This is a genomic window from Bifidobacterium coryneforme, from assembly GCF_000737865.1.
Taxonomy (GTDB): Bacteria; Actinomycetota; Actinomycetes; order Actinomycetales; family Bifidobacteriaceae; genus Bombiscardovia; species Bombiscardovia coryneformis.
In genome coordinates this window covers 1554518-1669860 of the sequence record NZ_CP007287.1, presented here as the reverse complement: position 1 = coordinate 1669860, position 115343 = coordinate 1554518, and the positions used below count along the sequence as shown (strand labels likewise).

Below are 115343 nucleotides of genomic sequence, written 5' to 3'. Positions count from 1 at the left end.
ACCGGGACGGGAACAGGCTGTCGATCGGTGAATACGGTTCCGTTCCACCCTCTTGCCTGGCTGCCCCAGGTGTATACGGTCCCGTCCGTTCCCAACGCCATGGAGTTCAAAGCGCCGGCGTCTACCTGGACTGCGGTTAGGCCCTTGTATTGGTTCGTAGGGTCATTGGGGTCGCGCACCCTCGCAGGCGTGGTGGTTTGATCGCCGCAATTGGTGTTTCCTAGCTGCCCATGGCTGTTAAGCCCCCAGGCGTACACGTATCCGTCACTGCCTAGGGCCAAGGAGTGATAACCCCCAGCGCTGACTTGTACGTACGTGAAATCCGCCGGGGCTCCATCAGGTTTTTTCACCAAGACTGGAGCTCTGCGGAGGGAGGTTGTTCCGTCGCCAAGCTGCCCATGCTGGTTTGAACCCCAGGCATATGCATTCCCGTCGCTGCCTATGGCCAGAGAATACCCCCTGTGGGGTTCCTCGTTGAGGTTCGTCGCACTGCTGGTCTGGTTGAACTTGATGCCCCTATTGAGGGGTGGGGTGATGCGCACGCTCTGTCCGCCATACTGGCTGCCCCTGTCGGGGTCGATTTGCCAGGTGTCCTGACCGTCGAGTGTCCAGTGGGCGGTCAGAGTGAGGTTCGAAGTGACGGGTTTGCTGAAGTCATAGGCAATCCTGCCATTGAACCATCCGTCGAACAGGTAACCGCTGCGTACAGGATTCGTTGTGGGCCTTTGCACACGCCCATACGGACTGGGGACGTATTGGGCACCGGGTCGGGGGCTGCCTCCGTCCGCGTCGAACGTGACTGTATATGTTGGGCTTGGTGCAGCGGCTCTGGCGAGAGGCTCTTCCACCGTGTAGGTGAAACTCTTGGAGAAGGGCTGGTTGTCTTGCTTGCCGCTGATGGTGACCGTGGCTTGCCCTGCTGGCCTCGCGGGTGCGTCTGCCTGCCAGGCATCGCCGCTGCGGGTCAGGGTCATGGGCTTGTCATCGAATCTGGCCGCGTCCAAGGTCGGCTCTTTGGTGACGACGACTTTGACAGGCCTGTCCTGTTGCTTGGTGCTCCACGCAAGCAACTCTCCCTGCAGATTCAGGGCGACAGTCTTGCTGCCGACTGTGAGTGCCTGTATGTAGGACTGCTTCCCGCCATCCACTTGTGTAGGTGTGCTGTTCGGCTTCCAAGCCCAAATTAGGCCTTTGGTGTCCGTAATCAGCACCTGGTTGCCGCTGCTGCTGACCCGGTTTGGGCGTTTGTCATCTGGTAGACGAATCGGGGAGGGCGCAGTTTTGTCTCCTGCCAAATAGCCGGCTTGGCCAGTCGTGTCCATGAGGACGAAGCCTGTGCCGACGCTTTCGACCTGGATGATGGGAGTATCTGCGGGCTGACTGATGCGCGTGGCGTGCACATCAGCATCGGTCATGTTCCAAGTCCAGGCTTGCCCGTTCGCGTCCACGGCCAAGGCCCGGTCGGCGGCCGTGGTGACAAGCGTCGCATTTGCCTGCTCGGGCAGGGTGACCACGGCTTGTTCGGACAGGCGCTGGCCTGCCTTCTCGGTTTTGGTCTCATCAGCTTGGAGCGTGTGGATGCGACCTTGCTGATCAACGGCCAGGAGCCATCCATGACTGATGTCCGTGCTGATGCTTGTATACAGGGTTTCCCGGGTGACGTCAGGAATCGTGGGCGAGGGCTGCTTGACGGTCCAGGTGTAAAGGTGATGATCCGATCCCAGTGCCGCCTGCCAGTGGTCACCGGTGCCTGCTTGCAGGTAGTGGAACGCGTTCCGAGACTCAGACGGGGCCGGAATGGACGCTGGAGTGGCTGCGCCGTTCCAAGTGTAAAGACCACCGTTGCTGGTCTGCCCGATTAGCTGGTCTCCGGAGGATTCCAGGTGGGAGAAGCGCGGTTCCTTACTGGAAGGAGGGTTGATGGTCAGGCGGGCCCCTGAGGCAGGTCCATGATCGGGACTCAGCTGCCAATCCGTGTCCTGGACCCACTGGGCCGTCAGAGTCATGTCCTCGCGGACTGGGATCCGGAAGTCGAAGACCTGGTCCTTGTATGTCCATCCGTTGAATCGATGGCCTTCGCGCTGCGGGTTGCTCTCCGGTGGGCTGGCAAGGGTGCCATCCTGCACGGTCGTTTGCGTGGGCGGGGTTCCGTCCGACAGGTCGAACCGCACCACGTGCGAGGTCTGTTTGTTTGGCTTTTCCGCCGGCTCGGTTGAGGAAGGCTCCGATTCGTTTGTTTCAGCGATCGTGGGAGATGGTGTGCTCGTGGATGAGTCGGTCGGAGTTGCCGGAGTGGTGCCTAGCGCGTTGCCTGGCGTTATGGCAGGCGAGGGAGTGGGCGTCAGGAGGGAAGTATCCGATGCGTCGTTGTCGTTGGCATCGGAGGACTCGTCAACGACGGAAGAGACCTGCTGCCCCTCAGTCTCTTCGGGGGTATCGGTCGCACTGGCGACAGCCATGCCCAGGCTCGACATGAGACCCAGCACGGTGACTATGAGTGTCAGCGTACGGCGCAGACTGTAGTTCAAACGCATACTTGCATACCCCTTCATTGACAACAGGTACTGACCGTTACCCTTGATCCGCGGACCGTAAGCCGGTGTCACGCATTCCATCAACCCGTCGGACGGACCATCTAGTCTTCCCCAAGGTGGTCCGACACCAACAATGTCAATACCGACAATGTCCAATCAGGTTCCCAATACCTGTAACTAACCGTAGCAGTCTGTTCTATAGGATAAATTATTATCTCCTATATTGAGATCGGTGTGAGACATGTCTCACGGCCGCCATTTTCATCCATGATTTAAGCCCTTTCCCTTGCTAAACCGGGGAAGAGCTTTGCCGTGTTTGTTTGTCTCTGCTGCGAGTTCTCTTGTCACTGAGCAACAGTTTGTTGCACATAACAAGCGCCAGCGAAATCGATGCGGGGATACACAAGTCGTGCAGTGAAGCCTGTACGGTTAGCGGCGTTATCGGATGACCTCATGTGGTCTTAAAAGTGAGAGTGCTTGCGCAAAGGATGCCGAGAACAGTCTCGCTCCAGACTCGAAACTTGGGGGAACGATCTGTAAGTTTGAAGTGCTGACGGTCGCTCTTCTCGGTAGCCTGCTATTTGAGTAGTGAGAGAGCGCCAGTCTCGGAAAGGCGCCCATGTATACGACTTCGGTGCGCCACTTTTCTATGTGCAAAGTGGCGCCTGGTAAATAAGTGGAGCTGCGGGGAATTGAACCCCGGTCCGATGACCGTACCCTCAGTCTTCTACGTGCGTAGTCTGCTGGCCGTTATGGCTATCTGTCTGCCCCCACCTGTGTCGCAGACGACTGGTGGCGGGCATAGCCGCAGGAAAAGTCCCCGGATCGTCCTGCGGTGCAGCGGTCCGGGCAAGTCTTCTTAATGACGCTCAGCATCCCCCCGAAGGCGAAGGAGAGTGAACGGAGCAGCTGCTCACTGGTTTATCCTGGCGCGAAGCTCAGGCAGCGAGAGCGAACTCAGTGCGGTTAGATTTAGCACTTGTTGTTTGCGGGAGGACATTAACGAGCGGACCCCCGCGTTCTCGGCACGCTTCCCTGCGACGAACAGGTCACCGTCGAAACCGATCAGCCCCAATCTTCAGTTATCAAACCTTGCCGGCACTCTTCGCGACCGGCCTCGTCAGTATACAACAGATACGAACTGTTGGTATTCCCGCTTCCCTTAGGTGTGAGCGCCGGAATGGACGGTCTGCCTGCTCACTATCCCGTCCGGCAGGGCGGGGCGCAGTCGCCGCACCGAGGAGGGGGCCGACTGCCGGACGGACTGGGCTTACTGGCCGGCTGGAGTCTGGGACTGAACCGAGGCGTTCACCTGGTCGATGGCGGCCTGGAGTGAGGCGGCAGCTTCCAGGTATGCATCTGGCTTGTTGCCCTTGGCCTGTCCGGCCTGCTCGATGGCGGTCTGCAAACCATCGCGTACGGCGCCATCCGTTACTTTTCCGTCGGTGTCGACCAGAAGACTCAACGCCTCGCCCTTACGCCTGTCCAAGGTGTCCTTGGCATTCTGGAGGCTCTTTGCGTCTCGTGAAGCGACCACGGCCTTGGCGGCCTCCGTGTACTGGCTGGAGAGCTCGTTCAGCCTGGTATCGTATCGACGGGCCGTGTCGGTTGCGTCGCGGAGTTCTGCTGTGGACATGCCGGCGTCGCATTGGACACTCTGCAGCCTGGTGCCGCTGGCTCTTTTGATGGTGTTGCCAAGTTTGCGGATGTTGCTTACCGTCTTCGGATTCTGCACCTGAGGAGCCCGGATGGCGGCCGCCTCCTGATACTGGTCCACTGTGGCCTGTGCGGTCCTGGAGCTGTCGTACATGGACTTGACCGATGCTACACAGCTCGCCACTGCGGAATCGTGCCTACGCGGCTCGTACAGGCTCCACCCGACGATGCCGACCACTGCCAACACAACCACGACAGCGACAGCCGTTATAGGCACCATCCACTTGGGACGGCGGCTGGTCTTCCGGCTGTCAGTGGTGGGTTCCTTGTCCATGGTTCCTCTTTCTCGGCTTCGGGCCACTTGGTTCTCCCTCCAGGTTCGCACAGGTCGACGGGAAGTGAAGACCGACGGAGCCTTGGGTGCTTCCTGCCTATCGCCCTAGGGCATCGGTACCTCGTGCTGTCCGGGCGGTGCTCCTGTCTTCTGCCGTCTCATTGCGCGTCAACCTCTTAGAAGTCAGTGAACACCGGATACGAGCCTACCTCAAAATGATTGGGGATGCGGACCTGTTGCTGTCGTCCAGGACAGCAGCGAACCCTGATAGAGCCTCTGCTTACTTTTCAATTCGTCGTGATCCCTCAACCGGGACTTCTGGATAGGTCGAGTCGCTCAATTGCCTTGTGTTTTTGACAGTTCCATATTCCTTTTGATTTTTTTTTTCGTTGCGCCCCGTTTTTCGTTCAAAACATGTGAACCTTTACGTTATGGAAAGTGAGGAATCTATGAATCTCAAGAAAACGGTGTACGAACAGCGAACCAATCAGAACAGCCCCAGTTCCCGACCCCAACAAGGGGAAGTCAGGAAGATAAGAGATATGACGAAACTGAGGGGGGGGGGGCTAATCGTCCACGTAGGATATAGAGGGCCTGGCACAGTCGGGCATGCGCCTCCCTGCACAGAGGGTCCTTCGTCATGAGTGGGGTGTGCTTGTCAGGTGTCCAAGGAAGAGACTTGTTGAAGCTCCAGGTTGTATCTGGGGAGACCGACGCAGATTACCGGGGCCTCAACTATGACCTGGTGGGAAGGTGAAGGGACATGACGACGGAGATTCATGGCCGCAGGGAGATTGTGGAGGAGAGCATCCACTCCATAGAGATGGAGAGCGGATCCATCACGCCCTGGATGCGTGAGCAGGTCCGAGAGTGGGTCGAGGGGCGGACCGACATTCCCACTCTGGTCAAGCGGACCAGATCTCATTACGGACTGGAGTCCTGAGATGGGCGCGCCGCAAGATCCCTATCTCGTAGAAGGCGCCGACGTGCTCAGAAACAAGGTCGGGGCGACTACTTGGTCGGATCTGGAGTGCAGGGAAAACGATCTGGTGTTCCTGAGAATGAACGAGCTCATGGAGAACCCGCCGAAAATCGACGGCACTTTTAGGCAGGTCCAGGAGATGCACAAGGCCCTGTTCCAGGATGTATATGAGTGGGCGGGGGAGTTGAGGACGGTGGACATGAGTAAAGGTGGCGGGCCATTGTTCCAACCCGTCGTCACCTTCCGCACGGCCATCCGGTACTACGAGGAGGTTTTCAGGGAGGACCATCGGCTTAGGGGAATGGACAGGGACAGGTTCGTTGCCAGGCTGGCCGTCAACTTCGACAACCTGAACGTGATCCATCCGTTCCGTGAGGGCAACGGCAGGACCCAGCGGGCCTATTGGAGCATCGTTGCGCATGAAGCGGGGTGGGAGATTCCCTGGATCCGCATATCCAAAGAGGAGAACATCCAAGCGTCGAAGAACGCCGTCCTCGGCGACCAAAGCGGTCTGCGTCGCATGTTCGACAGGGTCGTAAGACCGCGTGACTAGAAAGAGCTGAATGCGTCATGTCGGTCGGTTCCTGACGGTGAATTGCAGCATAGCCAAGAAGGGAACCTCGGCAGGCATAGACAGAAATCGAACTGTCCGTCCAGCAGCTACTGGGTCTCGACTAGCCGAGTATCCAAGGCCCTCGAATGCCTCCTCCGGGGAGGTTAAGGGAGTAATCCAGGTACCATTCCAAGAGTGGGCGGGAGCAAGGCCCGTCTCCGGACCATGCGCCACCACATCAAACTTGTACACCAACTCATGGTCGTCCGTGAAAAGCCAGCGGGAGAGGAACCTTCCAAGAACCCGGCCCTGCTGGCACATCTTGATCAATCACCCAATGCCACAGCCGCCATCCGGCCTACAGCCGTGCATTGAGTTATCAGGCTCATTGATGAAGTCATTCCATTTCTGGCTACTTCCTTGTGATGTTGAAGGTGCGGGCTGCTGGACTGGCGCGGGGGCTGACCAGCCTCCGCCACCGCCCTGCCCGTAGGAGGGCCGGTAGGAAGGCGTGTATCCGCCGCCGTAGGATGGGGTCGCCTGCTGTGCCGCCTGTTCTGCGGCCTGCTGGTCCGCCTGGGCCTTGGCCTGCATGGAGGCGTTCACTTGGTCGATGGCCGCCTGGAGCGGACCGGCCGCATCCCGGTAGTCCTTGGCCTTGCCCTTGGCCAGGTCGGCCAGGATGATGGCCTTCTGTAAAGTCTCGCGGGTGGTGTTGTCCGCCACTTTGCCGTCGCTGTCGCTCAGCAGCCTGGAGGCCTCTTCCCTCTTTACGCCCAGGGCGGTGCGTGCATCGTCCAGGTCCTTCGCGTCCCTGGAGGTCAGAACTGCCTTCGCGGCCTTGTCCAGCTTGTCGTACTTGCTGTCCAGGTCTTCAGCCTTCTGCTTGGCAGCCTTCAGATCTTTCGTGGACATGGAGGCATCACACCTGACAGTCTCGGGTTTGATGCCGCCGGCGTTCTTGACGGCCCTGGCCATGGCGACCACCGTCTTGGCATCCTTGACCTGATCGGAACTGACCGCCCAGGCCTTCCTCCAGAGGGCGGCCCTGGATGCGGAAGACTCCTCAAGGGAGGCTGCGTCCATGGAACACCGCTCTTTGACCGAGTGGTGCGACATCCCCGTATAGACGAGACAAACAACAACCACTGCAACCACAAGGGAAACCAGCACAAGGAGGGGAATAATCACAGTCCCCTGCCGGGTGTGCCCCTCGGCTGCATCGTCCTTGTCCGGCGCGCGGCCCTGATCGGGTTCCTCCGCATCGGCCACGGTCTTCGTGATCCGTTCTTCCTCTTCCTTGTTCATATCCCCTCTTCCTGCGAACGTGTACGATTCCCTACGACATCAGAGGAAAGCGCGAGGCTCCGTGTTACAAGTGGATCCTTGTACATGTTCATCCTTACCTCAATGGGATTCGGTTGTGCCGGTGATTAATCTTGGCTGATAAGTCACCGGATTTCACCGGTCCCGAACGTGTGCTCCCCCGGGCAACCGGGGGTTTTCTATTTCCTGCGGGCATCCGGTCCGCGCAGCATGAAGCGGCCTCTCCGGGGAGATGTCCGTCGACTTATGCATCATCCCGTCTCCCCTTCCCTGACTGCACCGACTGCGTCACTGCTCATGAACCGTGCACCTGCCGGGTCTCCCACTTCGCGCCGCGAGGGAGATCAAACACGATAAGCATAATGCGACCATCATTGATCAATGAGCAAGAAGAACGTGTTACCTGACAATGCTGGACGGCCTGGGCCTGGAGGACCCCAGCCCCGGTAAACTTCCCGTGGACAGAAGACGATTTACCGGGCTTTGAAGAGCCGTTCATGTAAACTGGGTCATCATGATGAAGGCTAGCCAATGGACCGCCATCGACAAGGGGACAATCGACCTCGTCAGACACTTTCTCCGTGAAAACAAGCCGAAAATCAACGCCCGCGACCTGGCCACGTTGCTGGACTGCTCGGAGTCGAGGCTATACAGGATATTCCACTACAGCAGCACCCCGCTGACCGTGGGTGAATTCACCTCGGTATGCACGATGTTCGGCAAGAACCCGGCCGACGAGTATTCACGGATCCTGAGCCTGGCGGAACAGGACAAACCGGCACTGCAACGAACGGATCTACTCGTTCGACGCATAGAGGATGCACTGACGGACTTCCATAGAACAGGCCAATAGACCCGACAACAACCCATCAGCCAAAGACCGGAAAAGGGGAATTCCCGATTTTATCGAATCCAAGACGAGGGAAAGCCAAACAGGAACTAACCGCCCGTAACGGGACTTCCAGAGGCCGCTGAAAGGGGTCCCCGATTCATGGGTATGATGGGCCTGAACAAGAAGAAACCTCCGCCTGCTGTAACAGAACGGAGGTCAGAAAATGAATTGAACAAGAGAGAGTGTACCCCATATGACGGATTACTACAAACCGGACTCTCCGGACGGGTTGCAATGGCAGCAGCTCGGCAGGCAGAACCGCTCATACCTGATGCAGGACTTCTGCCGCATAGGACTCCCCATCCGCAACCCCGGGCCTGACACCGCCAAGTGGGTCAGGACCAACGGCAACCTGACGTACGTCATCCACCCCCACACCATCCAGAACGAAGATGGCGGGGTCACCCACATCTGGCCCTATGGGAAGAAGGCCAGACTGCTCCTGGTATGGATAAGCACCCAGGTGGTGCGCCAGAAGGACCACAACACCGACCGCGTCATCATGCTCCCCTCCACGCTGAGGGAGCTGATGAACGACCTGGGAATGCACAGGAAACCCACGGCGGCCGACTACGACGACTTCAGCCACCAGATCAGTGCCCTCTCCGACTTCAGCATGACCATAACCAGGACGGGGACCCCGCCGGAGACAGGCTGGGTGACTGGCAAGGACGTGACCCTGGTCGAAAAATCAGATGTAGGGTGGTCCCGGTACACCCCGAAGGACGCGGCCTCCGAGGGGTCGTACATCAAGCTCACGAAGGAGACCTGGGACAGGATGTCCAGGAGCACGTCGCTGTCAACCGAGATAGTGGAACTGCTCACCATGACCGGGAAGGGCGTTGATTTCGACATCTACGCCTGGCTGTCCCAGCGCATATGCGCGCTCAACCATTCGAGCTACCACCGGACCCCGGTCATCCCCTGGACGACGTTGCAGAAGCAGATGGGTTCCAACTACGCCGAAACCAGGAACTTCGTGACCCACTTCAAGAAGGGGCTGCAACATGTGGCCGCCCTGTGGGATGCGACCCTGATTGAGGCCGGCAAAGAGGGACGGCTGAGATACAGCTTCGAAAGGGGCGGACTCTGCCTGTACAGGTCCCCTGAATTGCTCGTTGATGCCGATTATGACACCTATACAGACCACTTGGCACTGCCTCTGCCCGAACTGGTCCGGGAGAACCTCGTTGAAGCGGGGCAGGCATTTGGCATCGGCCTCATTCAGGGCCTTCTGGGCATGGGCTACGCCGTCCGGGAAGCATGGTCACCTCCATCCGGCCAAGCGCATTGTGGACACTGTTCAGATCCGCAGCGGGGCCGAACGTGCGATTATCCGCCTCCTGATGGACTCAGCTGACTTGGGTGTCCATCACCCCTCCGCCCTGGCCGTCCGAATTGCCCGCACCGCCACCGGCGAAAGCGGCGGGGACACCCGCCAACATCGAGGCCCCGCCACCGCGGCGGCAAGGCCCTTGCGCAGCATCGTCCCGGAGTCCAGCCGCCCGAGTCGACCGGCCCAGGCCCTGATCTTCCCTGACTTTTGCACATTCTCAATTCCCTTCCGATATTATGAAGGGGACGGCCTTATGGTCGTCCACAATAAAAGCCAGCGGGATAGGAGACCTGCAAGAAACCGGTCCCGCTGGCACATCTTTAATCAATCACCCAATGGCGCACACACCAGCTGAATTGCATCCATTGCCGAGTGGCACTTGAGTTTGCAGCCACTGCTCCCAATTGAAGTCATCGCTGGAGTTTCCTCCTCGAGGTACTGAGGGTGCAGGAGCGGCCGGCGCGGGGGCTGACCAGCCTCCGCCTCCACCTCGCCCGTAGGAGGGTCTCGCCTGCTGGACGGCCTGGGCCTGCTGCGCCGCCGCCTGTGCGGCTTCTTCTGCGGCCTGCTGGTCCGCCTGGGTCTTGGCCTGCATGGAGGCGTTCACCTGGTCGATGGCCGACTGGAGCGGACCGACCGCATCCCGCCAGGCCTTCGCCTTGTCGCCCTTGGTCTGCTCGGCCTGGCCGATGGCCTGTTGCAGGGTCTCGCGGGTGGTGTTGTCCGTCACCTTCCCGTCGCTGTCGCCCAGCAGCCTGGAGGCCTCTTCCCTCTTCGCGGCCAGGGCGGTGCGTGCGTCGTCCAGGTCCTTCGCGTCCCGGGAGGCCAGAACCGCCTTCGCGGCCCGGTCCAGCTTGTCGTACCTGTCGTTCAGGTCCTTCGCCTTGTCGGCGGCGGCCTCAAGGTCCTGAGTTTTCATGGACGCATCGCACCTGACCGGCTGCGGCTTGATGCCGCCGGCGTTTTTGACGGCCCTGGCCATGGCAATCACCGTCTTGACATCCTTGACCTGATCGGAGCTGATACCTGCAGCCTCCTGGTAGCGTGCCGTCCTGGCGGCGGCACCGCCGGCCGGCTTCTCCAGACGCGCCACGGCCCCGGAGCACCGCTCAACAGCTTGGGTGTGTTGACGATTGGAAACCACCCGCCAGCAGATCAGGCCAGCTGCAATAAGGACAACCACGGCGGCGGCGGTGACGACTGGGATCATCCACCTGGGCCGGGTCCTGGTCGCTCCGTCGGTGTCCTCTGCGGATTCGGACGCTGGAGGGGTCTGGGAGTCCTCCAGGCCGGATGGAGGACTGATTTCCTGGTCGCCGGAGGTTGGTTCCTTATCCATGCTTCCTCTTTCTTGGCCTGGGCTGCTCAGTCCTATCCCGGGTTCGTACATGTCGGAGAGAAACGGGTACTATGGAAAAACGTGCGGACTTAGGTACCTAGCCGTGCCGCAAGAGCAGATTTGTGCCCCCCCTCGGATTCGAACCGAGAACCCACGACTTAAAAGGACGCTGCTCTAACCATTGAGCCAGAGGGGCAACACAACAAAAATACACGGCTGGGACGATATTTTCCAATCTCGCGGTTTCTTCCGAGGTATGGTGTCAGGTGAGATGACGGAAAGAAGAGCAACCAAGGCTTCGTTTCGCGGCGTGTAGAATGTTGGCTAATCAAGGAGCGGGTATGGCTATTCGATTGGTTCGTCTCGATGCGGCTTCGACGGGGTATGCCGACGAGGCATGGGAGTACATGCAGGCATGCAAGGCCGTAGCCGGTGATGAACTGGCTGGTCTGGGGTGTCTGGAGGACTGCACGTCGCTTGAGCAGGTCAGGCGGCACTGGTTGCCCCAGGTCGTCAATGAGGCCGAGGGGGAGAACCTGCCTCCGGGATACGTGCCGGCCTTGCAATTCCTGGCCTTGGAGCCTGATGGGACTCTGGTCGGGATGATTCAGTTGCGCCTCGATTTGAATGATTATCTGCTGGAGCTGGGAGGAAATATCGGCTATTCGGTCCGCCCGGACAGGCGGCGTCGTGGGTACGCCAATCAAATGTTGGCAGACTGCCTGGGTGTGGCCCGGCAGGAAGGGCTGGACAGGGTTCTGGTCACCTGCGACGAACATAATGAGGGCAGCCGACAGACCATCCTGTCGAATGGCGGCAGGCTGGAAGACACCCGATATACAGCAAACGGGCTTGGAATTCAGCGGTACTGGATTGACTTATAAGGTACGGGTCCGTCCGCTCATATAGGTGATCTGCACAGAGGCGGACCCGCGAGCCGCGAGCAGCTCCGATAACCGTCGAGGGTCAGTGAATCAGTCCAGGCCGAGGTCGTATGCGGCGTCCATGTCTTCACGGGAATATGTGCGGAAGGCCGTAAGGGTCTGGGTTCCGGTCACGCCGGGTACCTTGGCGATGCCACCGGGGATGACGGCGGTCAGATCGTCGAACTTGCCAGTGGAGACCACGGCCACCAGGTCGACCTCTCCAGCCACGGAATAGACATCCTTGACCCCGTCGATTTCGACAATGGCACGTGCCACTTCGTTGATTCTGTCGGACTGGACCGTAATCAGTACGATGGCGTTTGTCATGGCGGCTCCTTGCCTAGGTGTGCTGATGCCCAGTATATGGTCTGCCGGTCGGCCGCCGCGGGCATGGTCCACAGCGTGGAGCATCACGGGTCAGCTTGTGAAATAGGTTGGCATATTCAACCATTGCCACCACATCGGCATCTCCGTCTGAGAGAATGAGACCATGGTCTGGGTGATTGTGCTCATATGGGTGCTGGTAGTGGTGGCATTCATCGTCTACGTCCTGCGTCTGGCGCGCGGGGAATCAGCGAATCGCGCCTTCTCCCAGTCTTTGAATGAGCGTGTGTTCAGGGGTGCCGGGCGGCGGCGTGAGGACAGGTTGCCCCGCATCGGTGGAGGCAGGCTCTCCTTTATTCCCAACCCGGACGGAAGTGCGGAGGATTCCCAGGAGGGCGGACCCAACTCCATCAAGTGCCCGGTATATGTCAACTCCGCCTCGGTGGTGGAGATGAGAGCGCTTTTGTCCTCGGACTTTACGGACGAGATCGAGCTCTGGCAGACCAATGAAGGGAACTTGGTCACGCCTCTGAAGCCGCATACGGACGAAGGGTTCGAAGGATTCATCGTCGAAGAATCCGCACAGGCCGGTGAGCCGGTGGCGGTAACATCGGATGTCATACCGGCGGTCAGCCCCACTGCCTGACAGGGCGCCTCAGGGAATCACCCTCTCCCTTGACGGCATAAGATACGGGAGCGGTCTCCTTCACCCGTCGTCGAGAGAATTTGCGGATGTGGTTACCGGTATCCGGTCCGTTGCCCGGCTTCTCCGCTGAACGTGTGACGGGCTATGCGTCTTGCCTTCCCCGTGTCCGTTCGCGACCCTAATCTTGTCGGTATGACTACGTCCTACCTGTTTATAGCCATAGCACTTGTCGTCGTTCTGGCCCTGGTCGTGGCAGGGGTATGTCTCCTGTCCAAGTCCCGGCACAAGAACGGGGACGGCTCGCAGCCCGCAGGGTCCGATTCGAATCCGGCGAAGCAGCAAGAGGTCCCGGGCAGGACCGAAAAGGGTTCCGACGGGGGCACGCGGGCATCAGGAGATGCCGCAAGGGGCCAGGACGGGGAACCCTCGAAGAGCGGGGTGTCTCTGGAACCGGAGTCTTCTGCCTCGCGTATGACCAGGCTCAAGGCCAAGCTGGCGAAGAGCCCCAACCCCTTCGGGAAGGCACTTTTTGCCATCCTCACCAAGGACCATCTGAGTGAATCCGACTGGGAGGAGGTTGAAGACACCCTGCTCATGGCGGATGTTGGGGCTGAGGCCAGTGAGCAGCTGGTCGATCAGCTGCGCTCGGATGCCCGGGTCAGTGGTGAGAGGGATCCCAAAGCGGTTCGTGCCGGTCTCAGGAAGCGGTTGATCGACCTGGTGGATCCCGGCATGGACCGAACCCTGGAGGCCGATAAGCCCGAAACCGGCAAACCCTCGGTCATCATCATGGTCGGGGTCAATGGAACCGGCAAGACCACGACGGCCGGCAAACTGGCACGCCTCTTCGTTGCCGATGGCAAGACCGTGGTCATGGGGGCCGCCGACACCTTCCGCGCCGCAGCCGCCGACCAGCTGGAAACATGGGGCAGCAAGGTGGGTGTTCCGGTCGTCCGCAGCGACAAGGAGGGTGCCGACCCGGCCTCGGTTGCCTTCGAGGCTTCATCCAAGGCCAAGGAGATGGGTGCCGACGTCCTGATTGTGGACACCGCCGGCAGGCTTCAAAACAAGGCCAACCTGATGGATGAGCTGGGCAAGATCCGCCGCGTGATCGAGAAGAACCTCCCCGTGGAGGAGGTCCTCCTGGTCCTGGATGCGACCACCGGGCAGAACGGGATGATCCAGGCCAGGGTCTTTGCGGAGGCCATCGGTGTAACGGGCATCGTCCTGACCAAGCTCGACGGTTCGGCCAAGGGTGGTATCGTAATCTCCGTTCAGCGGGAGCTGGGCGTGCCGGTCAAGCTGGTTGGTCTGGGCGAGGGGCCCGATGATCTTTCCCCCTTCAATCCCGAGTCCTTCGTGGATGGGATTCTGGGCGAGGAGTGAAGCCCTGCCGGTCGGCTCTGAGCCGGGTTGAACGAAGGTTGGACAGGAATACCGGGGATTACGTTCCGGTTACGGTTTCCCGGTCCAGGTTACTGATGGGAAACGAACGGTTGACCTGGATGAAACCCTTTGGCTGTTCTATGACCTTGAAGATGAACGACGATTGGCGTCGTCCGGGTCCGCCCGCCGCGACGCGGGACTTGACGGCTCCGGGCGTGGAAAGAGAGGTGTGAGCATGGATTCTGGAAATGCTGCATGGATGTTGATGGCCGCGGCCATGGTCTTCTTGATGACCCCCGCAGTGGCCTTCTTCTATGGAGGTATGGTCCGGGCCAAGGCCGTGCTGAACATGCTGATGATGTCAACGGTGGCCATTGCCGTCACGGGCATCATCTGGACCCTCTGGGGCTGGTCGATTGCATACGCGGGCAAGGATGTGGGTGGAATCTTCGGTGACCCGGTCACCGGCTTCCTCCTCAAGGACACGGTCACGGCCAAGGATGGGATTTTCACCTCGGTCGATCTGAAAGACGCCCCCTACCCCCACACCATCGATATCGCCTTCCAGGTCGCCTTCGCCATGATCTGCGTGGCCCTGATTTCCGGCGCCCTGGCAGAGCGCATCAAGGTCAGCACCTGGATGATTTTCGTGGCCCTCTGGATCACCTTGGACTATGCCCCCATGGCCCACATGGTCTGGAACAACGGCCTCCTCTCGGCTGACGGTGCCATCTCCAACGCCATCGGTGCCCCGGCGCACGACTTCGCCGGCGGTACGGTCATTCACATCAATGCGGCAGTGGCGGCCCTGGTCATCGTCATGATCATCGGGCGGAGGATTGGCTTCAAGAAGGAGCCCATGCGTCCCCACAACGTGCCCATGGTCATGCTGGGGGCCTTCCTGCTTTGGTTCGGCTGGTTCGGATTCAACGCCGGATCCGCTTTCGCGGCCAACGGCACCGCCGGGTACTCCTGGGTCTCCACCACCATCGCCGCCTCTGCGGCCACCCTGGGATGGCTCTTCACCGAGAAGATCCGTTCCGGGCACTACACCGCCATGGGCGCGGCCTCGGGCATGATTGCCGGCCTGGTTGCCATCACTCCGGCAGCCGATGTGGTTTCCCCCCTCTGGGCCATCGTCATGGGCCTGGTGGCCGGTGTGGTCTGCTGCTTCGCCTGCGGTCTCAAGTTCCGGTTCAACTATGACGACTCCCTCGATGTGGTCGGTATCCACGGAGTGGGTGGTGTGCTCGGCACCCTCATGGTCGGACTCTTCGGCGCGGGGACCGGTCTCCTGGCCGGTGGCGACTACAAGCAGCTGCTGGTACAGTTCCTGGTGGCGCTGATTGCCGTGATTTACGCCGCAGTCGTGACCGGGGTCATCGCCTTCGCCCTTGAGAAGACCGTCGGCTGGCGCGTCAGCGACAAAGAAGAGGTTGTCGGTGTCGACCAGAGCGACCAGGGTGAGAGCGCTTACGAATTCGCCCTGTCCGCCAATTAATCATCAAAGGAGTGTAGAGACATGAAGCTGATAACGGCAATTCTCCAGCCTCAGAAGTTGGAAGAGGTCAAAGAGGCACTCTCCCAGGCGGGTGTTCATGGCATGACCGTCTCCTCTGCAAACGGCTACGGTCGTCAGGGTGGGCACAAGGAGGTCTACCGCGGTGCCACCTACACGGTTGACCTGATTCCCAAGATTCGTGTGGAAGTGCTGTCCGATGACGCCAAGGCGCAGTCCCTGGTCGATGTCATCGTCCAGACCGCAGGCACCGACACGATTGGTGACGGGAAGGTCTGGGTCCAGTCCCTGGATTCAGTCACCCGTGTCAGGACGGGTGAAACAGGTGCCGCCGCCATCTGAGGGTGGCTCTGGCTGATGGATGACCGCCGACCAGGTCCCGGTAGGGGCTCGGTCGGCGGTTTTCGTATTTTGGCTGTCCCTGCAATCGGAGCGTTGAGCGGGGCGTGCAAGGGCGCACTGCGTCCGGGCGGAGTCCGGTTGTTGCGGCAGGGAGGGGATACGCCGGACGAGATGGGGTCAGTCGGCCACCAAGGCCTGGTCCATCCATGTGTCCGTCCGTGCACGCAGGCCGTTGAAGATGGCACGGATGCCGATGAAGAGGATGTTGATCGCCCCCCACAGCATGGCGATCCGCCAGGTGTCCTCCCAGCCCCGCGCCAGGTTGGTCAGTCCCAGCAGGCAAGCCACATAGACCAGGGCCGTCAGTGAGCAGGTGGCGGCCAGATACCGGTAGTCCTCGGCTCCGATCAGGATTCCGTCCAGGGCCCACATCCAGCCTGCTATGGGCATGAAGGCCCCCTGAACGATCATGCCGACGGTTATCAGGGAGCGGATGGCGGGGGTGGGACTGAAGAGCGGGGTGGCGAAGAGTCCCAGGGCAATCATGACCAGGCCCACCAGAACGCCCATGATCATGCCGGCCTTTGCCGAGAGGTCCGTCATCTTCCGAGCCCGTGCCTTGTGATGGGCCCCCAGTTCGGTTGCCACCAGGGACTGCCCTGCGATGCCAACGGCATCCAGCATGTTCAGGCCGAAGTTCCACGCCGAGTTGACCCCCTGATAGGCTGCCAGGACCCGTTCGCCCAGGTGGGCGGCCGCGACCACGGTCATGACCAGGCAGACCCGCAGGGCCAGGGTGCGCAGGAAGAGGGGGAAGCCGTCGCCCATGCTGCTGGCTATCCCGCTCATCCGGGGCCGCAGGCTGGCCCCCTCTCGCCTGGCCCAGATCAGGGCCGGGATGGTAAGGAAGAGACCCATGTACCACTCGGCGATCAGGGTGGCCAGGCCGGACCCGAGGATGCCCATGTGCAGTCCGAAAACGAAGAGCACCTCCAGGATTGTGTTCAGTATCGCCCCTGATATGGCGGCGACCAGGGTGATGTTGACCTTTTGCAGGCCGCGGAAGATGCCGTTGGCTGCATAGACCAGGAGCATGGCGGGCAGGCCGAATATCAGCGCATTCAGATACTGCTGGGCGGCGTCCAGGACCTGCCCCGAGGCTCCCATGACTGAGCAGAGCGGGCGGCTGAAGATCATCAGGATGGCACAGACCACCACCCCGATGATGAAGGCCAGCCACATGCCGTCGATTCCGATTTCCATCCCCTCCCTGCGGCGGCCCGCGCCCATCAGACGAGCAACCTGGGAGGTGGTCCCGTAGGCCAGGAAGACGCAGAGGCCCACGGTGGTCAGGACCACGGTCGATCCGATGGAAAGCCCCGCAAGTGCCGAGTCGCTGACGTGACCGACGATGCCCGTATCGATCATGACGAAGAGGGGTTCGGCGATCAACTGCCCGAAAGTGGGGATGGCCAGAGAGGCTATCGCGGCATAGGTGGAACGGGCTTGGCGTTTCCGGTCGGGCTTGTTCCGCGCCTGGTCCTGATCTGATGAAGTCACGGATGCCATGCTACAACCGGGCTTCGGTCCTCTTCCCGTTGGGGCCTCATCGTGGCTGACGCAAGAGGCACTACCACTGATGAAGAGCAGGCGCAACTGCCAGCCGTCGGAGAGAACTCTATCCCCAGGTTTTCCACACAGTTATACCCATGAGGTGGATAAGTCAGACACATATCCTCTATGACACGCCTAAAATGTGGATAACTTTTATTTTATGCACAATGGGGTGTGGCCCAGCTCACTTCACACGGTCATCCCTCTCGACATGCCTATGGATGTGGAGTAATGGTGCCGAAGATTCCTGGTGTATTTGCGGTCCGAACCGGTCCCAGGGGTTTTCCTGCCTTTGTGCCTGGCCCGTAAAAGCCTTGGGCTAAAACCTGCCGAACCTTCGCAAGCGGTAGGTGCCGTCCGTAGAATCGAACCTATGGTTTCTGAAAACTCCACCGACTACACTCACCCCGAGCAGCGTCCGCCGCGAGAGGATGGCGGTTCGCGTGACGTGATCTTCGATCGGGTCCCCCCGCATGACGACGATGCCGAGATGGCCGTCCTTGGCGGGATGCTGATGAGCAAGGACGCCATCGGAGAGGTCAGTCAGATGATTGACGTGGCCGACTTCTACCAGCCCAAGCATCAGACCATTTATGAGGCCATCATCACCCTCTTCTCGGCCTCGCAGCCCGTGGATGCTGTTCTGGTGGCCAACGAACTCCTCAAATCCGGTGACCTGGACAAGATAGGCGGCACCGACTACCTCCACTCCCTGGTGGCCTCGGTCCCCACGGCGGCGAACGCTACCTACTACGCCGAAATCGTCCACCAGAGGGCCATCCTTCGCAATGTCATCGCCGCCGGTACCAAGATTGCCCAGCTGGGGTACTCGGCTGAAGGGTCCCAGGCTGAAGACATCGTCAACATGGCGCAGGCCGAAGTCTACGAGATGAGTTCGGGCAAGGTCCGTCAGGATTACGAGGCCATCGGGCCGGTCGTCCACGACACCCTGGAGCAGCTGGACAAGCTGCAGAACGGATATGCAGAGCGTGGTGTGCCCACCGGATTCAAGAGCATCGACGATGTGACCCAGGGCCTTCAGCCCGGGCAGATGGTCGTCGTGGCAGGCCGCCCGGCCATGGGTAAGTCCACCCTGGGTATCGACTTCGCCCGTGCCGCCGCCCTTCACAACAACCTGACCACCGTTGTCTTTTCCTTGGAGATGAGCAAGACCGAGTTGGCCCAGCGCATCATCTCGGCCGAAACCGATATTCCCCTGGTCGCCCTGCGCAGGGCCGACGACATCACCCCTGAGCGTTGGAACACCCTCAACACCTTCTGGAGCAAGTTGCAGGAGGCCCCGCTCTTCCTGGATGATTCCCCCAACATGAGCCTGATGGAAATCAGGGCCAAGTGCCGCAGGCTCAAGCAGACCAATGACCTGAAGCTGGTCGTCATCGACTACCTCCAGCTGATGACCTCGGGCAAGCGGGTGGAGTCCCGCCAGCAGGAGGTTTCCGACTTCTCGCGCGCCCTGAAGCTTCTGGCCAAGGAGCTGGAGGTTCCGGTGGTGGCCCTGAGCCAGCTCAACCGAGGCCCCGAGATGCGTAACGATAAGAAGCCCATGCTGTCCGACCTGCGTGAGTCCGGCTCCATCGAGCAGGATGCCGATGCGGTCTTCCTGGTTCACAGGCCAGACTTCTACGACAAGGAGGACCGCCCGGGCGAGGCCGATATCATCCTGGCCAAGCACCGTAACGGCCCGACCGACACCTTCCAGCTGGCCTTCCTGGGCGAAAAGTCCAAGTTCAAGGACATGCCCCAGGATTACCAGCAGGGAGGGGTCTGATCATGGCCCGGCAGGTCGCGACGGGCGAGGGGAAACAGATGGGCAGGACCCCCTCCCGGCACTGGTACTCCTTCCTGGCGCTGCCCGCAGGCAAGGCGGTCCGCGTCCTTTCCCGCCTTACCCGTCACGGAGGCTCCGCCCTTCCGGGCAGGGTGGTCGAACGGATCGACCCCACCTTCCTGGCCCGGACCCTTTCCCGTCTGCCCCGGGGCGTGGTCCTGGTCTCGGGAACCAATGGGAAGACCACCACCACCCGCATGGTCGCCTCCATGCTTGAATCTCTCGGTCTGAAGGTCTTCACCAACCCGACCGGCTCCAACTTCACTCGGGGTGTGGTCTCATCCCTGGTCTCCACCCTCGGCCCGGGTGGGAAGTTGGATGCGGACATAGCCGTTCTGGAACTGGACGAGGCCTACGCGGTCCACTTCGTCAGGCAGGTCAAGCCCCGTCATACCCTCCTCCTCAACGTCATGCGCGACCAGTTGGACAGGTTCGGTGAAATCGATACCACTGCAGGTCTCCTGGCCCAGGTGGCCGAAGCCACCACCGGCACCGTGGTCCTGAATCGGGAGGATCCGCGCATCTCCGCCCTGGCGGCGCAGACCCCTGCCCGGACCCGGGTGGCCTATTTCGGTCTGACCGATGACCTGCTGACCTATTTCCCGACTGATGACGACATGCATGCCCAGACCGAGACCAGGGCATCCGGGGAGGATGCGGATGTGCCTTCCCCGAGGCCCGGTCACTCCCTTCCTGCGGATGTGGTCCTGGAAAAGGTCATGGACCATAGGGCCGTCTTCCGGGTGGATGGCAGGCGGCTGGAGACGGATGTGCGCCTGGAGGGTGTATACAACCTCTACAATGCCGCGGCGGCCCTTGCCCTTGTCCGTTCCGTACTGGCGGATAATGAGCCGGATGATGCCCGGTTGATGGCGGCCCTGGCCCAGGTGACCCCGGCCTTTGGACGTGGTGAGGTCATTACCTATAAGGGGGCGCCGGTGGAATTGGTCCTGGTCAAGAACCCCATGGGGTTCCGACTGGCACTTTCCTCCTTCGACCCTGATGGACGGGATACGATGATTGCCATCCGCGACGACTATGCCGACGGGCGCGATATGAGCTGGCTCTGGGATGTGGATTTCGCCTCACTCAGGAAGTCCGGTGTTGCCATGGTCTCCGGGACCCGGGCCTATGACATGGCCCTCCGCCTGGCCTATGAGCAGGTACCTGTTGATGCGGTCGATACCGATCTGGAGAAGGCCCTGGCCGCCTTCCTGGATGCTCATTCCGGCCGGCCCAAGCGAATCTACTGCACCTACACCTCCATGCTGCGTCTGCGGGCCGAGCTTGGCCATGTGACCGAGGTCAGCGATGCCGGAGTGGGGGTATGAGCATGGAAGACACCGAGATGGCCCAGATGGGCGCGGATGAGTCCCGGTCGAGCGAATCTGCCGGAAACGGAAAGGGGACTTCGAACATGGACCATCCACCCCTGCATGTCCTCTCCCTGTACCATCGCGACATGAACATCTACGGGGATTCCGGGAACATCCTCAGCGTGACCCGGCGGGCTGAGCTCTACGGGTTCCGGCCTATGATCCGGTACTACAATCCCGGTGACCCATGGCCTGACCAGGTCGATGTGATTCTCGGCGGCGGTGGGCAGGACCACGGCCAGGAGCGAATCATCCAGGACCTCCAGAAGAGAGGTTCCCTCCTCGCCGACCTGGCCGATCGGGGCACTCCCATGCTGATGATTTGCGGGCTCTATCAGCTTTTCGGCCATTACTTCGAGACCTCGGACCATGAGCGCCTGGAGGGAATCGGCATCCTGGACGTGCACACCGTGGCCAGGTCGGACCGGATGATTGGCAATCTGGTTGAGCACAGTCCCGATTTCGGCCAGGTGGTCGGGTATGAGAACCACTCGGGTCTGACCTACCTGGGGGAGGGAGCCCAACCTCTGGGGACCGTAGACCAGGAGGGGCGCGGCAACAACGGCGAGGACCACACCGAGGGTGCCCGCCGAAACAAGGTGATTGGCACCTATATGCATGGTTCCCTCCTTCCCAAGAACCCGGCCATCACGGACTATCTGATAGGGGCGGCCGCCGATGGACGGTATGGCGAAGGCTCTCTGGACCAGATGAAGCAGGCCATGACCGAGGACGCCAGTCAGGAACTGGCCCGTCTGGATTCCCTGGCCGAGCAGGCCGGCAGGATAGCCGTATCAAGACCCAGGTGAGGCCGGTGTGGCGGTAGCCGTCTGAATCGGATTCTTTCATCGCACATATGCATTTGCGCGATGCTAGCGTGGGTGGTGATACATCCGTTGGCAGGAGGCGATGATGGGGTCGAAGAGACATTCAGTCGGCAAGGCCGCTCTGGGTCTGGGACTCGGGACCTTGGGGGCGTGGTGCTGGGCTTTGGCACCCGGTCTGCCGGTGGTGACCGGTCGGAGGAAACCCGTCGGTCTTTCCCGGAAGCCCTATGCCCATCGGGGATTGCATGATGCCGGATCGGGTATGGAGTCCGCCGAGCTCAGTCCCGGGCAGGAGGCCTATCGGAATCGGGTCCATGCATGTCTGGCGGCGGAGGTGCAGGCCGCTGACGACAAGGTGGTGGCACCCGAGAACTCCCTGGCGGCCTTCGAAGCCGCGTGCAAGGCCGGCTACGGTATCGAGTTGGATGTGCATCTGAGTCGCGACGGTCAGGTGGTGGTCATCCATGATGGGGACCTGCGACGGGTGGCGGGCGACAATCGTGCCGTGGCGGATCTGACCTATGCGGAATTGCAACGGATTCCCCTCCGCTCCGGAGCGACGGTCCAAGGCGGGAAATCAGCTGAGACGAGCGCCGGAAGCCCTGAGGTCCAATACGTGCCGCTCCTGTCCGATGTGCTTGCCCTGGTGGACGGCCGGGTGCCTCTGGTCGTCGAAATCAAGATGGATCGGGGGCTGGACCGGGAACTCATGCGCAAGACCGACGCCCTCCTGTCTGGTTATCAGGGGGACTATGTCATTGAATCCTTCAACGTCCTTGCCCTTGCCTGGTATCGGAAGCACCGGCCGGAGGTGACCCGGGGGCAGCTGGCGGTTCCCTATCGCGGTAGGGTGGATTCTCCTGATTCGGCCCTGCGGTGGATGGCCGGTTCCCTCCTCTTCAATTGGCTGGGGCGCCCGGACTTCGTGGCTTATGAATGGCATGGCGGGCATTCCCTGCCCATGCGCATCTACCGGTTCCTCGGCGGAACACCAGTCGCCTGGACCGTTCGCTCCGAGCGGGCTCAGGAGGAGTCCCGCCCGGACTTCGATGGAATCATCTTCGAGTCTTATCTGCCCGGGAACTGAACCGGCCATAAAGTCCGGAGACCACGGCGGCCAGGGCCAAACCCAATCGCAAAAAGGTGCCACCACCCTATGCGGGGATGGTGGCACCTTCAGTGCAATCAGGACGGAATCTATCGCGATGGTTGAGATTCTGCCCTATCGACGCTTGGTTCAGTCGATGACGCCGTAGAGACGGTCGCCGGCATCGCCCAGGCCGGGGACGATATAGGCGTGCTCGTTGAGTTTCTGATCGACTGCGCAGACCACGACCTTCAGATTGATGCTGGGGTCAACGTCCTGCTTCAGGCGCTCCAGGCCCTCCGGAGCGGCCAGGATGTTGATGGCGGTCACATCCTTGGCGCCGCGTTCTGCCAGATAGTGGGTGGCGGCGACCAGGGTGCCGCCGGTGGCCAGCATCGGGTCCAGGAGGAAGCACTGGCGACCGGAGAGGTCCTCGGGCAGGCGGTTTGCGTAGGTGACGATGTCCAGGGTGCTCTCGTCGCGCTTCATGCCCAGGAACCCGACCTCGGCGGTCGGCAGAAGGCGGGTCATGCCGTCGAGCATGCCCAGGCCGGCGCGCAGCACGGGAACGACCATGGGTCGGGGAGAGCAGAGCTTCTTGCCCACCATGGGTGCCACGGGGGTTTCGATCTGGCGGTCTTCGATGTCGAGATTGCGGGTGGCCTCATAGGCCTCCAGCATGACCAGCTCGCTGACCAGTTCACGGAAGGTGTTCGAGGGGGTGTTCTTGTCCCGCAGTACGGTCAGCTTGTGCTCAATCAGCGGGTGTTCCAGTACATGAAGTTCCATACCTTCTAGCGTAGCTCAGTCACTGGTCCGGTCCAAGAAAAGACGGGGTATTCCATGGCGGGCGTAAGCGAGTCCCCGGTGCCGAGGCCGACTGCGATACGGCTGCGGTGCCTTGCGGGTTGGTCAAGGTAAAGGAAAACGCCGAACCATGAAAGCGCCTGTCGGCGCAAACGCCGCTCGCAGCGGCAAAAAACGGAGCCCGGGGCTTAAGCATGGTCCGACGCATGCACCATTGTACGGCAAGAGTCCCAGCAGTCCAGATAGGAAACGCGCTTACTTTCCGGGATTCAAACTCGGGAGCAAGCGTCGAACAACCCTGCTCCAGGAGCCCTGCCGGGGAAATCCGGTCTGGGAATCGACATGTCTGCCGGAGACGTGGGCTGCCTGAGCCAGTCGTAGGGTGGAGCGGGTACCAGGGTTGACCGATAGAGCTGCGGAATCAACCTTTGCTCTTTACTCCAGGCGGCCCCGGCGCCAGAGGGCCGCCCCGTGCAGGAAGTCCCGGGCGGTGCCATTCAGGGATGAGGCTGTGCGGAGAGCGGCCTCATCCTGTTCGGATTTGGTTTCCGCAGTGCCTGTGGACCTGCGGACCGAGGCCTTGATTCCTCTGGCTATGACATCGCAGAATGCCCCCGCACGCTCCAGAGCCACGGCGAAGTCACCGGTGAAGGCGCCGGAGAGGATGGAATCGGCGGTCCTGGCTATGTCGTCGGCCTCCGGGGCCGGGTCCACGCCGGCTATGGCCGAGTCGGCCGTATCGGTCGGTTCGCCAAGGCGCCAGAGCCGGGATATCCCGTCGGCGTCACGCCGCATCCAGGAGCGGAGCATATAGAGCCGCCAGAGGATGCCGGGCAGGGAGTCCGGATCGGTGTCGCTCCAGAGCTCCGCGATCAGGTCCACCCCCTCGCGGTCGACCAGGGTCAGTACCCGCTCCACCACCTCCGGATCCTCGGTATGGTGCACCTTGTCCAGGAGGGACGCGGCCGAGACATGGCTCATCTCGCTCACCTGCTGGGGGTCCATGCCTCCGGTGAGCTGGGCTGCCAGGGAAGGGTCCAGCTGCCCAGGTCGTGAGGGCCTGGACGACCCGGTACCGGAGGCCACGAAGCCGGTACGTGAGGGGCGGATGGAGGAGGACCCGACCTGTGAGTTGCTGTCAGTAGACAATTGGAGTCACCTTCTGTACATCGATGATGGATGGATGCGCGGGGTCACCTGTCAGGCTGAGCACGATGGCGCTGCCGGTGGGCATGAAGGGGGACCCTTCAGGTAGGCGTTTCGCCATGCCCTTGCTATTGCACAACCCGCGCAGGTGCTCGAAAATTCCACCCAGAACGGGCCGGTGCATGCAGACCATCGCGGTCCTGTCGCCCAGGCTCAGAAGGTCCGCCATCTGGTCATCCATCCACTTGACGGCCTGGGTCGGATTCCTCTTGAACGCTGATTCGGTCAGACACCCCGCCGTTGTCAGGTGCATGTTCGCTTCGTCTGTATAGGGTCGGAGGGTCTGTACGCAACGTACCCAGGGGGAACTGAGCGCCAGGTCCGGTGCGAAGGTCACCAATTCCCGGGCCAGGGCGTAGGAGGCTGCGGCGCCTTTCGGCGTTATCGGACGGTCGGCATCCCTGCCGGTCCATTCCTTGCGCGGCACCGCCTTGCCGTGCCGGACGATGATGAACTGCCGGGCATTGAGCGCCCCCTCATCCACCCTGTCGATGAAGGCGGCCAGGACGGCTCGATCACTGTGATGGGTCAGGAGGCCCCTGGCGGTTTGTACGCTGACCCAGCGAATCTGATCGACTTCCTTGACACGGGGTTTATGTATGGGACCCATGAGTGTGCGCTGCCTCTCGGCCCGGTCCTCCCCGGCAGGGGTCGCCATCCAGTACCGGATGTGCTTGAGGCGGCCTCCCCTGGAACTGCTGCGCCTGCCTTCGCTTTCCAGGGGGTATTCCACATCAGCCAGGTAGGGGCCCAGGCGCGCGATCTGACCGGTCTCCTCACCCACCTCGCGCAGGGCGGCATGCATGTGGGTCTCCCGGTTTTCCAGCTTGCCCTTGGGCCAGCTCCAGTCGTCGTATTTGGGCCGGTGGACCAGGCAGAGCTCCAGGTCATCCAGGGCGGCCCGGGGGCTGGTGCCTGCTGGGGGTCTGCCATCATCGCTGAACTTCATCCAACCTCGGAAGTCCTGCCGACTTCTGTAGAGGATGGCCCCGGCGGCTTCGACGGACTGGCTCATGGCATGGCCTCCTTACGGGCCGGTCCATCCGGTCCACTTGGTGCCGGCAGCCTCCATGAAAACCTCTGGAGGCTGCCGGCCAGGCCTCCGTCCTTCAACGGCGCCGGGACCTCAGCGCGCGGGTGTGCTTGTCGATCAGATACTCCTGGCAGTCCACCAGGGGGTCGCCCTTCTCGTTGTGGGAGTGGCGCACATAGGTGCCATCCGCCTGCATGTGCCAGGAGCTGGTCGTGTCGGCCATCTGCAGGTCCACGTACTCAATCAGCTCCTGGACCTGGTCCGGCGCAGTGATACGGACCAGGGCCTCCACGCGCCGATCCAGGTTGCGGTGCATCAGGTCTGCCGAGCCTATCCAGACCTCTGGGCCCGACAAGGGCCCCTCGCCAATCTGTGGGCCCTGTGAGTTGGCAAAGGCGAAGATGCGGCTGTGCTCCAGGAAACGCCCCAGTATGGAGTGAACCCGGATGTTCTCGCTCAGCCCCGGCACTCCGGGCTTCAAGGCGCAGATACCGCGCTCGACGATGTCGATCTTGACCCCGGCCTGGCTGGCCCTGTAGAGGGCGTCGATGGTCTTTTCGTCAACCAGGGCGTTGACCTTGATCTTGATCCAGGCCTCTTTGCCGTCCAGGGCGGCCTCCTCTTCGCGGGCGATGCGCTGCAGGAGCCCCGACCTGACGGTACGGGGGGCCACCAGGAGGCGGTGGAAGGAGGACTTGGGGGCATACCCGGAGAGCTGGTTGAAGAGCCGGGCAAGGTCCTGACCCACCACGGGGTCGCAGGTCAGCAGACCCAGATCGGTGTACTGGCGGGCGGTCTTCGGGTTGTAGTTGCCTGTGCCCACGTGGCAGTAACGCCGCAGGCCGTCTTCCTCCTGGCGGACCACCAGGGAGAGCTTGCAGTGGGTCTTGAGTCCGACGATGCCGTAGACCACGTGGACGCCGGCACGTTCCAGCTGCCGAGCCCAGGCGATGTTGGCCTCCTCGTCGAACCTTGCCTTGATTTCAACCAGGGCCAGGACCTGTTTGCCTGCGTGGGCCGCATCCACCAGGGCGTTGATGATGGGGGAGTTGCCCGAGGTGCGGTAAAGGGTCTGCTTGATGGCCAGAACCTTGGGGTCGGCCGCCGCCTGCTCCAGGAAGGCCTGTACCGAGGTGGAGAAGGAATCGTACGGGTGGTGCAGGAGGACGTCGTGCTCGCGGATGGCGGCGAAGATGTCCTGGGCCTGGCTGGATTCCACCTCGGCGATCTGCCGGTTGGTCGTCGGGATGAAGGGCTGGAACTTCAGGTCGGTCCGGTCGATGGACTGGAGCTCGAAGAGGACGGTCCAATCGAGGGGTGCCGGCAGACGGTATACCTCGTCCGGGTTGACCCGAAGCTTGGTGGCCAGGAGCTGGGAGAGGAAGGGGGAAGTGGTGTCCGAGATCTCCAGGCGTATAGGGGGGCCGAAACGGCGCTGGAGCAGTTCCTTCTCCATTGCGTTCAGGAGGTTCTCGGCATCGTCCTCCTCCACGTCGATGTCCTCGTTACGGGTGACGCGGAAGGAACGGGCCTCCTTGATGATCATGCCGGGGAACAGCGACTCCAGGTGGGCGATGATCAGGTTCTCCATGGTGATGAAGCCATAGCGCTCGTCGCGGCCCTCCTCGTCGGTCAGATCGTCGACGGGGACCAGGCGGGAGAGGTTATCGGGAATCTTGACCCGGGCGAAGTGGGTCTTGCCCGAGGTCGGGTTCTCGACCAGGACGGCCAGGTTCAGGGAGTTGCCCGAAATGTAGGGGAAGGGGTGGGCCGGGTCCACCGCCAGAGGCGTCAGGACCGGGAAGACCTGGTTGCGGAAGAAGCTTGAAAGACGCTCCTGCTCCTGGCTGCTGAGCTGCTTCCAGCTGAGCAGGATGATGTGCTCCTTGGCCAGGTCTGGCAGGATGTGGTCGATGACGTAGTGGGCTTGCTCTTCCTGGAGTTTGTGGGCCTGCTCCGATATGGCGCGCAGCTGCTGGCGGGGGCTGAGGCCACTGGCTGCAGTGACGGCGATACCCGTGTCCACGCGACGCTTGAGTCCGGCCACGCGGACCATGAAGAACTCATCCAGGTTCGAGGCGAAGATTGCGGCGAAATTCGCGCGCTCCAGAAGGGGAACCGTCTCATCCTGAGCCAGCTCAAGCACGCGCTTGTTGAACTTGAGCCAGCTGATTTCCCGGTCGAAATAGCGGTCCTCAGGCAGGGGTGCTTCCGGCTGGCCGTGCCTGACCGCGGGGCGGCGGGACTGCTTGTCGGTCTCGGCTATGTGCTCCGCAATCTGGCTCTTGAGTAGGGCCTTGGAGGGTGCGTCGAATTTCTGAACCATACTATAGAACTCTATTCCGTAGTGTGGTCCGGGGCAATCCGCTGAATGACGATAGGTCGCGGCACATGGAAAAGGGCGGCCCCCGAAAGGGCCGCCCTGCAAGGTCTGCTCCAGTGGAATCTCTGCACAACATCGTCGTTGCAACGGTTAAGTCTGCAATGCCCGTTCAACGCATTGGTCCATGTGGCCATACACTTTGTGGGCTTCCACTCTGTTGAGTTTTCCTTGTACTTGTTATTATGCCAGGTTCTTCAGGGGGTGCAAGCCTTGCCGGAGACCCTCTGAAGGATGGGAGGTTCTGTTCGGTACGGTGCAAATGAACAGCCCCACAAGGAGGGCGATGGTCGTTTCGAATCGGCCTGTGTTCACATATGTGCTGAATTAGGGTCAGAGCTACATGTTTTGTTGCAATTTCAGGCGTGTCGTCGTTCTGTAGCGTGGGCGAGCACAATCGGGCATTGCCGTTTGCGCGGGTTGCATCCAGGCCTCTTGTTTTCGGCTCCTCCGTTCTTTCCTGTCTGTCGGTACACATTTGACCACATGGCTCTCGTCTCCTGGTTCAGGCTCGGACACGCATGTGTACTTGCGTTTGTTGGTAGCTGGATATCGGAAATCAGGCCCGGTATGGAGCGGGTGAGGCAGGTGGTGGCGTCATGGGAATCTCAAACAGGGCGGATAAGACTGGCGCCGCCAATCGTAAGCCGTCTGATAAGGGTCTGGCTGACCGTTCCGGCGGACAGGGTGAGAGGTTGCGCGGCCTGGTCTTCCTCTGTGCTTCGGGCGGGGTGGGGTTGACCACCCTGGTTGCCCTGGTGGCAAAGAGCCTGGCCAGGCGTTCCCACGTCTGCGCCTTGGCTGATTTGGATTTGACCGGCGGGGGAATGGATGTCCTTCTGGGAATCGAAGGTGTGCCAGGCTTACGACTTGAACAGATCCGTGCTCCACTGGGAAGGATGGATTCCCGGGCTTTGATGGAGGAACTTCCCGTCTGGGACGGCATCCCGGTCCTGAGCAGTGATCCCTGGAATGGTCCTGCACCGGGCTGGTGGGATATTGATGCGGCCTTGAAAGCCATGTCGGGTTTTGCCGAGCTGCTTCTTGTCGATGCCGGACGGGGAGCCGGTTTGCGGACTCTACGTTCGATAGCGGGTTTGCCCCGGGTGCTCTTGGTTGACATGACCGTCCTGGGGCTGGCCAGAGCTCGATCTCTTCTTGCTGGTTCCAGGCCGTCGGGAGGAATGAACAGGAATGCCGCCGATGCACGTGAGGGTTTCGACGCTCACTGGGCTGGTCAGATGGATGCAGGCAGGGGGAGGCGATCGCCGAGTTCGACTGGAAGGGATGCGGCTGGGGGAGTCCCTGCCGGGGCAGAACCTGGTGGTGCCAATCCGATTGATGCGGACCCCTTGGCGGTGATAGGGGTCCGGCCGCATATTGGGCGGTCATCCGACCTGGTTGGACAGGATGAGGCGGCTGATTTCCTTGGAATCCCGCTCATCTGTGTTCTGAAACCTGAAGCCTCACTGGCTGGTTCGGTCCAATCAGGTCTGGGTTTACGGAAGATACCGCGGTCGTATCAGAAGGCTCTCAAACCTCTTATCGATGTGATTGAGGATTCGCTCCCATTCCGTTCGGGCGGTATCGGTGGTTGAGGGATGGGAGTCGAGGTTGACCTTTGGGTACCTGAACGATTTGGTGCAGGATTCGGCCGTCACGGATATCGCCGTCACCGGAGAAGGAAGGGTCTGGGCTGACAGGGGGAGGGGCATGGAGGAAGAGATGCTGGAGCCTGGGTTTGCATCGCCCGGGGCCGTCCGCGATTTTGCGGTCCAGCTCTGCTCCCAGCTGGGCAAGCGGTTGGACGATGCCCGCCCTATTGCGGATGCCTCAAATGAGGCGGGTATCCGCATCCATGCCGTGTTGGCCCCGCTGGTCCCCTCCGGGGCCTCCCTGTCCATACGACTTCCCTCACGTCGCCACCCTGGCTTGGAGGAGCTGGTCGCTTCGGGGCTCTGCCCCTATAGCTGGCTCTTCATTCTCAAAGCCCTGGTAGTGAACCGTGCCACCCTCCTGGTCACCGGGGGAACGGGGGTGGGCAAGACCACTCTTCTGCGGTCTCTCTTGGCGCTCTGCCCACCCTGCGAGCGACTGGTCACCGTTGAGGAGGTGCGTGAGCTGGGAACCATCGCAGGGCATGGCAACCAGGTCGCTCTGGCTGCGCGGGAGTCCAATGTGGAGGGGGCAGGTGCCGTTGGACTGGTCGACCTGGTCAAGGCCACCCTGAGAATGCGGCCGGACCGAATCATCCTGGGGGAGTGCAGGGGCGAGGAGGTATCCGACCTCCTGAGAGCCTTCAACTCCGGACATACGGGAGGGATGGTCACCCTCCACGCCGACAGCGTGGAGCGGGTTCCCTCGCGGCTGGCCTCTCTGGGCCTTCTGGCTGGTCTGAGACCCACCGCAATGGCTGCCCTGGCCGAAGGGGCGTTCGATGTGGTGATTCATCTGGAGCGCGACGGGGGCCAGCGCCATATTGCACAGATAGGAAGGTTGACCATGGGGAGGGAGGGGGCGTTGGTGGGTCTGCCGATCTGTACATGGTCGGGAAAAGACCAGCCCCGATACGGTCCAGCCTGGGGTCCATTTGCCAAACAGTGGGGAATCAGGACCAGCGCCGGGGATCGAGGCGGGGGATGAACGCCGACCTGCTTTCCGTCCAATTCGGTGTCCTGATTCTGATTGCAGGGATGCTTGTTCTGTCGAGTCGATGTGATGCCAGGTGCCGTCTGGAATCACTGACCAGGAAGAAGGCCCTGAATGCCGAGGTTGAAGGGTCGGCGGTCCTGATTGCCTCCCTGGCTGCCCTGGTCCGTAACGGCAGTGGTCTGGTGGAGGCGTACGAGGAGTTGTCCGACCGACGGTTTGCCACCAAGGAAGTCACCTATGACCGTGTTCACACCATGCTTCGGGAGTGGTGTTTACCCGATGAACAAGATGAGGGCATGGAAGCCATTGCCGTTGCCCTGATGGCTTCGTATCGATTGAGTGCCGATTCGGGATGTCGGGCTTCGGACTGCCTGCGGGTGGTGGCCGACATGCAGAAACGTCAGGCTGCGATGAAGGACGCCCGTGACGGGGCCTTTGCCATGCCCAGGGCCACGGTGAAACTCCTCTCTGGTCTGCCGATTCTTACCGTTTTCCTAGGTGAGCTGATGGGTGCGCATCCGCTGTTCTTCCTTTTCCGGCCAGGCGCAGGATTGGGTTGTCTGGTTGTGGGGACCTGCTTTTACTGTGCCGGACTTATCTGGATGCGGGGGCTGCTCAACGGACTGGAGAAGGGGGAATCACTGTGACGAAGGCGTTGGGAATTGCCGTGCTGGTTGCTCTTGCGCGGGCGTTGTTCCGTGACCCGGTCGCGCTGCGCTCGCGGTTGGGATGTGGCGGGAGGGTCAATCCTCCGCTCACGCTGGTTCTGGAGATGGTGGCGGTAAGCCTGCGTCAGGGTGCCTCGATTCCCTTTGCTCTGGAGGGTGTGGGGCGCACCCTTGGCGGTGCCTATGCGGAGACCATGATTCGGGTGGCCCGGTTGCTGGTCGAGGGCAATGACTGGTATTTTTCCTGGGCGCAGGCCATGAGGCATCCCCGGATCGGAGAGGCGATGACGGTTCTTTCGGGTTGTTTGGAATCCTCATGGTTACATGGAACTTCGCCCCTGAACCGGATGGACACCACCATTGAACAGGTGGAACGGAAGACCCGCAGTCGACTGGATCAGGAGACAGCCAGGCTATCCATCCGGATACTGATGCCCACCGGGCTTTGCATCCTGCCGGCCTTTGTCCTCATAGGTGTCATTCCCTGTATTGCTGCCTTTGCGGGCGGGATGTTCTGAATCGAGCGTCTCGGCTGGGATATCTTCCACCTTGCTCCCCATTGTGCGGTGCTTCGCGCGCTTTCCTCGACGGTCCGTCTTTGGGGTCTCGGCCATTCCGGTTTCTTGGATGCCTCGAAGATAGGTCACGCGTGAGCGGCAATCCACGAAGAATTTCATCGGTGCTCATTTGACCACATGTGCATTGTCGGAGATCTTGCACGGCGCAACCGAGGCAGAGTGGGAGACGTCAGACGGGGAGGTTCCTTGGAATTAGCGGAACCCGATTGATTGGGGCTTACGAAAATGAAAGGTGGCTGTAATGACAAGTATGCAATCGGTGGTTAATGGTCAGGATTCCTGTAGTGAAGGAATCGAATCCACCCAGCTTGAGGAGTGCGCTGATGCCGAAGTGACTACCATGCCCAACGGGGGTCATGGATTCGCTGGACTGAAAGCGGTACGGGCGAGATTGTCCCAGAAGGTGTATGACTTGGTTCGCCGTCTGCATCTTATGGTTCTCGTGCTGATTCGACGAGGTGCCGTCAGGTTGAAGGTGCTGACCTCGCGGCCAGAGTCCGGAGCTGCGACGGCCGAGTATGCCGTGGTTCTGATAGCAGCGACGGCCTTTGCCGGTCTGCTCCTGGTCATACTCAAGTCCGATACCGTGCGTTCCCTCCTGTCGGCACTGGTCAAACAGGCCCTGAGCGTCTGATGGTGGGCCAGGATATGGCAAGACCGGGTGGGCGCAGCCAGCCGGAGAAAGACGGATCTGATTCGGGGACGGTAACGGCGGAGTTCGCCATAGTGCTTCCGGCTGTCATGGCTTTGGCCATACTGCTCCTGGCCCTGACCCAGACCGTTCGCACCGGCATGATCTGTCAGGAAGCCGCTAATGCCGCGGCCCGTGAAGTGGTGGTTCACCAGGGTGGGGGCGACCCGGCCGCAATTACGGCCCGGATGGCCGGGGGCTCTTCTGTTTTGTCGCGCGAACGTTCCGGTCACCAGGTCCGGGTCACCCTCTCCTGCCCCCTTGTCTCCACTCCGCTTGGGGTTCTGCCTCCCCGTATCCAGGGCAGGGCCGTAGCGATTCTCGAGGAGTGAGGCTGTGGCTGTTGAAGGGAACCGTTTCCACCGGCCGGCCCCAGCTGACGTCCGGAGGGATTCGCGCCGGGTGGAATCAGAGGCTGCTGAACCAGGGCAGATGGTGTTCGACGGGCGCGAACGGTCGGACTGTTCGTCGCTTCCCGGCAGTAGAGCAGGACGGTGTCGCTGGTGCAAGGCAGGAGCTGGCTCCGTGAGGCCGTGGTGGGATGGTGCAGACAAGGGGTCCGGGTCGGTCTTGGGTATCGTTCTTGTTTCCTTGGCAGCGATGGGGCTGGTGCTTGTCGCTATGGTGGGGAACCTGCTCATCTGCCGGGGCAGGGCGCAAACGGCAGCCGATGCAGCAGCCCTGTCCGCCGCGACGGCCTTGTACGAAGGCAGGGACTCACCCTGTGTCCGGGCCGCGTCCGTGGCTGCCGCCAATAAGGGGACCCTGACAACCTGTACGGTTGAAGAGGAGGATGTCCTGGTCGATGTCGGGGTTGATACCTCGGTTCTCATCGTTCCCAGGGTGGTCCAATCGTCTCGCGCCGGGCCGGTCGACTGCGGCTGAGGCGAACGGCGGCTAAAAGCGAACGTGTCTAAAGAAATGGATAGCCTTGAATCATGGCATTAGCACTCTATAGGCGGTATCGTCCTGACACATTTGACGGCATTATCGGTCAGGGCCAGGTCACGGTACCCCTGTCTCGGGCACTGGATGAGCACAAGCTCACCCATGCCTACCTCTTCTCGGGTCCCAGGGGATGCGGGAAGACCAGTAGTGCGCGAATCTTCGCCCGGTGCATCAACTGCGCCGAGGGTCCCACCAGCCACCCTTGTGGGGAGTGTGACAGCTGCAAGGACCTGGCCACAGGCGGCCCGGGGTCAATCGATGTGGTGGAGATTGATGCGGCCAGCCACAACGGGGTCGATGATGCAAGGGAACTCAGGGAGCGTGCGGGCTTCGCGCCTGTGCGTGACCGGTACAAGATATTCATCCTCGATGAGGCCCATATGGTCACCCAGCAGGGATTCAACGCCCTGCTCAAGATTGTCGAAGAGCCGCCAGAGCATGTCATGTTCATCTTTGCGACCACCGAACCGGAAAAGGTCATCGGCACGATCCGGTCCAGGACCCATCATTACCCCTTCCGTCTGGTTCCCCAAGAGGTCATGGGTCCGTATCTGGAGGAAATCTGCTCCAAGGAGGACATCAAGGCCGAGCCTGGTGTGCTGAAGCTGACCATGCGGGCAGGCGGCGGTTCCGTGCGCGATACCCTCTCCGTTCTGGACCAGCTTATGGTGGGGGCCGTGGATGGTGCCATCACCTATGACTCGGCCGTGGCCCTCCTGGGCTTCACCCCCGAATCCCTGATTGGTGAGGCGGTGGATGCCCTGATCAATCATGACGGGACCGGCCTGTATGGAGTAATCCAGAAAGTGGTGGTTGGCGGATTCGAACCGCAGCGGTTTGTCGAGGATCTCCTGGCCCGTGTCCGCGACCTCCTGGTGTTGAAGTTGGCCGGCGACAAGGCCGAGAGTGTGCTGAGCGAGGACTCCGATGCCGATCAGGTCGCAGACCTGCACCGCCAGGCGGATGCCCTGGGATTGACCACCTTGACTTCGATGGCCGACTGTATCAATAAGACCCTGGCCAGCATGAACGGGACCACCTCGCCCCGAATGCGGCTGGAATTGCTTGCGGCGCGTCTCCTTGCCATAGGGTGTGAACCCATGGAGGCCCCTCAGCAGGCCCGGTCTGCCGACTCTGCGGCCACCAGGCCGGCCGTGCCTGCTCGGTCAGGTTTTATCGGATCCGGCAACCGTACCGGTCAACAAGAACGCAATAACCCTGAAGCAATGCCGGACAAGACCGCATCGCAGACACATTCCAGCGATGGGCCGGTACAGTCCCCAACCCAGCAGGCCCCAAGCACCAGGCAATCCCAGACTGCCGACCAGACCGGCCCGGCTCGTTCGGAATCTGGAGCGCAGTCGGATACTGCTCCACAATCCTCTCCTGCTCCGCAGGGCTCGTCCTCTGTTGCAGATGGACAGGAACCGATTCCAAGCGGAGCCGAGCTGGACAAGCGTTGGGATGCCCTGGTTGCCGCCTTGCCGGATGAGGTCCGCGATTATGTGACCAGGAGCAAGGTGCCTACCGTGTCCATGAAGACCGGTTCCTCAGGTAGGCAAATGCTGGCCATGACTTTCGACAGACCACTGAGCCAGCATGCCTTCGCCATGGCTGTAACCTCCCAGAGTGTGGATGGTGAGACCAAGGTTCCCAAGATCGTCATGGTCCGGGCTCGGCAGGAGTTCGGCGACAAGACCATGATTGCCCCCTCCGGGACGGCCGCCAATGGTGAGCAGGTGGAGTCGGTCGCCAAGATGACGCCACAACGCCGTGCCGAGGTGAAGAAGGAAGTCGCCTTGGCGCGCGCCAACCTGTCGACCATGAATCTGGATTCGGCCGTCATGCCTCACGCCGCCTCCGACATGAACCACACGGGACGCGACACGGCAGGCACCAAGAGTGAAACCGGTGGGAAGAAGTCCCCGGCCGGTGACCAGGCGGAATCCGGCGACGGATCGGATGACGCCCACCACCCAGGAAGACCTACCGGCCCGGAAACGTCAGTAAGCCAGGTTGTTCCGGAGGGGCGGGCCGTTCCGGCCAAGCAGTCGGCTTCCGGCCCCCTGCCGGCAGCAGGATTCGGCTCAACAGACTCCTATATGCAGGATGATGAGGATGACCCTTGGGCCCATCCGACACCTGTGCGAGCGACCGGGGAATCCGGCGACCGAAAGCAGGATGAACAGCCCGAGGAACATGAGACCAAGAAAGTCGCCGTTCCTGATCTGAGTGATGATATTGATCCCTGGGCGGTTCCCGAGCAGGCAGCCCCTGCTGCTGAGTCGGGTTCGGCTCCGATTGATTCCAGCGGGAGCACCGTGCCTGCCGCTGGGGATGCGGCCGCTGGCCTATCGTCCGGCAGTGCTGAGCGGATGACCGGGGATGAGGACGGGCAACCAGCAGGTAACCCTCAGAGCGGCCTTCGGCAGCAGCCGCAGACCGTTCCTGTCGGCTTCCAGAGCGAGCGATCCGACGTGGCCATGCCGTCGAATCAGACGGTCGCTGGGCAGGATTCCGGCCCGCAGTATGGCGGTCCCGGATCACCGGATGAGTCCGGATCGGATCTGGGTGGAACTCCCGCGCCTGTAGACGTCAGCCCTGATGAAGACGTCTACTCAATGCAGGATGCCCGGTTGGGGGCCGATATGACCCTGAACCAGGATGACCTGGCCAAGATGTTCGATGTATCCAAGGTCGAGGACTTCTCCGCCGACGATCCAGCCAATCCGCTGAATGTGCAACGCAGGCGACAGGAACGACAGGCGGGTGAATGATGGCGGGAACCTATGACGGAGCCATTCAGGATCTGATTGACTCATTTGCCAAACTCCCCGGGATAGGGCCTAAAGGGGCGCAACGGATAGCCTTCCACCTTCTGGGTGTGGACAGGCAGAGTGCCCAGGACCTGGCCGATGCCATCATTACGGTCAAGGAGAAGGTCCGCTTCTGCGAGATCTGTGGGAATGTCTGTGAAACCAGTCCCTGCCCAATCTGCCAGGATCCTCGCCGCGACCGGTCCGTCATCTGCCTGGTCGAGGAGCCCAAGGATGTGATGAGCATCGAGCGGACCGGCGAGTACCGCGGTCTGTACCACGTTCTGGGCGGGGCCATTGACCCCATGTCCAACGTGGGGCCCGGCGACCTGCGAATCCCTGAGCTGCTGCAGAGGCTCAAGTCGGGCGAGGTCAAAGAGATCATCCTGGCACTGGACCCCAATATCGAAGGCGAAGCCACAACCACCTACCTGGCCCGGCTCCTGGATCCGCTGGAAATCACAGTGACCAGGCTGGCCAGTGGTCTGCCTGTAGGCAGCGATCTGGAGTATGCGGACGAAATAACCTTGGGTCGGGCCATCTCCGGTCGTCGCGCGGTCTGAAACGAGGCCGATGACCGGGCCATCCCTGCAACCTTAAGTTCACGGATGTGGTGATGAAGAGGCGATGCGGAATCGGTCGCCGAAAGCCGGAGCAATCGGCGCCGACAGGTAGTCGTTCCCTTCATTCCCGACTGAGGCTGGTGGTTTTGGGTCCACATGCTGGTGACCTGGGGGTTCAGGACCATGGACGTTCATATAATGGCCTCTCGTAACGTAAGTTCAAGTGGCTCAACCTTCGCGGATGGAATAGCAGTGGCTCTTATCGTTCAGAAATTCGGCGGATCCTCGGTAGCGGATTCGGATTCCATCAAGCGTGTGGCCAAGCGCATCATCGAGACCAAGCATGCAGGCAACGATATGGCTGTCGTGGTTTCGGCCATGGGAGACACCACCGACGATCTGATTGACCAGGCCCTGGACGTGGACTCCAATCCTCCCGCCCGGGAGATGGACATGCTGATGACAGCCGGTGAGCGTATTTCCATGAGTCTCCTGGCCATGACCATCCATGCCCAGGGTGAGAGCGCCCACTCCTTCACCGGCTCCCAGGCCGGTTTCATGACCGATGCCCGGTATGGTGCCGCCCACATCCGCAATGTCAAGCCCTATCGCGTGATGGATGCGCTGAAGCATGGCGAGGTCGGTATCGTGGCGGGGTTCCAGGGGGTCAATGCCGACGGCGACGCCACGACGCTCGGTCGCGGGGGGTCGGATACTTCGGCGGTGGCCCTTGCGGTGGCCCTTCACGCGGATGTCTGCGAGATTTACACTGATGTGGATGGGGTCTTCACGGCGGATCCCAGGATCGTTCCCACCGCCCGCCGTATTTCCAGGATTTCATACGAAGAGATGATGGAGATGGCTGCGGGTGGATCCAAGGTTCTGGCCCTGCGTTGCGTGGAATACGCCCAGAGGTTCCGCATGCCCATCCATGTGCGCAGCTCTTTCTCGCACCGGCCGGGGACGCTGATCATGTCCCAGGATATGGATGTGGCGGATATCCCCAACCTGGCACCGAATCAGTGTCAGGTGGCCCAGGCGCAGCTGGACAACCAGCCGGACCGTGAAGGATGACGGAAGGATGAATATGGCAGGCGGCAAATCAATGGGTGACCTCTTCCCGGACCTGAACGGTCCCGAGGCACCTATCATCTCGGGCGTGGCCCATGACCGCAGCGAGACCCAGGTCACTCTGCGGTCGGTCCCCGACAAGACGGGTGTGGCCGCCAAGCTCTTCACCATCCTGGCCGAGGGTGGTATCAACATCGATATGATCGTTCAGGCGGGTGCCTCCACCGGCACCGTTGATATTTCCTTCACCCTGCCCAGTGCCCAGGCCGACCAGGTCCACCCCCTGCTGGATCAGGCCAGGGATGTCATCGAGTTCAAGTCGGTCGACCTCAACTCCGATGTAGGCAAGGTCACCCTGGTTGGCGTAGGCATGAAGACGCACTCAGGCATCACCGCCACCTTCTTCCGGGCGCTGAGCGACAAGCACATCAACGTGCTGATGATCTCCACCTCGGAGATTCGCATCTCGGCCCTGGTCCCGCTGGAGGACCTGGATGATGCCGTCAAGGCCGTCCATACGGCCTTCGAACTGGACGCGGATCAGGTCGAGGCGGTCGTCTACGGCGGTACAGGTCGCTGACCCGCGGATCACCGCTACAATCAAAAAACCAGGGAAAATCAAACAATCCGGATCGATCCATGCAGGGAACCGGCACACTTCCGGTCCGGCTCCATGCATCCGTTCTGCGGCGGATGGGTCGGAGAGGAGATTAGGATGACGACGATCAACGATCGGGGCATCAACGTTGCGGTGCTGGGCGCCACAGGGCAGGTCGGCATGGTTGTGCGTCGAATTCTGGCCGAGCGCGGTTTTCCCGTCAGAGACCTGAGATTCATGGCCTCGGCCCACTCCGCCGGGCAGGAAGTGGACTGGTGCGGGCATCCCATCATCGTGGAGGACGTCGAGAAGGCGGACCTGGCGGGTATCGACCTGGCCATCTTCTCGGCCGGTGGCGCCACCTCGAAGGTCTGGGCTCCCCGCTTCGCCGAGGCGGGTGCCTATGTGGTCGACAACTCCTCCCAGTGGCGGATGGATCCTGAGGTGCCCCTGGTGGTTTCCGAGGTCAACCCCGAAGATCTGGATCGGATTCCTCGCGGCATCGTGGCAAACCCCAACTGCACCACCATGGCCTGTATGCCTGTGCTGAGCCCCCTGGCCAAGGCGTACGGTCTCAACCGACTGATTGTCTCCTCCTACCAAGCGGTTTCCGGTGCCGGTCGGGCGGGAGTTCTCCAGCTCAGGAACGAGGCGGCTGCGGCGGTTGAGCAGGGCGCGGACAAGCTGGCGTTCGACGGTTCGTCCATCGACTTCCCCGCCCCCACCAAGGTGGTCAGGACCATTGCGTTCGATGCGGTTCCCTTCATCGGTTCGCTGGCGGATGACGGAAGCGAGGAGACCGATGAGGAGCAGAAACTGCGCAATGAGAGCCGTAAGATACTCCACCTGCCCGGTCTCCAGGCCTCCTGCACCTGTGTTCGTGTCGGGGTCTTCACCTCGCATGGCATGAGCATCAACGCCGAATTCGACCAGGACGTGACACCTGACCAGGCCAGGGACCTCCTGGCTGCGGCTCCTGGTGTGAGCCTTTCCGATATCCCGACCCCGCTCCAGGCGGCTGGCAAGGATCCCAGCTTTGTTGGCAGAATCCGTCAGGATCAGGCCGTGCCGGGCAGGAAGGGGCTGGCCATGTTCGTCGCCAACGACAACCTGCGCAAGGGTGCCGCCCTGAACGCCGTGCAGATTGCCGAGGTCATCGTCGCCAAGCACTTTGCGGACCGGTCCTGAGTCCTGGGGGGGGGGTCGCCTTGAAGGGCCGGTCGGGGAGTGGGGAAGCGCGGATGCCTGACCGCTGAGCTGATGCACCCGCCCGGTCACGGCATCACTGCCGTTTTCTGCCCCCGGTTTGCCTGTCATCCAGCTCCAGGATCCCCTCTGCGGTCTCCCTGTCGGTGGCCAGGGCCGAGATTAGCCCCGCCCTGAGGCAGGCCAGTATTCCCGGCACCTTCTGGTGCCCCCAGGCCACACCGATGACCAGGGGGATGCGCTTGAGCCGGTCAAAGTCGATGGATATGGTCCGCTCGCACAGGCTGGTGCGGATGTGGTTGCCCTGGGCGTCGATATGGTGGCCGCAGATATGCCCCACCGCCTTCCGGGCTGTCACCTCCCGAACCAGGTCGGCGTTCTCGTAATCGTGGAAGATATGCCCGGAGCGCCCATCCTCCACGGACCCGACGCCAACCACGGCCACGTCCGCATGGCCGCCCAGGGTCAGGGTGTCGGCAATCTGCTTTTCCTTGAGCATGGCCTTGGCGATGGTCTTGGAGGAGAGAATCATGGGTACGGGCAGGGAGGTGTAGTTGCCTCCCAGGCGTTGGGCCAGCATCCTGCAGATCTCCGGCGAATCCGTCATGGGGTTGTTGGGGGAGAGGGAACCGATCATCTGCGCCACGTTGGTCTTGCCCCAGTTCTGGAGCGGTACCTCCCGCACCGTATAGGCCACGGCATTGCCGTTGGAGACCGTAACGAGGGAGTCGGGCCGGGTATGTTCCACCAGGAGGGACGCGGCGCTGCGTGGGACCACATCGTAGCCCGTGCATCCCGAAGGGGGCTCGGAAACCCTGGCATAGTGCAGGTTGAAACGGCCTATCAGCTCGTTTTCCAGGTTTTGCAGCCGCTCCAGGGGGTCCCTGATGGTGACGGAGACCAGGCCCTGGTCCTCGGCTTCCTTGAGCATCCGCGAGACGGAGGGCCGTGAGTACCCGACCCTTGCCGCAATCTCGGACTGAAGCATGTGGTCCTCGTAATACATGCGGGCGATTTTCAGGAGGAGCTGGACCCGGTCGCGCGCCTGTGCGGAGGTCATCAGCTGCACGTTGCTGAACATATGTACATCTTATCAAGTACTTGTGGTGCCAGCAAGACAAAACAGAACTGGGCAGTTGATGAATAAATCAGCTATTTTTGCCCGGAAGGTCCCGGTTGTAGTAGAACTGGCAAGCATATGTACATTACCTGGGTTGCCATTGTGTTTGGTCCTTACCTATCCTGGACCCTGTACGAGGGCACCGGTGCCATAGGGTGGCCGGATGTGGTGCCCGACAGCCGCAGAGAAGACAAACAAAGGAGTTCGAATGGCATTCGCAAGAACGATCCTCGGAGATGTGGACCCCGGGACCCTGGGTGTCGTCAACAGCCATGACCATCTGATTCGCGTCGGGGCCGGAGAGGTCTACCTGGATGGTGACCACCAGCTGGATTCCGTCGAGAAGGCCCAGACCGAGGCCGGGTACTTCGCCAAGGCTTCCCTGAACTGGAGCGACCAGGGTGGCACCGTGGTCGATATGTGCCCGATCAACTGTGGCCGCGATATCGAAAAGCTGGTCGAGGTGGCCCGCTCCGTTGACCATCTGCAGGTCATCGGTGCCACCGGCTTCCACCGTGAACACGTCTACCTGGAGACCCAGTCGCACTGGATCAACCGCTACAGTGTGGACCAGATCGCCGACCTGGTCATCGCCGACATCACCGAGGGTATTGACCGCAACGACTACACGGGTCCTCTGGTGGACCGCAGCCCCTACAAGGCCGGTGTCATCAAGATCGGCACTGCTTACGGCAAGATCACCCCCTTCGAGCACAAGTGCATGGAGGCCGCAGCCAAGGCCGCCATTGCGACCGGTGCCCCGATCAACACCCATACCACCTATGGCACCTGCGGCCTGGAGCAGGCCCAGACCCTCATCGAGCTGGGCGTCCCGGCCGATCAGATTGCCATCGGACACATCCAGCGCAATGCGGATGTCTACTACCTGGAACAGATTCTTGACCTGGGCGTCTACCTGGAGATCGACGGTACCAACCGCATCAAGTACCAGCCCGATTCCAACAGGATCATGGAACTGAAGGCCTTCAAGGACGATGGCTTCGAGGACAGGATTCTCCTGGGCACCGATTCGGGCAAGCGCTCCTACCAGAAGGTCTACGGATCGGTCAGCGGCGTTGACTACAACCCCGCCGTGGACGGCCCCCGCATGATCGCCGAGGGGTTCGATCCCGCCTACGTCGATAAGCTGCTTATTGGCAACGCCCGCACCTTCTTCACCTTCCGCAAGGAGGCCTGATCGCCATGGCGAAGGAGAACCAGCCGGGCACCGAGGGAGCCCTGGAGCGGCCGCAGTTGCAGATTGCCCTGGACACCTTCGACATGCCTTCTGCCTTGAAGCCTCTTAACGCGGCCATCAGCAAGATTGACGTCATCGAGTGCGGTACCGTCCTGATCATTGCGGAGGGACTGAAGGCCGTCCGTGAGATCAGGGCGCTCTACCCCGGGAAGACCATCCTGGCCGATGTGCGTATCGCCGAGGCCGGAGCGGTCATTTCCAGGGCCTGCTTCGAAGCCGGTGCCAACTGGGTCTCGGTCGTGGCCGGGGCCAGCATGACCACGGTGGGGCAGGTCGTCAAGGTCGCCCAGGAGTTCGGTGGTGAGGTCCAGATTGAACTCGGGGAGAAGTACGACTCCGACCAGGCCAGGCAGTGGCGTGAACTTGGTGCCACCCAGGTCATTGTTCATCGTTCCCGGGATGCCGAGGCCGCAGGAACCTTGACCTGGGGTGAAAACGACAGGGCTCGCATCCGTGAACTGCATGATATGGGATTCAAGGTCACCGTCACAGGTGGCGTCACCGCCAAGGACCTCCCCTTCTTCGAGGGTGTTCCTGTCGGTGTGGTCATCTCGGGTCGCGGCATTGTCAAGGCTGACGACCCGCTGGCGGCGGCGACCGAGTTGCGGGACACGATTGACAGCGTCTGGCCCTGACAGTCCCAGAGAATTCCGCTCGTCCGTAGTACGGATGAACGGTTCCGGCCCGGTGGTCCGGATGGATCCACCGGTGCCGGACCGTAACCCCTGCCGGAGTTGCCGGGCTTCGGCGGGGCAATGACCGACCAGGCAGTAGAAGGTTGAACCGGTGGGCCACCACCGCAGGTGGTCCACCTGGATCTGATCCGTTCATGACGGATCGAACAAGGAAAGACCGGAGAAGGACATGGCTGTCCTGATACGGTTCGAGTGAAACAAGCTAAGGAATACGATGGCAGAGCATACCTATGACCTTTCAACGATTGGCGAGGGTCAGATCAGACTTACGGTCAGGAGGGGCGAGCGCCTGATGAATGCGCGCTCCGTCCTGATGAACCCGGCATGTTCGGAGGCCAACGTGGCCGGTGTTCTGGCCCAGTTGCAACGCAAGACCCTCTGGACCTCGTCACTGCCCGAGGGTGATCTGGGCGAGTATGTGCTGAGCGAGTACCGCTCGGTGGGGGTGGACATGAGCACCATGGTCCGCAAGCCTGCCAGCCGTATCGCCCTCTACTTCATGGAGCCGGGCGAACCTCCGATGCCGGCCAACGTGATCTACGACCGGGAGTACACCCCATTCAGAACCACCGGGGTGAACGATTACGACTGGGAGCGGATGCTTGATACCCGTCTGGTCTTTTTGACCGGCATCACCGCAGCCTTGACCGATACCACTGCCGAGGTGGTGACCTACGCCGCGGACCAGGCCGCCCAACGGGGCATTGACATCGCCCTGGATGTGAACTTCCGCAGCAAGCTCTGGACGGGTGAACAGGCCCGGCATATCCTGGAACCCATCGCCGAGAAGGCCCGCATCCTCTTCTGCTCCATCAAGGACGCCAAGAGCGTCTTCGGGATAGAAGGAAGTGGGGAAGAGGTCTGCGAGCAGCTCTATCGGCGCTTCGGCAATGAGTACATCATCTCCACCAACCATCTGGACGGTCCCTATCTGCATACCGCCAAGGGGGTCAAGAAGTACACGACCACCACGGTTCCCGTCGTTGACCGTCCCGGTGCCGGTGACTCCTTTGTGGCCGCGACCCTGCATGGCTTCCTCTCCGATGATGTGGATTGCGGCGTGCGCTGGGGCCAGCGGGCGGCCGAATACGCTCTGACCCATATGGGCGACCTGACCCGTATCCGCGCCCATGAACTCGATATCCCCCTGGGCGATGACATCAACCGTTGAGAGCCGAAACCGACTTTCAGCATACTTACGAAAGAGAACGCACCATGAGTGACACACAAGCCCAAGCGGGTCGGGGAGGTCTGACCGCTTACGAGCAGATCGACACCCGCCCCCTGACCGGGCATCAGAAAAGCATCATCGGACTGGCCATAGCCGGGAACATATCCGAGTTCTTCGATATGTTCCTGATCGGATTCGTGGTCTCCCTCCTGACCTCGGCCTGGCATCTGACCGGTGTCTCGGCCGGTATCATCCTGGCCTGCTCCGGTCTGGGCACGGTCATCGGTTCCATTGTCTGGGGCCGTCTGGCCGATCGGTTCGGACGCAAGCACGCCTTCCAGTGGTGCGTGCTCTGCTTCGTTGTCTTCACGGCCCTGTCGGTCTTCCTGCCGGATGGAGCCTGGATTCTCCTGGCCGTTCTCCGCATCGGCGTGGGTATCGGTGTCGGGGGTCTGAACATCATCTCCATCCCCTACGTCCAGGAATTCGTGCCGTCCAAGCAGCGCGGCATGCTCTCCGGACTGGCCTCGGTCTTCATCCCCCTCGGCCTTCTGCTCGGCTCGGTGGCCCAGAGCGTGATTGGGGAGAACTGGCGGATACTGGTGGCGCTGGGTGCCATCCCGGTCCTGCTTCTTTTCTGGCTGGCCATGGTTCCTGAATCACCAAGGTTCTACCAGAGCGTCGGGCGTGATGACGATGCCCGCAAGGCCCTGGGGTGGGCCCTGGAACTGCCGACCGACCAGGTCGGTGCCCTTCCCAAGGTCGAGCAGGAGCAGAAGGCCAGCTACGGCCTGCTCTTCTCCAAGCACCTGAAGCCGTTGATCATCATCTCGGTCGGTTCCTTCTGCTTCATCCTGGGTTCCTTCGCCATCCAATCCTGGGGTCAGACCCTGATGAAGGACGCCTTCGGTTTCTCCACCAAGATGGTGGCCTACCTCTTCATGGGTGTTTCCGTGGCGGACTGCATCGGGAGGTTCGGTTCGGCCTGGCTGGCCGACGTCATCGGCCGTCGCTGGACCATGTTCTCCTTCGGCATCATCGGTGCCCTGGGTTGCTTCTATGCAGCCTTCTTCCACAACTCGGGCTGGCAGTTCTACATCGCCGTCCTGGTCATCATGACCTTCGCCGACGGTGTCTTCGGTATCCTCAACGCCTTTGGAGGCGAGCAGTTCCCCAATGATGTGCGTTCGACTGGTCTGGGTCTGGGTTACGGTATCGGAGCCACGGCAAAGATTGTCGGCCCCATCTTCATGGGCCTCCTGGTCGGCGGGGATTATGTCTCCCAGCACATCAACATCGGTGTCGTCACCACGGCCTTCACCTTCTTCGGTGTCTGCCTGGTCATCGGAGCCGTTGTCTACCTCTTCGCCCAGGAAACCAAGGGCAAGGATCTGGAAAGCCTCTGATTCGGATTTCCGCAGGGCGGGGCCGTCTTCAAGGGAAGCGGCCCTGCCCCCTTGCATGTCCGGGAGGTCCGGGCGCGAGTGCCGGATTGCCGGGTGGCCTTACACTTGATGGCATGACCAAATCATCTGACGAGGCTCGGCGGCAGCTGGACAGAATCGTGGCCCTGGGCTATCCGGACGTGGCCGACATCAGCGCCGCGGCCTTCAGATCCCTGGCCCAGCCGCTTATCTCGGCCCTGGAGGGGACCGAGTTGGGTGATCGGATCCTGCTCATACCGACCCGGGAGCTGGTCAGCCCCGAGTCCCTGATATCCCGTACCAGCATCAACAGGATGGCCGGATTCACAACCATGCCGCCCCGGGATATTGCCAGCTTCATGCCACAGAACGGATTCGAACCCCCCGAGGGACCCTTCTACATCGTTCTGGAACCCCACACGGGTACCTGCTATGTCAACAGGGAACCCGATGTGGCTCGCAAACTCATCGATTCCGACGACCGCCTCCCGCTCACCCTGGAGGAGGGGCTGGCCATAGCCACCCAGCATCCGGACTGGCTGGCGGTGAAGAACGGCTTCAACCTGCTGGGGTCCCATAGCGCGGACGGGCGCGTTCCCAGCATCTGGATGAGCCAGAACGCACCCCGGCTGGGGGCGGTCTGGCCCAATTCGCGCCATACCTGGCTGGGTAACGCATACTGCCTTGGCCGTCGCGGCATCTCACTGTTCAGGTAGGCCTGGCCCTCATCCGTCTGCCCCGACATCGCCGAAGTCTGGACCTGGCGGTGGGTCAAGCACATATTTGATGCACAATGTACAGAAAATGAAAACAAGAGAGCAGCAGAAGGAGGAGTGATGGATCGGGATCATACATCCGTATTCGATCTCGCGGCACAGGCCGCAGCGTCCAATGGGGGTAACAACGATCTGTTGCTGCCTCCCCGTCGGTTCGTTGGCTCGCCCCAGAAGCCCAGCGCCATGCCTTACACCAAGTACGTGGCCTATAACAAGCAGGTTCCCTTCGATTATCCAGAGCGGACCTGGCCCGAGAAGACCCTGAAGCGGGCGCCCCGCTGGTGCTCCGTCGATCTGCGCGACGGTAACCAGGCCCTGGTGGACCCGATGGACTCCGAACGGAAGCTGCGTTTCTGGAACCTCTTGCTTTCCATGGGCTTCAAGGAGATCGAGGTGGGATTCCCCTCGGCCTCCGAGACCGATTATGACTTCATCCGCCTCCTGATAGAGCGTGAGCTGATTCCCGACGATGTGACCATCGTGGTGCTGACCCAGGCCAGGGAGCATCTGATTCGACGCACGTACGAGGCCCTGCGCGGGGCCAAGCGGGCCGTGGTCCATTTCTACAACTCGGTTTCGGTCCTCCAGCGTGAGGTGGTCTTCCGCAAGGACAAGGCCGGCATCAAGAAGCTGGCCACCGACGCTGCCGAGCTCTGCAGGTCCCTGGAGGCGGATGCCGGGGAGACCGAACTCTATTACGAGTACTCACCCGAGTCCTTCTCCGGGGCCGAGCCCGAGTTCTCCCTTGACGTCTGCAACGCGGTCATCGATGTGATCAAGCCGACACCGGAGCATCCGATGATCATCAACCTGCCCAACACGGTCGAGATGACCACCCCCAACGTCTTCGCCGACGAGGTGGAGTACATCTCGAACAACCTGCACGACCGAGATGCCGTGGTCCTCTCCCTCCACCCACACAACGACGAGGGCATGGCCGTGGCCGCCACCGAGCTGGGTCTCCTGGCCGGTGCAGACCGGGTCGAGGGGTGCCTCCTGGGCAACGGGGAGCGTACCGGCAACGTTGACATCTGCACGGTCGGACTGAACATGCTGGTCCAGGGCATCGACCCCCAGCTGGACTTCTCCGACATGCCGAATATCCGTAGAACCGTGGAGTACTGCAACCAGATCAAGATCTCCGAGCGGCACCCCTACGCCGGCAACTTCGTCTACACGGCCTTCTCCGGCTCCCACCAGGATGCCATCAAGAAGGGTCTGGACGCCCGCCAGCAGGCCGCTCTGCGTGACAACGCGAATCCGGAGGACTACCTCTGGCTGGTGCCCTATCTGCCCATGGACCCCAAGGATGTCGGTGGTAGTTATGAGGCCATCATCCGTGTGAACTCCCAGTCCGGCAAGGGGGGAATGGCCTATCTGCTCAAGGCCAACCACAACCTGGACCTGCCCAAGCGCCTGCAGGTCGAGTTCGAGCGACTGGTCCAGGCTTATGCCGACAAGACCAAGCACGAGGTCAAGGATGCGGATATCTGGCGCCTCTTCAAGGACGAGTATCTGCCCGTCGAGGAGAGTGGCAGTGTGGCCGGTGGCGAGTCCATGGCCGACAAGGACGATGAGTCCCTCAGCCAGTGGGGCCGCCTCAAACTGCTGAGTGTTTCCGTCTCCTCGGGCGAGGACGGCTCGGACACCGAGCTGGAAGCGACCGTGCTGGACAGGGGTCTGGGCCCCCAGGACGAGGAGAGCAAGCGCCGCATCAAGGGGCGTGGTAACGGTCCCATCGCCGCCTTCCTGGATGCCCTGAAGTCGCAGGACCTGACCGTTTCGGTCCAGGATTACGCTGAGCACGCCATGACCGCCGGGACCGATGCCCTGGCCGCCTCCTATGTGGAGTGCAAGGTGGGTGAGCCCGCAGAAGCCCGAGTGATTTGGGGCGTCGGCATCGACTCGTCGATTTCGACCAGCTCCCTCAAGGCCATCATTTCGGCCATTAACCGGTTCGAACGAATCTGACCGGAGTGTCCGGTGACACGGAAAGGCCGTTCCCCCGATTGGTGGGAACGGCCTTTCCGTTTCGCCTCACGGGCCGTTGCGTCCGGTCCTGCGGGCTCTGCTCTTCGGGTCTTCCCCGACTACTGCCCTGTCGCCGGCGGGCTGTTGCTCTGTGTTGTCTGACCTTCCTGGCCGCCTTCGCTTCCGGTATCGGTGCTTCCGCCCTGTGCCGGGGTTTTCTCATCGTCTGAGCCGCTGCCGGTGGAACTGCTCTCATCCTTTTTGGCTTCGGGCGTCGGTGTTTGGGAGGGTACGGCCTGTTCGTAGGACCGGGGGGTGTAGTTGCTGCGTCCTCCGCCGGTTCCCCAGGTTCCGTCCGGGCCGCCGATCTTGCCCTTGTCGACGGCGTTCGGGAACTTCTCGACCGGGCTGTCGCCCAAGGCGCCCTTCATGTACTGGGTGAAGAGGCGGACTGGGTAGAACTGGTTCTGGTAGACCTCGGGTACCTTCAGTGCGCTTCCATCCTCGCCCTGGTTCCAGACCGCGAAGGTGGTCAGGACCGAAGGGGTGAATCCGATGAAGGAGATGGCCGTCTCGTCGTTTGCGGTTCCGGTCTTGCCTGCGATGGGCCGCCCCAGGGACCGGGCATAGGAGCCGGTGCCGTACTGGACCGTCGAGGTCATGGCCTTCTGAAGGAGTGCTATCTGATCCTGATTGAAGACCTGGTCGCCCTTGATGGCGGCTGTGTACAGTTCCTGATCCTTGGAGTCCTTGACCTGGCTCACCAGGTGGAGCTCGGGCTTCTTCCCCCCGTTGGCCAGGGTGGCGTAGCCCTGGGTGGCGTCGTAGACGGTCAGGGCATCCAGACCCAGGGTGTCGAAGGTGGTTGTGTCATCGATCTTTCCAGTGATACCTGCCGTGTGGGCCAACTGGGCGGTCTTCTGGGAGGTGACATGCTCGCCCAGGTCCATGAAGACGGTGTTGACCGAGTTGGCGAAGGCCGAGTAGAGATTGATGTATCCGTAGCTCACCTGACCTGCATTGGCCACGGACTTGCCAACGCTGGAGAAGGTCCTGGGGGAGTTGCCGTTGAAGACGGTGTTGAGGCTGACCCCTTCCTGGATGGCGCCCAGAAGGGTGTAGGCCTTCATGGTCGAGCCTACCTGGAAGGTGGCCTGATCCACGTTGTTGAGCTGTTTGACCAGGTAGTCGTCGCCCGCATAGAGGGCGATGATGGACCCGTCACGCGGGTTGACCGAGAGGCCACCGGTCTGCAGGGTCGGCGGAAGGTCCTTGTCTCCGGTGGAGGGACTGGCCACCTGGAACATCAGATCCTGCTTGTCCTTTTCGATGGTCGTGATGATCTTGTATCCGCCCGTGTCCAGGTCGTCCGCGGTGAAGGGGGCCTTATTCCCCTCCGTCAGCTCGTTGCGGACCATTCTCAGCAGGTACCCGTTCGGGCCCTGGTAGACGTTCCTGGGGGAGTAGTCGATGGTCTGGGGCATGGAGGCCTTGGCCTTGTCGGCATGGCTGATGTAGTGGTCTTCCTCCATGATGCCCAGGACCCGGTGGAATCTGGACTCCGCCTGCTTGGGGCTGGCTGCGGGGTCCCAAGTGGTCGGAGCCGGGATGATGCCCGACAGCATGGCGGCTTCGGACAGGGTCAGGTCCTTGGCGTTCTTACCGAAGTAGTTCTGGGCTGCCGCCTCGATCCCATAGGCCCCGCGCCCGAAGTAGATCGTGTTCATGTAGTTGCACAGAACCTTGTCCTTGCTTTCGGTCTGTGAGATCTTCAGGGCCAGGATGGCCTCGCGCAGCTTCCCCTTGTAGGTGGTCGTTTCGCCCAGGTAGTAGCGTTCGGCATACTGCTGGGTGATGGTGGATCCACCCTGGCGGGTCCCCTTGGTCACGTTGTTGAAGAGGGCTCGACCGATGCCTTTCAGGTCGATGCCGCTATCGTTGTAGAAGGAGCGGTTCTCGGAGGCGACGATTGAGTTGCCTACATATTGGGGTAGGACGGCACAGTCGATGATTTCCCTGTCCTGGTTGGCGTAGGTGCCGATCGGGGTGGTCCCGTCAGCGAAGTAGACCGTGGTCTTCTGGGCCAGGGCCTGCTTCTCGGGCGGTACGATCTCGGTGGTCAGGTAGAGGTAGGCGAAGCATCCTATGGCGGCTACGATAAGGGTCGCCAGGATGCCCAGAATCCACTTGAGCAGGAGATGCCGCTTCTTCTTGGGCGGCTGACGGTGTCCGCCCCGGTCAGATCTCACGTCCGAGCGGTGTGAGGGGGCCTTGTTGCTCTTCTTGCCCCTGATCTTGGTGGTTTGCCCCACCTGGCGGGTCGAGGGGGCTGGACGCCTTCCCTTCGCTGCCGAGTTGACTGTATGAGTCTGTTTGGCCATGAGAACCACGCTAACCGTCCTGGTTGAAAACCGTTCGACTTAAGGCTGAACGTCCATCATTCCCGTACGTTTCCGTCGCTCGGTACCTGCTGTTGCTTCCCCGGCGGGAGCGGGCGGGTGCAGGTATGTATATATCCTGTACACATATATGCGCCTGGTTCCAAGGTTTTTGGCTGCGGTACGTCCGCGCTGCCGCGGCATGAGGCTCTGTCCGGGGCCGTTCTCGCTCCGGGAACGAATTCCTTGTCCTGTTCCTTGCAACTCGCTGGGAACAGGTATGCTTAGGTTGGAATAACTCAGTTAATCAGAGGAGTTTGTATGAGCATCCGTGTAGCTATAGCGGGCGTGGGCAACTGCGCTTCCTCGCTGGTGCAGGGAGTCGAATATTACAGGGACGCCAAGGATGATGACAAGATCCCCGGCATCATGCACGCCAATTTCGGTGGGTATCGCATCCGTGACATCGAATTCGTGACCGCCTTCGATGTGGATTCACTCAAGGTGGGCAAGGACCTGAGCGAGGCCATCTTCGCTTCCCAGAACAACACCTACAAGTTCAGCGACGTGCCCAACCTGGGTGTCGAGGTCATGCGTGGCCCCACCAACGACGGCCTGGGTGAGTACTACAGCAAGATGATCGAGGAGTCCGACGTCGAGCCCGTCGACGTGGCCCAGGTCCTGCGTGACAAGAAGGTCGACGTCCTGGTTTCCTACCTGCCCGTCGGTTCCGAGGAGGCCGACAAGGCCTATGCGGCGGCTGCCCTTGAGGCCGGCTGCGGCTTCGTCAACTGCCTGCCCGTCTTCATCGCATCCGACCCCGAGTGGGCCCAGAAGTTCCGCGATGCCGGCGTGCCGATTGTGGGCGACGACATCAAGAGCCAGGTGGGCGCCACCATCACCCACCGCGTCATGGCCCGCCTCTTCGAGGACCGCGGTGTCCGCCTGGATCGCACCTACCAGCTGAACGTCGGCGGCAACATGGACTTCATGAACATGCTGCAGCGTTCCCGCCTGGAGTCCAAGAAGATCTCCAAGACCCGAGCCGTCACCTCGATTGTTCCCCACGAGATGGATGAGCACAACGTCCACATCGGCCCCTCGGATTACGTGGCCTGGCTGGATGACCGCAAGTTGGCCTTCGTTCGTCTGGAGGGCACGACCTTCGGTGATGTGCCGCTGAACCTGGAGTACCGCCTCGAAGTCTGGGATTCCCCCAACTCGGCCGGTATCGTCATCGACGCGGTCCGCGCTGCCAAGATCGCCCTGGACCGCCACCTGGCCGGCCCGATCCTGGCCCCCAGCTCCTACTTCATGAAGTCCCCGGCTGTGCAGCATGAGGACAACGAGGCTCGTCAGCTGGTCGAGGATTACATCGTCGGCAAGGTCGAAGGCGACGAGGATGCCCTCAACGCCGATGTCAAGACCGCCAAGGACAACGGCAAGGACGTCTGGCACGCCTGAGCCAAGGCAGGTCCGCCCTGGTTCGGTCCTATGGGGCCGGATGGGGTGGCGTGCATGAAACGCCAGTGACCTGTTTCGCTGGCATTTGTGCTTATAGGAACGGCCGGTCACCTATCGCAGGTGACCGGCCGTTCGCGTATCCCGACCGGACCAAGGGTGCCGCCTCAGGACCAGGCGTGCATCCGCTCAGTCAATCAGAGGCTTGACCTTCTTTTCCCAGGCATCCAGGGCGGAGTTGATGACCTGGTGCATGTCGTAGTAGGCATAGGTGCCCAGGCGGCCCCCGAAGACCACCCGGGGCTCCTGCTCGGAGAGACCCTTGTACTCGGAGTACAGGGCTCGGTCACCGCTCGTGTTGATGGGGTAGTAAGGCTCATCTCCCTTGCCGGCGAAGCGGCTGTATTCCTCCCAGACCACGGTGCGTTCATGGTTCTGGCGTTCATGGCGTTCGGGGTTGAAGTTCTTGAACTCGATGGCCCGGGTGTAGGGGACGTCCGGATCGGAGAAGTTCATCACCGGGCATCCGAAGTGGTCGTCTTCGTCGTAGCGCCGCTCCTTGAAATCGACGGTGCGCCACTTGAGTTCGCCCAGGCGATAGTCGAAGTACCGGTCGACCGGGCCTGTGTAGACCAGGGGGACCTGGCCTACCAGGGCATCACGGTTCCAGGGCTGGGTGGTGTCGAAGAAGTCCGTGCCCAGACTGACCTCGATGCGGGGGTCGTCGATCATCCGCTCGAACCAGGCGGTATACCCCTCCTTGGGCAGCCCCTCCCAGGTGTCCTTGAAGTAGTGGTTGTCGTAGTTGAACCGCACGGGGAGGCGCTTGATGATTGATGCTGGCAGCTGGGAGGGGTCGGTCTGCCACTGCTTGGCAGTGTAGTTCTTGATGAAGGCCTCGTAGAGGGGTCGTCCAATCAGGGAGATGCCCTGGTCATTCAGGTCCGTCGGGTCGGTTCCCGCCAACTCGCCGGCCTGCTCCCGAATCAGGTCCCGGGCCTCCTGGGGGGTGTAGCGGGCCCGGAAGAACTGGTTGATGGTTCCCAGGTTGATGGGCAGGGGGAAGACCTCCCCCTTGTGGGTGGTGTAGACCCGGTGGGTGTAGTCGGTGAATTCCGTGAAACGGTTGACATACTCCCAGACCTTCCGGTTGGAGGTGTGGAAGAGATGGGCCCCGTACTGGTGAATCTCGGCACCGGTCTCCTTGTCCATGTAGGAGTACGCATTGCCTCCGATATGATTCCGCACGTCGATGATCCGCACCCGTGCTCCGGAGTGCTCGACGGCCTGTTGGGCCACGGTCAGGCCGAAAAGGCCGGCCCCGACGATAACCAAATCTGCATCCATACTGTGCTTCTTCTGTTCTTCCGGTCCTGCCGGATTCCTACTTCCTGGCTGGGTTCATGATATCGGAGCCTCCCTGGCGCCGGGAGCCGGCCCTGATGAAACAGACTGAATTTTTACCTCCACCCGGTAGGCCGGGCACGGCCTGTCCCTATTTCAATGAGGCGCGTCAATCGTTGTGGTCTGCTATCATGGTGACTTGCTCTCACGTGGCGTTATGTCACCCAATCCCCCCAGGGCAGGAATGCAGCAAGGGTAAGTGGCCTCTGTCGGGTGCGTGGGAGTTTTCTTATGCCCGGTGGTGTGGTGTCTGTTTGGATATTCAGGGTGGTTCCGTGTGATTCGAATCCGCCTTGGCAGGGTGTCATCCGGTGTTTGCGGATTGCCGTTTGGGTGTGAACGACATGCGCTTCTTATACGTCGGAGCCATATCCAGGGCCCGGGGTTTGGATAAAGTCGGGTGATATGACCGATATGCAAGATCAGGGTCAGGCCGAGCAGGTCTGGTATCAGGACCCGAAGGACCAGCACAACGAGGACAGTGGAGCCTTGAAGGAGATGGATCCGCTGACGGTCCGCCCACGCATGTCGAGCCGCGTGCTCTGCCTGGTCCTCGGGCTGCTGATGCTGGCCGCCTCCTTCGGTGTCTGGTGGCTGGCCGTCTACACGATGGGCGGGCAGTCCTATGACGACATGGTCATTTCGAACTTCAACGGTTTCGTCGATCAGGTCCCCCTCATCAAGGCCTACCTGGGCATCTTCACCATGCCCTATGTGGCCGCTGGAATGTGCGTTCTGATTGGTCTGATTGCCCTGGTGGTGGTTCTGGTCCGCAGGCGTTGGTGGCTCCTGGGCCAGGTGGTGGTCTACCCCCTGCTCGCCTATCTGTCAGGGAGGATTCTCAAGAAGTACCTGCCCCGCCCCCTCCTGATCAATGTCCTGTCCACCAAGGAGAACTCCGCCCCCTCGGGGCACACCATCATGGCCGTGACCTCAGTTCTGGTCCTCCTGTTCGTAGTGCCTAGGGTCTGGCGGGCCCTGGTGGCTTTGATTGGTTTCGCTTTCACCCTCTCCGTCGGCTGTTCCCTGATTCTGGGCGGATGGCATCGACCGGCCGATGTGGTCATGTCCATCCTCATCGCAGGGGGGCTGGGGCTGATCACGCTGGTCTTCACCCGGTCATCCGGTATGGATCTGCCGGGAACCCGCATGTCATCGGCATCGGTCCAGATCGTCTCCACCCTGATGATGACCCTCGGAACCCTGGGAACCCTCTATGCAGTTTTCGTCATCTGGCAGATTTCCTCCGGCTTGGAGATGAGCGCCAGGTGGACCTTCTACGGGGCCCACTGTTCCGCCGTCATCCTCATCGCCTCCCTCCTGTCGCTTCTGCTCGGTCTGTCCCTGGCCATGCGTCAGGTGACCGCCTCGCCGCTCACCCGTTTGGGCCTGGTCGGTGAACCACCTGCCCCTCCGCGCGAAATCTAAGGCCGTCGGCGTATCCGCGAGAGCATCCGTCACGTCCATCCACGCACAGTGGCGTTGATTTGCGACATGACGACCTCTGGTGAGTAAGATGGCGTGCGAAGAACACTATATAAGGAGAGGCCATGGCATCCGGCAATAAGCTTGTCATTGTTGAGTCGCCAACCAAGGCAAGGAAGATCGGTGGATATCTGGGCAAGGGATACACCGTCATGGCCTCGGTCGGTCATATTCGTGACCTGGCCCAGCCCTCTCAGGTGCCTGCCTCCCAGAAGAAGGAATACGGCAGGTTCGGGGTCGATGTGACTGACGGGTTCAAGCCCTACTACATCGTGGACGATAAGAAGAAGAAAACCGTTTCCGAGCTGAAGAAGGCCCTGAAGGGTGCCGATGAGCTGTATCTGGCAACTGATGAGGATCGCGAGGGGGAGGCCATCGCCTGGCACCTGGTGCAGACCCTCAAGCCCAAGGTCCCCGTCAAACGCATGGTCTTCCACGAGATAACCCCTGAGGCCATCAAGGACTCCCTGGATCACACCCGCGATGTGGACGCCGACATGGTCGATGCCCAGGAGACCCGGCGGGTGCTGGACCGCCTCTACGGGTACGAACTCTCTCCCGTGCTCTGGCGGAAGGTGGGGCCCGGCCTGAGTGCGGGGCGTGTCCAGTCCGTGGCCACCCGGCTGATTGTCGAGCGTGAGCGGGAGCGAATGGCCTTCGTCCGTGCGCCTTACTGGGATTTGGTGGCCGAGATGGCAGCCAGATCGGCCGCTGACGCCGAGGATGACCAGCCTTCGACCTTCAAGGCTCAGATGGTCCAACTGGGTGACCGGCGCCTGGCATCTTCCAAGGACTTCACCAGCAAGGGGCAACTGACCGAGACGGCAGCCAAGGCCCAGGTCCTGCAGATGGATCAGGCCCAGGCCGACCGGATTGCCGAAGCGCTCGCAGACCAGCCCTTCACCGTTGTCGGGATGGAGACGAGGCCCTACCGGCGCAGGCCCCAGCCCCCCTTCACCACCTCGACCATGCAGCAGGCTGCCGGTAACAGACTGGGGATGAGTTCCCGAGCTGCCATGAGGGCGGCCCAAGGACTCTACGAGAACGGTTACATCACCTACATGCGTACCGATTCGGTCACGCTCTCCCAGGAGGCCATCGCGGCCGCACGAAAGAGCGTCACCAGGGTCTACGGGTCCGAATACCTCTCGGCCAAGTCCAAGCAGTATGTGACCAAGACGGCTGGCGCCCAGGAAGCCCACGAGTGCATCCGTCCCGCAGGTTCGTCCTTCCGACGGCCCGAAGATCTGGCTTCCGTCCTGCCCCCTGACCAACTCAAGCTCTACACCCTGATTTGGCACAGGACCCTGGCTTCGCAGATGGCCGATGCCACGGGATTGACCGCTTCCGTACGCCTATCGGCCCAGGCCGGTGAGGATGGGGAGGCCATTTTCCAAGCCTCCGGTACCGTCATCGAGTTCCCTGGTTTTATGAAGGCCATGGGGTACGGGACCGAGAAACCCAAGGGCGCCGCCGGTAAGCGCGACAGGGCCGAATCGACCGATTCCGAGGCCGACAACGGGTCCCTGCCGCCGATGAAGAAGGGCGACCGGCTCAAGGCCTCATCGGTGAACCCCGATGGTCATGAGACCCAGCCCCCGGCCCGCTATACCGAAGCCTCCCTGGTCAAGACCCTTGAGGCCAAGGAGATTGGTCGGCCTTCCACCTACGCCAGCATCATCTCGACCATTATCGATCGTGGCTATGTCTACGAGCGTGGTCGCGCACTGATTCCCTCCTGGCTTGCCTTCTCGGTGGTCAGACTTCTGGAGACCAACTTCCCCCGGTATGTGGACTACCAGTTCACGGCCCAGATGGAAAACGGCCTGGACATGATTGCCCACGGCAAGGAGAAGGGGAAGGACTGGCTGACCCGCTTCTACTTCGGATCCGGAGAGGGTGCGGCGGAGAGCACCGACCAGGCCCACCAGGGACTCCAGGAGCAGGTTGCCCAGCTGGGTGACATCGATGCCCGGAAGATCAACACCATCGAAATCGGCGATGGACTGCAGGTCCGTGTGGGCCGCTACGGCCCCTACCTGGAGGATACGGCCGATTTGGATGCCGAAGGGAACCCCAAGCGTGCCTCCCTTCCTCCGACAATGGCCCCCGACGAGCTGACGCCTGCCGTTGGTCATGAGCTCATTGCTTCCAACGCGGGCGGCCCCAGGCAGCTGGGTGTCGATCCGGAGACCGGCGGTCAGGTCGAGGTCCGCAAGGGTCGGTTTGGCCCCTATGTGGCCCTTGTCGATCCGGAGAGCCAGGAGGCCGAGGAGAAGAAGACGGTCGCATCCGCCAAGTCGGGCAAGGGTGGACACGCAGCCAAGTCCGAGGTCCCCAAGCCAAAGATGGCCTCGCTGTTCAAGACCATGGACCCCGATACGGTGACCCTGGAAGATGCCTTGAAACTGCTCGGTCTGCCCAGGACGGTGGGCACCATCGAGCTGGTCGATACCAAGACCGGGCAGATTGACCAGGCTACGGTCACTGCCAACAACGGGCGGTATGGCCCCTACCTGACGGCAACCAAGCCGGATGGCGGTACCGAGACCAGGTCCCTGAGCAACGAAGGCGAGATATTCACCGTCGACCAGGCCGCGGCCAAGGACCTCTTCGACCAGCCCAAGTATGGTCGCCGTACCCGTGGAAGCGCCAAGCCGCCCCTCCGTGAGCTGGGCCAGGACCCGGAAAGCGGGAAGCCCGTCACCATAAAGGACGGGTTCTACGGGGTCTACATCACCGATGGACAGACCAATCGGACCCTTCCCAAGCAGTACACGGCCCAGTCCATAGAGCCCGAGGAGGCCTTCCGTCTCCTGGCCGAGAAGCGAGCGGCCGGTCCCAGGAAGCGTCGGACCAAATCATCCGGAACCAAGTCCAAGACCGCAAGAAAGACCACCAGGAAGGCGACGACGAAGACCGCTAAAACCACTCGCGCGAAGACGACCGCGGCCAGGAAGACCACCAGCACGCGCAAGAAGAGCGCGACTACGGAGAAGAAGGCATGAGCGACGGATTATTCATATCCTTCGAAGGCGTTGACGGGGCCGGAAAATCGACCCAGACCCAGCGGGTTCACGCCTACCTGCAGGAACGCGGGCTGAGGTCTCTGGTAACCCGGGAGCCTGGTGGTACGCCGGCCGGCCTGGCCATCAGGGAGCTGGTCCTGCATGGCATGGCCTCCTTCCCCTCCCTGGCAGTGACCGGGGGAACGGATGTGGTTGATTCGACCGATGACCTGGCACCCCGCACCGAGGCCCTTCTCTATGCGGCAGACCGTGCGGAGCACGTGGCCCAGGTGGTCAGACCCGCCCTGGACCGGGGTGACATCGTGCTGTGCGACCGGTACCTGGATTCCTCGGTGGCCTATCAGGCGGGGGGTCGTGAACTCTCGGCCGATGTGATCCGGCAGTTGAGTCTTTGGGCCTCGGACGGCCTTCTCCCCACCAGGACCTATCTTCTGGATGCCGATCCCAGCCAGTCCAAGCAGCGGTTGGACCATGAGCCCGACCGGTTGGAATCAGAGGGTGACGACTTCCAACGGAACGTGAGGGAGGCCTTCCTTCGCCTGGCCGAGGAGGAGCCCGACCGGTTCGTGGTCATCGATGCCTCCCGGTCCGTGGAAGAGGTCTGGTTGCAGATTCAGCATGATTTGGACGGTCTGATTGAAGGCAGGACACCCAATCTTCCCGCCCCGGCCGAGGGGCCCGATGATTCGTCCTACGACGAAGACGGTGCGGATGGTGAGTTGGATGCCGACGAGCCGGACCAGAATGACGATATCGAGGATGAGGATGCATCCGATTCCGAGGCTGGCGATGCTGGGAGGAATCAGCCCCCTTCCACGGCTGTGACGGCACGGGGAATCTTCAGGGGCCACCTCCTCAGGAAGGCACGATGAGCGTCTGGGATGCCATCGTCGGGCAAGAGCCCACGGTGGCCCTGCTCAAGCAGATTGTCGCCTCGCAGGGACACGACCGTGACTCGGTGGCCCAGTCCTGGCTGATTTGCGGACCTCCCGGATCCGGGAGGTCGAACCTGGCGCGTGCCTTTGCGGCGGCCCTGGTCAGTCCTGATCACGGTCTTGACGACCAGCCCAGCCGTATCACCCAGCAGGTCTTGGCCGGGACCTATCCCGATGTAACGGTCCTGTCGACCAACAAGGTCACCATCGGCATCAATGAGGTTCGTGAACTCATCATGACCTCGGAGCAGATGCCGTCCACCTCGCCCTGGCGGGTCATCATCATCGAGGACGTGGATAGGATGCTGGAGCGGACCACCAATGTCCTCCTCAAGGAGATAGAGGAGCCCGCCCCCCACACCATCTGGCTTCTCTGCGCCCCCAACGCCCAGGACGTTCTGCCGACCATCCGTTCTAGGACCAGAGTCGTCAACCTGGCCATCCCTTCGAATACGGCCGTTGCCGGTTTCCTGACCGATCAGGTGGGTGTGGAACCACCCCTGGCGGCCAAGGCGGCCCGCCTGGCCCAAGGGCATATCGGCATCGCCAAGCTCTACGCCACCCGCGAGCAGGTGCTGGTGGACCGTGACGACCTGGTGGTGGGTCTGCTCAACCTCCACCGTGCCTCGGATGCCGTGGTCCTGGCCGGGAGGGTTGTCGATGCGGCCAAGGACCAGGCCACCGATACGGTCAACGAGCAGGTCAAGCGTGACGAGCAGGAGTTCAGGGCCATCAACGGACTTACCCCGGACGAGCGCATTCCCAGGCAGCTCCTCGGTGCCTACCATGCGCTGAGCAGCAAGGACCAGGTTCGTCGGCGCGTGACCAGGTTGACCAGGGACGTACTGGATCGGAATCTGACCACCCTGGCAAGCGTCTACCGGGACGTGGGCGTTCTCCAGAACCAGGCCGAGGAGACGGCCGGACTGGTCAATCTCGAGAACCGTGCGGCCATCGCCGAACTCTCGGTGCGGCTCTCGCGCGAGGATGCCATAGAGCGACTGGAAATCATAGCCAGAACCCGTAGGCGACTGGCTGCCAACGGCTCCACCCTGCTGGACTTCGAGGCCCTGTTCTGCGGGCTCCTGGCATAGCCTTCTTTGGGAGGGCTGTCGGTCACGTCCGAATCCGTGCCCTCCTCCTGGAATCAGGCTCCCGATTGGGAGCGGCAGGCATTAGAGTGAAAACATCGTAAGTCGGCCCCGAACCGGGCGCGGTCGTCCCGCTGGTCGTTCATCGGCAGTGGATCGGTCCCTCGTCGGGATTCTGATACATCCGAAGAAAGGGAGGCACGGTTTCATGCCCTGCACCACGCTGTTGATCGGCAAGAATGCAAGCTATGACGGGTCCACCATCATCGCCCGCAATGAGGATTCGCCCAACGGGGAGTTCCGCCCGAAGCGGTTCGTCGTGGTGGAGCCGGACGAACAACCCCGCCACTACCGCAGCGTCCTGAGCCATGTGGAGATGGACCTGCCCGACAACCCCATGCGCTATACCTCGGTACCCAATGCCGTACTGGATCAGGGTCTCTGGGCCGAGGCGGGCGTCAACTCCGCCAACGTGGCCATGTCCGCCACCGAGACCATCACCTCCAATGAGCGTGTTCTGGGTGCCGACCCCCTGGTGGAGCTGGCACCCGCTCTGGGCAAGCCCGGTGAGGAGGGTTACCTGGCGGAGGTGCCCGGTGGCATCGGCGAGGAGGACCTGGTCACCATCGTCCTGCCTTACATTCGTTCCGCTCGGGAGGGCGTGCAGCGTCTCGGTGCCCTTCTGGAAGAGTTCGGCACCTATGAAATGAACGGCATCGCCTTCAGCGATCTGGACGAAATCTGGTGGCTGGAAACCATCGGCGGCCACCACTGGATTGCCAAGCGGGTTCCCGACGACTCCTACGTGACCATGCCCAACCAGCTCGGTATCGATGAGTTCGATTTGGACGACGCCCTGGGTGACCAGGAGAATCACATGTGCTCGGCCGATCTGCGCACGTTCATCGACGACAATCATCTGGACCTGGCCGTCGAGTCCGAGTCCCCCTTCAACCCGCGTGATGCCTTCGGTTCACACAGTGATTCGGACCATGTCTACAACACCCCCCGCGCCTGGTACATGCAGCGCTTCCTGAATCCGTACGACGAGGTTTGGGACGGGCCCGATGCCGACCATAACCCCACCAGCGACAACATCCCCTGGTGCCGTCAACCCGAGCGGAAGATCACCATCGAAGATGTGAAGTACCTGCTGGGCTCCCACTACCAGGGAACCCCCTACGATCCATACAGCGTGACCGGCGACGAGCACACCCGAGGTCTCTTCCGTCCCATCGGAATCAACAGGAACGATCAGCTGGCCGTCATCCAGCTGCGTCCCTACCGCCCCGAGTCCTGCCGGGCCATCCAGTGGATGTCGTACGGGTCCAACGCCTTCAATGCCCTCATTCCCCTCTATGCCAACGTCGATAGGACCCCCGAATATCTGAGCAACGCCACCAACCGGGTCTCCACCGACAGTCTCTACTGGGCCGACAGGCTGATTGCCGCCCTGAGCGACTCGGCCTTCGCTTCGACTTCGGCGGCCATCGAGCGGTATCAGCAGAGTGTGGGCGGGGCCGGTCACCGGATGATTGCCGCCGCCGATGAACAGGTCGGCCGCCTTGAGGGGGATGACCAGAGTACGGATAATCTCGAGGTTCGCCGGATTCTCGAGGCTGCCAACCAGGAGTTGTCCGACAAGGTTCGCAAGGAGACCGACGATCTCCTGGGTGAGGTCCTGTACACGGCCAGCATGTCGATGCGCAACGGCTATCACCTCTCCGACAACTGAGCCGGACCGAGCCGGTCCCCCTGTCCGATACGAGAAGAGAAGCGAACAAGTCCGCCGCCGCCAATGCCACGACGACACGGCGCAAGGAGGAGGAAATCATGACCGATTTCGAGGATTACGTCAGACCGTATGGGCTGTTCAGCAAGATTGATGCCTTCGGCTATCTGAAGGATCTTCAGGAGCATCCCGACCAGCCGCGCAAAGAGGGCAAGGTCATCCTGGTCACCGCGGATACCCCCCTGAAGGCCTCGCGCGGCGAGGGCAAGACGACCACCACCATCGCTCTTATCGATGCCCTGCGGGCAAGGGGTGTGGATGCGGCCGCCGTCCTGCGTCAGCCCAGCATGGGTATCACGGCGGCAGGATCCAAGGGGGGTGCATCCGGTGGCGGAAAGGCCTCGCTGACCCATCCGGAGCTGGTGGACTGGGGTCTGTGCGGTGAGATGGCCGCCATCGAGTCCGCCCAGAATCTTCTGGTCTCCTTTGCCGAGAAGGCCGTTGACGAGGGGAGGCTCGACACGGTTCTGGTGCCCAGGGTATCCGAGGTTCCTTCTCGTTCCCTCCGCCAGATTGCCGTGGATCGCGGCAAGGGGAACCTGTCCGAGCGGACCGTTCTGACCCCCACCTGCGAGCTGATGCAGATAGTGGTCCTCTCCCGGAGCATGGAGGAGATCGGGCAACGGGTCGCCGCCATGGTGGCGGGCACCCTGGATGGGAAGCCCGTCAGGTTCGGTGACTTCATCGATCTCTGGAGGATTACCGGTATCCTGACCGATGCCGTCAAACCCGCCTACACCGAAACCCTCCAGGGTTCCCCTGTCTACGTGCACTGCGGCCCCTTCGCCAACGTCTCCATCGGTATCCCCAGCCTGGTCAGTGTTCAGATGGCCTGTGCCCGACACGACGTGGTCATCGTCGAGGCCGGATACGGGGCTGATGCCGGAGCTCAGAAGTGGCTGGATATCGCTGCCCGTGAGTATGGGGCCCAATGGCCCGCCGCTGCGGTTGTCGTCACCCGGGCCACCACCTGGCGTGACGACCCCAAGCTTCAGTGGCGTTACCCCTTCCACGTCAACCGTCTGGAGAGTCTGGGCATCCCCACCTTCCCGATGATCAACCTGTGGGAAGGCGAGGACGGCCAGGCGGGCCAGCTTCGCCAGACCGCCTCCGATTTGGGCTTCCGTAGTCCGATTATGGGGAATCTCTTCCGCGATGGCGGCCAGGCCCTGGAGGACCAGCTGGATGGTCTTATCGAGGCCTTGGGAGCGCCTACCCCAGCTGATGCGGATACGGTCAGCCATCATGGGATGGACGTGATGGATCAGATCTGCTGGATTGCTCGGAGCGCTTATGGTGTTCCCGGCAGCCGAGTGGTGGAGAAGGACGGGTTCGCCCAGTCCCTGGAGCAGGCCAGACAGCTCTGTGCCCAGATTGGCGTGAACCTGGAGGATCTGACCATTGTGGCTGTCAAGTCCCCGGCCACCATGACCGATGACGACACGGCCCCGGAGGATCAGCGAACGGTCACCCTGAAGAAAGTTGAGCCCCATGTCGGAGCCGGCCTGCTCCAGGTCAACCTGACCACCTCCCTGACCACTCCCATGCCCAAGATTGTCTGAGGTGAGAGCACACCCGGCCTTTCCGCACTGGACGGAAAGGCCGGGCAATCCCTGTACTTCGGGTGACGCGCCGTGTTGCACGGTATGGAAAACAGTGTATAGTTACATCTTGGCTCAGCTATGTGCCACACGCCCCTATAGCTCAGTTGGCTAGAGCAGCTGACTCTTAATCAGCGTGTCCGGGGTTCGAGCCCCCGTGGGGGCACAGAGTCAAAACCCTACAGCCGCAACGGTTGTAGGGTTTTCTTTTATCTGCATATCCTCTCATTGGGGCGGGAATGTATACCAAATGTATACCAGAGTGAAGCGCAAAAACAGAACACTCCGGGCAAAGGGAAGTGTGCCGGAGTAGGACCATACGCAGTAATTGGTGACTTATAAGGCGAAGGTATTCGTAGCAAATCGCATGGGTGCGTTTGGCGTGACGGAGGACGGAATGGGGCACGCGGTCCGATGCATTTGGACCATTCTTGAGTGGTTTTCCATATCGCGGATAATATGAGTCATATAACAGGATTCCTTGTACTGGTTCACCGAAGAAATGGAAAGCAGGTATGACTATGGGGCGTCTTCAAGGCAGGAAAGAGCGTGAACCGTTTGTACTGGAACACGCCAGTATCGCCACGGGTGACGAGGCGGGCACCGTCGAGACTGACATGTCCATCCTGGTGTCGGCGGATGGGCGCATCGAACAGGTCTGCCCAACTGAGTTGGCCTATGTGCCTTCGGGGTACCATCGCATCGATGCCACCGGCAAGTTCGTGGCACCCGGTCTGATCAACGCCCATGTCCATCTTTTTGCCGATGGAAAGCCCCTTTCCGGCGGAGGCAATACTTCGCCTCGTGTGATTAACGGGGTCATGAAGGCCTTGCACAGTCCCGCGGGCAGGCTTCTCATGGACGCCCGAATCAAGAAGAACGTCTCCGCCCTGCTGAACTCTGGTGTAACCACGATTCGGACCCTGGGCGATATCGGCTATGAGGGGGTCCGCCTGCGCGACAAGATCGATGCTGAAGAGGTGACAGGTCCCCGTATCCTTGCTGCCGGGCCCCTGCTGGCCATTCCGGGTGGGCACGGCGATCCCTTCATCTCCCTTTCGTGCACTTCACCCGAAGAGGCCAGGCGCAGGACCAGGGAGAACATTGACCACGGTGTCAACGCCATCAAGGTTGCCGCAACCGGTGGTGTGACCGATGCCACCAAGGTCGGTGAGGCCGGCAGCCCTCAGATGACCCAAGATGAGATGGCCGCCGTCTGTGATGAGGCCCATGAGTTTGGCGTTCTGGTGGCCGCCCATGCCCAGAGCCCGGAGGGTGTCAAAGCCGCCCTGAAGGCCGGTGTGGATACGATTGAACACGGCAGTGCCATGGATGACGAGATTATCGGGCTCTTCCTTGATAACCCGCGCTCGCTGCGCGGCTTCTCGGGTCTGGACCCCACCCTGTGCGCGGGTCTGCCCTTGATTAAACTGCCTCAGGACCAGCTTGGGGTCAGTGATATCGTCCGCAGCAACTCCGAGTTGGTCGTTGATGGAATGGTCCAGGGGGCCAGGCAAGGCCGTGAGAATGGTATCTCGGTCGGTGTCGGCACTGATACCGGTATGACCTTCGTGCCCCAGTACGGTACCTGGCGTGAGCTGGACTACATGGTCAAGTATGCGGGCTTCACCCCCGCCCAGGCCTTCCATGCGGCCACCCAGGTCAACGCACGCAACCTTGGATTCAGTGATGTGACAGGTTCTGTTGAGGCTGGCAAGGATGCCGATTTGATCGTCCTGGCCGAGGATCCCGCTAAGAATCTGCGCACCCTGGCCGATCCCCAGCTGGTCATCGCCCGCGGCAAGCCGGTCTGGCGCCCCGAGGTCAAGCACTTCGAGGACATCGACCACCTGCTCGATACCTTCTGATTCGATACCACCGCCCGTAACATGCCTACGGGCGGAGGCCGTCGATTTGTATGCGCAGCCTGCGGCCCTTTCGATATGCCCCCGCCTTCTCTCATGACGAGGTGCCGTGGGAGCATGGCGGTATGCGGAACGGAGATTCGGGACTGAACCGGTCGGGTTCTGCCCAGGTTGTCGGGAGGCTGGCGCCTTCGCCGACCGGGCGGATGCACCTGGGCAACATCTACGCATGCCTGGCGGCCTGGTTGGGTGTCAGGTCTTCTGGGGCTTCCGGGGTGCTGCGCCTGCGAATCGAGGACATCGACGGGCCTCGTGTGGTCGAGGATGCCGACCGATGGATCATGGATGACCTTGATTGGTTGGGGCTGGACTGGGATGGCCCTGTGGTCTATCAATCCCGGCGAGTGGCTGACTATGACCAGGCCTTGAACGTGCTGCAAGAGCAGCATTTGGCGGATGGCGGGCCCCTGGTATATCCCTGCTTCTGCTCGCGGGCTGATATCCGCGCAGCCTCGGCCCCCAATGAGGGTGATGGATTCCTGGTGTATCCGGGAACCTGTCGGAATCTTCCCGGAGATGTGGTCGAGGAACGGTTGGGCCGGGGCGACCGGCACAGTCTGCGTATCGCGGTTCCTGCCGACTCTGTTGGTCCTGATGCCATCTGCCGGTTTGACGATCTGGTATTCGGGGCCAGGTCCTTCAACCTGCCCCGGGATGTGGGTGACGTGGTTATCAGGAGGGCGGATGGGCTGGTCTCCTATCAGCTCGCCGTCACGGTCGATGACCTGGCCATGGGGGTGAATCAGATTGTGCGGGGGCGGGACCTTTTGCGGTCAACGGCGATCCAGACCTGGATCCGGAGCCACCTGCGGATGGACGCCCAGCCCGTTCAGTATGCCCACCTGCCCCTGATAGACGGTGCGGATGGCAGGCGGATGTCCAAGCGGTTCGGCTCGCCTGATATGCAGACCCTCCGTGAACAGGGGTGGACTGCACGGCAGGTGATTGGAGTCTGTGGTTGGCTTCTTGGACTTCTGGACCATCCCGGGCCTGCAAGTGCGCAGGAACTGCTGGATTGCTTCACATGGAAGAGACTGGCCTGCAATCAGGAGGACCGTCGACTTGACTTCGAAGGGCCTGATCTGGCCGGGACTGGTTCGAAAGGCTTCAAACTGGCCTGATTGGCGGGGTCCACGGGTTGATGGTGGTTCCCCGGCGGACGCATATGATTCGGCCCGGTGGTAGGAACCCCTGGTTACCATGGCCTCAGTCGAAGCTTCCGAATATGAGGAGGTACTGGGGCATGGTCGCTTATATGGACCACAAGGATTTGTCTAATCGGATCATCAGCCAGGAACGGACCGTGCAGATTGCCGACGGGGTCAAGAAGGTGGCTGAGCGAATCGCCAAGGCGGAAGAAGCGGCGGGGCGGCGCGAGGGGTCGGTCGCACTCCTGGCGGCCACCAAGACCCGGGATGTGGGCGAAATCATGGCTGCCATCGATGCGGGCATCCATCTGATTGGGGAGAACCGGCCCCAGGAGGTCACGGCCAAGGCCGAGGGGCTGATTGAGTCCTGCCGCGAGAGGGGGCTGCGACTCGGCGGTGATTCGTCCGGCTCACAGACCGTGGGATTCCACCTGATAGGCCAGCTCCAGTCCAATAAGATCAACAAGGTCCTGCCCTATGTCGATACGGTCGAGTCCGTAGACGGTCTGGAGCTTGCGCGGAAGGTAGCCTCCCGTGCCCAGGCCAAGGGCTTGGTCAAGGGCATTTTCCTCGAAGTCAACGAATCGGGCGAGGAAGCCAAGTCGGGCTGTGGCCCCGACCAGGCCCTGGACCTGGCTTACGAGTTGGCAGGCATGGAGGGGATACGGCTGGATGGACTCATGACCATCGGAGCCCATGTGGATGACGAGGTGACGATTCGCCAAGGATTCAGCCACCTGCGAGGCCTACGTGACACCATTCGGTCCTCGGGTGAGCCCGGGGCCGATTCCTGCACCGCTCTTTCCATGGGCATGACGGGCGATCTGGACTATGCAGTGGCCGAAGGGTCCACAATCGTTCGCGTGGGTACCGCCATTTTCGGTCAGCGTGCTTTCATCTGAGGGGCGGACCGGACTCCTCGACGGACTCTCCCAGGGGCTAGACTGTCCCTATGAGAATCGCGCGTTTTTCCATAGGTAATACTCCTCGCTATGCCTTCGTCCAGGAGGACAAGCAGGACGGCAAGGACTATCTGGTTGAGCTGAGCGGGTACCCCCTGACCGGGCAGCAGGTGGAGCCCACGGGTAAGCGTTATGCCCTGGACGACGAGAATGTGCGCCTGCTGGCGCCGGTCATTCCGTCCAAGATATATGGTGCCGCCAAGAACTATCGGGCCCATGCCGCCTATATGGCGGAGAAGGGTCAGGCTGTGAACCCGGAGCCGCCTGAGCGCCTTATGGTCTTCATGAAACCATCCACCTCGGTTATCGGCCCTGATGATCCGATTATCAAGCCCTCCTACAGCAAGGACATGAACTACGAGCCCGAGGTGGCTGTGGTCATAGGGCGTATCGCACGCAAGGTCAGCGAGGCCGAGGCCATGGACTACGTGCTGGGATATACCTGCGTCAATGATGTGACCCTGCGCGACCTCCAGCAGGATGACCCCATGTGGACCCGCTGCAAGGGTTTCGATACCGCCTGCCCGCTCGGTCCCTGGATTGAAACCGATCTGGATTACCGGGATGCGAGGATATCCTTCAGGCTCAACGGCGAGGAGGTGCCCGAGGCCAGCGGCACCACGGCCAATCTGATTCACTCCATCCCCGAGCAGATTGCCTTCATCTCCAGTTTCGCCACCTTGCTTCCGGGTGACGTGATCATGACCGGCACCCCCAACGCGTCAGGTTCCTTGCAGGGGCGGGATGAGGCCACGGTCCACGTTGATGGCATCGGTGACCTGCGCAACGTGGTCATCGACGAGTAAGGCCGATTTTCCGAATCGGTTGTTAGGGGTTGCAGGCGGCCCTGGGTCGCAGCCGGGATGACCCTCATCCGGTGTGACGTCTTCCTTGGTGAACGGGACCCTGTTCGATTGACGGGGTCCCGTTTTCTGTATCTGACTCACTTAAAAAACCTGAGTCATATAGACTCAAGTTTTGGGAATAAGTATGTCCATCTGTGGGTTGATTAATGCAGATATGACCGAAGCATGGTCTGACCGGGCGGCTCCGGCGGGTCACGCGGAAGATTGTTGGAGGACAACCATGGAACAGAACTTCACCACCATGGCCCAGGAGGCCATTGGAGATGCTATTCAGTCCGCCTCGGCGGCGGGCAACCCCCAGGTGGATGTGCTTCACCTGCTGGATTCCCTGCTCAGGCAGCAGTCCGGAGTGGTTGGTGGATTGATTCAGGCGGCCGGCGGCGACAGCAAGCAGATAGGGGCCGCTGTCCGCAATGCCCTTGTGGCCCTGCCCTCGGCCAGTGGGTCGACGGCCTCTCAGCCCCAGGCCAGCCGCCAACTGAGCATGGCAATCAGCCAGGCCGAGAAGGAGATGCAGCAGATGGGGGACGAATACGTCTCCACCGAGCACCTGCTCATCGCCATCGCGGAGGTGCCCGGTCAGGCCGCGGACATCCTGCGTCAGGCGGGTCTCACGCCTGAGGCCCTGCGCAAGGCGACGCCCGATGTGCGCGGTGGCGCCAAGGTGACCAGCCCCGATGCCGAGGGCACATACAAGGCCTTGGAGAAGTACTCGACCGACCTGACGGCCCAGGCCAAGGAGGGGAAGCTGGACCCGGTGATTGGTCGGGACCAGGAGATTCGTCGCGTCATGCAGATCCTGTCGAGGCGTACCAAGAACAATCCTGTTCTGATTGGTGAACCCGGCGTGGGCAAGACCGCCGTCGTCGAGGGCCTGGCCGAGCGGATTGTGGCCGGTGATGTTCCTACCACTTTGGAAGGCAAGAGGTTGATTTCGCTCGACCTCGGCTCCATGGTGGCCGGCAGCAAGTACCGTGGCGAGTTCGAGGAGCGTCTCAAGGCGGTCCTGAATGAAATCAAGAGTGCGAACGGGCAGATCATCACCTTTATCGATGAGATTCACACCATCGTCGGAGCCGGCGCCAGCGAGGGCTCCATGGACGCCGGCAATATGCTCAAGCCCATGTTGGCCAGGGGCGAGCTCCGTCTGATTGGGGCCACTACCCTGGATGAGTACCGCGAGAACATCGAGAAGGATCCCGCTCTGGAGCGTCGCTTCCAGCAGGTCTTCGTGGGTGAACCCACCGTGGAGGATACGGTGGCCATCCTGCGTGGTCTGAAGCAGCGGTATGAGGCCCACCATAAGGTGACCATCGGTGACGATGCCCTGGTGGCGGCCGCCACCCTGTCGAACAGGTACATCTCCGGCCGCCAGCTTCCCGACAAGGCCATCGACCTGGTCGACGAGGCCGCCGCCCATCTGAGGATGGAGCTGGATTCGCAGCCCGAGGAGATCGACGAGCTGCAGCGGAGGGTCACCCGCCTCGAAATGGAGGAGATGCAGCTGAAGAAGGCCGACGATCCGGCATCCCATGACCGCTTGGAAAAGCTCCAGGGCGAGCTGGCCGACTCCCGCGAAAAGCTGGTCGGGCTCAAGAGTCGCTGGGACCAGGAGAAGGCCGGGCACAACAAGGTTGGCGACCTCCGTGCACAGTTGGATGCCAAGAGGGTGGAGGCGGACAAGGCCACCCGCGAAGGCGATCTGGAGAAGGCCTCCAAGATTCTGTACGGTGAGATTCCCGGTATTCGTAAGGAGCTTGCCGAGGCGGAGAATGCCGCGGACAAGGCCAAGGCCGCTGCCGATTCGGGGGGATCTCAACCGGACGGGGCGGACGCCGTCGGTGGTCCGGCGCAAGAGCCCATGGTTCCCGACCATGTGGATGCCGATTCGGTGGCCGAGATCGTTTCCGACTGGACCGGTATTCCCGTGGGCAGACTCATGGAGGGCGAGAATGAGAAGCTGCTGCACATGGAGGACTACCTGGGCAAGAGGGTAATCGGGCAGAAGGAGGCCATCCGTGCCGTCGCCGATGCGGTTCGTCGCTCGCGCGCCGGCATATCGGACCCCGACCGTCCGACCGGGTCCTTCATGTTCCTCGGACCGACCGGTGTGGGCAAGACCGAGCTGGCCAAGGCCCTGGCCGACTTCCTCTTCGATGATGAGAAGGCCATGGTCCGTATCGACATGTCCGAGTACATGGAGAAGGCCTCCGTTTCCCGTCTGATAGGCGCGGCCCCGGGCTACGTCGGTTATGAGGAGGGTGGCCAGCTGACTGAGGCGGTTCGCCGCCGGCCATACTCGGTGGTCCTCTTCGACGAGGTGGAAAAGGCCAACCCCGAAGTCTTCGACATTCTCCTGCAGGTCTTGGATGACGGTCGCCTGACCGATGGCCAGGGGCGGACCGTGGACTTCAAGAACACGATTCTGATCATGACCTCCAACCTGGGTTCCCAGTTCCTGATCAAGGATGAGCTGGACCAGGATGCCAAGCGGAAGGCGGTCTTGGATGCGGTCCAGGCCAACTTCAAGCCCGAGTTCCTGAATCGATTGGATGAGTTGGTCATCTTCGACCCGCTCACCCGTGATGAGTTGGGTGGCATCGTGGATATCCAGGTCAGGCAGGTCTCACAGCGTCTGACCGACCGCAGAATCACCCTTGATGTATCCGACTCGGCCAGGGAGTGGCTCGCCAGCATGGGGTATGACCCTGCTTTCGGCGCCCGCCCGCTGCGCAGGCTGGTCCAGACCGAGGTAGGGGACCAGCTGGCGCGGATGCTTCTGTCCGGCAAGGTCCACGACGGCGACACCGTACTGGTTGACCAGACCGGTGGTGAGCACCTGGAGCTGACCGCCTGGCCCACCGATACCCTGGTGGATGATGATGTGAGCGTCGGCAGCATCACCACCGACGGGGACGCTGCTCCCGGGGACGGGATCCGTGGTAGGCACGCCGCGCCCGATGGGGGTCAGGACTCCGCACCGAAAGACTGATGCGGCGAATCGAAGAGAAGGCCGGCACTCCGTAGTTGTTATCGGAGTGCCGGCCTTTACTATGCGGAATCAGAATAGGATGCCATCGCCAGGTCTAACGGGTGTTGGGGTTGTCGGGATTCCACTGGCTGTCGACGATGATCTGGGGCCGACGCGCCGCCACTGTGGGCAGGTGGTCGGTGTCGATTTGGGCCAGTCCCCTCCAGCGTCGACGAAGGTGATGGAGATGGTGCAGGCGGCGGGTGTTTGCCATAGGCAGGATGGCGGCAATGGCCGCTGCCGCCGGGGCGATCATCGGATTGAGCATCCAGCCGAAGAGCGGATAAAGAACGCCTGAGGCGACAATCAGCGCCGCGATGTTGTAAACGGTCGACCAGGTCAGGTTCTCTTTGACTATTCGCTTTGTGGCTTGGCTCAGTTCGATGGCGCGGGCAATGCCGTCCAGGTCTCCGTTGCGCAGAATCAGGTCGGGTTCCGTATCTGAGGTGGATTCCCGCCCGGGTCGGGTCCCAAAGGAGATGTGGACCTGGGCTCTCTTCATGGCTTCGGGCTGGTCGTGGCTGTCTGCGGCCAGGGCCACCAGCCTGTCCGGACTGGGGGTGTGGCTCGTGTCTTCGATTCCGTCGGAAGGAGCATCACCCGTATGCTTCCCCAGGTCATGAATCAACCGTTCCAGACAGTAGGCCTTACGGGTATCAGACAACTGGGTGACCAGCATATCCACTCCGGCAACCCGGGCTGCGCGCTCAATGCGTGCGCTGATGCTGTGACCTGATGCCTTGTCCGTTTCGGCCCTGGTGCCGTCCAGGACCAGGCTCATGACTTTCAGGGAGCGCAGGTGTGTGGCCGCCCGGATAAGGGATTCCTCGTATACCTGTGCCCCATCGGAGGAGTCTGACTGATCGGACAGGGCCGAATCGTCTACGGCCACGGCCGCAACCCGACTCAGATTGCTCATGGCCCTGGGTGAGGTGAAGAGGACTCCGTTCTGTATCCCGGTATTCAGAGCCGTTCTGAACGCCAGAGGTACGGTCACGGTGGCTGCCGTCGGGCAGGCTACGGCCAGGACACAGAAGGCGCTGGCGACGGCGTGTGCCAGGTTGGGATCGGGGCCGAAAAGGAGCCAGGCCATCAAGGTCCAGACGGTTGCAATCAGAATCCAGGCGATGGCGGTGTGTATCTTTCGGTCGATGGTGTGCACAGCGGGAGAACGGCCGGTCAAGGCATCGGGAATGACCTGCATGAGTCTGGATACATAGGTGTCCTTGCCCGATGCCTCGACCTTGATGATCAGGTTGCCTTCGACCAGTTTGGTGGAAGCAAGCACATGGTCACCAGGCCCGTACCTGAGGGGGGCCTCCGCGCCGGTCAGCTCCTTTTCGTCGATGGTGGCGAATCCGGCCACCACCTGTCCGTCGTCAGCCAGTCGTTCGCCTTGCCTGACCAGGAGCAGGCTTCCGGTGGCTATGTCGTCCTGGGCCACCTGATGTCCTGTCAGACCGGACCAGGATTCATCCCCGGTGTCTGTATCCAACTCCTTGAGTTCCGTAGTGTCGAGCACCCTGCCTGAGCCAGGTCGGGTCCGTGCGAGCAGTTCATATGACCGGGCCAGGGAGGAGTGGGTCCTGACCTCAAGGATCCGAGCAAGGAGGAGAAGGGTGATTACCATGCCCACTACGTCGAAGTATGGGGATCGGGATCCCTCAGGCAGGAGGGAACCGGCCACGCAGGTTGCCAGGCTGTACAGGTAGGCGATGCCGGTTGCCAGGGTGGCCAGGAGATTGGGGGTGCATCGTCGATGCTGTATGGCGCTCCAGCCGTCCAGGATGATGCCGCGTCCACAGTGGAAAAGGACCGGGGTGATCAGGATGGCCTGGATCCAAGGGTTTGCCAGCCATGAGGGGAGGGCATCGGGTGCGAACCGTCCGAAGAGGTCCAGAATCAGGACCGGGGCGGTCAGGATGGTACTGATTATGGCCAGACGCACCAGGTGGTGGCGTTCGGCATCGAGTCCATCGATCCGGCGACCCATATCGGTCCATTCGTCCCGTGCCGGCTCCTCGCCCCCGTCCCCCTCCTGCCCCTGCTTGGCATCCGTGCTGCCCGAGGGCATGAGGAAGTACCGGATGATGAACCAGGTTGCAGCGCAGGCTGCAACAAGACCGACTATCGCCAGAAAGATATCGATACCCACCGGTTCTCCTTCGTCATGGTCTATTGTTTCGGACGTCGCTGTACGGATTCGGGCCTCCGATATGTCTATTTTGCCCTCTTTGCATGGAATGCGTTCCCTGTTCCGACCGTTCCTTGCCGAATAAACTAATTACCTCACTGGTCTTCCTATATGGACATGCTGCCGGGCGGGTCCATGAGATGGGGTTTACTAGAACATATGTTCGATTCTATAGGTTCTGCAATCATCCTTGCTCTGGTTCTCCTGGTCGGGCTTGTCCTTGGAGGGGCAGTCGGCTATGCACTCGGGAAGGCCCAGGGTCGGCAGACCCCCCTGCCTGTTCGGGAGGGGGAGACGGAAGATCTGCGCTCGCAGCTGGAACAGTCCCGGCAGGAACTGCGTGAGTCGGAATCCGCCGCAGTGGAATACAGGACCAGGGTTGATGGCCTCAGCCAGGAGTTGGCCTATGTCAAGTCCCAACTGGCCCAGGCCCAGCAGGCTGAACAGGTCCGCCTGGATCGGGAGAGGCTCCGAGCCCAGGCCCAGGAGGAGGAAAAGCGCCACAGACAGGCCGAGGCTCTGCAGGAGGAGAGCAAGGTCCTTTCCGCTTTGGCGCCGGTACAGAAGAACCTGGATGCCCTGCAGCAGAAGGTCTCTCAGATAGAGGAGGGCCGCAAGCAGGAGATGGGCTCCCTGGGGCAGCAGCTCAAGATCCTGGGGGAGCAGCAAGGCAGGCTCGACAAGGAGACCAGCTCCCTGGCATCGGCCCTGCGCAACAACAAGGTCCGTGGGGCCTGGGGTGAGGCGCAGCTCAAGAACATCGTCGAATCCGCAGGGCTGATGGAGCATGTGGACTTCGATACCCAGGTGGTGGTCACCTCGCCGGATGGCAAGACCCTGCGCCCTGACATGGTGGTTCACCTGCCCGGAGGCAAGACCATACCCATCGATGCCAAGGCCCCATACTCGGAGTACCAGCGGGCCTGCGAGATTCCCGATACTGCATCGGATGACGACCTCCGCCGTCGCGACGATCTCCTCAAGGCCCATGCCAAGGCTTTGCGCGACCATGTCAAGACTCTGGGCGACAAGCAGTACTGGAACGCTTTCGACACGGCTCCTGACTTCGTTGTGGCCTTCATACCCAATGACTCCCTCCTTCAGGCCGCTCTGGAAGTGGATCCGACCTTGATGGATGATGCCTTCGCGCAGAAAGTGGCCCTGACCTCCCCGGTCACCCTCTGGGCCGTGCTCAAGTCGGTGGCCTATGCCTGGCAGCAGCAGAACCTGACCGATGATGCCAAGACGCTTTTCACACTGACCCATGAGCTCTATGAGCGGTTCGTCGTACTGGGCGACCGTGCCAACAAGTTGGGCAAGTCCATCACCAGTACCGTTGCCGCCTACAACAATTTCGCCGCCTCACTGGAATCCAGGGTCCTGGTTACGGCCAGGAAGTTGCAGAACCTGGACCCGACCAAGGTCATCGACCCGGTGAATATGATCGACTCCGGCAAGGCCAACCTGCGGGAACTGACTGCTCCGGAGGTTCTGCCTGACGGTCCCCGAGATGAAGCCTGACCTGCCTGGACTGCCTGCCCGTTGGCAACCGGCGTTAGTCTGGTAGGCATGAGCAAGGCAACAGACACAGAACGGACCCGCTCCTTCCGTCCCACTGGGACCCCCGACCTGGCACTTGACCAGTCCGCCCGGAGCATGATGGAGCCGATCGATCAGCTGAGGGAACTCCTGTCACGTGAGATTGACGGGCGCCCCTTTACGGAACTCAGCGGGGTCACCTTCGACCATCAGGGTGCGGAGCTGGCCGGTCACGTCCTTCTGGATACCCTCGAAGATGCCGGCTACTCGGTCGATGATTACGATGCAGTCGGTGCCCTGACCGCTGCCGCCGTCCCCCTGGCCGATGCCATGCTCCACGCCGCCGCCTCAAGGGGACAGGCCCTGAACGCCTTCGTCATGGATTTCGTCTACCCGTCCATCAAAGGACCATCCATTGAGGGGAAGAGGGTCATCCTCCTGGATGCCTGGCTCAGTCAGAAGTCCTATGTGCAGACATCATCACTGGTCACCCTGCGTAAGGGGAACGAACTCAGTCTCGATTGCAGCATCATCCAGCGGCAGGGTGCCGAACCTCTGGCCATCGCCTCCCTGGTCGGAGGGCTCGGCCCTGAAGCCGCTAGTGGGTTGGGCGAGCTCGACGGCGGACTGCCCACCATCCAGGTTGTCGATACGGTCGATGATTCGAAGACCAGCCTGCCCTTCATCTGTGCCTTCAACGAGCAGCAGTTCAACCCGGGCAAGGACCAGGAGCGATGAGGGAACCGAATCCCATCACCCAGGCGGCCAAAGAGTCGGGCGAACCTGTCTTCCGGCAAGTGGGATTGGGGCCCTGGGCCGAAGAACATCCTGATTTGCCCCGCCCGGACGATCCCGGTTCCGTCGCCTATGATCCGAGACTCGACAGCGATCTTCTGGACCAGGGCGATCGACGGAATGTGCTTGATCGCTATCGGTATTGGACTGTTGAGGCCATTCGGGATGATTTGGACCGCAGAGGTCGTCACGGGTTCGAAGTGGCTGTCGAGAACTGGACCCATGACTTCAACATCGGTTCCATGGTCCGCACAGCCAATGCCTTCGCCGCAGGTCGGGTCCACATCGTCGGCCCCCACAAGTGGAACCGCAAGGGTGCCCTGATGACCGAGCTGTACCAGCACGTGGTTCACCATCCCAGTATCGATACCATGGTCGATGACCTGCGAGACGAGGCCGGCAGGTCCGGTGTCCCCATGCCCAGGCTGATCGCCATCGACAATGTGCCCGGTGCCGGTCCCATCGAGACCTACGACTTCCCGGATCGTTGCCTGATGATCTTCGGCGCCGAAGGGCCGGGTCTTTCCCAGAAGGCCCTGGACCTGGCCGATGATGTGGTCTATATCTCTCAGTTCGGTTCCGTCCGCTCCATCAATGCCGGGGCCGCTGCCGCCGTGGCCATGCATTCCTGGATTGCCCAGCGTGCAGGGGGCGGTCGCCTTTCCTGAGGTTTCGGTGTGCATACGTGCCGCCCGTACCTCATTTGCATTGGCGTGGGGCCGGGCGGATGCACGACAGGTGTAGTGAGAAACTGTTATGCTCAGGACATGATAGAGGTTGAACATCTGACTAAGAGCTTTCGTGGCAAAAAGGCCATAGATGATGTCACCTTCACAGTCCCGGATGGCCGCGTCACCGGTTTCCTTGGACCAAACGGGGCTGGAAAATCCACCACCATGCGGGCCTGCCTGGCCTTGATCAAGCCTGAAAAAGGGCGTGCTCTGATAGACGGCAGGCCTTTCACCAAACTCGAGTCACCGATGACTTCGGTCGGGGCGGTGCTCAATCCCAGGTCAGCCCACAAGTCGCGCTCGGCTTATGCCCATCTGCGTTCCCTGGCCGCCTCCAACGGGATTCCTGTGGCTCGGGTCGACGAGGTCATGGAGATGGTGGGACTGACAGGCGTAAAGAACAAGAGCGCCGGCTCCTTCTCCCTGGGTATGAGTCAACGGCTCTCCATTGCGGCGGCCCTTCTGGGCGATCCCAGGAACCTTGTCCTGGACGAACCCATCAACGGTCTTGATCCCGATGGGGTCAAGTGGGTGCGCGAACTCTGCAGGTCCGCTGCCGCCCAGGGCAAGGCGGTCCTCTTGAGCTCCCATCTGATGAGTGAGGTGGCCTTGACCGCCGATGACCTGGTCATCATCGGGCAGGGTCGCATCATGGAGCGAACCACGGTCGACCGCTTCATCCAGGAGCACTCGCACGAATCCATCAGGGCGGTCACTCCTCAACCCAATGAGTTCATGGCCGCCCTGTCGACGGCAGCGGGAATCCATATCACCAGGCTGCCGTCGGACTCGGCATGTCCACCCGACGCGGCCCTCTTCCGTATAGAGGGGGCGCCCCTGGCGTCAACGGCCACCATCCTGGCCAATGACCAGGTCGTCCTGTACGAGTTCTGCCAGGAGAAGGCCTCGCTGGAGGAGGCCTACATGAAAGCCACCCACGGGCAGGTCGAATATCGGTCCCGGGTTGTTGCCGACCCCGAGGCAGATGCCCGCAACAAGTCGAGGGGAGGCAGGCGATGAGACGTGTGGCGCACAGGGCCCCCGATGGTGCCCGACACATAGTCGATATCCGCGCAGCGTCCGCCGGGAGCAGGAGGGACCTCGCCCCCTCGCGGGTCCATCTCTCCTTCCTCCGGGCCCTGCATGGCGAAATGCTCAAGCTGAATTCGCTCAAGTCGACATGGATCATGGTCGCCCTGGCCCTGCTCCTTGAGCCTTTCGGAGCTTTCGCCTCGGCCTGGAGCTACAAGTACCTGAGCACGATCAATCCAACCACGGGGAAGCCTCTGAAAACCCCCGCTCCCATAGCCATGTCGGATTACTGGCTATCCACGGGGGCGGGGCTGAGCATGGCCATCATCGTGGTCGGCGTCATGGGTGTTCTCTGCAATCAGTTCGGAGTTCACCGGATCCTCCATCACTGCCACCCTGACCAGCAATCCACGTCGCGGCACAGTTCTGGCCGCGAAGGCCGCCTACCTGGCCGTCCTGACATGGATAACCTCCCAGATTGGGGTCCTTCTTTCCTGGGCTGCTGTGCAGCTCACCCTTTCAGCACCCGGCAAGACCGAACTCGAGGCCTCCCAGGTATCACTGCCCTGGTTGAACCTCCTGGGTGGTCCCCTCTTCCTGGCGGTTTTCGCCGTCATGGCCCTGGGCATCGGTGCCGCGTGCCGGTCGACTGTCGGCGGTGTCATGACGGTGTTGGGGTTGATTCTGATAGCCCCCATGCTTCTCAGCATCCTTCGGGCGGTAAGCAGGTACTTTGCCTGGTTGGATACCCTGACCAGCATTCTACCGATGGATCTGCTCGGTCTCTTTTTGGGCGGGCAGACTGCACCTCCCTCTGACGTTACGGGTTTCCTTCCGCTGTGGTGGCAGGCTGGTCTGATCATGGTTGTGTGGGCGGCGGTCTTCTATTTCCTGGGAACCCTGATCGTGAAAAGGGTCGATATCAGCTGACCAATCCGCCGATTGGCGACGATCGGTTTGGGGACATGACACTGCAATTGGGCCTCTGTATCCGCGACCGATGAGGTGGCCTCCAGGGCGTCTGGACCGTTGCACGACCAGGCTTGGATCACCTCCCGAATGCCGACCCCTTCGTGTCACACAGCACCAATATGATGGTGGTATGCCAACTTTTACACGTGAAGAGATCAAGCATCTGGGCGATCTGGCCCGTATCGCTCTGACCGATGATGAGGCGGACCGTCTCAAAGGCGAACTCAACGTCATCGCCGAATCCATCGCCAAGGTCCAGGAAGTGGCCGGGGATGATGTGCCTCCCACGGCCAATCCCATACCCCTGGAGGCATACCTGCGCCCTGATGAGGCGGAGGAACCCCTGACCCAGGAGGAGGCCCTGTCGGGGGCTCCCGCCACCGAGTCGGGCATGTTCGTGGCACCGCGCATCCTGGGTGAGGAGTGAGTGAAGCAATGAGCACTACAGAATTGGTCAAGGAATCCGCCTCCGAGATGGCCCGGCAGCTGCGGGCCAAGGAGATCTCCAGTCGTGAATTGGTCCAGGCCCAGCTTGATGTGATCGAGGCTGCGGAGCCCAGCATCGATGCCTTCCTGCATGTCTCCGCCGACCAGGCTCTGGAACAGGCCGATGCCATCGATAAGCGTCTTGTTGCCGGTGAAACCGAGGGCCTGTCCGAATTGGCCGGCGTTCCAATCGCCATCAAGGACATGATTGTCACCAAGGGCATCCCCACCACAGCCGCCTCACGGATTCTCGAGGGCTGGGTGCCTCCCTACGATGCCACGGTCATCGAGAAGATCAAGGCCGCAGGTCTGCCCATTCTGGGCAAGACCAACCTGGACGAGTTCGCCCAGGGGTCGTCCACCGAGCACTCAGCCTACAAGTCCACGCACAATCCCTGGGACACCGAGAGGGTGCCCGGCGGTTCCGGAGGCGGCTCCGCCTCTGCCGTTGCCGCCTTCGAGGCCCCTCTGGCTCTGGGCACCGACACCGGTGGCTCCATTCGCCAGCCCGGAGCCCTTACCGGCACGGTCGGTGTCAAGCCCACCTATGGTGGCGTCTCCCGCTTCGGAGCCATTGCCATGGCCTCTTCCCTGGACCAGATCGGTCCGGTGTCCCGGTCGGTCCTGGACTCCGCACTCCTGCAGGAGCTGATTGGCGGTTACGACCGTCGCGACTCTACCTCCATCCCCAAGCCGGTTCCGCCCCTGGCTGCCGCTGCCCGCGAGGGCATGAAGCGCGACCTGAAAGGCATGAAGGTCGGTCTGGTCAAGGAGCTGGGCGGTGAGGGTTACCAGCCTGGTGTCGAGGCCCGGTTCAATGAGGGAGTAAGACTCCTGGAGGACATGGGTGCCGAGGTGGTTGAGGTCTCCTGCCCCCACTTCCCCTATGCCCTGGCGGCCTATTACATCATCATGCCTTCCGAGGTGTCCTCCAACCTGGCCAGGTATGACGGCATGCGCTACGGCATGCGGGTCATGCCTCCGGAAGGGGTTGAACGGACCGCGGCCAACATGATGTCGGCAACCCGTGAGGCCGGTTTCGGTGATGAGGTCAAACGACGCATCATCCTGGGCATCTACGCCCTTTCCGCCGGTTACTACGATGCCTGGTACGGGTCGGCGCAGAAGGTGCGCACCCTGATTATCAGGGACTTCGAGCAGGCCTTCGAGAAGGCCGACGTCCTGGTTTCGCCCACCTCACCCACAACCGCTTTCAAGTTCGGCGATAAGATGGACGACCCTCTGGCCATGTACCTGAACGACGTGGCCACCATCCCGGCCAACATGGCAGGCTCGCCCGCCATGTCAATCCCGGACGGGCTCAGTGATGACGGTCTGCCGGTGGGCTTCCAGTTCTTCGCCCCCCAGATGCGTGACGAGGTCATGTACAAGCCCGCTGCTGCCTTGGAGGCGGCTCTCCAGGAACAGTGGGGCGGCCCGGTCTTCAAGGACCTCAAGGCCCCGTGGCTGGACGGCCTCACCAACGGATCTGCCAAGTAGGCATCGGAAGGAAACGGAATCACAATGGCTGAAAAACTCATGAAGTACGCCGATGCCGTGGCCAAGTACGACCCGGTGTTCGGCCTGGAGGTGCATGTCGAGCTCTCCACCAACACCAAGCTCTTCTGCCCGGCCCATATCGAGTTCGGCGGTGAGCCCAACTCCCAGCTGACCCCGGTGTCCCTGGGTCTGCCCGGCAGCCTGCCAGTGGTCAACAAGACCGCCATAGACTATGCCGTCAAGCTGGGTCTGGCCCTGCACTGCCAGATCAACGAGTGGAGCCAGTTCGCCAGGAAGAACTACTTCTACCCGGATATGCCCCGCGACTATCAGATATCCCAGTACGACAAGCCCCTGAACGGGGAGGGATACCTGGACGTGGAGCTGGACGATGGGTCCATCTTCCGCGTGCCCATCGAGCGGGCCCACGTTGAGGACGATGCCGGCAAGAACACCCATCTCGGTGGTGCCGATGGCCGTATCGAGGGCGCCGATCACTCCCTGGTTGACTACAACCGTGCCGGTGTGCCCCTGGTCGAGATCGTCACCAAGCCCATCGAGGGCGCCGGTGAGCGCGCCCCCGAGGTTGCCGGGGCCTATGTGCGCGCCATCAGGGACATCGTGCGCTCCCTGGGCATCTCGCACGCCCGGATGGAGCAGGGCAATATGAGGGCGGACGTCAACGTCTCCCTTCATGCCGGTCCCGATACTCCGCTGGGTACCAGGTCCGAGACCAAGAACGTCAACACCTTCAAGGGCATCGAGAAGACCCTGACCTACGAGATTCGTCGTCAGGCAGCCCTGCTTGAATCCGGTGGGGAGGTCCTCCAGGAGACCCGCCACTGGGATGAGTCCACCCAGACCACGGCCGGTGGTCGCGTCAAGACCGACGCCAATGACTACCGTTACTTCCCCGATCCCGACCTGGTCATGGTTCATGTGACCAAGGACCATATCGAGGAGCTCAAGGCCGAGATGCCTGAGATGCCTCGTGAGCGCAGGGCCCGACTGAAGCAGGAGTGGGACTTCACCGATCGGCAGATGCAGGATGCGGTCAACGCTGATGCCGTGGACCTGATTGAGGAGACCGTCAAGGCCGGTGCCACGGCCGCCGGTGCACGCAAGTGGTGGCTTGGCGAGATTTCCCGTGAGGCCAATTCCCGCGGGGTCACCCTCCAGGAACTGCCCATTTCAGCTCAGGACGTCGCCGATGTGGAGCAGCTGATTGCCGAAGGGAAACTCAACGACAAGCTGGCCAAGCAGACCGTTTCCGGCGTGCTTGCAGGCGAAGGCAGCCCTGCCGAGGTCGTCAAGAAGCACGGATACCAGGTGGTTTCGGATGATGGTGCCTTGGATGCGGCCGTCGACCAGGCCCTCAAGGACAACCCCGATATCGTGGCCAAGCTCAAGAGCGGCAATATGAAGCCCATGGGCGCCATCATCGGTGCCGTCATGCGTGCCACCAAGGGCCAGGCCGATGCCAAGGCGGTCAACAAGATCGTCATGCAGCGCATCGCCCAGTGACCAATGTTTCGCGTCCCGGGGATTTTCATGGTTTTCCCAGGGGCGCGGGATATGATTAACTGTCATCGCGAGGTGGCGGTCATGGAGGTGACGTGATGTCGACAAGCGGCAGCGGTAATGAGGGACCGCAGACGGAACGTGGGGAATCAGATAATGTCGAAGGCAGACGGCTGCCTGACCGTATAGAGATTCCTGTCATTCGCGGCGAAATGGTGCATCTGCGCCCTGCGGCGATATCCGATTTGACCGCCATGGACCATCTGGAGGCCTTCTACAATTCGACGGGCATCACTGGCAAGGGGCCTGAGGCCGAGCGGGCGGTGGTCAATGCCTGGGTGCGCAGGTCGGTGGCCTGGTCCAAGGGTCTGGCCCCCAAGGAGTCTGGCGTCGGGGACCCTGAGTCCAGGCGTACGCTGGCCTGGGCCATGGTGAGCGATGCCGACCCCGGTCAGAACGGCGCACCTGATACCGACAAAACCGGCGGTGTCATCGGCATGATATTCCTCATCGACGTTGACGGCTGGTCCCGCTCAGCCCGTATCCAGGTGGTTCTGGGGAAGGACTTCCGAGGGCGCGGATACTCCCGTGACGCCATGCCCAGGGTTATGACCTACGGGTATGCCGCAGCCCCTACAGGACTCGGGCTCCACCGTATCTGGGTGGCCGTGCCCGAGAAGAACACCAGGTCCATCTCCGTATACCAGTCACTGGGCTTCATGGTCTCGGGAACCTCTCGCGATGCGCTTTGGGACATCGAGAACGGCAAGTACCAGGATCAGATCGTCATGGATGCCCTGGCCGACGAGTACGACCCCATTCAATCCCTGAACGCGTTCGGGATGCATGTCATCGATGAGAACCCCGGTGTTGCCCAAACCTTGATTGCCCGTGGGTATACCACCGAGGACGGAAGGCGAATGACCGCTGCGGAAGCCCAGCGACATGCCTCCGAGATCGAAGCCGGCCTGGCGGGGAAGGCCGCAGACCGCGACGGTGCCCGAGGGACCGGAGAATCTGCTGATTCCAAAGTGGCGATACCCTCCTCGCCCTCCCCGTCCGAGGGCGCACCACAGATCGGGCCCCACGCGGGCGCCGATAAGTCAGAGGCGGAACACGGCGAAGAGGGCCAGACCCAGGAGGGCGGGGGTCACAATTCCTCCGACTGGGCCTACGGGTCCTCCAAGGCCAAGCGGTCCAAGCGGGCCTGGTGGCGAAACCTTGGTCACGGTCGTGACCGTTCCAACGGAGGTGGCCGATGAGCGCCGAGGATCTCGACAACTACGAAACCGATGCCGAGCTGGCCCTGTATAGGGAGTACCGCGATGTCATCAAGCTCTTCACCTATGTGGTCGAGACCGAGCGTCGCTTCTACCTGGCCAACAAGGTCGACTTCAACGTGCGCTCGGCCGGTCAGGATGTCTACTTCGACGTATGCCTCACCGATGCCTGGGTCTGGGATGTCTACCGTTCCAGCCGTTTCGTAAAGAATGTACGAATCGTCACGTTCAAGGATGTCAATGTGGAGGAGGTCCAGAAGACGGACATCGACATCCCCGACTCCCTATCCTGAGCCAAGGGTCGCCTCACTTGGCCCTGTATCGTACCCGGGCTTTCCGGGTCAGAGGGGCAGGGTGGTTGGTGCCTTGACCGCAGTTGATCCGATTGTCCCAGCAAAGGGATTGTATGGCTTCTGCGGATTCATCTCCGCGGTTGAGCGGGAAGGTTCCGGAATGGCTGGGAATCGTGAGGGAAGTGGTCAAATGACCCGCGGTTCCAGAGCCCTGGGTAGAATGAACATGAATTATCCGGTTTTCAGGAGGTTGGCAAGGTGAGCAAGCAGTCTGTGGTTATCGTCGGCGGAGGTCCTGCTGGACTGACGGCGGCATGGGAGCTGGTCAAGGACGGCGGAAACAACAAGTACGACGTCACGGTCCTTGAGTCCACCAATACCTTCGGCGGTATCTCGCGTACCGTCAAGCACAACGGGAACCGTATGGACATCGGCGGCCATCGCTTCTTCTCCAAGGACGATCGAATCATGGACTGGTGGAAGGAGGTGCTTCCCCTCCAGGGAGCCCCCTCCTACGACGACAAGAAGTTGGGTCGTCACCACGACCTGGAACCGGGTGGTCCCGACCCCGAGCAGACCGACAGGGTCATGCTCAAGCGCCACCGTGTCTCAAGAATCTACTGGAACCACCATTTCCTGGACTACCCCATCTCCCTTTCGCCCCAGACCTTGCAGGCAATGGGTTTCAAGCTGACCATGCAGGCCGGTTTCAGCTATCTGAAGTCCTTGATTCACAAGCTGCCTGAAGATAACCTGGAGAACTTCTACATCAACCGCTTCGGGCGCAAGCTCTATTCCATGTTCTTCGAGGGGTATACCGAGAAGCTCTGGGGCCGTCACCCCCGCGAGATCAGTGCCGACTGGGGTGCCCAGAGGGTCAAGGGACTGAGCATCATGGGCGTGCTCAAGAACGCCTTCCAGAAGCTCCTCCCCAAGAAGCGTGATTCCCGCGAGGTCGAGACCAGCCTGATTGAGGAATTCTGGTACCCCAAGCTGGGGCCCGGTCAGCTCTGGGAGACCGTGGAGCGCCGCAACGTCGAGCATGGTGTCCATGTCATCACCGAAGCCGAGGTGGTGGGACTGAACCAGGAGGATGGGCGTATCTCCTCCGTGGTCTACCGGGATGCCGACGGTCAGGAGGTCACCCTCAAGGCCGATCAGATCATCTCGTCCATGCCGGTCAAGGACCTGGTCGAGGCCATCGCCCGTGAGGACTCCTCAGCCGACAAGGAGATGGTCCGCGTTGCCGACGGCCTGCCGTATCGTGACTTCGTTACGGTCGGTCTGCTCATCCGTCATCTGCGTATCCGCAACACCACAAAGATGAAGACTCTCGGCGATCCTCCCATTGTTCCTGATTGCTGGATTTACGTGCAGGACCCGGGCTACAAGATGGGTCGCATCCAGATTTTCAACAACTGGAGCCCCTACATGGTAGAGAAGGCGGATGATACCGTCTGGATCGGCCTGGAGTACTTCTGCGAAGAGGGTGATGACTTCTGGAACATGAGCGACAAGGAGGCCACGGACTTCGCCATTAAGGAACTGACCAGGATGGGAATCATCAACGGTCCCACCGACGTGATGGACTCCCATCGTGAACGGGTGGCCAAGGCCTACCCCGCCTACTTCGACACCTACGACGAGATGCCCGGACTGGTCGAGTGGCTGGATTCCTTCGGAAACCTCTACTGCGTGGGCCGCAATGGGCAGCACCACTACAACAATCAGGACCACTCGATGGCCACTTCCATGGAGGCCGTCAAGAACATCAAGTCCGGTAGGACGGACAAGGCCAACGTCTGGAACGTCAACACCGAGCAGTCATATCACGAAGAGAAGTAATCGCCTGGGGCATCTTCAGGGGCCGTCCCAGCAGCTGGGAGAGGAAGGCCACGGCCCCCTCGAAGAGAACTGCGTACATCTCGTCCTCGTTTGACGTGTCCAGGGCCATTTTCCTGTTGTCGATCACCGATGACATCCCATCACTGATCAGCCAGGCCAGTGTTTCGGTGTCGATTGCATCGGTCAGCACGGTCCGGGGCAGTTTCCCCTGCTCCAACCAGCGGCTCAGGGCCTGGGCGAGGTGGGAGATTATCTTCGTCATGAACCCGTTTACCAGGTTCGCGTTTGAACCCAGGTAGTTGTACCAGTTCTCGTTGTCGGCGAACGCCTCGCTCAGTTTCTGGATTCCGGCGATGAGCGGGATGGCAACACCGTCAAGGACATCCTGCACATCAAGGGAGGGGTCGTCCAGGATTTCGATGGCATCCTGGGCCTGGCGGTCGAAGTATGTACTCAGACAAGCATTGACCAGGTCGTCCTTGGACTCGAAGTAGTAATAGAAAACGCTCATGCCGACACCCTTGCCGTCGTTCATGGCCTTGATGATATCGCGTAGCGAGGTGGTGGTTACACCGTTTTGGGTGAAGAGCCGCATTGCGGTCTCCACGAATTCACGACGGCGGTCTGTGCGAGCTCTGCTTTTCTTGTCCACAATGGACAGTTTACGGCCTTAATGACACGCTGGGCCCGTGCTTGCGGGAATCCGGGCCTCGTTGTATTCTTTATTTAAGTTCGAACGGTTGAATCAGTATCGATCTTTCATTAGCGGTTTACCCGCATATTCTCAAGCTATTTGCCTGGTTTTATTTGGCATGGCGTAGGAAAGGCAATATAACAGTGGCAACAAGCCAAGATTTACATTCTATGAAACTGCCTGAGCTCAAAGAACTGGCCAGACAGTTGGGTTTGCGTGGCATCTCCACCATGCGTAAGCCGGTCCTGATCGAGACCATAGAGGCCGCCCGTTCCGGTGGCGAGGCTCCGGCAGGCGTTACCGTCAGGACTCCGGAGTCCGCGCCCCAGGCCAGGAAAGATACAACCAGGTCCGATGCGGAAGTGTCCGTCAAGGAAATGGATCTGGATGGTTCCGACGAGGGGACCTCCGGCACGGAAAACCGGACGCAGAAGATCTCGGACCGCCAGGACGGAAAGAAGATCGGTGATCTCTTCGATGTTCTGGGCATTGACGAGAACACTGCCGCCCATAAGGACGGTCGGGACGGCAAAGAGGGAAGGTTCCCCCACACCGTGGCTGATGAGGAGAATGTGATCATCTCTCGCCGCCGCCATCGCTCCACTGATTCGACGCGTGGCAATAGGGCCACCCGTTCCCGTAACGAGCGCGACCATGAGCGTGAGCCCGAGGGCAACGAAGAACACGGCAACGGAAGCGTGCGTAATCTAGACGATATCCTGGCCGCTCTGCCCGCGCGCAACGACCACTCCCGCAAGCGCTCCTACGAGGAAGGACGTGAGGACGGCCGCGAGTACCGGCACAACTCCTTCGATCGTCGCAATCGCAATGAGCGCAACGATCGTACCGATCGGAACGACCGGCACAACAGTCGCAACAACCGCCGCAACTCCCGTGACTTCGAGCCCAGGGAGGAGAGGCGAGAGAGCTTCAAGGCAGAGGACATGGTCCCTGTGGCGGGCATCATCGATGTGCTGGATTCCTATGCCTTCGTGCGCACCTCCGGGTACCTGCCCGGCCCCAACGACGTCTATGTTTCCATGGGTCAGGTCAAGAAGTACGGTCTGCGCAAGGGCGACGCCGTCCACGGCTCCATCCGCCCCCCGCGTGAGGGTGACCACCGTAATCAGAGGCAGAAGTTCGTTCCCCTGCAGGCCATCGACACCATCAACGGGATGAGCGTCGAGGATGCCGGTGACCGTCCCCACTTCAACAAGCTGACCCCTCTCTATCCGCAGGAGCGCATGCGGATGGAATCCCAGCCCACGAACATCACCGGTCGTCTGATCGACATCGTTGCCCCCATCGGCAAGGGCCAGCGAGGTCTTATCGTTTCGCCCCCCAAGGCAGGCAAGACCCTGACCCTCCAGTCCATCGCCAACTCCATCAGCGCCAACAATCCCGAGGTTCACCTGATGGTGGTCCTGGTCGACGAGCGCCCGGAAGAGGTCACCGACATGGAGCGCACGGTCCAGGGTGAAGTCATCTCCTCCACTTTCGACCGTCCCGCGACCGACCATACGACAGTCGCCGAGCTGGCCATCGAGCGCGCCAAGCGCTTGGTGGAGTTGGGTCAGGATGTGGTGGTCCTCCTTGACTCCATGACCAGACTGGCCCGGGCCTACAACATAGCGGCACCGGCCTCCGGACGTATCCTCTCCGGCGGTGTGGATGCCCAGGCCCTGTACCCGCCCAAGCGTTTCTTCGGTGCCGCCCGCAACATCGAAAACGGCGGATCCCTCACCATCATCTCCTCGGCCCTGGTGGAGACCGGGTCCAAGATGGACGAGGTCATCTTCGAAGAGTTCAAGGGAACCGGCAACATGGAGCTGCGCCTGACCCGTGACCTGGCCGACAAGCGCATGTTCCCCGCCATCGACATCAATGCCTCCGGCACCCGCCGTGAGGAACTGATCACCTCACCCGATGAGCTGGCCGTGGTTTACCGGCTGCGTCGTCTTCTGGGCGGCATGGAGACCGAGCAGGCCTACCAGACCCTGGTGCCGAGGTTGAAGAAGACGGCCACCAACCGCGACTTCCTCGCTGCCATCAACCAGTCCATGCTGGGTCAGAAGTAGCCTGCGCCGACCGGCCCATGCCGGTCACCAAGCATCATTGCTACAGGGTCGTCCCCATCCGTTGGAACCGGAAAGGGACGACCCTTGCTGTATCCGCGTCCTGCCAATCAGGTCAGGCGATAGACTGGGATGTTATGAACAACCAGGAAGCAGAGACTTCGATTCATGACCAGGTCGGGGCGGGGGACCCGGAGGTGGCGAATCGGGCCCGTGAGGTGGAAGAGCTCCGAGCCGGCGTGGACAATATCGATGCTGCGGTCATCCACATGCTGACCGAGCGTTTCCGGGTGACCAGGCAGATAAGCCACCTGAAGGCCGAGGCGGGTTTCGCCCCCGCGGATCCGGGGCGGGAGTCGGAACAGGTGGAGCGTCTGCGTTCCCTGGCCCAGGACGGCGGGTTGGATCCCGACCTGGCCGAGGCCTACCTGCACCTGGTGGCGGATGCCGCCAAGCGCATCCATTCCCGCGTGGCCGGGGGAGAGGCGTAAAGGGTATTCACTTACGACAGCCGCCAGACGGAGGCGGCTATCTCCTGGGACTTATGGAAAACAAGAGCGCCTGTGGAGCAGGGCGGGTTGCCGGTTCCACAGGCGCTCTTGGGTACCGTTTGCGGGGATGAGAATCGACCCCGGTCCGGTCTACTTCTTCGGCTTCTTGGCGGGAGGCTCGCCCAGCTGGCTGGCGGTCACCCGTATGCCCGCCTCCTCATCGGCGGGGCCGGTTGCACCTGAGCCATCGGATTCCTCGACGAGGCTCATGTCACCAGTCGCCCTTCCGGCCTCGGCCACATCATCCAAAGCGGCCCTGACGGCATACATGCCTTCGGGTGCCACACTCAGGGTGACCGAAAGGATGGGGGTCTTCATGGAGACCTTGGCCTCTGACTTGATTCTGCGCAGGGAGGCCAGGGCCTTCCCCGCCCAGGTCAGCAGCTCCGGGTCCTGCCCCTGTGCGGCCTCCCGGTATGCCTCTGCCTGAGGCCAGGGGGCGCGATGTACGGAGCCTTCGCCCTGGTGCATCCACTGCCAGACCTCTTCGCTGGCGAAGGGCAGGAAGGGGGCAAGGAGGCGATCAAGTGCATCCAGCACCAGCCCCAGGGTGGTCCTGGCGCTCAACACCTGGGCCTGGTCCGGGGTCCTTCCGGTGGCCTCCGCTGTTCCGTAGGCGCGGTTCTTGGCCAGCTCAATGTAGTTGTCGCAGAAGTTCCAGAAGAAGGATTCCACCGTTTCCAGGGCCTTGGAGTGCTCGTAGTCATCGAGGGCCTGGGTGGCCTGGTCAATCACCCGGGCAAGTCCGGCCAGAACCGCGCGATCCAGGGGAACGGTCACATCCGCAGGGTCCCAGGTGGCCTTGGCGGCCTGGCCCACATGATGGTTTTCGTCCTCACGACCTATGGCCAGGGCGAACTTGGTGGCGTTGAGCAGCTTGACGGCCAGGCGGCGGCCAATCTTCATCTGCCCCTCGTCGTAGGTGGCATCCAGCCCGAGTCGGGCCGATGCGGCCCAGTAACGCACGGCGTCTGCACCATACTTCTTGATGGGTTCGTCGGGGACCACCACGTTGCCCTTCGACTTGCTCATCTTCTTATGGTCCGGGTCCAGGATCCACCCCGACAGGGTTGCATTGCTCCAGGGCAGGCAGCCGTTTTCCAGGTGCGCCCGGTCGATGGAGCTGAAAAGCCAGGTGCGGATGATGTCCTGGCCCTGGGGGCGCAGATCCATGGGGAAGGTGGCCTTGAAGAGGGTCTGGTCTTCTTCACCTGGTTCGGCCCAGTGGGTCACGATCTGAGGAGTCAGGGAGCTGGTGGCCCAGGTGTCCATGATGTCCTTCTCGGCCGTGAAGCCGCCGGGCTGGTCACGCTGGGTTTCGTCGAAGCCCTCGGGCACGTCGGTGCTGGGGTCGATGGGGAGCCGATCCTCCGCTGGGGTGATGGGATGAGCGTAGTCGGTCTCGCCATCTGCGGTCACCGGATACCAGAGGGGGAAGGGGACGCCGAAGAAGCGCTGGCGGGAAATCAGCCAGTCACCGTTCAGGCCTTCCACCCAATTGCTGTATCGAACCCGCATGAAGTCGGGGTGGAAATCAAGCTCTTTGCCCCGTTCCAAGAGCTCTTGGTTGAGCTTCTTGTCGGTGCCGCCATTACGGAGGTACCACTGGCGTGAAGTCACGATTTCCAAGGGCTTGTCGCCCTTTTCGTAGAAGTTGGTCATGCGCTTGGTGGGCTTGGGCTCCCCGTCCAGGTCGCCGGCCTCACGCAAGGCGTCCACGATGATCTTCCGCGCGGAGAAGGTGGTCTTCCCCGCGATCTGCTCGAAGATATCCTTGCCGCCCTGGTCGGTGATCCAGTCCGGCGTTGCCATGATGATTCGGCCGTTGCGCTGGATGACGGAACGGGTGGGGAGCTTCAGGTCGCGCCACCATTCGACATCGGTCACGTCGCCGAAGGTGCAGCACATGGCTATGCCCGCGCCCTTGTCCATTTCGGCGGCCGGGTGGGCCAGGATGGGAACCTCCACCTTGAAGAGGGGGGAGTAGACCTTCTGCCCGAAGTACTGCTGGTAACGCTTGTCGTCCGGATGGGCGATCAGAGCCCCGCAGGCTGCCAGGAGTTCCGGCCTGGTGGTCTCGATGTAGATGGGGGTGCCGTCCTGGAAGCGGAAGGCAACCCGGTGGTAGAAGCCGTCATACTCACGCGACTCGAGCTCGGCCTGGGCCACGGCGGTCTGGAAGGTCACGTCCCAGAGTCCGGGGGCCTCCTTCTGGTAGGCCTCGCCCCGGGCAAGGTTCCGCAGGAAGGCCTTCTGGGCCACCCGGCGGGGATGCTCGCCGATGGTGTGGTAGGTCTGCGACCAGTCGATTGAAAGTCCCAGGGAACGCCAGAGGCGCTCGAAGAGCTTCTCATCCTCGGCGGTCAGCTCCTCGCAGAGCTCGATGAAATTCTGCCTGGAGACCGGAACCTGGTCCTTGGCGTTTATCTTCTTCCCGTCCGTGCCATGGAAGGGTGGCTTGAAATCCGGGTCGTACTTGAGGGAGGTATCGACGCGCACCCCGTAGTAGTTCTGAACCCTGCGCTCCGTTGGCAGTCCGTTGTCGTCCCAGCCCATGGGGTAGAAGACGTCATAGCCCCGCATCCTCTTGAAACGGGCGATGACATCGGTGTGGGTGTACGAGAAGACATGACCCACGTGCAGGTGGCCGGACACCGTGGGCGGCGGGGTGTCGATGGAATAGACGGACTTGCGGTCGCGGGAGTTGCGGAAGCGGTAGACCTCGGACTGCTCCCAGTCCTGGCACCACTTCTCCTCCAGGCCATCCACGCCCACCCTGTCGGGCAGGGGGGTCAGGCTGGCGTTGACGATTCCTTGGTTTTCAGCAGACATACCAGCATTTTATGGACGAACAATGACAAGGAGCCGGCGTCCGCCGGGCATGTCAGTGCCTGACCTCCAGGTTCCACAGGGGGAGGTACTGGTCGACCATGGTATGGGGCATGCCCTGAAGTCTGGAGGAGGCTAGAATCCGGGGGGTGCGGGCATAGAGCCAATCACTGGGGGAGAGGTCGCTGACCTGGCGTGCGTATGCCCCGAGCCGAGTCGCATACTCCTCCTGACTGGCCGAGCAGAGTACCTGATCCCAGGCGTCCTGGACTGCACGGTTGTCGAAGAGCATGGTGGTGTTGGGGTCTGCAAACCGGCCGATCTGATCATTATCCATGGTCAGGATGGTCATGTCGTAGTCGTGGCGGTTCAGGACCTGGTCGCGGAAGGTGGGGCGATCCACCATGGTGACCCTGCTGGGTATCCCCACTGCCGAAAGTTGGGAGGCGATCATGTCTCCGATCTGCCTGCCGTAGGTGTCCTGATAGACCAGGCGCAGGCCGCCCTTGTAATAGGACTGGGAGTAGTAGGAGGCGAACTGGGAGGCCTTTTCGGAGTCGTGCGGGAAGGCCTGGAGCCCGGCATCAAAGCCCGGACTCATTTCATTCAGCGGCCCACCCAGGGGTTTGGCGCCTCCGGCCTCAAGACTGGCCAGGGACTGGCGGTCAAGGGCGTAGCGGACGGCCTCGCGTACGTGCTGGTCGGAGAACAGGGAGTCGGGACTGTTGTTGAAGGCCAGGACCAGGTTGTTCTGACTGGGGCCGGTGGAGAGTTTGACCTCACTCCCTGCCCCGTCCGCCGCTTCCTCGGCCGGGGCCGCCTCGGTGGGGGTGAGGTCGACGATGGCGTCGAGGGTTCCCTTCTGCACCTGCTCGACCGCGTTTGCATCCTGGCTGTTGTAGGTCAGGACGACGGTCGCCGTTTTGGCCGTGTCCGGCCCCTTGTACTGGTCGTTTCTGGTCAGGGTCAGCGATGATCCCGGTCGCCAGTCCTTGACCTTGTAGGGGCCCGATCCTGCAGATGCGACGGAGTAGTTCACCTGGGCCTGACGGTCGTAGACAATGCCTGCACGGCCGCAGAGGGCCCTGGGGAGGTGGGCATCGGGCTTGCTCAATCCGATGGTCAGGGTGGTGGTGGACGGGGTGTTGACCTTGGCCAGGTTGGTCAGCCACTCATGTCCGACATACTGTTTTTCGACAATCTGCTGGAGGGACCAGAAGGCATCGGAGGAGTCCAGGACCCGTCCGTCCGCGAACCGTGCGTCAGCGCGGATATGGAAGGTGTAGATGAGTCCATCGGTGGAGACGTCCCAGCTCTGGGCCAGACCAGGGGCTGGATCGCCCTGTGGGTCGGGGGTGAGCAGGGTCTGGTAGACGTTCCCAAGGAGGGCCTGCTCGATCGGCAGGTCGGTTTCGGTACGGATGTCCAAGGACTGCGGGGCTTCGCGGGCGGCTATGCGGATGGTGTCATCGGATCTGAGGATTCCCAGGCGGGGATTGCCCCTGCCGATGATCAGAGGCCAGGCCAGATAGACACCGGCAGCCAGCATCGCAGCCACCAGGATGAAGACGATGCCTGATTTGGAGGCCTTGCCCTTGTGCTTTGCCATGCTCCCGATTCTAACGGGGCGGCGGGTCAGTCCAGGATTCCGGCGCTGGGGCAGGTTGCGGACAGCGGGCAGTTCAGACAATCCGGTTTGCGGGCATGGCAGGTCTGCCTGCCGTGGAAGATCAGTCGGTGGGAGAGGTCGGTCCAGTCCTCGGGAGGGAAACAGTCACATATCTCGTGCTCGATTTTGACGGGGTCGGGGTGGGTGCTGCGCCAGTCCGTCCTCCACCGCAACCGGCCCGTGACCCGAGTGACGTGTGTATCCACAGGGAAGCCGGGAATCCTGAAGGCATTGCCCAGGACCACGTTGGCGGTCTTGCGCCCCACTCCCGGCAGCTGGGTGAGCTCCTCCATGGTCTTGGGCACCGTTCCCTGGAAGTCGTCGACCAGCATCCGGGAGAGTCCCACCAGGTGCTCCGCCTTGGCGTGGTAGAACCCCACGGAGTGGATGATGTCCTCGATATCGAGGGGGTTCGCCCCGCCCATGGCCGCGGGGTCAGGGTAGCGCTCGAAGAGCTCCGGAGTGACCGAGTTGACCCGTTTATCCGTGGTCTGGGCACTCAGGACCGTGGCTACAAGAAGCTCGAAGGGGTTGTGGAAGTGAAGGGCGCAGTAGGCTTCCGGGTACACCTCCCGGAGGATGTCATATTCGGCGTGCATTCTGGCCAGGCGTTCGGCCTTGGACTCCCTTCCGCCGGTTCGCCTGCCTGCAGTGCCGTCCCCATCGGTATCGTTCTTGCCGGATTCTCTCCTACTGGTCACTGTCGTTCGACTTCTTTTCCTCTGCCTTCCCCTTCCGGGGTGAGGCGGTTGAAGGTGCAGGACCCTGGGTTTGGGGGTCGCCCTGCGATGGGGGCTGTACCCGACCCCTGCCTGCCTTCGCTGATTCGGGCGGGTCAAACCGGTATCCCACGTTTCTCACGGTCCCGATCAGGTGTTCGTATTCGCCACCCAGCTTGGCTCTCAGACGGCGGATGTGCACGTCGACCGTTCTGGTGCCGCCGTAGTAGTCGTAACCCCAGACCTCCTGGAGGAGTTGGGCCCTGGTGAAGACCCTGCCCGGGTGCTGAACCAGGTACTTGAGCAGTTCGAATTCCTTGTAGGCCAGATCGATGGGGCGGCCGTGAACCCTGGCCGTGTAGCTCTCGGTATCCACCACCAGGTCACCGCAACGAACCCGGCCCGTGGGGACCTGATCCTCGGTGATGCGTTGATGCTGGTCGGCCTGGACCTGGGGGGTGTCCCGCTGGCAGACCAGGCGCAGGCGGGCCTCCACCTCGGCCGGGGAAGCGGTTTGGACCACCACGTCCGCCACGCCCCATTGGGCGTTGACCACGGTGAACCCTCCCTCGCTCAGAATCAGGATGATCGGTGTTGTCAGTCCCGAGGCGCGTAACAGGCTGCAGATGGTCTTGGCGTTCGCCAGGTCGTCGCTGGCATCGATGAAGAGGACGGTGTCCTCGGGCATCTTGACCAGTGAGGCGGCATCCAGGGGGAGGACCCTGACGCGATGGGAAAGGAGGGCCAATGCCGGCAGAACAGTCGCGGGATCCTTGGCAAAGGTCATCAGCGTCAGATCGGTCATGCCCCACCCTCCTTCATCGTGTGCAGTCCACTGTATGCGAACAGGATGAACAATTGTCATCATTGTACAATCAGGCTTGTCGCCGGTCTCACAATCCGATACAGGGTATTCCGTGCCGTGGCCGTCCTCAGGGAGGGTGCCTGGCTTAGGATTGTTGGTAACGACCGGTCAATGAAACCTGCCGAAACCGGTGAACAGGAGGATACGTGGTGGATACCGTCAAGCGGACCGGGGGTAAATCCCCCATGGTGGCCCAGCTGCTGACCCTTGCCCTGCTGATTCTGCCCTCCCTGGCGGCCTGGGCGCTGGGAGTCCTTGGTGTGTCCGGTATCCTTCAGGCTGTTCTTGTGGTGGTCGCCATATTCGCCCTGGTGGCCTGCTGGCCCTTCGTGGGTCCAGGTATCCCCACCGATCCGGATAGGGGTATCGCCGCCCTGCTGGGTCTGATATCGCTGGCTCTTGTCTTCATCCTGCCCGGCTTTACGGGTCTGGAAGGGATCTGGAGCAGTGGGGGCGACCCGGGTTCCGCCTGGCCCTTGGCCAGGCTTTGGTTGGAGTCCACCGGCCTCCTGCTGACCATCCTGGCTGTGGTCATGTTCGTCCGGCAGATGGTCCGGAAGAATCGGCGAATGGTGATTCGCGGCATCTCCGCCACCGCCCTTTCCGGTCTGGCGGTGGTCGGTGCGTCGGGATGGGTCCTTCTTCCCTCCCTCTGCTCGCTTGTCGCCGGTTCGATGGAAGCCGCCCCTCTGGCCGTGGTGCTGGTTGTGGTGGTCGGTCTGATTCTGCTGGTGGGGCTTGTCCTGGCCGGTAGGGAGTGGGGGCGGGATCTGGCTGTCGCGGATGCCGAAGAGGTCGAAAAGACTGGCCAGACCAATCGTGTTGGGCCTGCCTGGTTTGGGATGGCCCTGGTGCCGGTCATGCTTTCCGGAGCCTTGGTGGTGCTGTCCATCACGGCCCTGCACTTTCTGGTCTGACAACTCCCCTGTCTGTTAGTGGTTCAGGGGAGGATGCCCAGGTGCTCCATGAATATCTGGACGCCCATGGCGATAAGTATGATGCCGCCTGCTATCTGGGCCGGCTTGCACCATCGCGCTCCGAAGAGGTTGCCGATTCGCAGGCCGAGCATGGAAGCCAGGGCCGTCACCGTTCCTATGACCAGTACGGCCAGCCAGATATTGACATCCATCAGGGCCAGGCTGGCACCGACCCCGAAGGCATCGATGCTGGTGGCGATGGACAGGGGGAGCATGTTCCTCCAGGAGAAGGGTTCCTTGGCCTGGGTCGACGGCTGGTCCTCCTTGTAGGCAATCGCCTTCGATCCGGTCTCCTCTGAATCGGTTTCTTCCCGGCCTGCCTTGCCCTGTTCGGTTCCCTCCTCCTCATCGGGTTCGAAAACCGCCTCGCGAATCATGTTGATGCCGATGATTCCCAATAGTCCCATGATGATCCAGTGATCAACCGCTGTTACATAATCTTCAAGCAGGGAGGCGGCGAAGTAACCGATCAGGGGGAACAGGGCCTGGAACCCTCCGAACCAGAGTCCGACCAACCAGTGATGACGTACTTCAAGCTTACGGACGGTGAGTCCCTTGCCTATGGACACGGCAAAGGAATCTGCGGACACGCCTAGGGAAATCAGTATGAGTCTGATGAACACAGCATTCCTCGATACGTTCATCCCATAAGGGGATGGGCCTCGACCAGGTTTCCTCGAACCCGCCTACGCCTCGGGTGCGTTGACAGCGGAACTGCCGAATAGTCGGCTTTGAATTCGCTGAATGCTGTTCACTTGTCACGCCTACTAGATACAAGTGCTCAGTATACCCAACTGAGGCGGGGCGTGGCAAGGTGTCTTCGTCGAAGGGCCGCCCTATTTATCCCGATATGTGACCGCGTAGAGCTTGCCGTTCTGATATCGGGCCATGTAGACGTCAGAGACCTTCCTGATCCCCTTGTCGTTCAGGCTCTTCATCAGCCACTCCTCGTCCTTGCCCATCATGTCCAGTACATCGGGATCGGCACGGCCGTCCAGGATTACCGGATAGCGCACGTCCTGATCCTCCTTGGAGATGACCGTCAAACCGCCGTTCTGCTCGACGATGCATCGCTTGACGTCCCGGATATCGTTGATTCCCTTGGTCCGCAGCTTGAAATCAACCTCCTTGGCGGTCAGGTTCACCTTCAGGCAGTTCCTGACCAGGAGTTCCCCGTTTTTGATGATGGTGACCGGCTCCCCGTCAATGTACTTCCCCACGATGTGGATGTGGGTCTTGGCATACCTGGTCAGCAGAATCAGCGCAGCCCAGATCAGCAGGATGACGACATACTGGGCCATGGAAATGGAGTTGCTGTAGATCACGCCGCCGATGATGCCGCCCAGTATGTAGTTCTGCAACTGGTCCATGGGTGAGGTGGGGGCAAGGTTCCCCTTGCCGGTCACGTTGATCAGGAGGGTGATGAAGAGAAGACCGACAATCAGCTTCAGGGCCACGTTGACGTAGAAATTGATATCCATGGGTCACTCTCCAATCACGGTGATGTCGGGCTTGTAAAGGTCGGCCTTCTCCAGGAGGAACTCCGAGCCGGAACTGTTGAACACCAGGGTGTAGTAGCCCTTGGGTGTCTTGATGATCATGTCGTTGTTCCTGGAGGTGTCGTTGATGCTGATGGTCCGGGGGTCCACGTCCAGCTTGGCCGCCGACTTCTCGATGACGACGGTCAACTGGCCGCTCTGGACACTGGCCGTGCGCAGGTTGGTGAAGTCGCTGTACTGTATGGCGGCAGCCAGCAGGAGGAGGGTGCCCAGGATGATGGCCAGGTCCTTGAATTTCCGATCCCACTTACGTCGGGCATACATGACCAGGAAGAAGAGGAAAGCCAGGGCCAGGGCGACGATGATGACGATCTTGATCAGCCGCCAGTCGGTCTGGCCCCCTTTGAGATAGGTATAGGTATAAAAGGTCATAGCGGCTCCCTGCTATTACGGGCATCTCCTACTTGGCATGGTAGACGGGTCAAGAGGTAATCGATGGATTTGAGGCGGTGCGAGCGCCCTTGCTCGGCAACACTGTGAGCAGTTGCACATTCATCTGCGGATATGCAAGTGGCGTGCCGACAATACGGGGAATGTCGACACACCACTTCCGCCACAATGGGCGGTGAAATCAGAACGGTCCGTTGACCTTACTTCTGGTTGGCCAGGCGCTCGCGAGCGGCCTTGATCTCGGTTTCGGCAGCCTCGGCATTGGTCCAGAAGTCGCCGGGCATGACCTCCTTGCCGGGCTCCAGGGCCTTGTACTGCTCGAAGAAGTGCTTGATCTCCTGCTTGTGGAAGTCGGAGACATCGTCGATGTCCTTGATGTCATCGAAGCGGACATCGGCGGGCACGCAGAGAACCTTGTCGTCGCCGCCCGCCTCGTCGACCATGTGGTACAGGCCAACGGCGCGGCACTCGATGATGCAGCCGGGGAAGACGGAGTTCGGAATCATGACCAGCGCGTCCAGCGGATCGCCGTCCTCGCCCAGGGTGTCCTCGATGTAGCCGTAGTCGTCGGGGTAGCCCATGGAGGTGAAGAGGGTACGGTCCAGCATGATGCGGCCGCTTTCGTGGTCCACCTCGTACTTATTGCGCGAACCGCGGGGAATCTCGACCAGCACGTTGAAGGTCTCTGCCATAGTCCTGTCTCCTTTGTCTGGCCGTGGCCACGCGGGCTCGGCCGAATCGGGTGTTTTCTCATACACAGCATAGCCAGGCGGGCGCACATTCGACCACATCCTTTCCGGGTTGAGAGCCTGGCCGGTTCCCGGGGTCATACTCAGGGTCCGCGGGGTGGAGGATGCCTGGCTGGATGACTTTCGAAGACAGTGCATTTCCGCCCCTGCTCCCAGCCTTGACCATCCCTGGCCGAGGATTTCAATCCGAAGAAAAGGACGAAGATGAAACAAAGAAGACAAGGCCCCAGTCCGCTGGCTTTGGTGATTGCCCTGGTGGTCATGCTGGTGCCGCTGTCGCCGGCCATGGCGGGAGGTGGGTCCGGGCATGCCGGAGGCGGCGCAGTGGGGCATGGCGCCTTTTGGCAGGGCTGGGCCTACCGTGACGATGATTCGGGAGGGTTTGGTGGTTATACGGTAGCCAGTATCGACAAGGCCTTTGGGGTCATGCGTATCAGGGACGGGGCGAATGGCACCACGGCCCGGGTCAAGCGGGAGGCCTTGGAGGAGGCCAACAGGAACTGCATGGGCAGATTTGACCAGGCCCATCCCGACAGGGTCGGTCAGGGGAACTGCCGGGTCACCGGCGTGGGCGTCGTTGTCGGCATGAGTGATGGGCAACGGGTCTTCGACGGGGTAAGCATGGCCCAGCACTCCATTTGGATGGACAACTGGCGACGGTCCGTGGCGGTCCGGCCATACAGCAACCGGGGTGTCTCCTACCGAACAAGCCAGGCTTTTTGGGACCAGCCCGGAGATTCGCTGGATGGATTGGCCGAGCGGTATGCCGGCAACGAGCGCGGCATCTCCCTGGTGGTGCTCATGCTTAACGACTTCGAACCCAGGCCGGCCGATCAACCGCCAACCCAGGCCGACAAGCAGGTCGAGCTGGGGACCAGTGCGGACCAGATGACGAATCAGACGCGGATTACCACCAATACAGGAGCCAACGGCCGTGAACTGGTTTTCCGAGACGACTTCCATCCCATGGGGCAGCGCTACACCGTCGGCAACCAAAGGGTGGTTGACCTGACGGATGGGCAGGACCTGAGCGGTCGCTTTGACTTCAACACCGTGACCGGGGCCACCCCACCCGCGAATCGTGCCGTGGCCGTTTGGCGGGGAGGTGACATGCCGGCGAACCATGTCTGGCAGTGGGGCCTGGATGTGACCGTGCACCAGCCGACCATCAATATCCTGCAGGATACGGGTGCTGTCTGGTGGAAGGGGGTAACCCTTGAGGTCGAGCATCCTACCCCGACACGGAGCTTCCCCACCTGGGCGCCCAACCCCGACAAGTCTTGGGTGCTCCGAAACCCTTCAACAGGCCAGTGGCGCACCGTCATCGATCCGGAACGCACCAACCGGACCGGAGCCGATGGTCATGTCTTTCTGGACGGTGACGAGGTCGGTGCCGTGGTCAACGCCACCGTGGATTCCGGCCTCATCCAGGCTCCCGACTTGCTTTCCTTGGATGACGACTGGTCCGCCGCCGACTATCTGGTTGATCAGGAAGGTGCCGAAAAGGTGCGGGTCTATGAGGCCAAAGGTGTAGCGGATGGTGATGGCCGTTACCGGCAGAGCAGCGTTTCGGACATCAGTGAGCATGGTGTTGACGTGACCGATCGGTTCGATATCACCGCTTCTGGAACGACGGTCAGAGCCAGGGCCAAGAGCGGTTACCTGGCGCGTTTGCAGAGGATGCCGAACCCCTTGCAGGTGACCATGCTGGTGCCGTTCGTCGTCAACTTCGCCAATGGTGGCGGGGCGGCGCAGGTCCGGCAGGATATGGGCAAGGGCCCGGGTGAAGAGGTGAACTTCTGTGCTGCCATGCCTGCCCAGCCAGGTGGGGACGGGTCCTTGACCAACAGGGGATTCCAGACCGTCAATGGGCAGACCGCTGAAACCAACCGTCCGGGTATCTGCGCCTACCTGCCTCCCGTCAGGAAGGACGTGGTCTCCGAGTCCAGCCAGGGAGGCACCCAGGGAAGTGTGGACGGAAAGATCGTCCATCCCGGCCAGCGACTGGAGTACCAGCTGGACTCACAACCCTCCCTTCCCGCAAGCCTGGCCTATCCGGTCAAGGAGATTACCTTCACCGACACCTACGACCAGTGGTTCAGACCGGACAAACAAACCCTTGAGATGATGGACCTTGCCAAGGGTAGGCCGATTCCCAAGAGCGGATACTCCACGCATTGGGACGATCGCCTGCACCTGGTCCGTGTTTCCCTGAAGGATGCGGGTCTGATTGGGCAGTGGCGGGCCTCGGGCAATCCCAGGGTCCAGCTTCGCTTCGAGGGAGTGGTGGATAAGGCGGCCCCGACCGATCATCGGGTGGACAACCAGTGGGTGCTCACCATCAATAACTCCCTGACCCCCTCGAATCGGGTCGTCAACCCGCCCCCGAAGGTCAACCCTGTCAAACGTGTTGTCAGCTCCCGCGATCAGACGGTCAGCATCGATGGGCGGACCCTTCTCCAGGGGGATACGGGGGTTTACCGGATAACCATGGATGTCAGCCAGTCCGACCTGGCATACAAGGTATGGAGACTTGGCCTGGTGGATGACTTCGACGATGAGCACCTCAGCATTGATCCGGGCCACATCCGGGTCATGGGATCAGACGGGCAGGACTATACCGCTCGGTTCAACATTCAGATTCAGGGTGGGGTTGTGTACGCCTTCGCCAGGACCGTCGACACCTTCATCCCGGCAACCGGCCTGACTGTAAATGGCGATCCGCAGCCCGCGGATCTGGCGGCCTATGCTCGCAGAATCGGGCATAGCCCTCTGGGTGAACCGTCCATCGACCAGTCCCTGCTCGGGCGCACCTATGATCTCATCCTGCCCTACCGGGTCATCAGGGTCGGGCGCGGACAGGTGCTGAGGAACCAGGGCATACAGGTGTTGAATGACATCAGGCGCAAGACCAACGTCGTCTCCAACCCCCTGCAACCCCTCAATCCGACCAAGGACGTTGTGGTGGCAGTGGGAGGCAGGGGCTCAGATGGCAGGAGCGTCTACCGTGACGATTCCTTCCTGTACAGGTTGGACTCAAGCATCCTTCCCCCAGGCAGGGCCTACCCCCAGGTGGACCAATGGCGGATTGAAGACCAACTGGTCCCTGCCGTGGATCGGTTTACGGGGCAGTGGGCCGTCTACGCCTCTCGGGACCTGTACCGGGGTGGCAAGGTTCTGGTTCATAAGGGTGGGCAACTGGCTGGTTCCGACTTTGATGCTTCGCCATTGGGCGGTGATCTCTTCACCCTGGCTTCGGGGTCGGATGGGAAGGTTGCGATTACCGCCACGGCAACATATCTGGCCATGGTTTCCGCCATGCCCGACCAGGAGGTGGGGTGGCGAGCCTACCTGCAGTGTCGTCGCCTGGTCACCGTCGATAGGCATGAGAACCGCTTCACCGAGTACTACCAGGACAAGGTGATTCCCTCCAATGCGGTGTGGACCAGGACGCCGGAGCTGACCCCAGGCCTGCATGTGGAGAAGTTCGACAAGGTCAGCGGGTATCCGGATGGCGATCGGGACCATCCCGGCCAGGCCCTGCCTGTCGCCGGTGATACGGATATTGTCTTCCGTATCACCAACGATTCCGGCAAGGATCCGGGTGCAGGAGGAGGTGCCCTTTTCCGGGCCAAGGATCTCACTCTGGAGGATTGGACGGTCAATGGCGGTGGCCGGGTCATTGACTTCAGGTATCCGCAAGGGTGGAATGACCTGATTCTCAAACCCGGACAGTCGGTGGACGTTCATGGAACCCTGGTGGGGGTGTCCGGACACCATACCGACAGGGCGAGGGTAAAGGGAAGTCCACTGACCGCCTGTCCGGTCGATTCTCCTGACTCCATGCCGGATCAGGACGGCTCCCTGACCCGGACGGCCGCAGCCGGAGGATCCGAGCCCGTCGAGGGGCAGATCCTGTGCGCAGACACCGAGGTTGAGTCCAACCTTGATGACTGGAATGGGACCTCGTCAGGCTTGTCGGCAACAGGTGCCCAGGTTTCCCTGGCCCTGGTCCTGCTCACCATCTCGTCCTTCGTCGGGTTGGTCGTCCTCCTTGTCGTCAGGAAGAGGCGGAAGTAGCCGGTGATCTGAAAAGGCAGCCGGTTTTGACCCCTGGAGACCCCTACCCTTTTGCCCGTCCTGGCCCCTGCTCTCCAGATTTCCTCCGGGAAACCTCAGAGTGGTGAGCGATGGCGGGAGAAAAGAAAAACCTGGAATTCCTCAGAATTCCAGGCCACTGGTAGCGGGGTCAGGATTTGAACCTGAGACCTCTGGGTTATGAGCCCAGCGAGCTACCGAACTGCTCCACCCCGCGTCGGCTGTGTTGCACAGCAGTTATCCATCTTACGGATTGGTCGACTTTTGTCAAGTTTGGGCGATTGCGTGGGTCACCAATCGGAAGTCCCGGGGTCGCCGAAACCGGATAGGGGATAATGGACCTATGCCTATCACCGTCCCCACCGGGTTGCCTGCCAGATCCATCCTGGATTCGGAGCGCATCTTTGCCCTGGAGACCCATGAGGCGGAGCGTCAGGAGATGCGCCCGCTCAGGCTGGTCATCCTCAACCTGATGCCCAAAAAGGTGGAGACCGAGACCCAGCTCCTGAGGCTGATTTCCAAGTCGCCCCTCCAGGTCGACGTCGACTTCATGAAGACCTCCACCCACGAGGCCACCCACACCAGCCAGGACCACCTGGTCAAGTTCTACGAGAACCTGGATGCGCTCCGGAACAACTGCTACGACGGCCTTATCGTAACCGGGGCACCGGTAGAGCAGCTGGAGTTCGAAGAGGTCGACTACTGGGATGAACTGACCCGTATCCTGGACTGGGCCGGTAGCCATGTCTTTTCGACCATGTACCTCTGCTGGGGTGCCATGGCCGCCCTCTACCACCGGTACGGCGTCGCCAAGCACCTCCTCGACCGTAAACTCTTTGGGGTCTTCCCCCAGTACCTTCAGGACGAGTACTGCTTCATCACCAACGGGTTTGACGAGATTTCCCTTCAACCCCACTCCCGCCTGGCCGGTGTGGACGAGGACCGGGTGTGGGCCTGCCCGGACCTGCAGGTGCTGACCTGGGGCCCCCAATCTGGTCCCGGCCTGATCTGCACCCAGGACTTTTCGGAGATATTCTCCCTGGGCCACTGGGAGTATGACCGCGCCACCCTGGCCCAGGAATATCGCCGCGATACGGATAGGGGGCTCTGCAATGTCCCCTTCCCGACCAACTACTTCCCCCACGACGACCCCACCCTGGAACCCGTCTTTTCATGGCGGGCCCACGCCAACCTCCTTTGGCGCAACTGGCTGAACTGGGTATATGAGACCACTCCCTACGACCTGGCCATGGTTCCGGCCCTGCGTGCGGCCGGCAAGTTGGGCACGGACCGGTCCATCAGGCACGAGCCGGGTGCGCCCCGTCGCGACCGGTACCGCCCCCTGGAAACTGATGGATACGGGCTGGTCAGGGGAGGCTTCGACAAGGTCAATGAAGAGTTTTAATCTTCCTATCGGCCAGTTCCGGATGGAATTTTCGGTGCCCAATCTGATTTTCGTAACAAACCTGTGAGGTGTCGGTTACGAGCAAGCGAAGTGTTGGGCTACACTACCGATACGGTGCCGCTAAATAGAGCGTATCCGCGCTATAGTGAGCACTACGTCGTTTCAGGAGGCGATAGATGTTAGAGGCAATAGGGAGTGGGACAATCAGTCTGGCCATGGCCACGCCGAGCGAACTCCCTTCCGTTGACGATTTTCTGCCTCCGGAGATCCTTTTCCAGGGGACGCCATTCGCCATGAACCGGATCATTCTGGTCAGGCTTGTCGCCATGGTGGTCATTCTTCTGGTCCTGGGCATTACGGCTTCCCGGGCCAAACTGATTCCCTCGCGCTGGCAGGGGGCTGTCGAGTGGGTCATCGAGTTCATTCGCGACTCCGTGGTCTACGACACCCTGGGCGAGGTACGTGGCAAGCGCTACGTACCCATGATCACGACCATCTTCCTGACCGTCTTGGTGTTCAACCTCTGCGGCATCATTCCTGGCATGAACATCGCGGCCACGGCCACGATCACCATGCCCCTGGTGTTCGCGCTCTGGACCTTCTGCCAGTACATGATTACCGGCATCCGGGAGCAGGGGTTCTGGGGCTACTTCAAGACCGAGCTCTTCCCCGCCGGGGTGCCCTGGCCCCTGTACATCATTCTTACCCCCATCCAGTTGCTTGAGATGATCATCGTCAAGCCGGCCTCCCTGACCATCCGGCTTTTCGCCAACATGGTCGCCGGTCACCTCCTGGTGGCCGTCAGCCTGGCCTTCACCCAGTTCTACGTCATCGAGGCCACCAACAAGCTTCTCGCCCTGGCGGGCGTCGGCTGGTTCGCTCTGGGCTTTGCCCTGACGGCCTTCGAGATTTTCGTGGCTGCCCTGCAGGCCTATATTTTCGCCATCCTTTCAACGGTTTATATCTCCATGAGTTACCCCGAGGAGGACTGAACCGATGAATCGCAACCGCAGACTCCGGTAAGGGGCATATCCTGGAGGCCCCGTACGGGCGTCTGACGTTTGCATCAATAGAGTTTTGCGGTACCGACAGGTTCACAGCGGTTGGTGCCGTGCCAAGATCCAAGAACCGGCAACGGTCTAGGAAAGGAAAATAAATGGACATCATCACTCTTGCTGAGGTCTCCGGCAATCTGAGCATCCTGGGCTACGGCATCGCCGCCCTGGGGCCTGCCCTGGGACTGGGCATCGCGGTGGGCAAGACCGTTGAGAGCATGGCCCGTCAGCCCGAGATCAGCGGACAGCTGCGTACCACCATGTTCATCGGTCTGGCCCTGATTGAGGTGCTGGCACTGCTGGGCTTCGTAGCTCTCTTCATCGCCTGATTCCATGCGGCGGATGCATCGCCATGATGCACAAGATGGCATGGCTTCGATAGCGGAAAGGAGGAGCCAATGAACGCAGTAGCAGCCGGCAACGGGATTGAACTGTTCATCCCCAAGCTCTACGACATCGTATGGTCTTTGATCATCCTGCTCATTCTTGCTGTCTTCTTCTATAAGTTCTTCATGCCGAAGTTCCAGTCGATTTTCGATGAGCGCTCGGCCAGGATCGAAGGCAACATCCAGAAGGCCAAGAAGGCGAAGGATGATGCCGATGAGGCCAAGAAGAAGTATGAGGACCAGTTGGGCAAGGCCCGCGTGGAGGCTTCGCAGATTCGGGATGACGCCCGGGCCGAGGCATCCAGGATAGTCGCGGATGCCCGTAGCAGGGCCGAGACCGAGGCGAGCCAGATTACTGAGAACGCCCAGCGTTCCCTGCAATCCCAGCAGCAGCAGGCCCTGGTCTCCCTGAAAGGTGAGGTGGGTACCCTGGCCACCGCACTGGCGGGCAAGATCCTGGGTTCCCAGTTGCAGGACAGTGCCGTGCAGTCCTCCATGATCGACTCGATCATCGCGGATGCCGACAAGGACGAAGCGGACAAGCAGAAGGCATGATGACTGACAGGCAGACTGCAGGATCATCATTCACGCGGAAGGGGAGGTGAGATGCGAGGAGAGACTTCGCTGGCCTCCGACAAGGAGACCCGCGACAAGTATGCACCCCGGCTGAAGAGCAAGGGGGAGGATGCTCTCCGTGTCGCCACGGAGCTCTATGCCTTCGTCAACCTGCTGGATGCCAACAAGACCCTGGAGAGGGCCCTGACCGACCCCTCCCGTTCGGCCGCCGACAAGCAGCAGGTGATCGACCTGATTCTGGGCCAGGAGGCCGACCCCCTGACCGTGGATATCCTCCACGACCTGGTGGCCCACCAGTGGAGCAGGATTGCCCACATCGCCAATGCCGCGGAGGACCTGTCCGTGGATGCGACGGCCTATTATGCCGACGCCCTGGGTATCACCAACCAGGTGGCCGGTGAGCTGGCAGAGATACACTCCGCCCTCCTGGGCATGCCCCTGGTGCTCTTCCGCCTTTCGGATGAGTACGGCAGGCCCGAGGCCCGGGTGGATCTGCTGAAGTCCCTGTTGGACGGGCAGGATATGCACCCGGTCACTGAGCAGCTCGCCCTGAACGCCACCCAGGATCTACGCGGGCGGCGCTTCCCCGACACGGTCATGTGGCTGGTCGACAGGTTCTCCGAACACATGGACCAGGTCATGGTCACCGTCACCACGGCGGTTCCCATGAGCGATGAACAGTCCAGCCGTATCCAGGATGTATATGGACGTAAGTTGGGTAAACCGGTCCATATCAATTCGGTTGTTGACCCATCGGTCCTTGGTGGCATGAAGGTCCAGTACGGGTCGGTCTCCACGGACGGCACGGTGGCGACCCAGCTGAAGCACCTGCGACGGCGGATGACGACGGCGGGATGAGGCCGGAAAGAGAATGACAGACTTGAACAAGAACGAAAATAAGGAGTGATCATGGCAGAAATGACCATTGATCCCGCCGTTGTGCGCAAGGCGCTCGACCAGTTCGTCGAGTCCTACCAGCCGACGAATACCCCCACCGAGGAGGTGGGCTACGTTCGGACGGCCGGCGACGGTATCGCGCACGTAGAGGGACTGCCCGGCTGCATGGCCAATGAGCTGCTGACCTTCGAGGACGGCACGCTGGGCTTGGCCTTCAACCTGGACGCCAGGGAGATTGGTGTGGTCATCCTTGGTGACTTCGCAGGGGTCGAAGAGGGCCAGGAAGTCCACAGGACGGGGGAGGTGCTCTCGGTCCCCGTCGGTGACGGCTACCTGGGACGCACGGTCAACCCGCTGGGTGAGCCCATTGACGGTCTTGGTGAAATCAAGAGCGAGGGTCGAAGAATACTCGAGGCCCAGGCTCCTGACGTCATGCACAGGCATCCCGTCGACGAGCCCCTGTCCACCGGCATCAAGGCCATCGACGCCATGACCCCCGTTGGCCGGGGTCAGCGCCAGCTGATCATCGGTGACAGGCAGACCGGCAAGACGGCTATCGCCATCGACACGATCATCAACCAGAAGCGGAACTGGGAGTCGGGCGACCCCAAGAAGCAGGTGCGTTGCATCTACGTGGCCATCGGACAGAAGGGCACCACGATTGCTTCGGTCCGTTCCTCCCTCGAGAAGGCCGGGGCCATGGAGTACACCACCATCGTGGCCTCCCCGGCTTCCGACTCCGCAGGGTTCAAGTACATCGCCCCCTACACCGGTTCGGCCATCGGCCAGCACTGGATGTACGGTGGCAAGCACGTTCTGATTGTCTTCGACGATCTGAGCAAGCAGGCGGAGGCCTATCGGTCCATCTCCCTCCTGCTCCGCCGCCCGCCGGGGCGTGAGGCGTATCCCGGAGACGTCTTCTACCTGCATTCGCGCCTGCTGGAACGCTGCGCGAAGCTTTCCGATGATCTGGGTGGCGGTTCCATGACCGGTCTGCCGATCATCGAGACCAAGGCGAACGATGTCTCGGCCTATATCCCGACCAACGTGATTTCCATCACCGATGGTCAGATATTCCTTCAGTCCGACCTCTTCAATGCCAACCAGCGTCCTGCCGTCGATGTGGGCATCTCCGTCTCCCGAGTGGGTGGCGCCGCCCAGACCAAGGCTCTGAAGAAGGTCTCCTCGACCCTGAAGATCTCCCTGGCCCAGTATCGTTCGCTTCAGTCCTTCGCCATGTTCGCCTCGGATCTGGATGCGGCCTCCAAGGCCCAGCTGACCCGTGGAGCCAGGCTGACCGAGCTGCTCAAGCAGCCCCAGTTCACGCCCTACTCCATGGAGAAGCAGGTTGTTTCCGTCTGGGTCGGCACCCACGGCAAGCTGGATGATCTGGACCTGGAGGACGTCCTGCCCTACGAGTCCGGCCTCCTGGATTACCTGGACCACAACACGGACATCCTCAAGACCATCCGTGATACCGAGGACTTCACCAAGGAGACCGAGCAGGCCCTGGAGAAGGCTGTGGACGAGTTCGCCAAGACCTTCGTGACCCACAACGGCAAGACCCTGGACGGTCGTCAGGCCGAACAGGATGAGGAGGACCAGCCGGTCGCGGTCCAGCAGGAGAAGCTGGTCGCCGAGGGTGGCAAGAGCGGTAAGGCCGGGAAGCGGTAGATCATGGCCTCACAACTCGCATTCAAGTCAAGGATCGCCTCTACAAGGGCCTTGGAGAAGATCTTCAATGCCCAGGAGATGATAGCCTCCTCGCATATCGCCAAGGCCCGTACCGTGGCCCTGGATGCGAAGCCTTACTCCGATGCGATCTTCGATGCGGTCCAGGCTCTGGTGGCCCATACGGATGACATCCGTCATCCGATTGTCCGGAAGGACGAAAAGAACCCGCGTGTGGCCGTTCTGGCACTGACCGCCGACCGTGGCATGGCCGGTGCCTACACCTCCTCGGTCATCAGGGAGACGGAGTCCCTGCTGGAACGTCTGGACCGGCAGGGCCGTCAGCCTGAGCTCTTCGTCTACGGACGTCGTGGTATCTCCTACTACAAGTACCGCAACCGGGACATCGCCAGAACCTGGGAGGGTGAAAGCGATCGGCCCGGGGTGAATGTAGCCAGGGAGATATCGGATGCTCTCCTGGAGACCTATATGACTCCGGCTGAAAAGGGCGGGGTCTCCGAGCTCTATATCGTGTTCACGGAGTTCATTAATATGGTCGTCCAGAAGGTACGCGTCCTGCGGATGCTGCCGCTGGAACTGGTTCGTCCCGATCAGGAGGACCCTCAGCAGGCCGTGGATTCACCCGAACCGGGAGACCAGGGCACGGTTGGCGAGCCCGGCAGCCACTATGCGGCCCTGTATGACTTCGAACCCAGTCCCCAAGAGGTATTGGATGCGGTTCTGCCCAAGTACATCCAGTCACGCATCCACGAATGTCTGCTCACCTCGGCCGCCTCGGAGACGGCCAGCAGACAGAACGCCATGCATACGGCAACGGACAACGCCAGAAGTCTGATCGACGATCTGACCAGGAAGCTCAATGCCTCCCGTCAGGCCTCGATCACCCAGGAACTTACCGAGATCGTCGGCAGTGCCGATGCGCTCAACAAAGAGGAAGAGTAGGAACGCCAATGGTTGCACAGCAAGCAGAGACGACCACAGCGAGCCACCAGCAGGATTCGGCCTCCAAGGGCCGGGTCACCCGTGTCCAGGGATCGGTCATCGATGTCGAGTTCCCGGCAGGCCACCTGCCGGATATCTACAACGCACTGACCGTCGATCTGAGCAAGTCCTCCGACACGGAGGGCGAGTCCCTGACCACGATCATGCTGGAGGTCGAGCAGCACCTGGGTGATTCCACGGTGCGTACGGTGGCCCTGAAGCCCACGGACGGTCTGGTCCGCGGTGCCACGGTCACCGACACGGGTGGTCCCATCGAGGTGCCCGTGGGTGATGTGACCAAGGGGCACGTCTTCGATGTGGCCGGAAACATCCTGAACAAGAAGGATGGCGAGAAGATAGAGGTCAAGGATCGCTGGCCCATCCACCGCAATCCTCCTGCCTTCGACCAGTTGGAATCCAAGACCCAGATGTTCGAGACGGGCATCAAGGTCATCGATCTGCTGACCCCCTATGTAGAGGGTGGCAAAATCGGTCTGTTCGGCGGTGCAGGCGTGGGCAAGACCGTGCTCATCCAGGAGATGATTCAGCGTGTGGCCCAGAACCACGGCGGTGTTTCGGTCTTCGCAGGCGTCGGAGAGCGTACCCGTGAGGGCAACGACCTGATCGGAGAAATGGAAGAGGCCGGCGTATTGGAGAAGACCGCACTGGTCTTCGGCCAGATGGACGAGCCCCCGGGGACCCGTCTGCGTGTCCCGCTGACCGCCCTGACCATGTCGGAGTACTTCCGCGACGTGCAAAACCAGGATGTGTTGCTCTTCATCGACAACATCTTCCGGTTCACCCAGGCCGGTTCCGAGGTCTCGACCCTGCTGGGTCGTATGCCCTCCGCCGTAGGCTATCAGCCCAACCTGGCGGATGAGATGGGTGCCCTCCAGGAGCGCATCACCTCGACCCGCGGTCATTCGATCACCTCCCTCCAGGCCATTTACGTGCCTGCGGATGATTACACCGATCCCGCACCCGCCACCACCTTCGCCCACCTGGATGCCACCACCGAGCTCAGCCGCGATATCGCTTCCAAGGGCATCTACCCGGCTGTCGACCCGCTGGCCTCGACCTCCAGGATTCTGGACCCCCGCTATGTCGGCCAGGCTCACTATGACTGCGCCAACAGGGTCAAGGCCATCCTGCAGAGGAACAAGGAGCTTCAGGACATCATCGCCCTGATTGGTATCGACGAGCTGGGCGAGGAGGACAAGACCACCGTCAACCGAGCCCGTAAGATCGAGCAGTTCCTGGGGCAGAACTTCTACGTGGCCGAGAAGTTCACCGGTCGCAAGGGTTCATATGTTCCGGCGGACGAGACCATCGAGGCCTTCACCCGCATCTGCGACGGCGCCTATGATGACGTGCCCGAACAGGCCTTCTCCGGCATCGGCGGTATCGATGACCTGGAGAAGAAGTGGCATGACATGCAGAAGGAATACCAGGCATAATGGCAGGCACTGAAAAGACCTCCATGCAGGTCACCATCGTTTCGGCCGACAAGCCTGTCTGGTCAGGGCAGGCTCGGTCGGTCACGGTGCCGGCCACGATGGGTTCCATGGGTATCATGCCGGACCATGAGCCGATTCTCGCCCTGCTCAAGGAGGGGGATGTCTCGGTTCAGACCCCGGACGGAGGAAAACGGAGCTTCCACGTTGACAGCGGCTTCGCCTCTTTCGATACCAACATACTGACCGTGGCCGTCGACCACTCCATGGACGACCAACAGGGCTGAAATCGGTCCCGTCTGGCCGGTGGAGGCTCCGCTTCCACGGCCGGCCAATCCGGACCGTCGAGGGTCTGCCCCTACCGGGCAGGCCCTTTTCTGTTCCCTTATCAGGGCATCTTTGAATACCACGGGCGGACGGTCCGATGTTGGCTTGCTGATATATTGGCTCACGTGCGAATCATTGTTGCCGATTGCTCGGCTGAATACTCCGGACGACTCAACACCACCCTGGATCCCGCCAAGCGGGTAATCCTGGTCAAGGCCGATCAGAGCTGCCTCATCTTCTCGGAACTCGGATCCTATAAGCCCCTGAACTGGATGTGCGCTCCCTGCACACTCAGGGAAATCGTTCCCGAGGAATGCCCCGACACCAGCGCCCGGACAATGGGGGAGACGGTGATTCCGGCGACAAGAAGGCGGGCGATGCTGATATTGCCGGGCCGGGAGGCGAAGAAGAGAGCCCGACTTCCGCAGAGGAGGCGGACCAGGCCGAATCCGCAGCGCCTGAAAGCCTGATTGCCCAGGAGCAGGATGAGAACCAGTCCGGCTCGGTTCGTAAGGTGCTCAGGGTGTCTGCCGGTAAGAACAGCGATGTGCTGACCATACGGCTCTACCAGATCTACTCCGATCAGACCTTTGACCTGGGTACGGACCCGGGGGTGGTCAAGGATGGAGTGGAGGCCCATCTTCAGCGTTGCCTGGCCCAGCAGATCGAACGGATCGGCGAAGGTGCCAGGTTGGTCAGGCGTGAGTATCCCACCCCGATAGGGCCTGTGGATATCATGGCCATTGACGGCGAAGGCATGCATGTGGCCGTTGAAATCAAACGAAATGGCGGCATAGACGGGGTGGAGCAGCTCACCCGTTACTGCCAGCTTCTCAACCGCGACCCTCTGCTGGCCCCGGTCCGTGGAATCTTTGCCGCCCAGACCATCACACCCCAGGCCCGTACCCTGGCCGAGGATAGGGGATTCGAGTGTCTGGTGCTGGACTACGAGGAGATGAAGGGCACCGACGACGGCGAACTGACCCTTTTCTGATGGAATCGTCGCCACATCGGTCGGGTTGTGAGACGGATATCACACATGTGTGATTTTCGGCCCGGAAGGGCCTGATATCACTAGATATAGTGACTAGACGCATGACACGCCACTACTGATGGTGTTGTGCTTTCTTGTGGGGCTGTGTACAGTGCAATCAACAGGTTCGGGTTGGACCCGGTTCGGATTACCGGAAAAGGTGAGCTGAACGGGCTTCCGAACGAGTGAAGGATACAAACCCTACCATCATGGGGAAGGCGATTATGTCGATTACGGTCTACACCAAGACGCACTGTCCGCAGTGTGATGCCACCAAGCGTCAGTTGACCAAGCAGGGCTTGGACTTCGACCAGGTGGATCTGACCGCGAATCAGGAGCTGGTTGACCAGTTCATTGCCAAGGGCTTCAAGCAGACCCCGATCGTGGTTACCGATGAGGATACATGGAGCGGATACCGTCCCGACATGATCAAGAAGGTAGCGGCGACAGCCAAGGTCTACGCCTGATCAACAGGACGAAGAAGGGCCCGGTTCATGGAATATGAACCGGGCCCTTCTGTATTTCTCCCAGGTTTCGTCCACTCGGCATTCGTTGCGCATGGTGGGGAAGTCAGGGAGCAGGTGGATAACACGATATCCGTGATTCATATAACCAGAAGCGCACAGGGGAACCCCACGTCCCCTAGGATGGGCACCAGATACCGGCCTGTATCAGAGGAGGCCTCGAACAGGGTACCGGAAAGGAGGCTGATGGCATGAACTGGTCCTTCATGGCACAGAATGTGCATTTCTTCGTCAATGCGGCTTACATGACCGTCTTCATCTCCTTCTTTGGTGTGGTCTTCGCTCTTCTGGTCGGGTTGCTCTGTGCTGCCGCCGAGGTCTCGCACATCCCCCTGGTGGCCCCCGTCGCCAGGGTCTACATCGAACTCTCCCGGAATACGCCACTTCTGGTTCAGCTCTACTTCCTCTACTTCGGATTGCCCAAGCTGGGAATAAGCTGGAGTGCCCAGACCTGCGCCATCGTCGGCCTGGCCTTCCTGGGAGGATCCTACATGGCCGAGGCCATGAGGGGCGGGTTTGAGGCTGTGCCCAGGGTACAGCGTGAATCGGCCAAGGTCCTTGGGTTTTCCCCAAGTCAGACTCTGATTCATATCATCCTCCCCCAGGCCTTGGGCAGTGCGATTCCCGGGGTGGTCGCCAACGTGATTTTCCTGGTCAAGGAATCTTCGGTGGTCTCCGCCATCGCCTTGGCCGATGTCATGTACGTGACAAAGGACCTGATGGGGATTTCATATGACACCTACGAGTCCCTGGCGCTGTTGATTGTCACCTACCTGATCATTCTCCTGCCCATATCGATCATCGGAACGGTCCTGGAAAGGAGGTTTGACTATGCACGGCGTTGAAATCCTCTTCCAGCCTGGCGTTTTCCCCCGTCTTTTCATGGGGCTCTGGGTGACTGTCTGGATAGCCGGCATCTCGGTCATCCTATCGATTCCGGTCGGTCTTCTGGTGGGGTGGCTGATGACGGTCCGAAACGGACTGGTACGTGCTGTCATGCGCATATACCTGGATTTCATCCGGATTATGCCCCAGCTGGCCCTGCTCTTCATCGCCTTCTATGGGTTCGCTCGGGCCTTTGACTGGAATCTGGATGCGACCGGGGCCTGTGTCCTCGTCTTCGTCCTCTGGGGTGGGGCGGAGCTGGGTGACCTGGTCCGCGGTGCCCTCGAATCCATCCCACGCAGCCAGTACGAATCGGCTTACGTGCTTGGTCTCAGCTCATGGCAGACCTTCCGGCGGATTATCCTGCCCCAGGCACTCCGGCGGATGCTTCCTGCCAGCGTCAACCTGGCCACGCGCATCGTCAAGACGACCTCGCTGGCGGCGCTTCTGGGTGTCATCGAGGTGATCAAGGTGGGGCAGCAGATCATCGATGCGAACAGGTTTGCGTACCCCCAGGCGACCCTGTGGATATACGGGGTGATTTTCTTCATGTATTTCTTCATCTGCTGGCCCCTCTCCCTGGTGGCGCGGCATCTGGAAAAGAGGTGGGCTCATGACTGATGGACAGGAAAACCGACCATCCGCCGGGACCGTAGACCAGGTTCAGCCTGGTGAGACGGATGGCAGGATGGGTCTGGACGGGTACCCGGACCCCTCGGGGCATACGGGGATCCCTGCATCGGCTCAGGGTCCGGTCCTGGAGGTTGAGCACCTGGTCAAGCAATACCCGGGGGCTGCCGAGCCGGTCCTGAACGATGTGTCCTTCCGGATACCCAAGGGGAAGGTCTTCGTGGTTCTGGGCCCGTCGGGGTCTGGCAAATCCACCCTTCTGAGGACCATCGCCGGTCTGGAACCCATCCAGGGCGGCAGGATTCTCCTGGATGGGGAGACCGTCGAGGCAGGCAGTCCCGGCAAGGGCGGGAAAGCGCCTGGGGGGAGCCGGATCCCGGGATCCCGGAGCGCCGATCTTCGTACCAGGATTGGCATGGTCTTCCAGAGCTATGACCTCTTTCCCAACAAAACCGTCCTGGACAACGTGATTCTGGCACCGGTCCTGGTGCAGAAGCGAACCAGGGATGAGGCCCGCCAGGAGGCCATGGAACTGCTGGCAAGGGTG

At 61.3% G+C, this 115343-nt stretch carries 92 protein-coding genes, 3 tRNA genes, 2 other RNA genes and 3 pseudogenes (2 of these 100 running past the window's edge); 74 read left to right on the top strand and 26 right to left on the bottom strand.

Annotation, left to right across the window (positions count from 1 at the left end):
- The 3 genes from bcor_RS07345 to bcor_RS06775 all read right to left on the bottom strand — a co-directional run.
- Positions 1 to 2534, bottom strand: the 5' portion of a protein-coding gene (locus bcor_RS07345) for an RCC1 domain-containing protein (RefSeq protein ID WP_051875742.1). 1018 nt of this gene lie to the left of the window's left edge; only the first 2534 of its 3552 coding nucleotides appear in the window; it begins with the start codon at positions 2532 to 2534; the stop codon falls past the left edge of the window.
- Between the two features lie 674 nt (positions 2535 to 3208).
- Positions 3209 to 3607: a transfer-messenger RNA gene (gene ssrA, locus bcor_RS07460) on the bottom strand.
- Between the two features lie 197 nt (positions 3608 to 3804).
- Positions 3805 to 4524 (bottom strand): hypothetical protein, encoded by a 720-nt coding sequence (locus tag bcor_RS06775; RefSeq protein ID WP_033498774.1) that lies wholly within the window; start codon positions 4522 to 4524, stop codon positions 3805 to 3807.
- A 763-nt stretch (positions 4525 to 5287) separates the two neighbouring features.
- On the opposite strand from bcor_RS06775, the gene bcor_RS06770 reads away from it, so the two are divergent.
- Together bcor_RS06770 and bcor_RS06765 are read left to right on the top strand one after the other, a co-directional pair.
- Positions 5288 to 5467: an antitoxin VbhA family protein gene (locus tag bcor_RS06770; RefSeq protein WP_033498772.1), complete on the top strand. Its 180-nt coding sequence runs from the start codon at positions 5288 to 5290 to the stop codon at positions 5465 to 5467.
- A 1-nt stretch (position 5468) separates the two neighbouring features.
- The gene (locus tag bcor_RS06765) at positions 5469 to 6059 is read left to right on the top strand and encodes a Fic/DOC family protein (RefSeq protein ID WP_051875741.1); all 591 of its coding nucleotides are present in this window, start codon (positions 5469 to 5471) and stop codon (positions 6057 to 6059) included.
- Between the two features lie 330 nt (positions 6060 to 6389).
- On the opposite strand, the gene bcor_RS07340 is transcribed toward bcor_RS06765, so the two are convergent.
- Positions 6390 to 7367: a hypothetical protein gene (locus tag bcor_RS07340; protein WP_051875740.1), complete on the bottom strand. Its 978-nt coding sequence runs from the start codon at positions 7365 to 7367 to the stop codon at positions 6390 to 6392.
- A 532-nt stretch (positions 7368 to 7899) separates the two neighbouring features.
- Between bcor_RS07340 and bcor_RS06755 the strand changes: the two genes are divergently transcribed.
- Together bcor_RS06755 and bcor_RS06750 are read left to right on the top strand one after the other, a co-directional pair.
- Entirely contained in the window at positions 7900 to 8238 is a 339-nt protein-coding gene (locus bcor_RS06755; RefSeq protein ID WP_033491115.1) for a hypothetical protein, read from the top strand.
- A gap of 232 nt (positions 8239 to 8470) precedes the next feature.
- The gene (locus tag bcor_RS06750; protein WP_033491117.1) at positions 8471 to 9637 is read left to right on the top strand and encodes a replication protein RepA; all 1167 of its coding nucleotides are present in this window, start codon (positions 8471 to 8473) and stop codon (positions 9635 to 9637) included.
- Between the two features lie 304 nt (positions 9638 to 9941).
- Here bcor_RS06750 and bcor_RS06745 read toward each other — a convergent pair whose 3' ends face one another.
- Positions 9942 to 10952, bottom strand: coding sequence for a hypothetical protein (locus tag bcor_RS06745; protein ID WP_051875739.1), 1011 nt, complete (start codon positions 10950 to 10952; stop codon positions 9942 to 9944).
- Positions 10953 to 11075: 123 nt separating this feature from the next.
- Positions 11076 to 11148, bottom strand: a tRNA-Lys gene (locus bcor_RS06740).
- Positions 11149 to 11293: 145 nt separating this feature from the next.
- Here bcor_RS06740 and bcor_RS06735 point away from each other — a divergent pair.
- A complete protein-coding gene (locus bcor_RS06735) occupies positions 11294 to 11836 on the top strand; it encodes a GNAT family N-acetyltransferase (RefSeq protein WP_051875738.1) in 543 nt (180 codons plus the stop codon).
- Positions 11837 to 11926: 90 nt separating this feature from the next.
- Here bcor_RS06735 and bcor_RS06730 read toward each other — a convergent pair whose 3' ends face one another.
- Positions 11927 to 12205, bottom strand: a complete 279-nt coding sequence (locus bcor_RS06730) for an Lrp/AsnC family transcriptional regulator (protein WP_033491119.1) — start codon at positions 12203 to 12205, stop codon at positions 11927 to 11929.
- Between the two features lie 163 nt (positions 12206 to 12368).
- Between bcor_RS06730 and bcor_RS06725 the strand changes: the two genes are divergently transcribed.
- From bcor_RS06725 to bcor_RS06710, 4 genes and pseudogenes are all read left to right on the top strand, one after another.
- Positions 12369 to 12848 carry a hypothetical protein gene (locus bcor_RS06725; protein WP_033498302.1) on the top strand — a complete coding sequence of 160 codons (480 nt, stop codon included), beginning with the start codon at positions 12369 to 12371 and terminating at the stop codon, positions 12846 to 12848.
- A 450-nt stretch (positions 12849 to 13298) separates the two neighbouring features.
- Positions 13299 to 14234, top strand: a pseudogene (gene ftsY / locus bcor_RS06720) (signal recognition particle-docking protein FtsY); the annotation flags it as partial.
- A gap of 235 nt (positions 14235 to 14469) precedes the next feature.
- Entirely contained in the window at positions 14470 to 15735 is a 1266-nt protein-coding gene (locus tag bcor_RS06715) for an ammonium transporter (protein ID WP_033491123.1), read from the top strand.
- A gap of 21 nt (positions 15736 to 15756) precedes the next feature.
- On the top strand, positions 15757 to 16095 hold the full coding sequence (locus bcor_RS06710) for a P-II family nitrogen regulator (RefSeq protein WP_033491125.1): 339 nt from the start codon (positions 15757 to 15759) through the stop codon (positions 16093 to 16095).
- 177 nt (positions 16096 to 16272) lie between these two features.
- Here the strand turns inward: bcor_RS06710 and bcor_RS06705 are convergent, their stop codons facing one another.
- Positions 16273 to 17655: an MATE family efflux transporter gene (locus bcor_RS06705; RefSeq protein ID WP_051875823.1), complete on the bottom strand. Its 1383-nt coding sequence runs from the start codon at positions 17653 to 17655 to the stop codon at positions 16273 to 16275.
- 427 nt (positions 17656 to 18082) lie between these two features.
- Here bcor_RS06705 and dnaB point away from each other — a divergent pair, with 427 nt between their 5' ends.
- The 4 genes from dnaB to bcor_RS06685 all read left to right on the top strand — a co-directional run bounded on the left by dnaB (position 18083) and on the right by bcor_RS06685 (position 22848).
- On the top strand, positions 18083 to 19498 hold the full coding sequence (dnaB, locus tag bcor_RS06700; protein WP_045921614.1) for a replicative DNA helicase: 1416 nt from the start codon (positions 18083 to 18085) through the stop codon (positions 19496 to 19498).
- A gap of 2 nt (positions 19499 to 19500) precedes the next feature.
- Positions 19501 to 20889: a Mur ligase family protein gene (locus bcor_RS06695; RefSeq protein ID WP_420796635.1), complete on the top strand. Its 1389-nt coding sequence runs from the start codon at positions 19501 to 19503 to the stop codon at positions 20887 to 20889.
- 86 nt (positions 20890 to 20975) lie between these two features.
- Positions 20976 to 21743 (top strand): type 1 glutamine amidotransferase, encoded by a 768-nt coding sequence (locus bcor_RS06690; RefSeq protein ID WP_033498391.1) that lies wholly within the window; start codon positions 20976 to 20978, stop codon positions 21741 to 21743.
- 100 nt (positions 21744 to 21843) lie between these two features.
- Positions 21844 to 22848: a glycerophosphodiester phosphodiesterase family protein gene (locus tag bcor_RS06685; RefSeq protein ID WP_052115187.1), complete on the top strand. Its 1005-nt coding sequence runs from the start codon at positions 21844 to 21846 to the stop codon at positions 22846 to 22848.
- A gap of 150 nt (positions 22849 to 22998) precedes the next feature.
- Here bcor_RS06685 and upp read toward each other — a convergent pair whose 3' ends face one another.
- The 4 genes from upp to bcor_RS06665 form a co-directional block, all read right to left on the bottom strand.
- Entirely contained in the window at positions 22999 to 23637 is a 639-nt protein-coding gene (upp, locus tag bcor_RS06680) for a uracil phosphoribosyltransferase (RefSeq protein WP_033491129.1), read from the bottom strand.
- A 453-nt stretch (positions 23638 to 24090) separates the two neighbouring features.
- Complete coding sequence (locus bcor_RS06675; protein ID WP_179943886.1) at positions 24091 to 24765, bottom strand: thymidine phosphorylase; 675 nt, start codon at positions 24763 to 24765, stop codon at positions 24091 to 24093.
- Positions 24766 to 24793: 28 nt separating this feature from the next.
- Positions 24794 to 25876 carry an NUDIX hydrolase gene (locus tag bcor_RS06670; RefSeq protein WP_033498307.1) on the bottom strand — a complete coding sequence of 361 codons (1083 nt, stop codon included), beginning with the start codon at positions 25874 to 25876 and terminating at the stop codon, positions 24794 to 24796.
- A gap of 94 nt (positions 25877 to 25970) precedes the next feature.
- Complete coding sequence (locus bcor_RS06665; RefSeq protein WP_033498309.1) at positions 25971 to 28220, bottom strand: RNA degradosome polyphosphate kinase; 2250 nt, start codon at positions 28218 to 28220, stop codon at positions 25971 to 25973.
- Between the two features lie 653 nt (positions 28221 to 28873).
- Between bcor_RS06665 and bcor_RS07335 the strand changes: the two genes are divergently transcribed.
- The 12 genes from bcor_RS07335 (at position 28874) to bcor_RS06605 (ending at position 40047) form a co-directional block, all read left to right on the top strand.
- Entirely contained in the window at positions 28874 to 29872 is a 999-nt protein-coding gene (locus bcor_RS07335; RefSeq protein ID WP_034259141.1) for a CpaE-like family protein, read from the top strand.
- Between the two features lie 16 nt (positions 29873 to 29888).
- Complete coding sequence (locus bcor_RS06655) at positions 29889 to 30917, top strand: TadA family conjugal transfer-associated ATPase (protein WP_081870422.1); 1029 nt, start codon at positions 29889 to 29891, stop codon at positions 30915 to 30917.
- A complete protein-coding gene (locus tag bcor_RS06650) occupies positions 30914 to 31573 on the top strand; it encodes a type II secretion system F family protein (RefSeq protein WP_051875737.1) in 660 nt (219 codons plus the stop codon). The genes bcor_RS06655 and bcor_RS06650 overlap by 4 nt, the downstream gene beginning before the upstream one ends.
- Positions 31574 to 31638: 65 nt before the next feature.
- Entirely contained in the window at positions 31639 to 32112 is a 474-nt protein-coding gene (locus tag bcor_RS06645) for a type II secretion system F family protein (protein WP_420796647.1), read from the top strand.
- Between the two features lie 400 nt (positions 32113 to 32512).
- The gene (locus tag bcor_RS07755) at positions 32513 to 32806 is read left to right on the top strand and encodes a DUF4244 domain-containing protein (RefSeq protein ID WP_148304008.1); all 294 of its coding nucleotides are present in this window, start codon (positions 32513 to 32515) and stop codon (positions 32804 to 32806) included.
- Between the two features lie 14 nt (positions 32807 to 32820).
- Positions 32821 to 33195: a TadE/TadG family type IV pilus assembly protein gene (locus bcor_RS06635; RefSeq protein WP_148301999.1), complete on the top strand. Its 375-nt coding sequence runs from the start codon at positions 32821 to 32823 to the stop codon at positions 33193 to 33195.
- Between the two features lie 193 nt (positions 33196 to 33388).
- A complete protein-coding gene (locus tag bcor_RS06630; RefSeq protein ID WP_033498314.1) occupies positions 33389 to 33748 on the top strand; it encodes an Rv3654c family TadE-like protein in 360 nt (119 codons plus the stop codon).
- A gap of 53 nt (positions 33749 to 33801) precedes the next feature.
- Complete coding sequence (dnaX, locus tag bcor_RS06625) at positions 33802 to 36588, top strand: DNA polymerase III subunit gamma/tau (protein WP_033498316.1); 2787 nt, start codon at positions 33802 to 33804, stop codon at positions 36586 to 36588.
- A complete protein-coding gene (gene recR, locus bcor_RS06620; RefSeq protein WP_033491289.1) occupies positions 36588 to 37190 on the top strand; it encodes a recombination mediator RecR in 603 nt (200 codons plus the stop codon). The genes dnaX and recR overlap by 1 nt, the downstream gene beginning before the upstream one ends.
- Before the next feature lie 252 nt (positions 37191 to 37442).
- Positions 37443 to 38264, top strand: coding sequence for an aspartate kinase (locus tag bcor_RS06615; RefSeq protein ID WP_051875734.1), 822 nt, complete (start codon positions 37443 to 37445; stop codon positions 38262 to 38264).
- Positions 38265 to 38271: 7 nt separating this feature from the next.
- Positions 38272 to 38841 carry an ACT domain-containing protein gene (locus bcor_RS06610; protein ID WP_033491138.1) on the top strand — a complete coding sequence of 190 codons (570 nt, stop codon included), beginning with the start codon at positions 38272 to 38274 and terminating at the stop codon, positions 38839 to 38841.
- Between the two features lie 135 nt (positions 38842 to 38976).
- Positions 38977 to 40047 carry an aspartate-semialdehyde dehydrogenase gene (locus bcor_RS06605; RefSeq protein ID WP_033498317.1) on the top strand — a complete coding sequence of 357 codons (1071 nt, stop codon included), beginning with the start codon at positions 38977 to 38979 and terminating at the stop codon, positions 40045 to 40047.
- A 94-nt stretch (positions 40048 to 40141) separates the two neighbouring features.
- Here the strand turns inward: bcor_RS06605 and bcor_RS06600 are convergent, their stop codons facing one another.
- Positions 40142 to 41146 carry a sugar-binding transcriptional regulator gene (locus bcor_RS06600; RefSeq protein ID WP_033491141.1) on the bottom strand — a complete coding sequence of 335 codons (1005 nt, stop codon included), beginning with the start codon at positions 41144 to 41146 and terminating at the stop codon, positions 40142 to 40144.
- A 247-nt stretch (positions 41147 to 41393) separates the two neighbouring features.
- On the opposite strand from bcor_RS06600, the gene bcor_RS06595 reads away from it, so the two are divergent.
- The 6 genes from bcor_RS06595 to leuA all read left to right on the top strand — a co-directional run bounded on the left by bcor_RS06595 (position 41394) and on the right by leuA (position 48480).
- Positions 41394 to 42383 (top strand): phosphotriesterase family protein, encoded by a 990-nt coding sequence (locus bcor_RS06595; protein ID WP_033491142.1) that lies wholly within the window; start codon positions 41394 to 41396, stop codon positions 42381 to 42383.
- A 5-nt stretch (positions 42384 to 42388) separates the two neighbouring features.
- Positions 42389 to 43078: a 3-dehydro-L-gulonate-6-phosphate decarboxylase gene (locus tag bcor_RS06590; protein ID WP_051875733.1), complete on the top strand. Its 690-nt coding sequence runs from the start codon at positions 42389 to 42391 to the stop codon at positions 43076 to 43078.
- Between the two features lie 274 nt (positions 43079 to 43352).
- Positions 43353 to 44309 carry a sugar kinase gene (locus tag bcor_RS06585; RefSeq protein WP_033498318.1) on the top strand — a complete coding sequence of 319 codons (957 nt, stop codon included), beginning with the start codon at positions 43353 to 43355 and terminating at the stop codon, positions 44307 to 44309.
- Between the two features lie 44 nt (positions 44310 to 44353).
- Complete coding sequence (locus tag bcor_RS06580; RefSeq protein WP_051875732.1) at positions 44354 to 45715, top strand: MFS transporter; 1362 nt, start codon at positions 44354 to 44356, stop codon at positions 45713 to 45715.
- Positions 45716 to 45828: 113 nt separating this feature from the next.
- The gene (locus bcor_RS06575) at positions 45829 to 46449 is read left to right on the top strand and encodes a DUF5701 family protein (RefSeq protein WP_033498319.1); all 621 of its coding nucleotides are present in this window, start codon (positions 45829 to 45831) and stop codon (positions 46447 to 46449) included.
- A gap of 120 nt (positions 46450 to 46569) precedes the next feature.
- Positions 46570 to 48480, top strand: coding sequence for a 2-isopropylmalate synthase (gene leuA / locus bcor_RS06570; RefSeq protein ID WP_033498321.1), 1911 nt, complete (start codon positions 46570 to 46572; stop codon positions 48478 to 48480).
- 119 nt (positions 48481 to 48599) lie between these two features.
- On the opposite strand, the gene bcor_RS06565 is transcribed toward leuA, so the two are convergent.
- A complete protein-coding gene (locus tag bcor_RS06565; RefSeq protein ID WP_033498403.1) occupies positions 48600 to 50861 on the bottom strand; it encodes a transglycosylase domain-containing protein in 2262 nt (753 codons plus the stop codon).
- 318 nt (positions 50862 to 51179) lie between these two features.
- Between bcor_RS06565 and bcor_RS06560 the strand changes: the two genes are divergently transcribed.
- Positions 51180 to 52322, top strand: coding sequence for an inositol-3-phosphate synthase (locus bcor_RS06560; protein WP_033491150.1), 1143 nt, complete (start codon positions 51180 to 51182; stop codon positions 52320 to 52322).
- A gap of 186 nt (positions 52323 to 52508) precedes the next feature.
- Here the strand turns inward: bcor_RS06560 and glf are convergent, their stop codons facing one another.
- Entirely contained in the window at positions 52509 to 53666 is a 1158-nt protein-coding gene (glf, locus tag bcor_RS06555) for a UDP-galactopyranose mutase (RefSeq protein WP_033498323.1), read from the bottom strand.
- A gap of 196 nt (positions 53667 to 53862) precedes the next feature.
- Here glf and ffs point away from each other — a divergent pair.
- From ffs to clpB, 13 genes and pseudogenes are all read left to right on the top strand, one after another.
- Positions 53863 to 53953, top strand: an RNA gene (gene ffs, locus bcor_RS07450) — signal recognition particle sRNA small type.
- A gap of 175 nt (positions 53954 to 54128) precedes the next feature.
- Positions 54129 to 55151, top strand: a complete 1023-nt coding sequence (locus bcor_RS06550; RefSeq protein ID WP_033498325.1) for a phosphatase PAP2 family protein — start codon at positions 54129 to 54131, stop codon at positions 55149 to 55151.
- 122 nt (positions 55152 to 55273) lie between these two features.
- Positions 55274 to 58216, top strand: a complete 2943-nt coding sequence (gene topA, locus bcor_RS06545; RefSeq protein ID WP_033498327.1) for a type I DNA topoisomerase — start codon at positions 55274 to 55276, stop codon at positions 58214 to 58216.
- Positions 58213 to 58866, top strand: a pseudogene (gene tmk, locus bcor_RS06540) (dTMP kinase); the annotation flags it as partial. The gene topA and the pseudogene tmk, both read left to right, overlap by 4 nt.
- A gap of 239 nt (positions 58867 to 59105) precedes the next feature.
- Complete coding sequence (locus tag bcor_RS06535) at positions 59106 to 60266, top strand: DNA polymerase III subunit delta' (protein ID WP_033498329.1); 1161 nt, start codon at positions 59106 to 59108, stop codon at positions 60264 to 60266.
- A 205-nt stretch (positions 60267 to 60471) separates the two neighbouring features.
- The gene (locus bcor_RS06530) at positions 60472 to 61998 is read left to right on the top strand and encodes a C69 family dipeptidase (protein ID WP_033498331.1); all 1527 of its coding nucleotides are present in this window, start codon (positions 60472 to 60474) and stop codon (positions 61996 to 61998) included.
- Between the two features lie 98 nt (positions 61999 to 62096).
- Positions 62097 to 63617 (top strand): formate--tetrahydrofolate ligase, encoded by a 1521-nt coding sequence (locus bcor_RS06525; RefSeq protein WP_033498333.1) that lies wholly within the window; start codon positions 62097 to 62099, stop codon positions 63615 to 63617.
- A gap of 131 nt (positions 63618 to 63748) precedes the next feature.
- Positions 63749 to 63822, top strand: a tRNA-Lys gene (locus tag bcor_RS06520).
- A gap of 355 nt (positions 63823 to 64177) precedes the next feature.
- The gene (locus bcor_RS06515) at positions 64178 to 65524 is read left to right on the top strand and encodes a metal-dependent hydrolase family protein (protein WP_148304007.1); all 1347 of its coding nucleotides are present in this window, start codon (positions 64178 to 64180) and stop codon (positions 65522 to 65524) included.
- 122 nt (positions 65525 to 65646) lie between these two features.
- Positions 65647 to 66702 (top strand): tRNA glutamyl-Q(34) synthetase GluQRS, encoded by a 1056-nt coding sequence (gluQRS, locus tag bcor_RS06510; protein ID WP_051875820.1) that lies wholly within the window; start codon positions 65647 to 65649, stop codon positions 66700 to 66702.
- A gap of 122 nt (positions 66703 to 66824) precedes the next feature.
- Positions 66825 to 67631 (top strand): YggS family pyridoxal phosphate-dependent enzyme, encoded by an 807-nt coding sequence (locus bcor_RS06505; RefSeq protein WP_033491161.1) that lies wholly within the window; start codon positions 66825 to 66827, stop codon positions 67629 to 67631.
- Positions 67632 to 67681: 50 nt separating this feature from the next.
- The gene (locus bcor_RS06500) at positions 67682 to 68497 is read left to right on the top strand and encodes a fumarylacetoacetate hydrolase family protein (RefSeq protein ID WP_033491162.1); all 816 of its coding nucleotides are present in this window, start codon (positions 67682 to 67684) and stop codon (positions 68495 to 68497) included.
- Between the two features lie 280 nt (positions 68498 to 68777).
- Positions 68778 to 71549: an ATP-dependent chaperone ClpB gene (gene clpB / locus bcor_RS06495; RefSeq protein ID WP_033498336.1), complete on the top strand. Its 2772-nt coding sequence runs from the start codon at positions 68778 to 68780 to the stop codon at positions 71547 to 71549.
- Positions 71550 to 71643: 94 nt separating this feature from the next.
- On the opposite strand, the gene bcor_RS06490 is transcribed toward clpB, so the two are convergent.
- The gene (locus bcor_RS06490; RefSeq protein WP_033498337.1) at positions 71644 to 73743 is read right to left on the bottom strand and encodes a P-type ATPase actuator domain-containing protein; all 2100 of its coding nucleotides are present in this window, start codon (positions 73741 to 73743) and stop codon (positions 71644 to 71646) included.
- 198 nt (positions 73744 to 73941) lie between these two features.
- Here bcor_RS06490 and bcor_RS06485 point away from each other — a divergent pair, with 198 nt between their 5' ends.
- From bcor_RS06485 to bcor_RS06435, 11 genes are all read left to right on the top strand, one after another.
- A complete protein-coding gene (locus bcor_RS06485; RefSeq protein ID WP_033498339.1) occupies positions 73942 to 75303 on the top strand; it encodes a DNA recombination protein RmuC in 1362 nt (453 codons plus the stop codon).
- Positions 75304 to 75351: 48 nt separating this feature from the next.
- Positions 75352 to 76059, top strand: a complete 708-nt coding sequence (locus tag bcor_RS06480) for a type I phosphoribosyltransferase (protein WP_051875731.1) — start codon at positions 75352 to 75354, stop codon at positions 76057 to 76059.
- Entirely contained in the window at positions 76056 to 76784 is a 729-nt protein-coding gene (locus bcor_RS06475; protein WP_033498340.1) for a TrmH family RNA methyltransferase, read from the top strand. The genes bcor_RS06480 and bcor_RS06475 overlap by 4 nt, the downstream gene beginning before the upstream one ends.
- A gap of 99 nt (positions 76785 to 76883) precedes the next feature.
- A complete protein-coding gene (locus bcor_RS06470) occupies positions 76884 to 77867 on the top strand; it encodes an ATP-binding cassette domain-containing protein (RefSeq protein WP_033498341.1) in 984 nt (327 codons plus the stop codon).
- A gap of 357 nt (positions 77868 to 78224) precedes the next feature.
- Positions 78225 to 78809: a hypothetical protein gene (locus bcor_RS06465; RefSeq protein ID WP_038459320.1), complete on the top strand. Its 585-nt coding sequence runs from the start codon at positions 78225 to 78227 to the stop codon at positions 78807 to 78809.
- Between the two features lie 172 nt (positions 78810 to 78981).
- Positions 78982 to 79278: an Asp-tRNA(Asn)/Glu-tRNA(Gln) amidotransferase subunit GatC gene (gene gatC / locus bcor_RS06460; protein ID WP_033491175.1), complete on the top strand. Its 297-nt coding sequence runs from the start codon at positions 78982 to 78984 to the stop codon at positions 79276 to 79278.
- Positions 79279 to 79286: 8 nt separating this feature from the next.
- Positions 79287 to 80837: an Asp-tRNA(Asn)/Glu-tRNA(Gln) amidotransferase subunit GatA gene (gene gatA, locus bcor_RS06455; RefSeq protein WP_033498345.1), complete on the top strand. Its 1551-nt coding sequence runs from the start codon at positions 79287 to 79289 to the stop codon at positions 80835 to 80837.
- A gap of 24 nt (positions 80838 to 80861) precedes the next feature.
- Positions 80862 to 82361 (top strand): Asp-tRNA(Asn)/Glu-tRNA(Gln) amidotransferase subunit GatB, encoded by a 1500-nt coding sequence (gene gatB / locus bcor_RS06450; RefSeq protein WP_033498347.1) that lies wholly within the window; start codon positions 80862 to 80864, stop codon positions 82359 to 82361.
- A gap of 95 nt (positions 82362 to 82456) precedes the next feature.
- Complete coding sequence (locus tag bcor_RS06445) at positions 82457 to 83620, top strand: GNAT family N-acetyltransferase (protein ID WP_033498349.1); 1164 nt, start codon at positions 82457 to 82459, stop codon at positions 83618 to 83620.
- Positions 83617 to 83931, top strand: coding sequence for a DUF2469 domain-containing protein (locus tag bcor_RS06440; RefSeq protein WP_033491179.1), 315 nt, complete (start codon positions 83617 to 83619; stop codon positions 83929 to 83931). Before bcor_RS06445 ends, bcor_RS06440 begins: the two co-directional genes overlap by 4 nt.
- Before the next feature lie 258 nt (positions 83932 to 84189).
- On the top strand, positions 84190 to 85776 hold the full coding sequence (locus bcor_RS06435) for an NAD(P)/FAD-dependent oxidoreductase (protein WP_033498350.1): 1587 nt from the start codon (positions 84190 to 84192) through the stop codon (positions 85774 to 85776).
- On the opposite strand, the gene bcor_RS07330 is transcribed toward bcor_RS06435, so the two are convergent.
- Entirely contained in the window at positions 85742 to 86428 is a 687-nt protein-coding gene (locus bcor_RS07330) for a TetR/AcrR family transcriptional regulator (RefSeq protein WP_146208247.1), read from the bottom strand. The genes bcor_RS06435 and bcor_RS07330 overlap by 35 nt on opposite strands.
- A 185-nt stretch (positions 86429 to 86613) precedes the next feature.
- Here bcor_RS07330 and rho point away from each other — a divergent pair, with 185 nt between their 5' ends.
- Together rho and bcor_RS06420 are read left to right on the top strand one after the other, a co-directional pair.
- Positions 86614 to 88548 carry a transcription termination factor Rho gene (gene rho, locus bcor_RS06425; RefSeq protein ID WP_033498352.1) on the top strand — a complete coding sequence of 645 codons (1935 nt, stop codon included), beginning with the start codon at positions 86614 to 86616 and terminating at the stop codon, positions 88546 to 88548.
- A gap of 134 nt (positions 88549 to 88682) precedes the next feature.
- Positions 88683 to 89036, top strand: coding sequence for a chorismate mutase (locus bcor_RS06420; RefSeq protein WP_033498354.1), 354 nt, complete (start codon positions 88683 to 88685; stop codon positions 89034 to 89036).
- Positions 89037 to 89186: 150 nt separating this feature from the next.
- On the opposite strand, the gene valS is transcribed toward bcor_RS06420, so the two are convergent.
- From valS to bcor_RS06400, 4 genes are all read right to left on the bottom strand, one after another.
- A complete protein-coding gene (gene valS, locus bcor_RS06415; protein ID WP_033498356.1) occupies positions 89187 to 91928 on the bottom strand; it encodes a valine--tRNA ligase in 2742 nt (913 codons plus the stop codon).
- A gap of 52 nt (positions 91929 to 91980) precedes the next feature.
- The gene (locus bcor_RS06410) at positions 91981 to 93534 is read right to left on the bottom strand and encodes an ABC transporter substrate-binding protein (RefSeq protein ID WP_033498358.1); all 1554 of its coding nucleotides are present in this window, start codon (positions 93532 to 93534) and stop codon (positions 91981 to 91983) included.
- Between the two features lie 26 nt (positions 93535 to 93560).
- The gene (nth, locus tag bcor_RS06405) at positions 93561 to 94193 is read right to left on the bottom strand and encodes an endonuclease III (RefSeq protein ID WP_033491302.1); all 633 of its coding nucleotides are present in this window, start codon (positions 94191 to 94193) and stop codon (positions 93561 to 93563) included.
- 91 nt (positions 94194 to 94284) lie between these two features.
- Positions 94285 to 95118 carry a winged helix-turn-helix transcriptional regulator gene (locus tag bcor_RS06400; protein ID WP_033498360.1) on the bottom strand — a complete coding sequence of 278 codons (834 nt, stop codon included), beginning with the start codon at positions 95116 to 95118 and terminating at the stop codon, positions 94285 to 94287.
- A 206-nt stretch (positions 95119 to 95324) separates the two neighbouring features.
- On the opposite strand from bcor_RS06400, the gene bcor_RS06395 reads away from it, so the two are divergent.
- Positions 95325 to 96095 (top strand): hypothetical protein, encoded by a 771-nt coding sequence (locus tag bcor_RS06395; protein WP_033498362.1) that lies wholly within the window; start codon positions 95325 to 95327, stop codon positions 96093 to 96095.
- Between the two features lie 23 nt (positions 96096 to 96118).
- Here bcor_RS06395 and bcor_RS06390 read toward each other — a convergent pair whose 3' ends face one another.
- The 4 genes from bcor_RS06390 to bcor_RS06375 form a co-directional block, all read right to left on the bottom strand.
- Positions 96119 to 96778 (bottom strand): manganese efflux pump MntP, encoded by a 660-nt coding sequence (locus bcor_RS06390; protein ID WP_081870388.1) that lies wholly within the window; start codon positions 96776 to 96778, stop codon positions 96119 to 96121.
- Positions 96779 to 96991: 213 nt separating this feature from the next.
- Positions 96992 to 97636, bottom strand: coding sequence for a DUF421 domain-containing protein (locus tag bcor_RS06385; protein WP_033498366.1), 645 nt, complete (start codon positions 97634 to 97636; stop codon positions 96992 to 96994).
- Between the two features lie 3 nt (positions 97637 to 97639).
- Positions 97640 to 98086, bottom strand: coding sequence for a DUF3290 family protein (locus bcor_RS06380; protein WP_033491195.1), 447 nt, complete (start codon positions 98084 to 98086; stop codon positions 97640 to 97642).
- A 218-nt stretch (positions 98087 to 98304) separates the two neighbouring features.
- Positions 98305 to 98796, bottom strand: a complete 492-nt coding sequence (locus tag bcor_RS06375) for an inorganic diphosphatase (protein WP_033491197.1) — start codon at positions 98794 to 98796, stop codon at positions 98305 to 98307.
- Positions 98797 to 99057: 261 nt separating this feature from the next.
- On the opposite strand from bcor_RS06375, the gene bcor_RS06370 reads away from it, so the two are divergent.
- On the top strand, positions 99058 to 102933 hold the full coding sequence (locus bcor_RS06370; RefSeq protein WP_033498368.1) for an LPXTG cell wall anchor domain-containing protein: 3876 nt from the start codon (positions 99058 to 99060) through the stop codon (positions 102931 to 102933).
- 158 nt (positions 102934 to 103091) lie between these two features.
- Here bcor_RS06370 and bcor_RS06365 read toward each other — a convergent pair.
- Positions 103092 to 103168: transfer RNA gene (locus bcor_RS06365), tRNA-Met, on the bottom strand.
- A 126-nt stretch (positions 103169 to 103294) separates the two neighbouring features.
- On the opposite strand from bcor_RS06365, the gene bcor_RS06360 reads away from it, so the two are divergent.
- The 14 genes and pseudogenes from bcor_RS06360 to bcor_RS06295 form a co-directional block, all read left to right on the top strand.
- Positions 103295 to 104356: a homoserine O-succinyltransferase gene (locus bcor_RS06360; RefSeq protein WP_033498369.1), complete on the top strand. Its 1062-nt coding sequence runs from the start codon at positions 103295 to 103297 to the stop codon at positions 104354 to 104356.
- A gap of 176 nt (positions 104357 to 104532) precedes the next feature.
- Complete coding sequence (atpB, locus tag bcor_RS06355; protein ID WP_033498371.1) at positions 104533 to 105348, top strand: F0F1 ATP synthase subunit A; 816 nt, start codon at positions 104533 to 104535, stop codon at positions 105346 to 105348.
- Between the two features lie 164 nt (positions 105349 to 105512).
- Positions 105513 to 105740: an ATP synthase F0 subunit C gene (gene atpE, locus bcor_RS06350; protein WP_015022486.1), complete on the top strand. Its 228-nt coding sequence runs from the start codon at positions 105513 to 105515 to the stop codon at positions 105738 to 105740.
- A gap of 69 nt (positions 105741 to 105809) precedes the next feature.
- A complete protein-coding gene (locus tag bcor_RS06345; protein WP_033498373.1) occupies positions 105810 to 106352 on the top strand; it encodes a F0F1 ATP synthase subunit B in 543 nt (180 codons plus the stop codon).
- A 51-nt stretch (positions 106353 to 106403) separates the two neighbouring features.
- Positions 106404 to 107231, top strand: coding sequence for a F0F1 ATP synthase subunit delta (locus bcor_RS06340; protein WP_033498375.1), 828 nt, complete (start codon positions 106404 to 106406; stop codon positions 107229 to 107231).
- A 51-nt stretch (positions 107232 to 107282) separates the two neighbouring features.
- On the top strand, positions 107283 to 108944 hold the full coding sequence (atpA, locus tag bcor_RS06335; RefSeq protein ID WP_033498377.1) for a F0F1 ATP synthase subunit alpha: 1662 nt from the start codon (positions 107283 to 107285) through the stop codon (positions 108942 to 108944).
- A gap of 3 nt (positions 108945 to 108947) precedes the next feature.
- A complete protein-coding gene (locus tag bcor_RS06330; RefSeq protein ID WP_033498379.1) occupies positions 108948 to 109904 on the top strand; it encodes a F0F1 ATP synthase subunit gamma in 957 nt (318 codons plus the stop codon).
- Positions 109905 to 109912: 8 nt separating this feature from the next.
- Positions 109913 to 111400 (top strand): F0F1 ATP synthase subunit beta, encoded by a 1488-nt coding sequence (gene atpD / locus bcor_RS06325; RefSeq protein WP_033498380.1) that lies wholly within the window; start codon positions 109913 to 109915, stop codon positions 111398 to 111400.
- Positions 111400 to 111684 (top strand): F0F1 ATP synthase subunit epsilon, encoded by a 285-nt coding sequence (locus bcor_RS06320; protein ID WP_033491214.1) that lies wholly within the window; start codon positions 111400 to 111402, stop codon positions 111682 to 111684. The genes atpD and bcor_RS06320 overlap by 1 nt, the downstream gene beginning before the upstream one ends.
- A gap of 165 nt (positions 111685 to 111849) precedes the next feature.
- Positions 111850 to 112718, top strand: a pseudogene (gene nucS / locus bcor_RS07725) (endonuclease NucS).
- A 263-nt stretch (positions 112719 to 112981) separates the two neighbouring features.
- Positions 112982 to 113224 carry a glutaredoxin-like protein NrdH gene (gene nrdH, locus bcor_RS06310; protein WP_033491216.1) on the top strand — a complete coding sequence of 81 codons (243 nt, stop codon included), beginning with the start codon at positions 112982 to 112984 and terminating at the stop codon, positions 113222 to 113224.
- A gap of 248 nt (positions 113225 to 113472) precedes the next feature.
- Positions 113473 to 114126: an amino acid ABC transporter permease gene (locus bcor_RS06305; RefSeq protein WP_033498382.1), complete on the top strand. Its 654-nt coding sequence runs from the start codon at positions 113473 to 113475 to the stop codon at positions 114124 to 114126.
- The gene (locus bcor_RS06300; RefSeq protein ID WP_033498384.1) at positions 114113 to 114787 is read left to right on the top strand and encodes an amino acid ABC transporter permease; all 675 of its coding nucleotides are present in this window, start codon (positions 114113 to 114115) and stop codon (positions 114785 to 114787) included. Before bcor_RS06305 ends, bcor_RS06300 begins: the two co-directional genes overlap by 14 nt.
- A 67-nt stretch (positions 114788 to 114854) precedes the next feature.
- Positions 114855 to 115343, top strand: partial view of an amino acid ABC transporter ATP-binding protein gene (locus tag bcor_RS06295; RefSeq protein ID WP_051875818.1) — the 5' portion only. Its footprint extends 396 nt past the window's final position; only the first 489 of its 885 coding nucleotides appear in the window; it begins with the start codon at positions 114855 to 114857; its stop codon lies off the right edge, out of view.

Excerpts from the sequence above, each read along its gene's own strand:
- bcor_RS06775 (WP_033498774.1), bottom strand. The coding sequence starts at position 4,524 with ATGGACAAGGAACCCACCACTGACAGCCGGAAGACCAGCCGCCGTCCC.
- bcor_RS06770 (WP_033498772.1), top strand. The coding sequence starts at position 5,288 with ATGACGACGGAGATTCATGGCCGCAGGGAGATTGTGGAGGAGAGCATC.
- bcor_RS06765 (WP_051875741.1), top strand. The coding sequence starts at position 5,469 with ATGGGCGCGCCGCAAGATCCCTATCTCGTAGAAGGCGCCGACGTGCTC.
- bcor_RS07340 (WP_051875740.1), bottom strand. The coding sequence starts at position 7,367 with ATGAACAAGGAAGAGGAAGAACGGATCACGAAGACCGTGGCCGATGCG.
- bcor_RS06755 (WP_033491115.1), top strand. The coding sequence starts at position 7,900 with ATGATGAAGGCTAGCCAATGGACCGCCATCGACAAGGGGACAATCGAC.
- bcor_RS06750 (WP_033491117.1), top strand. The coding sequence starts at position 8,471 with ATGACGGATTACTACAAACCGGACTCTCCGGACGGGTTGCAATGGCAG.
- bcor_RS06745 (WP_051875739.1), bottom strand. The coding sequence starts at position 10,952 with ATGGATAAGGAACCAACCTCCGGCGACCAGGAAATCAGTCCTCCATCC.
- bcor_RS06735 (WP_051875738.1), top strand. The coding sequence starts at position 11,294 with ATGGCTATTCGATTGGTTCGTCTCGATGCGGCTTCGACGGGGTATGCC.
- bcor_RS06730 (WP_033491119.1), bottom strand. The coding sequence starts at position 12,205 with ATGACAAACGCCATCGTACTGATTACGGTCCAGTCCGACAGAATCAAC.
- bcor_RS06725 (WP_033498302.1), top strand. The coding sequence starts at position 12,369 with ATGGTCTGGGTGATTGTGCTCATATGGGTGCTGGTAGTGGTGGCATTC.
- bcor_RS06715 (WP_033491123.1), top strand. The coding sequence starts at position 14,470 with ATGGATTCTGGAAATGCTGCATGGATGTTGATGGCCGCGGCCATGGTC.
- bcor_RS06710 (WP_033491125.1), top strand. The coding sequence starts at position 15,757 with ATGAAGCTGATAACGGCAATTCTCCAGCCTCAGAAGTTGGAAGAGGTC.
- dnaB (WP_045921614.1), top strand. The coding sequence starts at position 18,083 with ATGGTTTCTGAAAACTCCACCGACTACACTCACCCCGAGCAGCGTCCG.
- bcor_RS06695 (WP_420796635.1), top strand. The coding sequence starts at position 19,501 with ATGGCCCGGCAGGTCGCGACGGGCGAGGGGAAACAGATGGGCAGGACC.
- bcor_RS06690 (WP_033498391.1), top strand. The coding sequence starts at position 20,976 with ATGGACCATCCACCCCTGCATGTCCTCTCCCTGTACCATCGCGACATG.
- bcor_RS06685 (WP_052115187.1), top strand. The coding sequence starts at position 21,844 with ATGATGGGGTCGAAGAGACATTCAGTCGGCAAGGCCGCTCTGGGTCTG.
- upp (WP_033491129.1), bottom strand. The coding sequence starts at position 23,637 with ATGGAACTTCATGTACTGGAACACCCGCTGATTGAGCACAAGCTGACC.
- bcor_RS06670 (WP_033498307.1), bottom strand. The coding sequence starts at position 25,876 with ATGAGCCAGTCCGTCGAAGCCGCCGGGGCCATCCTCTACAGAAGTCGG.
- bcor_RS06665 (WP_033498309.1), bottom strand. The coding sequence starts at position 28,220 with ATGGTTCAGAAATTCGACGCACCCTCCAAGGCCCTACTCAAGAGCCAG.
- bcor_RS07335 (WP_034259141.1), top strand. The coding sequence starts at position 28,874 with ATGGGAATCTCAAACAGGGCGGATAAGACTGGCGCCGCCAATCGTAAG.
- bcor_RS06650 (WP_051875737.1), top strand. The coding sequence starts at position 30,914 with ATGAACGCCGACCTGCTTTCCGTCCAATTCGGTGTCCTGATTCTGATT.
- bcor_RS07755 (WP_148304008.1), top strand. The coding sequence starts at position 32,513 with ATGCCCAACGGGGGTCATGGATTCGCTGGACTGAAAGCGGTACGGGCG.
- bcor_RS06635 (WP_148301999.1), top strand. The coding sequence starts at position 32,821 with ATGGCAAGACCGGGTGGGCGCAGCCAGCCGGAGAAAGACGGATCTGAT.
- dnaX (WP_033498316.1), top strand. The coding sequence starts at position 33,802 with ATGGCATTAGCACTCTATAGGCGGTATCGTCCTGACACATTTGACGGC.
- recR (WP_033491289.1), top strand. The coding sequence starts at position 36,588 with ATGGCGGGAACCTATGACGGAGCCATTCAGGATCTGATTGACTCATTT.
- bcor_RS06610 (WP_033491138.1), top strand. The coding sequence starts at position 38,272 with ATGAATATGGCAGGCGGCAAATCAATGGGTGACCTCTTCCCGGACCTG.
- bcor_RS06605 (WP_033498317.1), top strand. The coding sequence starts at position 38,977 with ATGACGACGATCAACGATCGGGGCATCAACGTTGCGGTGCTGGGCGCC.
- bcor_RS06600 (WP_033491141.1), bottom strand. The coding sequence starts at position 41,146 with ATGTTCAGCAACGTGCAGCTGATGACCTCCGCACAGGCGCGCGACCGG.
- bcor_RS06595 (WP_033491142.1), top strand. The coding sequence starts at position 41,394 with ATGGCATTCGCAAGAACGATCCTCGGAGATGTGGACCCCGGGACCCTG.
- bcor_RS06590 (WP_051875733.1), top strand. The coding sequence starts at position 42,389 with ATGGCGAAGGAGAACCAGCCGGGCACCGAGGGAGCCCTGGAGCGGCCG.
- bcor_RS06585 (WP_033498318.1), top strand. The coding sequence starts at position 43,353 with ATGGCAGAGCATACCTATGACCTTTCAACGATTGGCGAGGGTCAGATC.
- bcor_RS06580 (WP_051875732.1), top strand. The coding sequence starts at position 44,354 with ATGAGTGACACACAAGCCCAAGCGGGTCGGGGAGGTCTGACCGCTTAC.
- bcor_RS06575 (WP_033498319.1), top strand. The coding sequence starts at position 45,829 with ATGACCAAATCATCTGACGAGGCTCGGCGGCAGCTGGACAGAATCGTG.
- leuA (WP_033498321.1), top strand. The coding sequence starts at position 46,570 with ATGGATCGGGATCATACATCCGTATTCGATCTCGCGGCACAGGCCGCA.
- bcor_RS06565 (WP_033498403.1), bottom strand. The coding sequence starts at position 50,861 with ATGGCCAAACAGACTCATACAGTCAACTCGGCAGCGAAGGGAAGGCGT.
- bcor_RS06560 (WP_033491150.1), top strand. The coding sequence starts at position 51,180 with ATGAGCATCCGTGTAGCTATAGCGGGCGTGGGCAACTGCGCTTCCTCG.
- glf (WP_033498323.1), bottom strand. The coding sequence starts at position 53,666 with ATGGATGCAGATTTGGTTATCGTCGGGGCCGGCCTTTTCGGCCTGACC.
- bcor_RS06550 (WP_033498325.1), top strand. The coding sequence starts at position 54,129 with ATGACCGATATGCAAGATCAGGGTCAGGCCGAGCAGGTCTGGTATCAG.
- topA (WP_033498327.1), top strand. The coding sequence starts at position 55,274 with ATGGCATCCGGCAATAAGCTTGTCATTGTTGAGTCGCCAACCAAGGCA.
- bcor_RS06535 (WP_033498329.1), top strand. The coding sequence starts at position 59,106 with ATGAGCGTCTGGGATGCCATCGTCGGGCAAGAGCCCACGGTGGCCCTG.
- bcor_RS06530 (WP_033498331.1), top strand. The coding sequence starts at position 60,472 with ATGCCCTGCACCACGCTGTTGATCGGCAAGAATGCAAGCTATGACGGG.
- bcor_RS06525 (WP_033498333.1), top strand. The coding sequence starts at position 62,097 with ATGACCGATTTCGAGGATTACGTCAGACCGTATGGGCTGTTCAGCAAG.
- bcor_RS06515 (WP_148304007.1), top strand. The coding sequence starts at position 64,178 with ATGGGGCGTCTTCAAGGCAGGAAAGAGCGTGAACCGTTTGTACTGGAA.
- gluQRS (WP_051875820.1), top strand. The coding sequence starts at position 65,647 with ATGCGGAACGGAGATTCGGGACTGAACCGGTCGGGTTCTGCCCAGGTT.
- bcor_RS06505 (WP_033491161.1), top strand. The coding sequence starts at position 66,825 with ATGGTCGCTTATATGGACCACAAGGATTTGTCTAATCGGATCATCAGC.
- bcor_RS06500 (WP_033491162.1), top strand. The coding sequence starts at position 67,682 with ATGAGAATCGCGCGTTTTTCCATAGGTAATACTCCTCGCTATGCCTTC.
- clpB (WP_033498336.1), top strand. The coding sequence starts at position 68,778 with ATGGAACAGAACTTCACCACCATGGCCCAGGAGGCCATTGGAGATGCT.
- bcor_RS06485 (WP_033498339.1), top strand. The coding sequence starts at position 73,942 with ATGTTCGATTCTATAGGTTCTGCAATCATCCTTGCTCTGGTTCTCCTG.
- bcor_RS06480 (WP_051875731.1), top strand. The coding sequence starts at position 75,352 with ATGAGCAAGGCAACAGACACAGAACGGACCCGCTCCTTCCGTCCCACT.
- bcor_RS06475 (WP_033498340.1), top strand. The coding sequence starts at position 76,056 with ATGAGGGAACCGAATCCCATCACCCAGGCGGCCAAAGAGTCGGGCGAA.
- bcor_RS06470 (WP_033498341.1), top strand. The coding sequence starts at position 76,884 with ATGATAGAGGTTGAACATCTGACTAAGAGCTTTCGTGGCAAAAAGGCC.
- gatC (WP_033491175.1), top strand. The coding sequence starts at position 78,982 with ATGCCAACTTTTACACGTGAAGAGATCAAGCATCTGGGCGATCTGGCC.
- gatA (WP_033498345.1), top strand. The coding sequence starts at position 79,287 with ATGAGCACTACAGAATTGGTCAAGGAATCCGCCTCCGAGATGGCCCGG.
- gatB (WP_033498347.1), top strand. The coding sequence starts at position 80,862 with ATGGCTGAAAAACTCATGAAGTACGCCGATGCCGTGGCCAAGTACGAC.
- bcor_RS06445 (WP_033498349.1), top strand. The coding sequence starts at position 82,457 with ATGTCGACAAGCGGCAGCGGTAATGAGGGACCGCAGACGGAACGTGGG.
- bcor_RS06440 (WP_033491179.1), top strand. The coding sequence starts at position 83,617 with ATGAGCGCCGAGGATCTCGACAACTACGAAACCGATGCCGAGCTGGCC.
- bcor_RS06420 (WP_033498354.1), top strand. The coding sequence starts at position 88,683 with ATGAACAACCAGGAAGCAGAGACTTCGATTCATGACCAGGTCGGGGCG.
- valS (WP_033498356.1), bottom strand. The coding sequence starts at position 91,928 with ATGTCTGCTGAAAACCAAGGAATCGTCAACGCCAGCCTGACCCCCCTG.
- bcor_RS06410 (WP_033498358.1), bottom strand. The coding sequence starts at position 93,534 with ATGGCAAAGCACAAGGGCAAGGCCTCCAAATCAGGCATCGTCTTCATC.
- nth (WP_033491302.1), bottom strand. The coding sequence starts at position 94,193 with ATGCACGCCGAATATGACATCCTCCGGGAGGTGTACCCGGAAGCCTAC.
- bcor_RS06400 (WP_033498360.1), bottom strand. The coding sequence starts at position 95,118 with ATGACCGATCTGACGCTGATGACCTTTGCCAAGGATCCCGCGACTGTT.
- bcor_RS06385 (WP_033498366.1), bottom strand. The coding sequence starts at position 97,636 with ATGGATATCAATTTCTACGTCAACGTGGCCCTGAAGCTGATTGTCGGT.
- bcor_RS06380 (WP_033491195.1), bottom strand. The coding sequence starts at position 98,086 with ATGACCTTTTATACCTATACCTATCTCAAAGGGGGCCAGACCGACTGG.
- bcor_RS06375 (WP_033491197.1), bottom strand. The coding sequence starts at position 98,796 with ATGGCAGAGACCTTCAACGTGCTGGTCGAGATTCCCCGCGGTTCGCGC.
- bcor_RS06370 (WP_033498368.1), top strand. The coding sequence starts at position 99,058 with ATGAAACAAAGAAGACAAGGCCCCAGTCCGCTGGCTTTGGTGATTGCC.
- bcor_RS06360 (WP_033498369.1), top strand. The coding sequence starts at position 103,295 with ATGCCTATCACCGTCCCCACCGGGTTGCCTGCCAGATCCATCCTGGAT.
- atpB (WP_033498371.1), top strand. The coding sequence starts at position 104,533 with ATGTTAGAGGCAATAGGGAGTGGGACAATCAGTCTGGCCATGGCCACG.
- atpE (WP_015022486.1), top strand. The coding sequence starts at position 105,513 with ATGGACATCATCACTCTTGCTGAGGTCTCCGGCAATCTGAGCATCCTG.
- bcor_RS06345 (WP_033498373.1), top strand. The coding sequence starts at position 105,810 with ATGAACGCAGTAGCAGCCGGCAACGGGATTGAACTGTTCATCCCCAAG.
- bcor_RS06340 (WP_033498375.1), top strand. The coding sequence starts at position 106,404 with ATGCGAGGAGAGACTTCGCTGGCCTCCGACAAGGAGACCCGCGACAAG.
- atpA (WP_033498377.1), top strand. The coding sequence starts at position 107,283 with ATGGCAGAAATGACCATTGATCCCGCCGTTGTGCGCAAGGCGCTCGAC.
- bcor_RS06330 (WP_033498379.1), top strand. The coding sequence starts at position 108,948 with ATGGCCTCACAACTCGCATTCAAGTCAAGGATCGCCTCTACAAGGGCC.
- atpD (WP_033498380.1), top strand. The coding sequence starts at position 109,913 with ATGGTTGCACAGCAAGCAGAGACGACCACAGCGAGCCACCAGCAGGAT.
- bcor_RS06320 (WP_033491214.1), top strand. The coding sequence starts at position 111,400 with ATGGCAGGCACTGAAAAGACCTCCATGCAGGTCACCATCGTTTCGGCC.
- nrdH (WP_033491216.1), top strand. The coding sequence starts at position 112,982 with ATGTCGATTACGGTCTACACCAAGACGCACTGTCCGCAGTGTGATGCC.
- bcor_RS06305 (WP_033498382.1), top strand. The coding sequence starts at position 113,473 with ATGAACTGGTCCTTCATGGCACAGAATGTGCATTTCTTCGTCAATGCG.
- bcor_RS06300 (WP_033498384.1), top strand. The coding sequence starts at position 114,113 with ATGCACGGCGTTGAAATCCTCTTCCAGCCTGGCGTTTTCCCCCGTCTT.